The following is a 115,343-nucleotide window of genomic DNA, read 5'->3' as shown; positions in this document are numbered from 1 at the left end:
CTGCGCCCTTTCCCCGCGAATCCCACGGGCGGACGGCACGGATCAGAGGTCCACAACGCTGCCGCCAGGGCGAGGCGGCCGGCGGGAGCGTCGCCCGGTCGACCGCTCGATCCGCGGCCTTTCCCCGCGGAACCCGCAGGCAGACCGCACGGATCGGAGGTCGACAACCACGCCGCCCGACCCGGCCATTCGACCCGCGCCCTCTCCCCGCGGACTCCGCGGGAGAACGGAACAGATCGGAGGTCGACAACGATGCCGCCCGACCCGGCCATGCGACCCGCGCCCTTCCCCCGCGGACTCCGCGGGCGGACGGCACAGATCGGAGGTTGGCAACCACGCCGCCCGGCTCGGCCCGTCGCCGAAGGTGCCTGGAGGGAGCGCCGTTCAGCTGCGGACCGCGGTGTTCCGCGGATCGTGCAGCGCACCGGCCCGCACCTCCGCCGGGTACCAGGTGCCGAACATGGAGATCTCGGCCTGTGCACCGGGCCGGATCGCCGACGGCAGGTAGGCGAAGGCGATGGAGCTGCGCACCGTCCAGCCGTACCCGCCGGAAGTGACCCGGCCGACGACGGTGCCGTCCACCCTTACCGGCTCGCCGCCCAGCACCACGGCCGTCGGGTCCTCGACCACCAGCGTCCGCAGCAGCTGCGCCGGACCCTCCTCGCGCTGCCGGAGCAGCGCCGCCTTGCCGAGGAAGTCCGGCTTGTCCCAGGCGACGCAGAATCCGAGCCCGGCCTCCAGCGGTGTGGTCCGCGAGGTGAGGTCCGAACCCCAGGCCCGGTAGGCCTTCTCGAGACGCAGCGACTCGATGGCCCGGTAGCCGGCGGGCGTCACGCCGGGCAGGGCGGCCAGCTGTGCCCATAGCCCGGCGCCGTACTCGGCCGGCGCGTAGATCTCCCAGCCGAGCTCCCCGACGTAGGTCACCCGCTGCGCCCACACCGGCACGGCGCCGATCGTCAGCTCCTGCCCGGTCAGGTACGGGAATGCGGCGTCGGACAGGTCGGTGGAGGTGAGCGGCTGCAGCACCTCCCGCGCCCGTGGGCCCCACAGCGCGTAGCAGCCCAGCGCCGAGGTGACGTCGTCGATCCGCACCGCGGACCCGGTCCGCCGGGCCTGCCGCCGCAGCCAGGCACCGTCGTGCGCACCGAACGCGGTGCCGGTCACCAGCTGGAACTCCTCGGGTCCGCGGCGCGACACCGTCACGTCCGCCTCGATCCCGCCGTGCTCGTTGAGCAGCTGGGTGTAGACGACCGCACCGACCTCCCGGTCGATCCTGTTGTCGCACACCAGGTCCAGGAACACCGCCGCCTCAGCACCGGTGATCCGCAGCTTCGCGAAGGAGGACTCGTCGAACACCGCCGCGGATCCACGGCAGGCCAGGTGTTCCGCCGTAGCCGCGGGCGAGAAGTTCGCTCCGGCCCAGCCTCTCGGTACCGGCAGGTCGGCGCCGTCCGACACCGGCGTGGAGTAGAAGAGCACCCGCTCCCAGCCGTCCTTCTCGCCGAACACCGCGCCGTGCTCGCGGTGCCAGGGGTAGGCAGGCGAGGTGCGCAGCGGCCGGCCGGCGGTCCGCTCGTGGCCGGGCAGCCGGACGTCGTAGTAGGTCGAGTAGTTCTCGACGATCCGGTCGTAGGTGTAGGACGGCGAGGCGAACTGCCGGCCGAAGCGGGCCACGTCCATGTGCCGGACGTCGGCAGACGGGCGGCCGTCCAGCACCCAGTCGGCCATCAGCCGCCCGACCCCGCCGGCCCCGGCAATGCCGTGCGCACAGAATCCGGCCGAGACGAAGAACCCGTCGACATCCGTTTCACCCAGGCAGAACTCGTTGTCCGGGGTGAAGGCCTCGGGCCCGTTGATGACCCGGCGCACCCCGACCCGGTCCATCACCGGCACCCGGATCCGGGCGTTGTCGGCGATCTCGGCGAACCGCTCCCAGTCCTCGGCCAGCAGTTTGCCGTTGAAATCGGCGGGCACCGCGTCCAGCCGGTCCCGGCCGGCGGAGAACGCCTCGGGGGTCCGTTCGTAGCCGCCCATCAGCAGGCCCTGGCCCTCCGGGCGGAAGTAGACCAGCAGGTCCGGGTCGCGCAGCGACGGCAACGAGCGCAGCTCGATCCCGCCCGGCACCGGGACGACGTCGGTGACCAGGTACTGGTGGGCCATCGGCAGCAGCGGGATCCGCACCCCGGCCAACCGGCCGATCTCGGCGGCGAACATGCCGCCGGCGTCCACCACGATCTCGCACGCCACGTCGCCGCGGTCGGTCCGGACGCCGTGCACCCGACCGTCCCGGACGTCGATCCCGGTGACCCGGGTGCGCTGCTCGACCCGCACCCCGCCCGCGCGGGCGCCGGCGGCCAGGGCGTAGCAGAGCTGGGACGGGTCGACGTGCCCGTCGGTCGGCAGGTAGACCCCGCCCAGCACGCCGTCGGTGTCCATCAGCGGGAACAGCTCCTGCGCCCGCCCGGCGGTGATCAGCTCCATCGGCAGCCCGACCACCTGCGCCCAGTCCAGCTGCCGGCGCAGCTCCTCCAGGCGGAGCGGCGAGGACGCCAGCCGGATGCTGCCGGTCTCGGTCCAGCCCGGCGGGTTCTCCCCCGCCTGCAGCTCCCGGTACAGCTCCACCGAGTACATGTTCATCCGGGTCAGCGTGGGATCGGACCGCAGCTGCCCGACCATGCCCGCCGAGTGGAACGTCGATCCGCTGGTGAGCTCCGACCGCTCCAGCAGCAACACATCGCGCTCTCCGCGCTGCGCCAGGTGGTAGGCGATGCTCGCGCCGCCGACCCCGCCGCCGATCACCACGATCCGGGCGCGGTCGGGCAGGTCGGTGCCGGGTCCCGGGGCGACGGACATCCGCGTGCTCCTTCCGCGGCGGGAGCAGCCGCGTGATGATCGACTCCGGCGACGCTAGCGCCCGCACCGGGGCCCGTCCACACCCACCTGCCGGCCAACCGATTCCGTCGCCACCCCTATTCCCGACAGATGCTGCAGGACATCGCCTCTCGCCGGCAGTCAGAGGCAAACCGGGAGCGGCGGGAGGCCACGGCGACGAGATCCGTTGCGCCGTGGCCGGATCACCGGCGGGCGCGGGGTCTGGACCGGGGGCGTGCCGCTGTCTACCATCCCGCCAACGGGCAGGTCCTTTCCAGCAGCGGAAGTCGGTGGACGGTGGTCGGTGCGGTGGACGAGGCGCTGCTGCAGCGCCTGGACGCCGTCCCGCTGCTGGCCACGCCTGACCGGGTCGTCTCCGAACTGACCGGCGGCCTGACCAACCGCAACCTGCGGGTCGACCTGCCCGGGACGTCCGCGGTGGCCCGGTTGTCGGACCCGACCGGCGCGCTGCTGGCCATCGACCGCACCGCCGAGGACCACAACAGCCGGGCCGCGGCGAGCACCGGGATCGCGCCCGACGTGCTCGACTTCCGGCCCGACGACGGCGTGCTGGTGGTGCGTTTCGTGCCCGGCCGGACCCTCACCGAGGCCGACGTCCGCGACCCGGCAATGCTCCCGCGTATCGCGGCGGCGGTGCGCACCCTGCACTCGGCGCCGCCGTTCCTGGGCACCTTCGACATGGCCGTCCGGCAGCGGGAATACCTGTCGACCTGCGTGCGGCTGGGGCTGCCGCTGCCCGCCGGGTACACCGACCACCTCGACACCTGCGCCGAGGTGGTCCGGGTGCTCGCCCTGGACCCGCCGCCCGCGGTGCCGTGCCACAACGACCTGCTCGCGGCGAACTTCATCGACGACGGCGGCCGCCTGTGGATCATCGACTACGAGTACGCCGGCACCGGTGACCCGAGCTTCGAGATCGGCAACATCGCCGGGGAGTCGCTGCTGGACGACGACGCGGCCGACGCGCTGGCGATCGCGTACTTCGGCACCGCGGACCCGCGGATGCCCGCCCGCTGCCGGCTGCAGACGCTGTTGGCCCGGTACGGCTGGACGCTGTGGGGTGTCATCCGGCAGCACGCGATGACGCCCGCCGTGGATCTGACCGAATGGACCATGGACAAATACGAGCGGGCGGTGCGAACCTTCACCGCGACGGCTCTGCCCTCGCTGCTGCGGGCCGCCGCCGGCGCCGGTCCCTAGCTCCGCGGTCCGCGCCGCTCCACCGGTCCCGTCACCCCGTCCCGTCATTCCCGACATCCCGGATCCGTCTCCGGTCCGCAGTCAGCGCCACCGCCCTGCCCGTCCCTGCTCCCCCAGGCCCCCGAAGGAGTGTCCCGTGGCGACCGCACCCGAACTGTCCGACGACGAAGCACATCTCGCCTCGCTCGGCTACAAGCAGGAGCTGCACCGCAGCTGGTCCGGCTTCTCCAACTTCGCGATCTCGTTCTCCATCATCTCCATCCTGGCCGGGTGTTTCACCTCGTTCGGACTGGGCTGGAACAACGGCGGACCGGCCGCCATCGCCTGGGGCTGGCCGATCATCTCGATCTTCATCCTGCTCATCGGGTTCTCCATGTCGGAGCTGGTCTCCGCGTACCCGACCTCCGGCGGGATCTACTGGTGGGCAGCGAAACTCGGCGGCCCGAAGGCCGGCTACTACACCGGCTGGCTCAACCTGATCGGCCTGATCGCGATCGTGGCATCGGTGGCCTACGGCTGCGCCACCTTCCTGGACCTGACGCTGAGCACGTTCAGCGAGTCCTGGGCCGAGGGGTACAGCCTGTACCGGGTGTTCCTGATCTTCCTGGCGATCCTGGCGATCGCCGCGGTGGTCAACATCTTCTCCAGTCAGCTGCTGGCGATCCTGAACAACGTCTCGGTCTGGTGGCACGTGGCCGGCGCGCTGATCGTGGTGCTGGTGCTGGTGGTCGTCCCCGACCACCACGCGAGCGCGGGTGACGTCTTCGGCACGCTGGTCAACAACACCGGCCTGTTCGGCGGCGAGACCTCCGGCTTCGGCTTCCTGCTCTACGTGCTGCCGATGGCGGCCATCCTCACCCAGTACACGATCACCGGCTACGACGCCTCCGCGCACCTGTCGGAGGAGACCCGCAGCGCCGCGAACGCCGCGGCGAAGGGCATCTGGCGGTCGATCTTCTACTCGGCGATCGGCGGCTGGATCTTGCTGCTGTCCTTCCTCTTCGCAGTGCAGGACATCGACGGCGTCTCCGCCGGCGGTGGCGGCGTGGCCGTCATCTTCGGCCAGGCGCTGACCTCCGGCTGGGCCGGCGTCGTGCTGCTGATCTCCACCGCGGGCCAGTTCTTCTGCACTGTCGCCTGCCTGACCAGCTGTTCCAGGATGCTGTTCGCGTTCTCCAGGGACGGCGCGGTGCCCGGTGCCAAGCAGTGGGCCTCGCTGTCCCGCAGCCGGGTGCCGGCCAAGGGGGTGCTGCTCTGCGCGGTGGTCGCCGCGATCATCACGCTGCCCGCGCTGGTCGAGGTGGACATCAACGGCGCCCCGGTACCGGTGGCCTTCTTCGCCGTCGTGTCCATCGGCGTGGTCGGGCTGTACGTGTGCTTCGCGATCCCGATCTTCCTGCGCTGGCGGATGGGGGACAGGTTCCCGGTCGGGAAGTGGAACCTGGGCCGGAAGTACAAGTGGATCAACGCGATCGCACTGGTCCAGATCGTGCTGACCTCGATCGTGGCGCTCTTCCCGACCTCGGCCGGCGGAATGCCCTGGGACTCCAGTTTCGAGTGGAAGTTCGTGAACTACACCCCGCTGCTGGTCGGCGGCGCGCTGATCCTGCTCTGGATCTTCTGGCACGTGTCGGTGAAGAAGTGGTTCACCGGGCCCAAGACCACCGTCGACCTGCCGGCCGGCGTCTCGTCCTCCGACGAGATCGGCCTGGAGAAGCGCGGCGGGTCGGCCCACGGCGGCTGACCCGGCCAGGATGCCGGATCCCACCCGGCCTTCGTAGACTGCGAGCGCACGACCCCCCGGGCTGCGTCCGGGAGGTCGTGCGCCCGCAGCATCCGTCAGAGCCACAAGTGGCGCGCGCCCCTCGCACGCGCGGAAGGCAGGAGCCGATGTCGGGACGTGCCCGCAACCCCCGGCTGCTCGACGTCGAGCAGCTGCGACTGCAGATCGCGTCCGGGGAGGTGGACACCGTCGTCGTCGCCTTCACCGACATGCAGGGCCGGTTGCAGGGCAAGCGGCTGCACGCGCCGTACTTCGTGGACGAGGTGCTCGCCCACGGCACCGAGGGCTGCAACTATCTGCTCGCCGTTGATGTCGACATGAACACCGTTCCGGGATATGCCATCTCGTCGTGGGAGAAGGGCTACGGCGACATGGTGTTCGCCCTGGACCTGGACACCATCCGGGTGCTGCCGCACCTGCCGGGCTCGGTGATGATCCAGTGCGACCTCACCTGGCTGGACGGCACCCCGGTGCGCGAGTCGCCGCGGTCGGTGCTGCAGGCGCAGGTGGACCGGGCGGCCGCCGCCGGGTACACCGCGTACGCCGGCACCGAGCTGGAGTTCATCGTCTTCGAGGACACCTACGACGAGGCCTGGGATCTGGGGTACCAGCACCTCACCCCGGCGAACCGCTACAACGTCGACTACTCGATCCTGGGCACCACCCGGGTCGAGCCGCTGCTGCGCGACCTGCGCAACACCATGTACGCGGCCGGCATGACCGTGGAGTCCGCCAAGGGCGAGTGCAACTACGGGCAGCACGAGATCGCCTTCCGCTTCGACGAAGTCGTCACCACAGCGGACAACCACTCGGTGTACAAGAACACCGCGAAGGAGGTCGCCGACGCACACGGGCGCTCGCTCACCTTCATGGCGAAGTACGACCAGCGCGAGGGCAATTCCTGCCACATCCACCTGTCGCTGCGGGGCACCGACGGATCGACGGTGTTCTGGGACTCCGCGGCCGAGGGCCGCACCCCACTGTACGAGCACTTCATCGCCGGCATCCTGGCCACGATGCGTGAGTTCACCCTGCTGTACGCGCCGAACATCAACTCCTACAAGCGCTTCGCCGACGGGTCGTTCGCCCCGACCACGGTGGCGTGGGGCAACGACAACCGCACGTGCTCGGTCCGGTTGGTCGGCCACGGCGGCTCGGCACGGCTGGAGAACCGTTTGCCCGGCGGTGATGTCAATCCGTACATGGCGATCGCCGCGATGCTGGCCGGCGGGCTGCACGGGGTGGAGCAGCAGCTGGAACTGGAACCGGAGACCGTCGGCAACGCCTACACCTCCGGGAAACCGGTGGTGCCGAAGACGCTGCGCGAGGCCCGCGACGCCTTCGCCGGGTCGGCGGTGGCGCGGGCCGCGTTCGGCGACGACGTGGTCGACCACTACGTCCACGCCGCGGACACCGAACTGGCCGCCTTCGAGGCCGCGGTGACCGACTGGGAACTCCGTCGTGGATTCGAAAGGCTCTGAAATCCGGTGACCCTCGCAGTCATGCCCTACCGCGGTCCGCTCACCGGCGACGGCGGGGTGACCACCCTGGTGTCCCCGTCCACCGGCCGCCCGCTCACCGAGATCCCGCAGGCCTCGCTGCTGGAGACCGACCGGGCGATCGAGGCGGCGCACGCCGCCTTCCCCGCCTGGCGCGCGGTGCCGCCCGGCGAGCGGGCCGAGATCCTCCGCCGGTTCGCCGATCTCGTCGGTGCGGCGGCCGACGAGCTGGCCGCGCTGGAGGTGGCGAACTCCGGACACACCATCGGCAACGCCCGCTGGGAGGCGGGCAACGTCCGGAACGTGCTGCACTATTACGCCGCCGCCCCGGAGCGGCTGTTCGGCCGGCAGATCCCGGTGGCCGGCGGCGTGGACATCACCTTCCACGAGCCGCTCGGCGTCGTCGGCATCATCGTGCCGTGGAACTTCCCGATGCCGATCGCCGGCTGGGGGTTCGCCCCCGCGCTGGCCGCCGGCAACACCGTGGTGCTCAAACCGGCCGAGGTGACCCCACTGACCGCCGTCCGGCTCGGCGAGATCGCGCTGGACGCAGGCATTCCCGAAGGCGTGTTCACCGTGCTGCCGGGCCGCGGATCGGTGGTCGGCGAGCGGTTCGTCACCCACCCGCTGGTCCGCAAGATCTGCTTCACCGGCTCCACCGACGTCGGCAAGGGCATCATGGCCGGCGCCGCGGCCCAGGTGAAGCGGGTGACGCTGGAGCTGGGCGGGAAGAGCGCGAACATCATCTTCGCCGACTCCGACCTGGCGGCCGCCGCGTCGTCGGCGCCGGGGTCGGTGTTCGACAATGCCGGGCAGGACTGCTGCGCCCGGTCCCGGATCCTGGTGCAGCGCAGCGTGTACGACGAGTTCCTCGGCCTGCTGGAGCCGGCCGTCCGGGAGTTCCGCACCACCGACCCGGAGGACCCGGCGGCCGAGATGGGCCCGCTGATCACCTCGGCGCACCGGGAGAAGGTGGCCGGGTACGTGGAGAACGCGGACGTGCTGTTCACCGGCGGCGCACCGGGCGGCGACGGATTCTGGTTCCCGGCCACGGTCGTCACGCCGCGCTCGGTGCAGGACCCGGTGTGGCGGGAGGAGATCTTCGGCCCGGTCGTCGCGGTGCTGCCGTTCGAGGACGAGGCCGAGGCGATCGCCATGGCCAACGACACCGAGTTCGGGCTGTCCGGATCGATCTTCACCTCCGACGTCGGCCGGGCGCTGCGGGTGGCCCGGGCGGTGGAATCCGGGAACCTGTCGGTGAACTCGCACTCCTCCGTTCGCTACTGGACGCCCTTCGGCGGCTACAAGCAGTCCGGCCTCGGGCGGGAGCTCGGCCCGGACGCGCCGGACGCCTTCACCGAGACCAAGAACGTCTTCATCGCCACCTGACCCCGCGGACGTCCTGCATCCCGTGAGCAACAGCTCACCGGTTGTCGGACGTCCGGGCACTCGAGAAAGAGGAACACCAGCAATGACCGGACGTCTGCAGGGCAAGGTCGCCGTGATCACCGGCGGCTGTTCGGGGATCGGGCTGGCCACCGGCCGCCGGTTCGCGGAGGAGGGCGCGACGGTGGTGATCGGCGACCTCGACGACACCCGCGGCCCGGCCGTGGCCGAGGAGCTCGGCGGCGCGTACCTGCGCACCGACGTCACCGACCCGGACGGAGTCGAGGCGCTCTTCGCCCTGGCCAAGAACACCTACGGCAGCGTGGATGTCGCCTTCAACAACGCCGGCATCTCGCCGCCGGAGGACGACTCGATCCTCACCACCGACCTGGCCGCCTGGCGCAAGGTGCAGGAGGTCAACCTGACCTCTGTCTACCTCTGCTGCAAGGCCGCGCTGCCCTACATGCTGGAACAGGGCAGGGGCTCGATCATCAACACGGCGTCGTTCGTCGCGGTGATGGGGGCGGCCACCTCGCAGATCTCCTACACCGCTTCCAAGGGCGGGGTGCTGTCGATGAGCCGCGAACTCGGTGTGCAGTTCGCCCGGCAGGGCGTGCGGGTCAACGCGCTCTGCCCCGGCCCGGTGAACACCCCGTTGCTGCAGGAGCTGTTCGCCAAGGACCCGGAGCGGGCTGCCCGCCGATTGGTGCACAACCCGGTCGGCCGGTTCGCCGAGCCCACCGAGATCGCCAACGCCGTGCTGTTCCTCGCCTCCGACGAGTCCAGCTTCATCACCGCGTCGCAGTTCCTGGTGGACGGCGGCATCTCCGGCGCCTACGTCACCCCGCTCGACTGACCGAACCCGGCGGATCCTGAACATCCGGTGGCCCTGAGGAGCATCGGATGTTCAGGATCCGCGGCGGTATCAGTGGTGTCAGTGGTGCCGGCCCGGCCGGCGGCGACCCAGCAGCACCAACCCGCCGCCCAGGGCCAGCAGCAGCATGCCCAGGGTCAGCGGGGGCTGCACGTCCGCGCCGGTGTCCGGCAGGGCGTGATGCGTCGTGCTCGTGGTGCTTGTCGGGATCGTGGTCGGGTCGGTGGTCGGGGCAGTGGTGCTGGTGGGCAGCGCGGTCCCCGAGGTGGTGGTCCCGGTGGTAACCGTCGGGGAGGCCGTCGACGACTGCGTGGGTGAGACCGTGGTCGGGGTGGCCGTTGTCGGCGAAGCCGTGGTGGTCGGCGCCACTGCGACGAAGGTGATGCTGCAGGTGATGTCGTCGGCGAGCTGCAGTTGCACGGTCCCTCCGCAGGTCCACGCCCCGGCCTGGTACCCGGCAGGACCGCCGGAGGCTGTCAGGCTGTAGTCGCCGACCACCACCGGCTGGTCGACGATCGCCGCCGACCCCTGGCGTCCGGCGACGGTGACCGGGCCGGTGGCCTGCAGCGTCCAGTCCGCGGCGGACGCCGACCCGCCCTGGACGGTGGCGGCGAGGGTGATGCGCGGGGCGATGTTCTCGACGGCGAGGGTGCAGTCCATCGCGGTGTCCGGGGCGAGGACGATCTGCAGACCGTCCTGGGTCGACTCCCCCTCGATGCGGCAGTCGGTGGCGGCGAGGCGGTAGCCGGCCGGCAGGTCCACCGTCAGTTCATAGGTCTGCTCCGGCCGGACGAACCCGGAGCCGGACCCGTCGGCGACCACCGGTTCGAGCCCGGACGGGACGGTGCCCGTCGGGGTCGCGGTGATGGTGACGTCGGCCGGGGTCGCGGTGCCGCCGGCCGAGTTGTCGACCACCGCGGTCAGCGACAGGTCGGCGGTCACGTTGACCGCCTCGCAGTCCAGGTACTCGCCGAACGCGGCGACGACGGATCCGGCGGAAGGCTCGTCGGAGCCGAAACCGCCTCCGTTGCTGCCGGTGTCGATCGGGTTGCAGTCCCAGAGCGGCGCGCCGGTGCCCGGCTCGAGCGCCTGCACGTAGCGCGGATCGCCCGCGGACTCGGTGAGCGCGTAGTCGACCTCGGAGGTGAGGAACGCGGTCACCCCGGAGGTGCCGGACGGACCGGGCAGGGAGCCGTCCGGTCCGGTGCCGGTGAGTGTCCAGGCATCGGGGTCGCCGTCACCGCCGACCAGCCGGTTGAGCAGGGTCAGCCGTGCCGTGCACTCCACGGCGTTGATCACCGACCAGGTGTTCGCCCCGGTGACCAGCACTGCGGTCGACGGCAGCACGGTGCCCGGGGTGATCGTCGCCCCCAGGTAGGTGCAGCCCGGCGGCAGCTCCGGCACCCCGGACACGGTCTGGTCGATGGTGATCGACTGACCCTGGACGAAGCCGCCGAGCTCCACCCCGTACGGGGCGGGGACGTCGTCGATCAGCAGCTCCGAGCTGAGCTGCACCGGCTGCGCACCGTCGTCGTAGAGGACACCGTTGACCACCCAGGCGGTGTCGACCTCGACGGTGGCGGCGCCGGGATCGGCGATCTGGTAGGCGGTGCAGCTGATCGGCTGGTCGCTGCCCACCGTCACGTCGAAGGCGCCGACGCCGGCTCCGGTCACCGGCACCGGCGATCCGTCGGACAGGTTGGTGCAGACCGCCGGGTCGCCGCCCGGCTGGAACGGGGCGTACCCGGCCTGCTGGGTCACCGCCACCGTCACCTCGGCGGACGTCGTACCGCCGCCGTAGGCGAGGTCGAAGGTGAGACCACCACTGGTGTCGGTGGTCCCGGACGGCGGGGTGATCGCCGCCGACGGCGAGGTCGCGGTGTACTGCCAGCCGGCAGCGGGGACGGCGTCATCGATGTCACCGCCGAACGGGATGACCTCGTTGATCACCGAGATCCGGCCGGCGCAGCCCTGCAGCGCGAGGGTGCGCAGGGTGGCGGCCGCGGCGGCGTAGTCGGTGGACTGGTAGTAGTCGCTGTTCGCCACCGGGCCGGAGATCGCGGCGAGATTCGCGGCGGGGCCGCTGATCCCGGACCCGACGCCGAGCGCGACCACCCGGGTGCCCTCGGCCTTGATCGCGTTGGCGGAGAAGATGCCGTTCTCCACCTCGACGAACCGGCTGAAGGTGCCGGGCCCGCGGGAGGGCTCGTCGTAGAAGGACGGGTTGCCGTCGGTGATGACGATCGTCAGGTCGTAGTCGTTCTGCGCCGCGGCGACCTGGGCCAGGCCGCGGTCCCAGTTGGTCCCGCCGGCGCCGCCGCCCTGCACGGTGACGCCGTTGATCCAGCCGTCCACCACGGCCGCACCGGTTGTGGTCGAGACCGGCGTCAGCGGGCGGTTCTGCGAGTTCCCGCGGTTCGCCGGGGCGTTGGTGGCGAAGGTGAACAGGGCCACCTGACTGGGGGTGCCGACCAGCGAGTCGACCAGCGTGCCGGCCGCCGACTTCAGCGCGGGCAGCGACGACCCGACCGAGGCCGAGAGATCCAGCACCAGGGCAACTCTCAACCCGCAGTCACCGATGTCAGGGTTCTCCCGCGACTGCTGCCAGACGCCGCTGCTGGCGGTCCGGTCCAGCCCGCCGCCGCCGGTCATGAAGTCGACGCCGGAACGGTACTGCCGGTTCGGCCGCAGCTCCGGGGTACGGAACCGGTAGGGGGTCAGCTGGGAGTCCGAGCCGGTTGCGGAGCCGGTGCGCAGCGCCGTGTTCGACGTCCAGCCGGCCGGCGCAGAGATCTCCTTGACCACGAAGGACCGGCGGTGGTTGACCCCGCCGAACTGCACCGACGGCACCACGAAGTAGCACTCGCCGACGGCATCGGACGTGCACACGCCCCAGGTCGGGTCGACCGGCTGCGCATCGTTCGCCGCCCGGAAGAGGCCGAGCCGCACCCCGGCCAGCACCTGCACCCCGGACACCGCGATCCGGTCGCCGCCGGTCTCGACCACCACCACCGCCGAGGTCGGCCCGCCGGTGGGGGCGGCCGGTGCCGGCACCGGAGCGGCAGCCGCGGCTGCAGCCGGAAGGGCAGCAACCGCGGCCGGAACGGCACCGGCCGTGGCGACCGGGCCGATCAGCCCGACCCCGAGCACCGCTGCTGCGAGCACCGCACCCCAGCGACGCACCCGTTGACCGCGCATGACAGATCCCCTCCGGTGGTGTCCCGGTCCGGGACGTGAAGACCCACCGCAGAGTGGAGCCGCGCTGCTGCAGCACCGCTGGTGGACCGCCCACCGACTACACAGAGTGCCGAGACGGGGACGCTTCGGAGTGTAAAGGCTGTGTCATGCTTCGGCCAGCCCCGGCCGCACGCTCAGACGGCGGCCGGAACGGCGGCGCTCACCCGTCGGTCGGAGCGCCGCGCGGCGACCGTCAGCCCGATGGCCCCGAGCACCATCCATCCGAGCAGCACCAGCACCGGACCCCACACCGAGGCGTCGGGGAAGTACGCGGCGTCCCGGAGCAGGGTGCCGGCCGCGCCGGGCGGCAGGTACTGCCCGATCGCGCCCCACGGGGAGGGCAGCAGCGCGGGCGAGGAGGCGATGCCGGACAGCGGGTTGCCCAGGATCATCAGCACCAGGGCCGCCACGCCCATCCCGGCGACGCCGAGCAGCGACACGGTCCCCGCGACGAACGTCCCGGCGGCCACCGCGGCCAGCGCGAAGGCGCCCGCGCTCGCGAGGTACCGGCCGTCGATCACCCCAAGCCAGTGCAGGACGAGCGAGAAGAGCAGCCCGGCCGCCACCGCACCGGTGGCGAGGGCGACCAGCCGGTCCCCGGTCCGGCGGAACCGCAAGCCGGCGACCGCGCCCAGCGCGAGACCGGCGACGATCATCGGGAAGGCAGCGGAACCCAGCCCGGCACCGCGGGCGTCGTCGGCCGGCAGCGGCACCACGTCGGTGACCTGGACCGCAGCCGCGCTGCCCGACAGCTCGGTGGCGGCCGAGGTGAGCAGCTGGGCGATCACCGGCGAACCGGCGGAGGCGATCAGCACCTGCGGGCCCTGCGCGGTGATCACCAGCGCGCCGGCCGCGGTGCGATCCTGCAGGTCGGCGATTGCCTGCTGCTGGTCCGGGACGGCGACCAGCTCGATCGCCTCCTCGCCCAGGCCGGCCGAGATGCCGGCCCGGATCTGCTGGACCGCAGCATCCGGGCCCACCACGTCGACGACCAGCCCGTGCGGCTTCGCGTTCACCGCGAGCGAGACGAACAGCGCCAGCAGCGCGGACAGGCCGATGGCGACCACCAGGCCGGTGCCGACCGCTGCGCGCCACCCGTGCGGCGACCGACCGGCGGCTTCGTGCGCACCCTCGGGGCGCACCTCGGGATCGATGCTCATCACGGACTCCTTCAAAGAATGAACATTCGGTTTGGAACGCGATCAGGATGCACCCGTGGCGCGGTCGTGTCAAAACGAATATTCGATCGGTTTAGAATCGGGTCATGCCGAAGGTCAGCGAGGAGCACCGCGCGAAGCGGAGGCAGCAGATCCTGCGGGCCGCGATGAAGCGGTTCGGCGAGGGCGGGCTGCACAGCACGTCGATGGCCGACGTGATCGCCGAGTCCGGCCTGTCCGCCGGCGCGGTCTACCTGTACTTCAAGTCCAAGGACGAACTCATCGCGGCCGTCGCCCAGGAGGTGCTGGGCGGGGTGATCGCCCGGGTCGAATCGCTGCGCGACGCCCCGGTGCCGGCCAGCCCGGGCGAGCTGGTCTGTGCACTGCTGGACCGGGCCACCAGCAAGCACCAGCCCTCCCCCATCTCCTCGCTGCCGCTGCTGATGTCGGTGTGGAGCGAGGTCACCCGCAGCGACGCGGTGCTGCGGATCGCCGAGGGCTGGATCACCCGGCTCCGCGACACCATCACCGATGTGGTCCGCCGGTGGGGCGAGCACCGGGAGATGCCGGTCGATGCGGACCGGCTGGCACCGCTGATCATGGCGATGGTGCAGGGCTACCTGCTGCAGATGGTGATCGGCACCGCCCCGCCGGTCACCGAGTACCAGGAGTCCGCCTGGGCGATGCTGACCGCCGCCGGGCTCACCTGACCGGCGCCGAACCGACCTGACTGCCGGCGGTCCCGTTCGCGCCCGCCGCAGCGAGCCGTTCCTGTTCGGGGCCCGGGCGCCCCGCGGAGCACCCGGGTCCGGCGGCTCGGCACCGAACACGCCGATGCCCTCCGGACGTCAGCGTCCGGAGGGCATCGGCAGGGCTCGCGTCAGGACTGGACGAACACCGCCACCGTCCGGCCCGGGACCGTCACCGCGTCGGCGCCGACGGTCGCACCCTTGACCACCGGATCCGACCCGCCGGCCTGGATCGGCGAGAGGCTCAATCCGGCAGCACCGTCCACGGCGACCGACTGCGCATCCGGGGAGGCGTTGAAGACGACCACCACCCGCTGCAGGGCCGGATCCACGTCGGCGCCGACCCGGTCGTCGATCTGCATCGCGATCACGCCCGGCGTCTGGTCCGGCCCCGAGGTGAGGAACGAGACCTTCTGCTGGATCAGCGATGCCGAGCCGAGCCGGAACAGCGGCGAGGAGTACCGCAGCTCCAGCACGTCCAGCGCGCCGGCCCCTGCGGCCTGGATGTCGGCGGCCGCCGGCTTGTTCGCCGGGTCGGCGAGCAGCGGCGTCATGTAGGGCCACTTCGCCGAGTTCGCCGCCTCCGGTGGCAGTCCCGAGCCGAAGGTCGACTCGGTGCCGGTCCAGTCGATGCGATTGAACCAGTCACCGGAGTTGTACGAGTCACGGTCCAGCGACTTCGACCGCAACAGGTCCGCGCCGGCGTGCCAGAACATCGGCCCCTGACTGAGCGCCACGGTCGATAGCGACAGCGTGTTCATCCGTACCTTGTCGGCCATCGCGGTGCCGACCGGCAACTTGTAGGTCAGCGCGTCGAACAGGGTCTCGTTGTCGTGGGCGTCGACGTAGTTGATCGTCTCCGACGGCTGCGCGGTGTACCCGGTGGGTGCGCCGTTGTAGTCGATGTCGGCACCGGTGACCGTCGCACCGGTGGCGTCGGTGAAGGTGTAGCCGGCGAGGTTGCCGACCAGGCCGACCTTGATCCGGTCCTGGTCCAGCAGCAACGTGGCCAACTGCTCGTCGGCAGAACCTTTGTCACCACCGGTGTTCGGGTCCGTGTACAGCCCGGACCCGAAGCCCTGCTTGCCCGGGTTCTCGTCGAACGGACCGCCGCCGCGGACCGAGTCCCGCAGCCGGTCGTTGAAGGTCCCGATGCCGGTGCCGGCCATGTTCGCCTGGGTGGCCTGCTCGAACAGGGCGTTGTCGGCGACCTCGCCGAAGTTCCAGCCCTCGCCGTAGACGTAGATCTTCTTCCCGTCCACGCCGTCCTTGGCGACGGTCAGCTTGTCGAGCGCGGCGCGCACGGCGAGCAGGTTCGCCTTCGGGTGATGACCCATCAGGTCGAACCGGAACCCGTCCACCTTGTACTGCTTGGCCCAGGTGACGACCGAGTCGACGACGAGCTTGCCCATCATCGCGTGCTCGGGCGCGGTGTTGGAGCAGCAGGTGGAGTTCTCCACCGCGCCGGTGGCCGAGAGCCGTTGGTAGTAGCCGGGAACGATCCGGTCCAGCACCGACTTCGGGTCCTGCCCGGAGGCCGCGGTGTGGTTGTAGACCACGTCCATCACCACCCGCATCCCGGCGCCGTTGATCCCGGCCACCATCTGCCGGAACTCCTTGGTCCGGGTGGTGCCCGACGGGTTCGTCGAGTACGAGCCCTCCGGCGTCGTGTAGTGGTACGGGTCGTAGCCCCAGTTGAACCCGTCGGTCGCCGCGACCGCGGAGGTGCAGGCCTGCTGCTCCTCGCCGGCCGGATCGGCCGCGGTGAGCGCGGGCAGGTCGCAGGCCGGGGTCTGCTGCTTGCTGCGGTCCTCCTCGATGGTGGCGATGTCGAACACCGGCAGCAGGTGCAGCGTGTTCATCCCGGCGTCGGCGAGCGCCTTCAGGTGCTGCATGCCGGCCGAGCCGGTGTCGGTGAATGCCAGGTAGGTGCCGCGGTGTGCGGCCGGCACCGTGGTGTCGGAGATGGAGAAGTCACGCACGTGCAGCTCGTAGATCGACGAGTCGACCGGTTGCGGCAGTGCGGGTTTCGCCAGCTTGTCCCACCCGGCCGGCTTCAGCGACGCGTCCGACAGGTTGGCGATCACCGACTTCGCCGAGTTCGTGGTCAGCGCGACGCTGTACGGGTCGGTGACCAGGTTGGTCTCCACCTTCCCGGTGGACGGCACGTAGACCGTCACCTTGTACCGGTAGGTGCCGCCTTTCCATCGTGGATCGGCAGCGCCCCACCAGGTGCCCTTGTCGTCCTGCACCATCGGCAGAGTGATCTCCCGGGTGGATCCGGGCGGGCCGACCACCAGCTGCACCTTCTGCGCCGTCGGCGCCCACAGCTTAAAGATCGGGATCGAGCCCTGCCAGACGATGCCCAGCGCCTGCTTCGTGGCGCCGGAGTACAGGTCGTCCAGCACCCACGGCAGCTGGACACCGGTGGCGTCCATCAGCTTCCCGGCGTCGTCGTAGGCGGCGACCACCACCTGGCCCTTGAGGATCGCGGCCAGCAGCTTCTTGTCGCGCACCGCGGAGGAGGGCAGTTGCAGGGCGTCGTACCCGGCGAGGTTCGGGTGCTTGCCTTGCAGCGCCGCGGGCAGGCCGGTGGCCGACCGGGTGAGCGCGATCGACGAGCCGCCGGTCACCGCGGTGGCGTCGAGGCCGAGACCGCCCTTGCTGCTGTAGTGCAGCCGGTAGTGCCACTGGTTCGCCGTGTCCGGGAGGTCCCAGGCGATCCAGTTGCGGTTCAGCCACTGGGCTTTCGACTGCGAGAGATCCGCAGCGGTGGACGCCGCGGCGGTCACCGTCAGCACGTGGGTGTCCAGCACGTAGGAGAACGTGGTGACGGCGCCCGGCGGCACGGTGAACGGGATGTTCGCGCCACCCGCCGCACCTCCCAGCCCGTAGTTCTCGTCCCAGGACAGCCCGTGCGCGACCTTCGCCTCGTACGAACCGGGCGGGATCAGCGCGGTGGAGAAGGTGTAGGTGCCGTCGCCGTCCGGGTCCTGCAGCCAGGGTCGCATGCAGTCCGGTGACCAGTCACCGGCGCAGCCCAGCTCCGACTGGTGCGATCCTGCGACGGTGATGATCGGACCCTGGGCGTCGCTGGTGATCCAGTGCGAGGCCGGGTCGTAGTAGAAGGTCACCGGGTCCTCGCCCACGGTCAGCGGGATGTTGCCGCCGTCGCGGACCGCGCCGGCACCGTAGTTCTCGGTCCAGGAGCCGTTGAGCGCCACCTTGTAGGCGTAGTTGCCCGGCGGCAGGTCGAAGGTGGCCTTCCAGATGCCGTCGTTCGCGTCGAAGGTCATCATCGCGGCCTCGCAGTCCGGCTGCCAGTCGCCGGGGCAGCCGATCTCGGAGTCGAGATCACCGGCCACCGTGACGGTGTCGGGCTGGGTCTCCGGCGGGTCGTTCTGCGCACCGCCCGGGGTCGCGGTCGGGGCCGGGTCGCCGACGACCGCGGAGGTGCGGGCCAGGGACAGGTTGTTGCTGCTGTCCTTGAGGATCGCCCGGTACTCCACCACGGTCCCCTTCGCCAGCCCGGACACGTCGTGGAAGACGCGGTACGGGGCGTTGTCGTCGGTGCCCAGCACCTTCCACGCGGTGGTACCGGCCGGCCGCCAGGCGAAGGTCACCTGGTTGAAGCCGCCCTGCGGGACCGCGACGGAGACCGCGGCGCGGCCGCCGACGGTGGAACCCGGCGCGGCGGTGAACACCGGCGTCGGCGCCTTGCTCTGCTTCGCCAGCGCCGAGGTCGCCTTCCACACCATCGCCGTCAGCGGCGGAACCGTGACGGTGAGCCGCTTGTCGGCCGTGCTGCGGGCCGTCTTCGCGCCGCCCCACAGCCCCTGGTAGGTGCCGGAGGCGTTGAACACGTCGAAGGTCGCCGTCTTCGCCTCGGTGGCGTTGTTGATCGCGACGACGTACTCCACCTTCTTGGTGGCATCGATCCGACTGACCGCGAAGATGCCGGCGCTGTTGGACGAGTAGCGCGGGATCTGCGCGCCATCCGCCAACGTCGGGTGCGCGTCACGCAGTTTCGAGAGCTTCGCCAGCGCCTGGTAGACCGGGTTGGTGGTGCCGTAGTTGTCGACAGCCGTGGTGCTGTCGGTACCGATCAGGTCGTCGTCGTTGTACGAGGCGACCTGGCTGGCGAACATGTCCTGGCGGGCGTCCTTGTCCCCGCCGTCGCCGACGAAGCCCTGCTCGTCGCCGTAGTAGGTGACCGGCTGGCCACGGGTCAGGTACATCAGCTGCTGGGTCAGCAGGTCGCGCTGCAGCAGTTCGTCTCCGGACGATCCGGCGGAGGACAGGAAGTAGCCCACCCGGCCCATGTCGTGGTTGCCGAGGAACGTCGGGAGCTGATAGGCGTTCGAGTCGGCGTCGGTGTACCAGTCGTCCCCGGCGTACAGCTCGGCAAGCTCGGAGGTGGCCCGGCCGGTGCCGAAACCGACTGCGCGAGACTGGAAACCGAAGTCCAGTGTGGCCTGCAGCCCACCGGTGGTCGTGTAGTAGGACATCTTCGCCGGGTCGGCGTCGTAGACCTCACCGAACTCGAAGAACTGCGGCTTGCCGGCCGCCGCCGCGGCCGCCCGGGTCTCTGGCGCGAACTTCTGCCAGAACTCGGTGTTGACGTGCTTCACGGTGTCGATGCGGAAGCCGTCGATGCCGAACTCGGCCCAGAACTTGTAGACGTCGATGAGACCGTCCCGCACAGTGGGATTCTCGGTGAACAGATCGTCCAGACCGACGAAGTCGCCGTAGATGTCGCCCTCGGTGCCGTCGAAGGAGGCGTTGCCGCGGTTGTGGTAGTAGGTCGGGTCGTTGAGCCACGCCGGCACCTTCACGGTCTCGTCGGCGGCCGTCGGGAAGGTCGGCACGTAGGGGAACGAGGTGGCCGGGTCCAGCTCCGGGAAGGTGTCACCGGCGGCGTAGTCCAGGTCGTTGAACTCGTTGCCGGCGGCGTCCTTGTACGGCGTCGTCTCCTTCGAGATGTACTCCGACGGCGTGGAGATCACGTCGGCGGTGTGGTTGGTGATGATGTCGAAGAAGACCTTCATCCCCTTGGCGTGGGCCTTGTCGATGAGCGTCTTGAGCTCATCGTTGGTGCCCAGGTGCGGGTCGATCTGGGTGAAGTCGGTGATCCAGTAGCCGTGGTAGCCGGCGCTGACGTTCACGCCCTCGCCCTGGACGGGCTTGTTCTTGAACGACGGCGTGAGCCACACCGCGGTGGTGCCCATACCCTTGATGTAGTCGAGCTTGTCGGTCAGACCCTTGAGGTCGCCACCGTGGTAGAAGCCCTTGTCGGTGGGGTCGTAGCCGGTGGCCAGCCGCTCCTCGGTGCCGGGATCCGCGGTGTAGCCGCCCTTGTCGTTGGTCGGATCGCCATTGGCGAAGCGGTCGGTCATCACGAAGTAGAAGCGCTCGCGGGTCAGGTCCTCGCGGAGGCTGTCCGACGCCATCTTCCGATCGTTGTAGTTCAGTCCGGGCTGCGCCGCGGTCGGCGTGATGGTGCCGAGGTGGGTCTCCTCGTCGTAGGTGAACGTCAGGGCGGTGTCGCCCTGGATCACCACCGGGATGTTGCCGCCTCCGCCGTTCGCGCCGTACGCCTCGTCCCAGGAGTGGTTGATCGCGTACTTGAACTCGTAGCTGCCGGACGGCAGGGCGAAGCTCGCCGACCAGGTGCCGTCACCGGCCGCCTGCAGGTCGGTGCTCGCACACTGCGGCTGCCAGTCCTCGGGACAGCCGAGTTCGGACTGGAAGCTGCCGGCGAGTGTGACGCTCGGCGGCGAGTCGGCGGCCGTGACGACCGGCACGGCGGTCGCGGTCGCCGGGGTCAACAGTCCGGCGACGACCGCGGCGCCGGACAGGACGGCCAGGGCCCTGATCCGCCGACGGGACGTACGGGCACGCGCAGAGGCGGATCGGTGCATCGTTGCACTCCTGGTGTTTCCGGGACCTGCCTGATCAAGGCGTGTCCGAATTGCCGGAATTGCCGTCCTGCTCCCAGGTGTCGGGGGCAGACCGGTCCTGTGACCGTAGGCAGCCCGGCGTGACCCGGCATCCGCTGTGCGGGGCCACACCCTGATTTCACACATTCGGCCGGACGGCTCCCGCGTTCCGTGCGCATCCGGGGCACGGATGGCGGATGGACCTGCCGCGCCGACCGTGATCCGGTCGGCCGCACCTGCGAGACTGACGGTGATCGGAACCGACCTCGAGGAGGCGTGCGTGGCGCGACCGGTGATCGGCATCAGCACCTACACCGAGCCGGCCTCCTGGGGGAGCTGGGAGGCGGTCCGGGCCGCACTGCTGCCGGAGCGGTACGTGGAGGCGGTACGAGGTGGCGGGGGCGCAGTGGTGCTGCTGCCGCCGCTCGGTCCGGGCGACGACGCCGCGGCGCTGGTGTCCCGGCTCGACGGCCTGGTGATCGCCGGCGGCGCCGACGTGAACCCCTCCCGCTACGGGGAGCTGCCGCACGCCGCGACCGCCGGCTGGCGCGACGACCGGGACGTGTCCGAGCTGGCCCTGCTGGACGCCGCCGACGACCTCGATCTGCCGGTGCTCGGCATCTGCCGCGGCATGCAGGTGATGGCGGTGCGGGCCGGCGGTCGGCTGCACCAGCACGTGCCGGACGTCGCCGGTCACGACCGGCACTCCCCCGGCCCCGGTCTCTACGGCCCGATCGAGGTCGATCCGGTGGCAGGGACCCGGGTGGCGGCGCTGCTCGACGGCGGGCACCTGACCGTGCCCTGCCACCACCACCAGTCCGTCGCCGAGCACCCCGGTTTCGCGCCCGCCGCCTGGTGCGCCGACGGCATCCTCGAGGCGATGGAGGCGCCGGGCGACCGGTTCGTCGTCGGCGTCCAGTGGCACCCGGAGACCGACACCGACCTCCGCCTCTTCGCCGGGCTGGTGGCCGCGGCCGCCGATCGGCAGGTCGCCCGCGCCTGAGCGCCTCAACAATTCCGGCCGGCCGGGAGTCCATGAAAGTAAGAGGCCGGACAGGGGGTGTGGGGTGGACGGGTACCGCGGGCTGTTCGACGCGCACTTCAGGGGCATGACGGCGCTGGCCACCCTGCTCGGCGCCGACGATCCGGAGAACATCGCGCAGGAGGCGTTCGTCCGGCTGCACGGCCGGATGCACCGGCTGCGGGATCCGGAAGCGGCCCGGGCCTACCTGCGTACCACCGTGGTCAACCTCTGCCGGTCGCGGGCGCGTCATCTGACAGTGGTCGACAAGCATCGTGAGCCGGTGTCGCGCGGCACGGTTCCGAGCGCCGAGGACGAGGTACTGGCCGCCGACACCAGCGCGACCGCCGCTGCGCTGCAGGCACTCTCACCGCGACACCGGGAGGCCCTGGTCCTGCGGTACTGGCTGGATCTGTCCGACGCGGACCTGGCCGCCTCGATGGGCGTGTCCGCCGGGACCGCCCGCACCCACCTGTCCCGCGGGCTGGCCGCACTGCGCGCCGCCCTGACCGAAGCGAGGGAAGCACCATGACCGACTTCGAGGACCACCTGCGCGCCGACCTCGCTCGTCGGGCCGATGCGGTGAGCGTCTCCCCCGAGGCCTGGGACATCAACCAGCGCTTGGTCTCCCGCCGAGGTCCGGTCACCCGGTTCTGGCCGGCACTCGTGGCTGCTGCGGTGATCGCAGTTGTCGCCGGCACGGTGCTGGTGGTCCGCAATGACAGAGTCTCCGGGCCGGCGTCACCGCCGTCGACCGACAACCTTCCCGCCAGCACGATGTCGTCGGCGCCGACAATTGTTCCGACCGAGTGTCCTGCCGAACTACAACGGCCGGAGGACTCCACCAAGGGTCCGTGGGTTCCAGCAGCGCCCACCCGCGAGATCGACCGCCTCCTTCCCGACGAGATTCCGGTGTCGGTGGTCACCTGCACCTACACCTTCTCGACCACCGGGAACAGTGGGCCGGCGGCCGGGGTCATCGGAGGCGACCTCGCGGCGATGGTCGACGAGATCCGCTATTGGCCGACGGCGCTGCCGGGACAAGCCCGGCCGTACGTCTGCGCCGCGGTCGGGCAGTCGAAGACTCAGAGCGTTCTGTATGCCTTCACCTACGGCGACGGATCTACCGTCTGGTTGGGAGCGGACACGCAGATCTGCACGAACCTCGGTAACGGCGACCAGTTCTCGTATGTTCTGGGTTCCGGTCAGCTTGTGCAGTCCGCAGCCGCCGGACGCTGGATCCCGAAGGACGAAATCATCGGCGAGTGTCCGTCGACTGATGCCTGCATCGACGTGAGCGGCCGATGGGGCCAGCAGCAGGACATGGTCCCGCCCGGCGCCACGGGTGTCGAGGTCTCCCGTTCCGATTCGCCTGGCCCGCCGACGGCAAGCGGCGAGGCGACGGCTGATGAGCGTCTGGTCGACGCACTGAACGCATTCTCCACTGCACCGTCGCCCAGGTCCTGCACTCCGCGGGACCCGGCGCTGTCCTCCCACCGCTACTACATCGCGCGCTTCAGCTATCCGCAAGGACCCGAGGTCATGGTGTTGATCAATGAGTCCTGTGGACCGTTCTTCTCCAACGGCAGCCTCAGCGGTGGCGATGCGGGCGATCTCGACACGATCCTGCCGATGCTGGACCAGATCGTCGACGGCTGAGGCCCGCCGTACTGGCCGACCTATCCTTCGCCGGGGCTTCCGTCGACGCGGAAGGGCAGGGATCATCCTGGTCACGAGAGCGAGCACATCGGCTCGGAGCCAGGGGGCGGGATGACGCAACAGCAGGACAACGACTCGACGGCGGGCGGCCGCAGTCCGCTGCGGCGGTTCTGGCCGGCGCTGGTCGCGGTCGCGGTGATCGCGGTCGTCGTCGGCACCGTGCTGCTGGTGCGTTCCGATGACGTCGCCTCACCGGCCGCTCCTCGGCCATCGGCCGGCAACAGCACGACGTCGGAAGCACCTCCTCCGGTCGGCACGTCGGAGGCCGCAGCCACCCCGGCGACCTGCCCGGCCGAGTTGGCACCCGACGGGCCACCGATCCACGGACGCTGGGTGCCGACGAAACCCACCCGCGACTTCGACACTCTGGTCCCCGACGAGATCCCGACCCACGCGCTCACCTGCCGCTACCGGTTCGGGACGCCGTCCGGCGAGCCCGGGAAGTCCGGGCCGGTCGCTTCGGTACTGACCGGCGATCTCACCACCATGGTCGGCGAGATCCGTTCCTGGCCGACCGATCTGGACGGAGCCGGCGGCGTCTGCCCCGCGGCCGGGCAGTCCATGACCGACACGGTGCTGTACGGCCTGACCTATGCCGACGGCAGCACGGTGTGGATCTCCGCCGACACCAACCTCTGCTCGAAGCTCGGGAACGGCAGGGACACCGCAGATGTCAACCGCGCCCACCAGCTGATCTCCAGCTCACGCGCCGGCCGCTGGCTGACCATCGAAGAGATCTTCGAGTCGTGCCCGCAGGACTACAACTGCGCGAGCTACAACCAGGGGCGCTGGGGGCAGCAGCTGGAGATGGTGCCGGCCGGTGCCACTGAGGTCGAGGTGGGCCGGGCGACCTGGCGGGACCAACTGAATCCGACCCTGCGCACGGTCCCGGCGGATCCGGCCCTGGTGGCGGGGTTCAACGACCTGCCCGTCGACGGTCCGAGCCAGGGCAGCTGCACGCCGGACGGTGAACCGGCGAACGAGGACCACCTGTACACGGTGCGGTTCAGCTACGCGGACGGCCCGACCGTGCTGATCCGGGTCAGCCCGCACTGCACGCCCGCGGTGGACAACGGCAGCCTCGCGGCCGGCAGCCCAGACGATCTCGGCACGATCGTGCCGATGCTGGACCAGATCATCGACGGCTGAGGAGTCCCGGGTCAGCGACGGGTGGTCAGGAAGTCGCCGACCTCGCCGAGGAACTCGCCCGGTAGCTCGAGATTGATCAGATGACCCGCTCCGGCGAAGGCCCGCAGGCCGGCGCCGGGGATGCCCTCGACGAGGGCCAGGGCGTCGGACCCGGCGACCAGCGCATCGGCGGCGCCGTGCAGGACCAGGGTCGGCGCCGAGATCCCGGCCAGATCGGGGGTTCCGTCGAACTCCCGTTGCGCGGCGTACTGAGCGAGCCAGCCCGAGGGCGACTCGCCGTCGTCGGCGGGTGTCTCGAACCAGGCGGCGTTCGCCGGATCGGCCTGGAATTCCAGCGAGAACAGCCACGGGCAGACCAGCGGGTACACCGCGCGCATCGAGCCGGTGGACACGACCACATCCCGCACCGCGTCCAGGAACATCCGGGACTGCGGGTTCATCACGGCGTAGGTCGACGCGAGCACCAGCCTACGCAACCGACCCGGGTGCCGTACCGCGAATGCCTGGGCCACCAGTCCGCCCATCGAGAAGCCGACCACGTGGGCGGTCTCGACCGCGATGTCGTCGAGGATCGCAGCGACGTCGTCGGCGAGATCGGCGATCCGGTGACCGTCGGGACCGGAAGGGGTCCCGCCGGAGCCGCGCAGGTCGGGTGCGATGACCCGAAAACGTTGTGCAAGAGAGGACATCTCGGCGGCCCAGAAGTTGCGGTCGCCGCCCAGCCCGTGCAGCAGCACCAGCGCGGGTCCGCTGCCCTCGGAGCTCCAGCCCACCGGGTGCGGCGTGGTGGTGACGTGATCGACCATGATCAGGACAGTAGCGACACCGCCGAGACCGCCTTCATCGACCGGACGGCATCATCCACCTGCCGGCCAGCGCATCCAGCCAAGAATCGACGTCGGCCAGGCTCTCCGGCGGCCCGTCGACGATCACCAGCTCGTCGATGCCGAGCGCCGACAGCCGCGGCAGGTCCGCCGGTGCGGGCGAACGTAGCGCGACCGACAACCGGAGCCGGGCGACCTCCCGGCCCGCCCGTTCGCAGCGCTCCCGGAGGAACGACACCCGCTCGGCGACGTGCCCGACGTCCTCGAGATTGAAGCCGTACCAACCGTCCCCGATCCGGGCGACCCGGTCCAGGGCGGTGTCGCTGTTGCCGCCGATGACCACCGGTAGTCGGTCCCCGAAAACGGGTTTCGGGTTGACCCGGATCCCGGAGAAGTCGACGAACTCGCTGTGGAAGCCGGCCACGTCGTCGCGCCAGAGCGTGCGCATCGCGTCGACGTAGGCCTCCAGTCGGGCACCGCGGCGCCGGAACGGGACGCCCAGGGCCTCGAACTCCTCCCGCGACCAGCCGGCGCCGACACCGAGGCTCAGCCGTCCGCCGGACAGCCGGTCCAGCGACGCCGCCTGTTTGGCGACCACCACCGGCGAATGCTCCGGCAGCAGCAGCACACCGGTGGCCAGCCGGATCGTCGAGGTGGCCGCGCCGGCGAAGCTCAGCGCGATCATCGGATCCAGCCAGTCGGCCTCGGCGGGCACGGCGATCCGGCCGTCGTCGGTGTACGGGTAGCGCGACGCCCCGTCGTCGACCATCACAACGTGCTCGCCGGCCCACAGGGTCGAGAAGCCGCGGGCCTCCGCGCCCCGGGCGACCGCGTCGATCACCTCGCGCCGGGCGCCGTTGCCGATCCCGAGGGCGTGCAGTCCGATGTCCACCGGTCCAGCCTGGTGCCGCCGTCCACCGATGGCAAGATCACCCGGCGGATCAGAACTCCTCGTACTCCGCCGGGTGCTGGCCGTTGACCCGCTGCCCGGTGTCCAGCCGGGCCATCGCGGCGAGATCCTGCTCGTCGAGGGCGAAGTCGAGGACGTCGAGGTTCTGCGCGATGCGTGCGGGACTGGACGCCTTCGGGATCACCACCAGGCCCTGGTCCAGGTGCCAACGGATCAGCACCTGGGCCGCGGTCTTGCGGTACCGGTCGGCGATCGACAGCACTGTCGGATCGGTGAACAGCGACCCGTCCTGGCCCAGCGGTGACCAGGACTCGGTGACGATCCCGCGCTCCGAGTCGTCCTCGCGCTGCGCCTGCTGCGGGAACTTCGGGTGCAGTTCGATCTGGTTCACCGCCGGCACCGTGTCGGACTCGGCGGCCAGCCGGTCCAGGTACTCGGGCGTGAAGTTGGAGACGCCGATGTCACGGACCAGGCCCTCGTCGACCAGCTCGGTCATCGCGATCCACGACTCGACGTACCGGTCCAGCCGTGGCAGCGGCCAGTGGATCAGGTACAGGTCGACGTACTCCAGGCCCAGCCGGTCCAGACTCTGCCGCAGAGCGTGCTTGACCGATGCCGAACCCTGATCCGCCCCACGCAGTTTCGTGGTGACGTAGAGGTCCTCGCGGCGCAAACCGGAGTCGGCGAGGCCCTGCCCGACGCCGATCTCGTTGTCGTAGCTGGCGGCCGTGTCGATGGCGGTGTAGCCGAGCGCCAGTGCATCCCGCACCAGTACCCGGACCTCCTCGTCGGGCAGCCGCGCCGTCCCGAAGCCGATCTGCGGGATCAGCCGCCCGGTGTTGAGCTCCAGTGCCGGCAGTTCCATCACTTCTCCTCGTCGAAGGCGGCACCGATCTGCCGGCGCGCCTCGTCCATCGTCGCGAGGGTGTCGATCGAGTCCCGTAAAGGCCGGACAGGTGTCGACACCTCGCCCGCGACGATACGCCGGGCAGTCTCGGCCGCCTCATACGCGAGACCGTGGTAGCCGTAGGGCTCCTCGACGTACTCGAGCGGCGCGCGGCCGTCGTGGAAGTCCACCCGGAACGACCCGGGGCGGTAGAAGACACCCGGGATGGTGAGCACCGCATCGGTGCCGCCGATGATCGCGCCGGTCGGCGTGGTGGAGAACAGCGAGGTGTGCACCACCGACTGCCGGTCGGCGCCGTGTCTGAGGATCATGCCGACCTGGCCGTTCACCCCGCTCGGCGCCGCGGTCCCGCGGGCCACCACGTCGTCCGGGACACCGAGCACCGACAACGCGAGCGACACCGGGTAGGTGCCGAGGTCGAGCATCGGGCCGCCGGCCAGGTCCTGCCGGAGGATCCGGTGGTCGTCGTCGAAGTGCTCGCCGAAATCGGCGATGAAGGAACGCAACTCGCCGAGCACCCCGGCGGCCAGCACCTGCCGGATCACGTCGAACTTGGGCAGGAAGAAACTCCACATCGCCTCCGCGCAGTAGACCCCGGTCTCCGCCGCGATCGCGGCGATCCGGCGGGCCTGCCCGGCGTTGATGGCGATCGGCTTCTCGATGAGCACGTGCTTGCCGGCCCGCATCGCCAGTTCGGCGTGCGGCAGGTGCGCGTTGTGCGGGGTGGCGACGTAGACGATGTCGACATCCGGGTCGGCGACCAGATCCTCGTAGGACGGGTGTGCCCGTGCCTCCGGACAGTGCTCGGCGGCGAAGGCCTTGCCGGACCCTGCCGACCGCGACCCGACGGCCACCACCCGCTGGTCGGTGGCGGCGAGCAGCGCGGCGACGAACCGTTCGGCGATCCAGCCGGTGCCGAGGATCCCCCAGCGCAGTGCCGGCGCCTCTCGAGGGTCGGGAACGGTGGTGGCCGGGAGCGAGAACTGCTGGGGCATCAGGACTCCGTGATCGTCGGGACGGACACCGGGACGAACGCCCCGCCGCTGTGCATGGAGGTGATGACCGCCTCGGCGACGGCGGATGCGACGAGCCCGTCGCGGGCGGTGGCGAGCGCGGTGTTCTGCGCACCGGTGGCGACAGCGCCGATCCAGGCGGTCAGCTCGCGCCGGTAGGCCTCGGCGAACCGGGGTCGCCAGTCGGCGGCGTAGACGATGCCGCGGGACAGCGACCGGTCGGTGACCACCGGGGACGGCTCGGCGACCGACACGGTGCCCGTCTCACACACCGCCTCGCAGCGCACGTCGTAGCCGTACCGGGCGTTCAGATAGGTCTCCACCGTGGTGAGCACACCGTCGGCCGTGCGCAGCAGGATGACCTGCGGGTCCTGCAGGGTGGTGTTCTCCCGGGACTGCCGGCCGGCCAGCCAGGCCGCCTCCACCACCGGCGAGTCCAGTAGCCACGGCACGATGTCGAGGTCGTGGATGCTGGAGCCGGTGACGCTGGACTCCGAGGTCGCGCCCGGACCGGATGTCACGCCGCGGCTGACGCAGTGCAGCACCAGCGGAAGGCCGACCTCGCCGCTGTGCACGGTCCGCTTCAGCTCGACGTAGCCCGGGTCGAACCGCCGCATGAAGCCGAGCGAGATCAGTCCGGCGCCGTCGCCGACGTCCCGGAGCAGCTCGGCGGACTCGGCGAGCGAGGGAGCCAAGGGTTTCTCGCACAGCACCGGCTTGTTGGCCCGGACCGCGGCCCGGCACAGGTCGGCATGGGTGGAGTCGTGCGAGGCGATGAGGATCGCGTCGACCCCGGGGTCGGCGATGAGCGCCTCGGCGTCGTCGGTGGACCGGGCACCGAGCTCGTCCGCGACGGTGGCGGCCCGCACGGCGTCGATGTCGGCGATCATCGCCGGGACCGCACCGGGCACCCACGCCCGCAGTTGCCGGGCGTGGTCCGCGCCCATGATCCCGGCCCCGATGACGCCGACCCTGATGTCCCCGGTGTGTGGTGTTGCCATGGTGCGGTGCTCCTGCGGTCTGCTCGGCGGTGAGTGGTGCGGTGCTGGCGGATGTATCGGACGCCCCGGAACCCGCCGAAGGCCGCGGGCCGCGACATCACCTGCGGGGCAGGGATGTGCGCGACCCGCGGCCGGGTTGGCGGTGTACTCCGGGGGATCAGGACTGGTGGCGCTCGTACTGGGCCCGCAGTTCGGTGACGAAACGCTCGGCGTCCCAACCGGAGTCGAGAGCCCGCAGCATCAGCTCGGCCTGGGTCTCCGGGTTCAGGCTGCCGACCGGTTGGTCGCGGTCCAGGTTGGTCGGGAAGGGGTAGCCCTCGGCGGCGGCGGCGACCACGTTGCGCAGGGTCGCGGCGTCGGCGCCGGCGGCCTTGCGCTCCAGCAGGGTCGGGTAGACGGCGGCGGAGGCCGCCACCCGGTCGACGCTCTCCAGCGCCCGCCCGAAGGCCGAGGACACCTGCAGCAGGTTGGCCATGCGGCGGACGTCGGCCGAGTGGTTGGTGCCCGCGCCGTGGAACAGCGCCGGGTTGAAGAACACCGCGTCGCCCTTGCGCAGCGGCAGCTGCACGTAGTTCTCGGCGAAGTACCCGACGAAGTCGGGCAGACCGGCGGCCAGGTAGCCGGGCAGGTACTTCTGCGAGTGCGGCAGGTACATGGTAGGCCCGGTCTCCACCGGCATGTCGCAGTGCGCGACCGCACCCTGCAGGGTCAGCACCGGCGAGAGCCGGTGCACGTGCGCCGGGTAGCCGGCCGCCGTCTCCAACGGCATGAACCCGAGATGGTAGTCACGGTGGGCGGTCTGGGCCTGTCCGCCGGGGTTGACGATGTTCAGCGACGACGTCACCTGGTAGTTCGGACCCAGCCAGGCGCTCGACGCCAGCGCCAGCATGTCGTTGGCGTAGTAGTCGGCGAAGACGTCCGGGTGGGCGACGGCCAGCTTGTCCAGCGCGCCCCAGATCCGGTCATTGGCACCGGGCTTCGCGAAATGGTCGCCACTGACGACGCCGGCCGCCTTCTGCGCGGCGAGCATCTGGTTGAAGGCGTCAGTGGCCCGGTCGATGACCTCGGGCGCGAACGCCCCCTGGAACACCACGATGCCGGGGCCGTCCATCAGCGCCGCCACCAGTTCGGCCTGGACCTCGCGGCGCACCGCTGGATCGGTCACCTTCTGCGCGAGCTCCGGCCCGTACAGCAGCACGCCGCGCTCGACGGCGGAGGCGTACGGGTAGTCGGCCGGGTCGGTGACGTCGGCCTCGACCGACGTGCGGAACTCCTCGATCGAGCAGTCCTCGCGGCGGAGCCAGACGTCGGCGCCGTGACGGCGGGCGGCAGGTGCACTCATGGTCGGATCTCACTTCCCTGTGGTCGACCGGGCTGCGGTCGGAATCGGTGTCCCCGGCCGGTGCCGGGCGGTGTTCCGCGGATGCCACAACGGTAGGAGGGTGTGGCCGGGGCCACCACCCGCAGAACCCCTCAAAAACCCATCAGGAAGCTGCGCCGTCCTGGCGGCCCGGACCCGCCGGGATCGACTGGCGCAAGGACACCCTGAACAGCGACCGGACCGATCCGGCCACGGAATCCGATCTTGCGAGGACCAGCACGGTCCCCTCAGAATCACCGGCGTGGCCCATACGTTCCGGATCAGGGAGATCGCCCAGCAGGCGGGCCTGTCCGAGGCGACGGTGGACCGGGTGCTGCACCGCCGGGGCGGGGTGCGGGCAGGCACGGTGGCCGAGGTGGAACGGGCCATCGAGGACCTGGGCCGGCAGCGGTCCCAGGTGCGACTGGGCGGGCGGACGTTCCTGCTCGACGTCGTGCTGGACAGTCCGGCGGTGTTCACCTCGGCCGTCCGGGAGGCGTTCGAGGCGGAACTGCCCCGGATGCGGCCGGCGGTGCTGCGCTGCCGCTTCCACTTCTCCGACGGCGCACCGGCCCGCGAGCAGGCGGCCCGGCTGGACGAGGTGCTGCGCAAGGGCTCCCACGGAGTGGTGCTGATCGGCCCGGACTCCCCCGAGATCGTCGCCGCGGTCAGGCGTCTCGAGCACGCACGGATCCCGGTGGTCACCCTGGCCAGTGACCTGCCGACCAGCGTGCGCCAGGGCTATGTCGGTCTGGACAACCGGGCGGCCGGCGCCACCGCCGCCTACCTGGTCCAGCAGTGGCTCGGCGACCGCCCGGACGGGGTGATGATCACCCGCGGCGACGGCACCTTCCGCGGCGAGGACGACCGCGAGATGGGATTCCGCAGCACGCTGCGCACCCTCGCCCCGGGCCGCCGGCTGGTGGAGGCGGTCACCCGCAGCGGGACCGCCGAGCAGCGGCGCACCCAGTTGCTCGACACCCTGCGTGCACACCCGGACGTCACCGCGGTCTACTCGATGTACGGCTCCGACGCGAACCGCACCACGCTGTCGGTGTTCGCAGAGCTGGGCCGCCGCTGCACCGTCTTCGTCGGCCACGACTTGGATCGGGTCAACGTGGAAATGCTGCTGCAGGGCGAACTCTCGGCCGTGCTGCACCACGACCTGCAGGAGGACGTGCGCAACGCCTGCCTGATGGTGATGCAGGCGCAGGGTGCGCTGCCCGGCCGTCCTCGGTCCGCCTACTCCGCGGTCCAGGTCGTCACCCCGTGGAACCTGCCGCCCACCGACCGGTGAGCCGGTGGTTCGGCGCCGGGAGTCAGCGGCGCAGCAGGATGCCGCGGACGAACGCGGCCTGGCCGGCGTGCTGCAGGGTGTCCGAGACGACGCTGACCAGCCGGACCGCGGCCGTCACCGGCGGGTCCCAGTTCTCGTCGACCACCTCGGCCAGGTCCGCGGCCGACAGTGCACCGACGTACTCGACGGTCATGTCGTGCACCTCGTCCTGGTAGCCGACCAGCAGGTCCGTCGGGATGTCGTGCACCTTCGCGACGTCGGCGGAGGACTGGCCGTAGCCGATGCCGTCGAGTGGGAACGGCAGCGCGAACCGGTCGGCCCAGCCGCCGCTGATCCACACCTGTTCCTGCCCGGCCAGGGCCGAGACGTGGTCGTCCTGCACCCGGGTCAGGTGCCAGACCAGCCAGGCGATGGAATTCGCGTCGGCGTCCAGCCGGGCGGTGAGCTGCTGCTCGTCCAGGTCGGCCACGGCGGCCCGGGACACCTCCTGCACCCGGTCGAAGGCGTCCACCAACAGGTCGGTTGCACTGCTCATCGTTCCTCCTCGGAGCGGCTGACGCGGGGTCGGTGCCCGCATCCACCGTCTGCAACGCTCCCGGCCGCCCGTTCTGTGCCAGGCTGACACGCGTGCGCATGCAATTCGGCAGTGGACCCGATCCGACGGATCTGCTGACGCTGCCGTGGTCGACCGCGCTGGCGGACTGGCCGCGGGAGAAGCTCGTCAGCCTGCCCCGCGGCATCTCCCGGCACATCGTCCGGTTCGTCCGGATCGGCGGCAAGGTCTACGCGATCAAGGAGATCGACCGGGGCCTGGCCGAGCACGAGTACGACCAGCTGCGACGACTGGCCAAGCTCGGGGTCCCGGTGGTCGAGGCGGTCGGCGTGGTCGCCGGCCGGACCACCCCGGAGGGCGACCCGCTGGACGCCGCCCTGGTCACCGAGCACCTGCGGTTCTCGCTCCCCTACCGCGCACTGTTCTCCCGCCGGCTGGACCCGGACCTGGAACCGAAGACCCTGGACGCGCTGGCCGAGCTGCTGGTCCGGCTGCACCTGGTGGGTTTCGCGTGGAAGGACTGCTCGCTGTCCAACACGTTGTTCCGGCGGGATGCCGGCGCGCTGGCCGCCTACCTGGTGGACGCGGAGACCGGTGAGCTGCGCCCCGGCGCGCTGTCGAACGGCCAGCGGCTGCAGGACCTGGACATCGCCGAGACCAACCTGGCGGGCGAACTCCTCGACCTGCAGATGTCCGGCCTGCTGCCCGAGCAGGTCGACCCGCTGGAGACCGCCATGTCGGTGATCCAGCGGTACGAGAAGCTCTGGGCCGAGCTCACCGCGCCGCAGACCATGGGCGCCGACGAGTGGTGGCGGATCGAGAAGCGGCTGCGCCGGCTCAACCGCCTCGGCTACGACGTCGCACAGATCCAGGTCAACGAGAAGGAAGGCGAGCCGCACGTTCTCGTCCAGACCCAGGTGGTGGAGGCCGGTCACCACCGGCGCCGGCTGTTCGACCTGACCGGCCTCGCGGTGCAGGAGAACCAGGCCCGCCGCATCCTCAACGACCTGGACACCTACCGTTCGCAGGCCGTGCTGCCGGAGACAGAGGTCGACGAGGACACCGTCGCCCGGCACTGGGTGACCGACGTGTTCGAGCCGGTGATCGAGGCGGTCCCGCCGGCGCTGCGGGAGAAACTGGAACCGGCCGAGATCTTCCACGAGGTGCTGGAGCACCGGTGGTTCCTGTCCGAGGCGGCCGGGCACGAGGTCTCCATCGAGGACGCCGTCCACTCCTACCTGGACACCGTGCTCCGCTACCGGCCCGACGAGAAGGCCATGCTGGACCCCGATCTGATGGGCAACGGCATGATGTGGGCCGACGAGGACGGCGGCGGGCTCGACGAGGAGGCCTGGGAGGCCGCGGCGCTGCGCTACGGCGACTGAGCCCCGGCGACGACTCCTGAACGGCGCGCGATCGCCGTCGTTCGCAGCCGTCTCCGCCCGGCGGGACAACTGCTTGGCCGGGTCGGTGCCGGGTACGTGATCATCGAGGTCGCATACTGCTGGTGATCAGGTGTAGAGGCGTTGGGACCAGGTGACGTTGCGGACGCCCGTCCGGGCGCCCGGCAGGACCAATTCCGATCAGGCTCGGGAGGAACCGATGGACGCTGTGGGAACGGTTCGTGGACTGGCCGCCAGGTTCTGGTGGCTGCTGCTGGTGCGCGGCATCATCGCCGTGCTGTTCGGCATCATCGCGCTGGCGGCGCCGGGTGCGGCGCTCAGCTTCCTGATCGCGCTGCTCGCCGTCTACTTCATCTTCGACGGCGTCACCTCGATCATGCACGGCTTCTCCGAGCGGGGCAGCGGCAAGTCGACCGCCTGGTACTACATCCAGGGCATCCTCGGCATCGTCGCCGGCATCATCACCCTGGCCTGGCCGGGTGCGACCGCGCTGGTGCTGCTGTTCATCATCGGATTCTGGGCGATCGTCGGCGGGATCACCGCCATCGGGTCGGCCTGGACCCTGCGCAAGACGGATCAGACCAACGGCTGGCTGTGGATGCTGATCACCGGCATCCTGGCGCTGATCTTCGGTGTCACGCTGGTGGTCTCGCCGTTCGACGGCATCCTGAGCATCCTCTGGCTGATCGGCATCTGGGCACTGATCTCCGGGATCTTCCTGATCATGGCCGCGTTCACGTTGAAGTCCGCGGGCAAGGGCGCGAGCGCCTGACGCCCCGGTCGCCGGGAGGCCCTTCGCCTGAGGAATGATCTTCTCCCGGCCACCGTTGTGGCCTGGAGGAAGAGTGTCCGACGAACCGGGAGCCCCGATGACCGATCTGCTGTCCCTGCCCGTGACCACCCTGCAGGGCGGCCACCACGCTGGGCGGGCTGGCCGCCGGCCGCGCCGCGCTCGTGGTCAACGTCGCCTCCAAGTGCGGGCTCACCCCGCAGTACGCCGGGCTCGAGGCGCTGCAGAAGGAGCTGTCCGGCCGCGGGTTCACCGTCATCGGTTTCCCGTGCAACCAGTTCATGGGACAGGAGCCGGGCACCTCGGAGGAGATCGCCGAGTTCTGCTCCGCCACCTACGGTGTCACCTTCCCGATGTCGGACAAGGTCGAGGTCAACGGCGACGGCAAGGATGCGATCTACAGTGCGCTGACCGAGGTGACCGACTCCGCCGGTGAGGCCGGCGACGTGCAGTGGAACTTCGAGAAGTTCCTGCTCGCGCCCGACGGGACCGTGGCCGGTCGTTTCCGCCCGCGCACCGAGCCCGACGCGCCGGAGATCCGCGCCGCCATCGAGGCAGTTCTTCCCGCCTGATCCTGCGCAACCCGGTTTGGGCCGGCTCCGCGTTGGGTCCGTGGAAGTGGCGGTCATAGCCGCCACTTCCACGGACCAAGCCCGCTTTCCACAACGCGATGCCGACGACTGTGTCGGCTCCCAACGCGATGCCGACGACTGTGCTCTTTACAACGCGATGCCGACGTACTTCGTCTCCAGGTACTCCTCGATGCCCTCGGCGCCGCCCTCGCGACCGAGGCCGGAGGCCTTGACGCCGCCGAAGGGCGCGGCCGGGTTGGAGACGATGCCCTGGTTGATGCCGACCATCCCCGTCTCCAGCCGCTCGGAGACGGTGAGCGCCCGGGTCAGGTCCTGGGTGAAGGCGTAGGCCACCAGCCCGTACTCGGTGTCATTGGCCATCCGGATGCCCTCGTCGTCGTCGGCGAAGGTGAGCACCGGGGCGACCGGGCCGAAGATCTCCTCGCGGAAGACGTCGGCGGTGACCGGCACCTCGGTCAGCACCGTCGGGCGGAAGAAGTGGCCCGGTCCGTCGATCCGGTCCCCGCCGGTCAGCACCTTCGCACCGGAGTCGACCGCGTTCGCCACCAGCTCCGAGACCTTCTGCACCGCAGCGGCATCCACCAGCGGCCCGACCTGCACGCCGTCCTCGATCCCCGGCCCGACCTTCATCGCACCCATCCGCTCGGCCAGCCGGCGGGAGAACTCCGCCGCCACCGACTCGTGCACCAGGAAGCGGTTGGCCGCCGTGCACGCCTCGCCGATGTTGCGCATCTTGGCCAGCATCGCGCCGTCCACCGCACGGTCCAGGTCGGCGTCGGCGAACACCAGGAACGGGGCGTTCCCGCCGAGTTCCATCGACACCTTCAGCACCTGCTCCGCCGACTGCTCGATAAGCCGCCGACCGACCGGGGTGGACCCGGTGAAGGTCAGCTTGCGCAGCCGCCGGTCCCGGATGATCGGCTCGGACACCGCCCCCGAGTGCGACGTGGTGATCACGTTGACCACCCCGTCCGGCACCCCGGCCTCGGTGAGCACGGCGGCGAGAGCCAATGTGGTGAGCGGGGTCTGGGCGGCCGGCTTGATCACCACGGTGCAGCCGGCGGCCAGCGCCGGGCCGATCTTGCGGGTGCCCATGGCCAGCGGGAAGTTCCACGGGGTGATCGCGAAGACCGGGCCGACCGGCTGCTTCATCGTCAGCAGGCGGGTGCCGCCGGACGGTGCGACCGAGTAGCGGCCGGAGATCCGCACGGCCTCCTCCGAGAACCAGCGCAGGAACTCGGCGCCGTAGGTGACCTCGCCGCGGGCCTCGGCCAGCGGCTTGCCCATCTCCAGCGTCATCAGCAGGGCGAAGTCGTCGGCCCGCGCGGTGAGCAGCTCGAACGCCTTGCGCAGCATCTCGCCGCGGGCCCGCGGGTCGGTGGCCGCCCAGTCCGCCTGCGCGGCGACCGCTGCGTCCAGCGCCGCCATGCCGTCGGCCGGTGTGGCATCGGCGATCTCGGTCAGCACGTCGCCGGTCGCCGGGTTCTCCACCGGCAGCGACCGCGGGCCGTCCGACCACGCACCACCCACGAACAGCCCGGTCGGTACCGACCCGATCAGGTCGTCGATCTGCTGCGTGGTCACCGACATGGCGCTGCCTCCTGCTCGTCGTCGCGATGCCCGCCGCCGGCGGGCGTTCCCGCACGATCCTGCCACCGCCGGAGCGTCCGCATCCGGCGAGGGGCTCAGTAGGACCGGTGCAGCAACCGCAGCAGCAGCGCGACCTCGGCGGCGACCGCGTCGCGGGCCGGGCCGAGGTACTTGCGCGGGTCGGTGACGGTGGCGGAGGCGTCGAGCACCTCGCGCACCTTGGCCGTCATCACCTGGTTCAACCGGGTGGCGATGTTGACCTTGGTGATGCCCGCTGCGACCGCCTCGGCCAGGTGCGGGTCGTCGACCCCGGAGGAGCCGTGCAGCACCAGCGGCACCGGCACCGTCGCGGTGAGCGACCGGATCAGGTCCAGGTCGACCACCGCCGACCGGTCGGACATGGCGTGCGAGGTGCCGACGGCCACGGCCAGCGAGTCGACCCCGGTGGCCGCGACGAACGCGGCTGCCTCGGTCGGATCGGTCCGCACCCCGGGGGCGTGCGCTCCGTCCTTGCCGCCGACCTCGCCCAGCTCGGCCTCCACCGCGACACCGCGCTCCCGGCAGCGCGCGACGACAGCCGCTGTGCGGGCGACGTTCTCGTCGTAGGGCAGCACGGCCGCGTCGAACATCACCGACGGGAAGCCGAGCTCCACCGCCTCGTCGATGAGCTCCTCGCTCTCGGCGTGGTCGAGGTGGACGACCACCGGCACCGTGGCCTGCCGGGCGATGGCCAGCGCCGCGCTGCCCAGACCGGTCAGGCCGCGATGGAACTTCGCGGTGTTCTCCGACAGCTGCAGGATCACCGGCAGCCCCACCTGCTCGGCGCCGGCCACGATCGCCTCGGCGTGCTCGATCTGGATGACGTTGAAGGCGCCGACCGCGGTCCAGCCGGCGTGGGCGGCGGCGAGGATCTCGCCGGGTCCGGTCAGAGGCATGTCTGGTGTGTCCTTCGCTCTCGGTGCTCGGGTCGGGGTGCTCGGGTTGAGGGTGCAGGTTCAGCGTGGTTCGGCGGACTGCAGGCCCGCCATGGTGGCCTCGAAGCGGGCGTAGCGCTCGTCGAGCACCTCGCGCCGGGCGGGATCGGGGTCCTGCCGGCGCAGCACGGTGACACACTCGTCGGCGGCCTGGTCGACCGAGGAGAACACCCCCGCGCCGACACCGGCCAGCATGGCCGCGCCCCGGGCTCCGGCCTCGGTCGCGTCGGTGACCTCCACCGCCAGCCCGGTGGCATCGGCGAACAGCTGGGTCCACGCCTCGTTGCGGCTGCCGCCGCCGGCCAGCCGCACCGGTCGGGTGTCGATCGGCCCGGCCTCCCGCAGCGCCTCCAGGTGATGGCGGTGGGTGAACACCACGCCTTCCAGGGCGGCCCGCAGCATGTCGGTCGGTCCGTGCCAGCCGCGCAGCCCGGTGAACGCGCCACCGATCGGCGGGTCCAGCTGGGTGCCGTAGACGAACGGCAGGAAGAGCGGGTCATCCGCGGACGGTCCGGGAGCCAGTGCGCCGTCGACGATCTCGCCCACCGATCCGGGCTGCTGCGCCAGTACCGAGCGGGCCCAGTCGGCGGCGGTCGCGCCGGCCGGTGAGGTGGACATCAGCAGGTACCGCTGCTCGGTCACCGAACACCGGGCCTGCCAACGGATCCCGGGCTCGGGGTGGTCGAGCACCAGCTGGTTGATGCTGAACGTCCCCATGATCGCGCTGACCGCGCCGGGCACCAGGGCGCCGATGCCGAGCGCGGTGGCGTGCACGTCGTGCGAGCCGGTGACGACCGGCGTGCCCGGTACCAGACCGGTCTTCGCAGCGGCCTCCGGGGACACCTCGCCGGCCACCGCGGTGCTGCCCAGCACCGGCGGCAGGATCCGCGAGATCCCCTCCAGCCCGGTCAGTTCCGCGGCCCTCGGCGACCACTCCCGGCGGCCGACGTCGAACAGTCCGGCCGCGGCCTCGGTCGGGTCGGTGGCGATCTCGCCGGTCAGCTGCAGCCGCAGCCAGTCCTTGCAGAACAGCATCCGGTCGATCCGGGCGAAGACCACCGGCTCGTTGTCGCGCAGCCAGGACAGGGTGGCCGGCGGGGTGTAGGCGGCCGGTACCTGCCCGGTGATCGCCAGCAGCTCCTCCGCCACCGCTCCGCCGGCCCAGTGCGAGATGTACGGCAGCGCACGGGTGTCGGTGGCCAGCAGGGCGGGCCGGACCGGCCGGCCGTCCGCGTCCACCGGGTACAGCCCGTCCCCGTGCGCCGAGATGCCGACGCCGCGGACCAGCACCGGGTCGATGCCGGAGGCCTGCAGCGCGTCGGAGATGGCGCCGGCCGCCGACTCCCAGACCACGTCCATGTCGCGTTCCTGCCACCGCGGGTGGCGGCTGAACGTCGCGGTCGGCCGGGACCCGATGGCCACCTCGCGCCCACGGTCGTCGAACAGCGCCGCCTTGATGACGGTGTGACCGGCGTCCAGTCCCAGCAGGTACTCGGTCACGCCCAGCCCAGTTCTTTCCCGTTGACCGCGGCCGCGACCCTGCCGGTGGCGGCGAACTCCGCCGCCGCGGCGACGACCATGCGCGCCGACTGGATGTTGGTGCCCTCGGTGTCACCACCGAAATGCGTTGTCATGGTGACGTTGTCGAGCGACCGCCAGCGGGAGTCGGCGGGCAGCGGCTCGTCGTCGAACACGTCCAGCGCGGCACCGGAGATCCGGCCGTCGGCCAGCACGTCGTAGAGCGCGTCGTAGTCGACGAGGCGGGAGCGGGCGATGTTCAGGAAGTACGCCGACGGCTTCATCGCGCCGAACTGCTCGGCGCCGATGAACCGTTGGGTCTGCGGCGACAGCCGGGCCTGGACCAGGATGAAGTCCGACCGCGCGAACAGCTCGGTCAGGTCGTCGACCTTCGAGACGTTCGACTCCGCCAGCGATTCCGCGCTCGCGTAGGGGTCGTAGGCGAGCAGCGTCGGGCCGAACCCGGAGATCCGCTGCGCGAAGATCCGGCCGACGTGGCCGAAGCCGACCATGCCGACCGTGGAGTGTGCGATCTCCACCCGGGCACCCGGGAAGTCCTTGCGCCAGCCGCCCGACTTGATCGAGGCGTCGGCCCGGGCGATGTTGCGGGTCTCGGCCAGGATCATGCCGATCTGCAGCTCCGCCACGGCGCCGGCGTTGCGACCCATGGCCGGGACGACACCGATCCCGGCCGCGGTCGCGGCGGCCACGTCGATGTTCTCCAGGCCGGCCCGGGCGACCGAGATCAGTTGCAGGGAGCCGCCTGCGGCCTCGATGACGTCGACGCCGACCGGCGCGAAGTGCAGGCCGAGGACCTGCGCGCCGGGCATCGCGGCCAGCATCGCGGCCGAGGACGGGACCCCGGCCGGACCCTTGACCTCCATGATCGCCTGGGCGGCGTGCTGCTGGGCCTTCTCACCCTCCAGCGGGATGTCGCGCAGGGACAGCAGACCCTGCCGGTCGGCGGGGAGCACACCGAGCGCGTCGTGGTAGTACGAGCCGGGGATGAACCCGTCGCCGACGACGAGCAGGTCCAGGGGGGAGGTCACGTGGTGATCCTTTCGGTGGGCTTCAGGAGGAACGGACCGCGCTGAGGCGGACCAGGTCGGGTTCGGCGAGGGCGGCGACATCACCTGCGGTGCCGGGCATCCGACAGGCTGCGGTGCCCCAGGCGACGGCGGTGGCCAGCGCACCCCCCGGCTCGGCGACGGCGTCGCCGGTCCAGCCGGGACGTCCGGCCGCGGACAGGAATCCGGCGAGCAGCGCATCCCCGGCGCCGACGGTGTTGACCGGGACGATCGGCGGCGCGATGCCGTGCCAGCGTCCGCCCGGGCCGAGGTAGAGCGCGCCGCTGGCGCCGAGGGTGGCCAGCACGGCGCCACCGGTGCGGGCCGAGAGCTGCTGTGCCCACCCGGCGGCCGCTTCGATCAGCGCGAGATCACCCTCTCCGGAGTAGGTGTCGCCGCCGTCGGGATGCAGCGCACTCAGATCGGCGCCGACCATCTCGGCCAGCTCCAGGTGGTTCGGCGCCACCAGGTTGGGGCCGGCGTCCAGCGCCATCGCCAGCGCGCGGCCGGAGCTGTCGACGGCGCTGCGCGCACCCTTGGCACGGGCGAGAGCGACCAGCCGGGCCGGGATGTCGTCCGCGCCGGCCGGCACGGTACCGGAGCACAGCACCCAGTCGCCGTCGCCGACCAATCCGGCGACGGTGTCCAGCAGCTGCTCCCAGACCTGCGCGGCCAGCGCCGGGGCGGGTGCGTTCATCTTCGTGGTGGAGCGCCCGGTCACCGCCAGCGTGGTGTTGGTCCGGGTCGGCACGCCGGCCGGGATCGCCTGGTACGGAACGTCATCGGCGTCGAGCAGCTCGGCGAGCTGGCGCCCCTCCGGCCCGCCCAGCGGCAGTACCGCGACCGACGGCGCGCCGGCGGCGGCCAGCGCCCGGCTGACGTTGACGCCCTTGCCGCTGGCCTCGACCTCCGAGATCCGCGCCCGGTTGACCCGGCCCTCGGTGAAGTCGTCGGCGTAGTAGGTGCGATCGAGGCTGGGCGCCGGGGTGACGGTGACGATCATGCGCGGACCACCTGGACCTTGCTGCCCCGCAGGGCGTCGAGTGCGGACCGGGGCGCGGAGGCCCCGGTGATGATGAGGTCGATCTCCTGCAGCCGGGCGAAGGAGGCGAACGCGTCCGTGCCGAACTTGGAGCCGTCGGCGAGCACCACCCGCCGGCGGGAGGCGGCCACCGCTGCCCGCTTGACGGCGGCGACGGCGATGTCGGGGCAGGTCAGCCCGTGCTCCTGGGTGATGCCGTTGGCGCCGAGAAACGCGACGTCGACGACCATCTCGGCGAGCATGCGGGTCGGCCAGGTGCCGGCCGAGGCCAGCGAGAGCGGCCGCACCTGACCGCCGAGCAGGATCACCGAGACCTGCGGGCGGGAGGCCAGCGCGATCGCGGCCGACAGCGACGGGGTGACGGCGGTGAGCGGCCTGTCCGGGTCCAGCACCTCGGCGAGCAGCGTGACCGTCGAGCCCTCGTCGAAGAAGACGACCTCGGCGTCGGCCACCTCGGCGACCGCCCGCCGGACGATCCGCAGCTTCTCCTCCGGGTGCCGGTCCCGCCGGGTGGTGACGGTGCCCTCGAAGCCGATGCGGTCGGCCGGGAGTGCGCCGCCGTGCACCCGGTTGACCAGTCCCTGCTGCTCGAGGACGAACAGGTCGCGGCGGATGGTCTCCGGCGCGACGTCCAGCGACTCGGACAACTCGGTGACCGCGACCCGGCCGTCCCGGCGCGCACGGTCGACGATCTGCTGCCGCCGCTCCACCGCGTACATCTGGTCCCTCTCCGCCGTCGTCGGCGAGTACTCGGGGATGCCTGATCATGCCTGGTTCTGCCTGCTTGGATCTGGATCACCCGGCGGCTGTGACGGGCACCGCCGCCGGGCAACTGCCGACAAGACTGGCCTGATCTGTGTTCTCTCGCAACTCGGGTATGGATCGGGCGGACCCGATCGGGCATCCGGTGGGATCCGGGCACAACCGGGCATGTGTGGGTTCGCGGTCGGTCGCGACTCAAAGCCCGCCGGCCACCCGCAGCACCGCTCCGGTCACGAACCCGGAACCCGGCCCGAGCAGGAAGGCCACGGCCGGGGCGATCTCGTCGGGCTCTGCCACCCGGCCCAGCGGGACCCGCGCGGCCACCCGGTCCGGCCGCCCCGGATCACCGGCGTCCGCGTGGATCCCGGTGCGCACGGTCCCCGGCGCCACGCAGTTCACCCGGATCGACCGCGGCCCGAGCTCCTTGGCCAGCCCGACGGTCAGCGCCTCGACCCCGGCCTTGGCGGCGGCGTAGTGCACGTACTCCCCCGGCGAGCCGATCGTCGCGGCGGCCGAGGAGATGGTGACGATCGCACCGCCGGGGCCCAGCACCCGGGCGGCGGCCCGGCAGGTCAGCACCACCCCGAGCAGGTTGACGTCGAGCACCTTCCCGATCACCTCGACCGGGGTGTCGGCGAGTGGCCCGACGTGCAGGGTCGCACCGGCGTTCGCCACCACCCCGGTCAGCGGACCGAGGGACGCCGCGGCGGCGAGGAAGTCCTCGACGGATCCGGCATCGGTGACGTCGGCGCGGACCGCGATCGCGCCGTCACCGACCTCCTCCGCGAGCCGCCGCGCGGACGCTTCGTCGTCGCGGTAGCCGATCGCCACCCGGTGCCCGTCCGCGGCGAGCTGCCGGACGATGGCAGCCCCGATCCCGCGTCCACCGCCGGTGACGGCCGTGACCTGCGGGTTCATCGGGTTCCTTGATCGCTGTCATCGGCAGCGGGCCGGGAGGCTTTCGCTGTCAGCGCCGTGTCAGCCGCATGCCAGCGGCCCCGCGCACCATCGATCCCAACAGGGCCGGACCCGGCCCGCGACCACGAAGGAGGAGACATCATGACTCCCATCATCGAGGCCGAGGATCTGCGCAAGCGCTTCGGCACCACCCAAGCCCTGGACGGGGTGAGCCTGTCCGCGGAGGCCGGCACCGTCCTGGGTGTACTCGGCCCCAACGGCGCCGGCAAGACCACGTCCGTCCGCGTCCTGGCCACCCTGCTCAAGCCCGACTCGGGATCCGCCCGGGTCGCCGGTTACGACGTCATCCGCGACGCGCACCAGGTGCGGAGGACCATCGGCCTCACCGGCCAGTACGCCTCGGTCGACGAGGACCTGACCGGCATGCAGAACCTGGTGCTGATCGGCACCCTGCTGAACCTGTCGAGCCGGGATGCGAAGGCCCGGGCCGGCGAGCTGCTCGAGTGGTTCGACCTGACCGCCGCGTCCGGACGCACCGCCAAGACCTACTCCGGCGGCATGCGCCGCCGCCTCGACCTGGCGGCCAGCCTTGTCGGCCGGCCGCAGGTGATCTTCCTCGACGAGCCGACCACCGGACTCGACCCGGCCAAGCGCGAGGACATGTGGGACGTGGTGCGGCGGCTGGTCGACGACGGTTCGACCGTGCTGCTGACCACCCAGTACCTGGAGGAGGCGGATGCGCTGGCCGACCGGATCAGCGTCATCGACGCCGGCCGGGTCATCGCCCACGACACCCCGGACGGCCTGAAGCGGGTCATCGGCGGTCACCGCATCGAGGTGCGGCCGTCCGATCCGGCGCGGCTCGACGACGTCCGTTCCCTGCTGGCCGGTATCGGCTCCGGGCGCCCGGAGGTCTCCGGGCGGGACAAGCTGTCCGTCCCGGTGCCCGACGAGTCCGCCCTGCCCGCCGTCGTCGCCGCACTGGCCGCGGAGAACATCCCGGTCCTCGAGATGTCGCTCCACCTGCCGAGTCTGGACGAGGTCTTCATGACCCTCACCGGACACTCGGCCGAAACCTCCGACACCACTGCTGATTCCGGGAGGGCAGCATGACCACCACCCTGTCGCGTCCCGCGACCCCCGTCGCCACCACCACCTCCACCGAGGGCAGCTCGCTCTCGTTCCTGCGCCACGTCGGTGCCCTCGCGAAACGCAGCCTGATCAAGACCTGGCGGACGCCGGAAGCCCTGATCGACGTCACCATCCAGCCGGTCATCTTCCTGCTGCTGTTCACCTACATCTTCGGAGGCGCGATCGCCGGCGGGTCCCAGGCGACCTACCTGCAGTTCCTGCTGCCCGGCCTGCTCGGCCAGTCCATCGCGATGGCGGGCGTCGCGCTCGGCCAGAACCTCAATGCCGACATCGAGAAGGGCGTCTTCGACCGGTTCCGGTCGCTGCCCATCGCCCGGTCCGCGCCGCTGGTCGGCGCGGTGGTCGCCGACTTCGCCCGCTACCTGATCCTCTGCGTGATCACCCTGGGCGTCGGCTACCTGATGGGCTTCCGCGTCGAGACATCTTTCCTCGCAGCGGTCGCCGCGGTCGGCCTGTCCATCGCCTTCGCCCTCTGCTTCTGCTGGATCTCGGTGTTCGTCGGCATGATCGCCCGGACCGCCGGCGCCGTGCAGGGCATCATGTTCCTGCTGGTGCTGCCGCTCTCCTTCGGCTCCAACACCTTCGTCCAGACCGACACCATGCCCGGCTGGCTGCAGGCATTCGTCAACGTCAACCCCATCTCCCACCTCGTCTCCACCGTCCGCGGCCTGATGGTCGGCGGCCCGGTCGCCGAGAACCTCTGGTGGACCCTCGGCTGGATGGCCGTCCTCCTCGTCGTCTTCGTCCCCCTCGCCCTCCGCGGCTACCGCCGTCGGGCCTGACTCCTTCTCCTTCTGCCGACGGGCCGACCCTCTGCCGGGTTCGGCCCGTTCGGCGTTCGGGCGCGGGTGGGTGGCGGTGGGGTGGGCGGGGTGGGTCGGTGCGGCGTGGCGGGGCGGTTGTGGCGGCCGAGATCGTCGGCCGCGGCGTGGGACTGAGCACAAGACCTACTGCCGGGCCGTGTGCCTACAGCCACTGTCGGCATCCGGCCCACGAGAGCCAGGCGCCGCTCCCAGAACCACCGGCTACCCACCCCTGAACGACAGCCGCACAGGAGATCTCACCACCGGGCCGACTACCCTCAACCACTGTCGGCATCCGGCCCACGACAGCTCGGGACCCCCGGCCAGAACCACCGGCTACCCACCCCTGAACGACAGCCGCACAGGAGATCTCACCACCGGGCCGACTACCTACACCCACTGTCGGCATCCGGCCCACGACAGCTCGGGACCCCCGGCCAGAACCACTGACTACCCACCCCTGAACGACTGCCGGACAGGCGATCTCACCGTCGGGCCGACTACCTACAACCACTGTCGGCATCCGGCCCACGAACAAGTGGTGCCGCACGGCCGACGTCGACGGCTCGGTTGTTCGGGGGCGCATTCTCTTCGGGTCGCACACCCGTGTGGAGCTCGGCGTGCAGAATGCTGGGTCCGCCGCGCCGCTCGACCGTGGTCTTCGAAGTCCACCGTTGCGGAAGTGGAGCTGACCTCGGCAATGTGGACAGCTTCGCGGGGTGAGGCCCGGAGTCGGCAATGCTGCCCTCATGGGGGAACAAGCAGCGCACAACGTGATGCGCACACAGGACGGGCTGATCGGGCGTGCCCAGGCAGTGCGTTGCGGGATGACGGAGCGCCAGATCGACTACCGCGTGCGGGTCGGCACTTGGGTACAGGTTCGTCCGTCCGTCTACCGGTCGGCCGTCGTCGAACCGAGCATGAGGTCAGCGATCCGGGCCACGGCACTCTGGGCCGGCTCGCCCTCGGCGATCTCGGGATGGGCAGCAGCCTGGTGGTGGGGCTGCACGGATCTCGAACCCCCGATGATCACGCTGATCATTCCGCGGAACCGCCATCTCCGGGCACAGGACGGAATCGCGGTGGTCCGACGCGACTACCCGATCAAGGACGTCGTGCGCGTCAAGGGGATCGCCGTCGTGCCCAAGACCATCGCCGCGCTGGACGGTGCCGTCGAGATGGGCGAACAAGGGGTGGAGATGTTCGATCGTGCGCTGCTGCGCGGTCTTCCCCTCGACCTGGTGGCGGCCGCCCACGACGAGTGGGGTCGCCGCCGTGGCAGCCCGGCCGCCACACGTCTGCTCGCGACAGCCGCGGACGGCGCCCATGCGGAGTCGGAGCGGATCTGTCACCGGCTCCTCCGAGCCGCAGGTATCACCGGGTGGCAGATCAACCCGGAGGTGCGATTGGCGAACGCCACCTACCTGCCTGACCTGGCATTCCTCCGCCAACGCGTGGCAATCGAGATCGACGGATGGGCCTTCCATTCGGATCCTGAGCGCTTCGAGAAGGACAGGTGGCGACAGAACGCCTTCATGGTGGCCGGCTGGACGGTCCTTCGGTACACCTGGTACCAACTGACTCGCAGCCCCGAGCAGGTCGTCGCCGAGATCAGTACAGCGGTACTGCGTTCTTCGGTCAGGTGATCCTGAGCGACATCTCTCCGACTGCCGCCGCCCTCCCGGTCCGTTCACCGACAACCACTGTCGGCAAACGGCCCGAACATCGAGACGGCGCCGACCGAACCGCCCAGACCCCAAGGCCAGCCGCTCCCGGTCCGTTCACCGACAACCAGTGTCGGCAGACGGCCCGAACGGAGAGACGGCGCCTCGCAGACCCCCACTCCCTCCCTGCCTGTCCCTCCCGGTCCGTTCACCGACAACCAGTGTCGGCAAACGGCCCCAAGTAGAAGGACGGCGCCTCGCAGACCCCACTCCTCCCGGTTGGTCCCCCGCCGCAGCAGAAGTCAGGCGGAGGGGTCGAGGAGGGCGATGGCGGCGGGGAGGTCGAGGGACTTGCCGTCGGCGTAGAGACGGTCGAAGACGTCGGAGGCAAGGACGGCGAGGAGTCGGGTCCGGACATCGACAACAGCTGGGTCACCGGCATTGTCACTCCCCCGGATCCGGGCGGAAGCCCCGAGCGCCCGCGCGGAACGGGAGGCGTCACCGAGGGCAAGGAAGTAGCCGGCGATGGCGACACCCACGGCGGCGATGACCGGCTGGTCGTGGGTCGGCACGCCCTCCCGATAGGCGAGACGCAGGTCGGCCGACGCGGTGTCGAGGTCGCCGGCCGCGGCGGAGATGGTGGCGGCGGTGGCGCCGAGGATCGCCGCCATATGGCCGTACATCGGGTGGTCACGACCCTGTCCGGCGATGGCGGCGCGCAGCCGGGTCATCAGCGCGACCGCCTCGTCGACCCGGCCCGAAGCGAGCACCAGGGAGGCCTCGGTCGCCTCGAGGAACCACATGCGCTCGACGTAGGCGGGCTGCCCGTCGCGCAGCGCCCGCGCCGCCCGGATCTCCTCCAGCGCACCGTCGAGATCCCCTGCCCGCCAGCGCAGGTCGGCGATCCGCATGCGCAGCATCAGGTCGTCGTCGGTGGCACCGATCATCTGCTGGTACTCCAGCGCCAGGTGCAGGTCGGCGGCGGCTCGCTCGTGGTCGCCCTCCATCAGATGGGCGACCCCGCGGGTCGACAGCGCGCTGGCCATCCCCCATCGGTCGCCGATCTGCACGAACCCCTCGTACCCGGCCTGCGCGTCGGCCAGCATGTCGTCGATGGCGCCGTAGTTCTCGGCGAAACCGGCCCGCATGGTCAGCAACGCGGACCGCACCCAGAGGTCCCCGTCGGCGAGAACCTTGTCCGCCAACACCTTCCCGCGGTCCTCGTCGCCGGCGAAGTAGGCCAGGACCGGGGTCATCAGCTGTGCCATCGGGTGGTCCCAGTCCGACCCGACCTCGACCAGCTTGTCCACCACCTCGACCAGCTTCGGCTGCCAGATCTGCCAGCCCCGGGCCGGTCCGTTCACGTCCGGATCCGGATCCGCACCACCCGCGACCATGGTGACCACCCGGCCGGCCTCGAGCAGCACCCGCCGCGGGTCGTGGGAGCCGGTGGTGGCGTCCAGCACGAAATCGGCCCAGACCGCGGCCTCGGAGTGCGAGCCGATCAGCGTCCAGTACCAGAACAGGCCGAGGACCATGTCCAGCATTTCGGACACCGCACCGGAGTCGCCGAGATGCCGCAGCGCGACCAGGATGTTCTCCCGTTCGGCGGCGAAGGTGGCCAGCGCCGGGAGCTGATCCGCGGTGCGCAGCAACGGGTCCTGCTCGGCGACCAACTCCCGGAAGTACCGCGCGTGCGCGTCGCGCACCTCGGTCACCTCACCGCGCAGCACCAGTTGCTCGACGCCGTACTCGCGGATCGTCTCCAGCATCCGGTAGCGCACGCCGGGGCCGGACGGCTGCAGCAGCGACTTGTCGGCCAGCGCCAGCAGCAGGTCGGGCACGTCGGCCGGGTCCAGCCCGTCCCGGCCGCAGACCTCCGCCGCGGCAGGAGGTGTCGCACCCGCCGGGAACACCGCGAGCCGTTCCGCGAGCAACCGCTCGTCGTCGCCGAGCAGGTCCCAACTCCACTCCACCACCGCCCGCAGGGTCCGGTGCCGCGGCAGGGCAGCGCGGTTCCCACCGCTCAGCAGCCGGAACCGGTCACCCAGCCGGACGGCGATCTCGGAGATCGGCAGCAGCCGGAGCCGGGCCGCGGCGAGCTCGATCGCCAGTGGCATGCCGTCGAGACGCCTGACGACACGGACGATGTCGGCGACAGTCGCGTCGTCGACCGCGAAGTCCGCACTCACCGCCGACGCACGCTCGACGAGCAGCTGCACCGCCGGCGACCCCAACGCGGACGCCACGTCGGCCCCCTCGGCCGGAAGCGCGAGCGGCGGCACGACACACAGTGCTTCGCCGACGATGCCCAGCGGCTCCCGGCTGGTGGCGAGCACCCGCACCCCGGGACAGCGGGCGAGGATCTCGGCGATCAGTTGGGCGGCCGGTTCCAGCAGATGCTCGCAGTTGTCCATGACCAGCAGGCAGTCGGCGTCGTGCAGCTGGGTGAGCAGCCGCTGCCGCGAATCCCGTTGCGGGATGTCACGATTCACCGGTTCCATCAGGCGGGCGGCGCGGGCGCCGAGCGCGTCGAGCACGGCCACCGGAACACCCTCGGCCTCGCCGACCGGCGCCAGCTCGACCATCCACACACCGCTGCGCAGTCGATCGGCCAGGGGAAGCGCCGCCTGGCCGGCGAGCCGGGTCTTGCCGGCACCACCCGGGCCGACGATCGTGGTCAGCCGGTGCTCGGCGATCAGCGACGACACCCGCTCCAGCTCCGCCTCGCGGCCCAGGAAGCTGGTGAACTCCGACCGCAGGTTCGTGGCGGGTCCACGCCGCTGGTCCGGCGTCGGCTCCCCGCGGAGCAACGCCAGGTGCCGGGCCTGCACCTCCGGCCCGGGGTCGACGCCGAGTTCGTCGGCCAGGTGCCGACGCAGCCGCTCGTAGGCGGCCAGGGCCTCGGCGGTCCGGCCGAGGGCGGCCAGCGCCGACATCAGCAGTGCGGTGAACCGCTCCCGCAGCAGTTCGTCGGCGGCGACCGCCTCGAGGCGCCCCACGATCTCCGCGGCCCGGTCGAGCTCGAGCTCGGCCTGGAAGAGGTCGGCGAGCGCGTCCAGCCGGACGTCCACCAACCTGGCCACCGCACGCTCGGCGAAGTCGGACCCGGCAGCGTCGAGGTACGGCTCGCCCCGCCACAGCCGGTCGGCCTCCCGCAACGCCTCGGCCGCGCCGGACGGGTCGCCGGAGACCAGCGCGGCATGACCGGCGACGGCCAGCCGGCCGAACCGGACCGCGTCGACGTCCTCCGGATCGAGGTCGAGCCGATAGCCCCCGGAAAGCTGCAGCACCGCGCCGGTGTCGCCGAACGCCCGGCGGAGCCGCGACACCAGTGTCTGGAGTGCGTTGCCGGCATCGGCCGGACGGTCCTCGGGCCAGACCGCGTCGGTGAGCTCGCCCGCGCCGACCACCGCGCCCGGGTCGACGGCCAACCGGAGCAGCAGCCGCCGCAGCCGGGTGCCGGCCACCGTCGTGGGGCTGCCGGCGAGGGTCACCTCGACCGGACCCAGAACGGCGATCCGGAGGGCTGCGGGCACCGGCCCACTGTCCCAGATCCCTCGCCCGATCCGGTTGCCGCACCGCAGCCAGCCCGGCACTGCCGGTGACCGTCACGCCCCGCAGCACCCGCCCGACCCCGGCGCCACTCCCCGGAGTGACAGGACAGTGGACGGACCCGACCGCGGATCACCGCCGGTGACGGCGCGTTCCCGACCGGGCGAAAACGATCTTCGAACCCTCCGACTCCCGTGATCACGGGAGTTTTCGCACGTCCAGACATCGAACGGACAGAGGTGGGGCCAGCACCACCCCCGGAGTGTGGTTTCCGGGCCCTTTCGGGCTGTCCGTCCGAAAAGTGTGCTGGAGATGGATCAGGAAGGCCGCATGCTGCGTCCTACCTGGGCCACCGAACGGAGCCGCAGGCCGCGGCGCCCCGACCACAGGAGAAGCACGATGTCACGCCCGCTGAGCACGACCGGTGTCCTGGAGACGCCGGATCCTGCTGCACCCGTGACCGCGCCGCCGGCCGGACCCTCACGGTTCGCCGTCGCACGCACCCGGATCGCGCTGGTCGCGGGGATCACCGGACGCGGCGCTCGCCGCATCCCGGTCACCCTTGCGGCCCTGGCCCTGCTGCTGGTCGCCGGCGGCCTCACCACCACCCTGTGGCGACCGCTGCCCGCCGAGACCGGCACCCTGCTCGCCCATTCCTACGGCACCCCGGCCCTGCAGGACGGCCACTGGTGGACCTTCCTCACCGGGGCGTTCCTGGAGCCGCGGCCCGAGCACTACCTGCTGCTGGCGGTGGTCCTGGTCGTCGGCCTGGGCGCCTTCGAGCGCCGCGCCGGTCACCTGCGCGCCGCCGTCGCACTGATCGGCACCCAGCTGATCGGCACCGTCGGCGCCGCCGCGCTGCTGCTCCCGGTCGCCGATTCGTCCTGGCCGTGGGCCGTCGCCGCTGCCCAGCAGGTCGACCTCGGCCTGACCGCCGGTGCGCTCGGCGTCGCCGGTGCGGCCACCGCCTTCCTGACCCCGGAGTGGCGCCGCCGGGTCCGCGTCGCCGCGGCCGCCTTCCTGATCGTGCTGCTGCTGAAGTCCGGACTGCTGTGGGACCTCTCGCACCTGCTCGCCTTCACCGCCGGTGTGCTGGCCGGCCCGGCCTTGATCGGCCGTCGTCTGGAGCGCCCGACCGCCGGGCGTCCGGTGGCGCTGCAGGTCCGCGCCTTCGTCGCCCTGGTGCTGACCGCGGTCGCCCTGGCCAACCTGATCGAGACGATGTACCCGGGGATCGGCGGCCTGTTCGGCGCCGGCGTCCCGACGCACGCCCCGCTGCACGGCATGGCGCTGATGATCGGCGAGCTGGTGGTGGCCCTGCTGGTCGCCGACGGACTGCGCCGTGGCCGCGCCGCCGCCTGGTGGCTGGCCACCGCGGGCACCGCGATCATCCTGGTCAACTCGCTGGTCAACCTGCGTGGACCGGTCCGGATCCCGGACGTGCTGTCCGCCGGCGCCGTCCTGCTGCTGCTGCTCGTCTACCGGAACGCCTGGAAGTGGCGCACCCCCAACGGTTTCGCCAAGCGCTGGATCGTCCGGGGTGCCGCCGCGGTGGTCACCTTCGGGGTGGTCTGGATGACCATGCTGTTCCTGCTGCGCGCGCACCTGTCGCCGGCCCCCGACATGCTGGACTCGCTGCGGGAGACCATGTCCCGCTTCACCTTCGGCTCCGGACCGCTGCGGCCGACCAACGGCGCCACCCGCGCACTGCTCGGTGCGGCCGAGATCGCCTGGGCGCTGACGCTGATCGGCCTTCTGGTGCCGTGGCTGTACGCGGACCGCGGTCCGGATGCCCGGCCCCGCGAGGTCATCGGCGCGCTGATCCGCCAGTACGGCGGCGGGTCGCTGGGCTGGATGCGGACCTGGCCGGCGTTCACCACCTGGACCAGCCGCGACGGGCAGACCGCCATCTCCTACTGCGTGGTCGGTACGGTGGCCATCGCCATCGGCGACCCGGTCGGCCGCGAGGCCGACTTCCCCGCCGCAGTGCGCGATTTCCGCCAGTTCTGCGCCTACGCCGGCTGGACGCCGTGCTGGTTCGCCGCGACGCCCGCGTTGGTCCGGGCCGCCGAGGGTCTGCGGTCGACGCAGATCGGCGAGGACACCGTGATGGACCTGCGGGGCCTGGAGTTCAAGGGCAAGTCCTGGCAGGACATCCGGACCGCGCGCAACCACGCGAAGCGTGACGGCGTGCGGATGGAGATGGGCCGGCTCACCGAGTTCCCGGACGAGCTGCGGTCACAGATCGAGCGGATCTCCGGCGAGTGGGTGTCCCAGAAGGCGCTGCCGGAAATGGGTTTCACCCTGGGTACTGTCAGTCATGCGCTGGACCCGGAGATCCGGACGCACGTGGCGCTGGACGCCGACGGTGTGGTGCACGGCATCACCACCTGGCTGCCGGTGCACCGTGACGGCGAGGTCGTCGGCTGGACCCTCGATCTCATGCGCCGCTCCCCCGGCGGGTTCCGCCCGGTGATGGACTTCCTGATCGCCGAGAGCGCCATGGCGTTCCAGGCGGAGGGCTACGAAAGCGTCAGCCTGTCCGTCGCGCCGCTCGCCCGCCGCACCCAGATCACCGGCCGGCGCACCGTTCTCGACCGCACCCTGGACACCATGTCCACCCTGCTGGAGCCGACCTACGGCTTCCGTTCGCTGATGTCCTTCAAGGCGAAGTTCCACCCGGAGTTCCGCCCGGTCTACCTGGTCTACGCCGGCCCGATGGACCTGGCCATGATCTCCCTGGCCATCGGCCGCGCCTACCTGCCCAACCTCGACACCCGCCAGGCGGCCATGCTCCTCCGCGGCCTGCGTCACAAGCAGCCCCAGCACGCCTGATCCGAACTGCCCGACGAGCGACCGTTCCCTCCCCGGGGCCGGTCGCTCGTCGCGTTAGCGGCACCCCCGCGGTTCGTCCGGGACCCTGGTGACCACCGGCCGTTCGTCCGGGATCGAGGTGACCCCTGGCCGTTCGTCCGGGATCGAGGGAGCGAGCATCGCAGCGAGGAACGAGCGAGAAGCACAGCTCCCGCGATCCCTCACAGGACGAACGGCCCGTGAGCCCCGGCTCACCAACTAAATCGCGTAGCCGTAGATGACCAAACCGTAGGCGCTGTACCAGGTTCCGAGGAGCAGGTAGGGGCCGAGGATCAGTGCGATGACGAGGGGGCGCTGGCGGGCGAGCCAGACGGCGACGGGGATCATCAGGGTGAAGGCCGGGATCATCAACCGGACCTTGGAGTTCATGATGCCGTCGGAGCCGATGTTGCTGGCGATGACGAGCCCGGCGTACCCGCCGAGCAGCAGGTTGCGCTGCTGCACGAGCAGCAGGACGAGCAGCACCAGCGACGCGGCGACGGTCGCCACCACCACCAGGTCCAGCACGGCCGGCGCGGTGATGAGCGCGCTCTTGATGAAGCGCCAGGTCGCGGCACCCCAGTCGAAGTTGGTGTTCCAGCCGTTGGTCTGCGCGACGAACCAGGCGTTCCAGCTGCCGATCCGCCAGCCGACGTAGGCGATGTACCCGACGAGTCCGAGCGGGGCCAGCAACGCCCCGACCACCATCCGCCAGCTGCGCGGGCCGCGGACGAACGCGATGACCGCCATCAGGATCACCATGCCGGCCAGCGCCGCACCGGTCGGCCGGACGAGTCCCGCGGCCAGGGCGAAGATCCCGGCGGTGATCCAGCGCCGTTCGAGCACGCTGATCAGGCCCCACACGGCGAGGGCGCAGAACAACGCCTCGGTGTAGATCATCAGCAGCGCGATGGAGATCGGGCTGATGGCGACCAGTGCGACCAACACCAGTCCGGTCGTCGGCCCGCCACCGACCAGGTAGCGGGAGAGCCACATCAGCCCGTAGACGAAGGCGATCGCGGCGAGCCCGCTGACCACGTACCCGCTGGTCTCGTAGGACCAGTCGGTGATCGCGTTGACCAGCCGGATCAGCCCGGGCATCCCGGGGAAGAAGGCCGGTGAGTTGATGACCTCCTTGCCCGTTCCCCAGGTGTAGCCCTGCTCGGCCAGTTCGACGAAGTGCTGGGCGTCCCAGCTGAGCAGGGTCTCCCGGACCGGCCGACCACGCTGGTCGGCGACCCAACCGACCATCGCCAGGGTGAGCAGTTGGCCCGCCGCGTAGACCATCAGCGGGACGAGGCGCAGCAGCACCCGTTCCAGCGGGTGCGACCGGATCGGCGGGAACGAGGTGAGGTCGGAGCGACCCGACCCCGGGGTCCGCGGTGGCGCGGTCCAACGGTCCAGGATCGTCAGGGCACGCTCCCCCACGGCCCGCGCCCCGCCCGGCCGACCGCCCGGCCGCCCGGCCGGCAGAGGTCGGGAGGTCGCGGGCACCAGGACACTCTAGGAGAGCAGCCGGTTCGATCCGGGTGATCCGCGAGACCCTCGACGGCGCCCGGACACGGCCTGCCGTCACAATGCACCGGCGGCGCGGCGGCACCCGGTCGGCGCGCGTACGAGCAGAACGGATCCGACGGCATGCTGCTGCACGGACAGGACCTGGACCGGCGCGAGCTGCGCCGCCGGGCAGGATCGACGGCCGCGGCCGGCGGGGTGCGTGCCGTGGTGCTGGACGACGGCTCGGAGCGTGGTGTCCGCGTCCTCGAGTTCCGGACGGCGGCGGGTCTGCGGTTCGAGGTGCTCATCGACCGCGCCTTCGACATCGGGGCGGCCGAGTTCGACGGATGCAGCATCGGATGGCAGTCCCCGACCGGCGTCGTCGATCCCCGATTCGCCGACACCGATGACGACGCGCTGATGCCGTTGCGCGGGATGAACGGGCTGCTGGTGACCGGCGGCCTCGACCACATCATGTCCGCGCAGACGGTGGACGCATCCCAGTACCGCTACCCGGCACGGCCCACCGTGCGACACCCGATCCACGGCCGCATCGCCCGGATCCCGGCCCGGCTGATCGGTTACGGGCAGGACTGGACGGACACCGGCTGCGTGCTCTGGGCGGAGGCGGAGATCGTGCAGGCCGCCGTGTTCGGCGAGCACCTGGTGCTGCACCGCCGTTACGAGGTGGACCTGGACGGCTCGGACATCCGGATGACCGACCGGGTGGTGAACCGCGGTTTCGATCCGACGCCCCACATGTTCCTCTACCACGTCAACGTCGGCTGGCCGCTGGTGGACGAGGGCAGCCGCCTGGACGCGGCGGTGGCACGCACCCTGTGGGAGACCGACAGTGTCCGTGAGCAGGGACTCGACCACCGTGTTCTGTCCGCACCGGTGCCCGGCGCGCTCGAGCAGGTCTACGAACACGAGTTGCGGCCGGACGCCGACGGGCGGGTGCGGGCCGGGATCGTGAACGACCGGTTGGGCCTGTCCTTCCACGTGGATGTCGATCCCGCACAGCTGCCCTGCTTCTTCCAATGGCTGCACCTGCGCGAGGGCGCGTACGCGGTGGGTCTGGAACCGGCGACCCACCATGCCGCCGGCGACCAGGCGGCCCGCGACGACGGTGCGATGATCTGGCTCGGGGACGGCGAGGAGCGACGGTACTCGACGGTGCTGCGCTTCGGTCACGGCTGATCCGGCGTTCGGGAACGTTCGGCCCGCCCGATCGGAGTATGCAGCTGCATCGATCGGGCGCGCGGGAGCGGGGACCGGGTGACGGCGAAGTGTCGCTTTCGCGATCCGCTGCGAGGTTCGACCGTTCACCCCGGGTTCGCTCCGAGGACCTCCCACCAACCATCGGGGGATTCCGCAACGCGCAGGATTCAAGACACCGTGACGGCGGTAGTCACACGGTGTGAACGAAGAGCCGCGCCGCCAGGGGTTCCGCCCGGACGACGAGACCTGGGCCCGTCGGTTGCAGAGTGTCGTCGAGTTCGTCGCCGAGCACGGACATCTGCCCCGCCAGACCCAGACCCTCGCGCCGGAGGAACGTCGTCTCGGCTACTGGCTCTCCAACCAGCGCTCGGACCTGAAGAACCAGTTGCTCCCGCAGGAACGCGCCGAGCGGCTGGACCGCGACCTGCCGCAGTGGCGGGGACGCCGCTGATCCTGCGGCTGTCGGTGCCGGTCGCTACCGTCCCGTCATGGACACCACACCGAAGGTCACGCTGGCGGCGATGAACATGGAGGCGGCCGATCCGGTCCGCCTGGCGGAATTCTGGGCGGGCGCCGTGGGCGGCGTGCTGAGCCCCGGCCCGGAGGGCTGCATGATCCTGAACAGCGACGCCCCTGGCGGGCTGCCGATGTTCTTCCAGCCGTTGGGCGAGGGCAGACCGGAGCGACAGATCCACCATCTCGACCTGACCGTGCCCTGGGGCACGCGGGAATCCGAGGTGCAGCGGATCGTCGGGCTCGGGGCGGAACGCAAGTGGGACGTGCTCGACGAGGTGCCGTGGATCCAGTGGACCACGCTCACCGATCCGGAGGGCAACCTGTTCTGCCTGGGCGAGCATCCGCCCGCGGGCTGAACGGCCAGGTCAGCGCCGCTGACCGGCAGCCGGCCCCAGGGGGTCGGCGCCGGAAGACCGCTGCTGGTGTCAGCGACCGGCTGCGGCCGGCGCGGCTGCCACGCTGCGCGCGGTCGAGGAGACGATCTCCGGGACCTCGCGGCGCAGCGGTGCACTCATCGCGCGGCACACCATGAGCTCGACGGCCTCCTGCGGGTCCACCTCGATGGCCCGCGCCGGGGCAGTGCCGTCGGGCGCGGTGCGGCCGCCGTGCGCGAGCACTCCGAGCTCGGCCGCCGCACGGGCGGCGATCTCCTCGTCATCGACGAGGACGGTGAGTTCGACGGTGACCCGGTAGGAGCGCAGTGCCATGGCACAACCCTAACCTCCCTCGATGCGCCGGCATGAACATCCAGCGACACCTCGGTGACAACTCCTGCGCAGAACTGGTCTTCGTGTGACGGACCGGACAGATTGGTGGTCTCGGACGGGAGCAGACCTCCGGGAGGACGAGCTGGGCGAGGTGCATGACGGTGACATGGGTGGACTCCGGGCGGAGCTGTCCGAGCTGCGGTGGGCAGCTGCTGCAGGACACACACATGGTGCGGAGGTCCGGCGACGAGTTCGCCCGCCGGGTCGAGGGCCGGCGTTTGCGCTGCCTCCTCGGTTGCCGGTTCCACCGGACCTTCAGCGGGGCGCTGCTGCCGGTCGACTGACCGTCGGCGCTTCCGGCGGACCGGGCTCGGTCGCGCCGGCGTCGGTATTCGGGCCGAACTCCTCGTGCGTGCCGGCGGCGTGTGTCAGCCGGGCGTCGGAGGGTGCTTCGGGGCCGATCGTAGGTACCGCAGCGGTCGGCGGCTCGGTGTTGATCGGAGGGACGGCACCAGCCGGTCGAGCTGTCCCGCATTTCCGTGGCGTCTCGGTCGTCACGCGACCGTAGTCGAGCACGACCGTCCGATCGGCGATCCCGTGGACCGCGGGATCGTGTGAAGAGATCACCACCAGGCACCCGGCATCGGCAGCCGCGCGCAACAGCCGATGGATCAGATCGGTGGAGGCGGAGTCCGCCGCCGCCGTCGGTTCGTCGAGCAGGATCACTCCGGACTGCTGGGCGAGTGCCCGGGCGACCAGCACCCGTTGACGCTGCCCGCCGGAGAGTTCGCCGAGTCGGCGATCGGCCAGCTGATCGAGTCCGCAGCGTTCCAGCGCGCCCTGGACGATCGCGCGGTCGGAGGCGCGGATCCGGCCGAGCCGACCCCGCTCGGCCCATCGGCCCATCGTCACCGTCTGTCGGACCGTGATCGGCAACCGCCGATACCCCTCGGACTCCTGCGACACCAGCGCCGGTCTGCCGGGCGGCCGATGGACGACCCCGGATCGCGGCCGGACCAGGCCACCCAGCACGCCGAGCAGGGTGGACTTGCCGGACCCGTTGGCACCGACGATCGCCGCCACCTCCCCGCCCGACAACTCCAGATCGACGGTGTCGAGCGCCACCACCGACCCCAGCACCACTGTCACTCCGGACAGCCGGATGCCCTGCCCGACCGAACTTCTCACCCTGGATCCCACTCCTCTTCCACCAACGGAACGTTTGTCCTCCCGCTACGACGACATCGACACCGGTGCCACGGCCGGACCACAGCCCGGTTTGCTAACGATAGCCGTTCTCATTTAGGTTCCTGCCGTGCCCTTCCTCCTCGAGCCGCTCGGCGCGGACTTCTTCCTCCGCGCCCTCCTCGGCGGCGTCCTCGCCGCGACGATCTGCGCGGTCGCCGGAACCTGGGTGGTGCTGCGCGGCAACGCCTTTCTCGGCGAGGCGATCGGCCACGGCATGCTGCCGGGGGTGGCGGCCGCGGCACTGGTCGGCGCCTCACCGGTACTGGGCGCCGCCGCGAGCGCGACGGCGATGAGTGCCGGGATCAGTTGGCTCGGCCGGCGCGGGCGGCTGTCCGACGACACCGCGATCGGCGTGGTGTTCGTCGGGATGCTGGCGCTCGGCGTGGTGCTCGTCTCCGGCTCGCGTTCGTTCGCCACCGATCTCACCGCCATCCTTTTCGGCGACATCCTCGCCATCGGCACCGCTGACATCGCCCTGCTGGCAGTGGGTCTCATGGTGGTCGCTGCGCTCGCCGCAGTGTTGCGCCGTCCTTTCGTGGCAGCGACCTTCGACGATCGCCTCGCCTCCACCCTCGGCCTCGGCACCCGTACCGCACGGTTCGGTATGACCGCCCTCATCACCATCGCCGTAGTGGCCTCCTACCGGGCCGTCGGCACGTTGCTGGTGGTGGCACTGCTGGTGGCCCCGCCGGCTGCGGCACTGTTGTGGGCCCGGAGCGTCGCCCGGATCATGCTCGGTGCAGCGGTTCTCGGAAGCCTGTCGGTGTGCTGCGGACTGCTGCTGTCCTGGCACGCGGGCACCGCGGCCGGTGCCTCCGTGGCGATCGTCGCGACGCTGCTGTTCCTCGGAGCACTGGCACTGCGCGGTGTGCGCGATCGCCTGCGCGTCCCTACCGCTCCTGTCGGGGTGTCGGCATGAAGCGACTCGCCGCCGCTGTCCTGCTGGGTGTTGCTGTCGCCGGGTGCGGAGCGACGGTCGACGACGCATCGCCGGTCGGGACCGGTGACGACCACGGCTTTGTCGCCGGCGCCTCCGAGGTGCAGGACCAGCAACGCTCGCTGCTGGGCATCTCAGGTGCCGGCGCAGTCACTCTCGTCGACCTCGCCACCGAGGATGTCACGACGCTCGGTGCGATCGGTCCGGTCGACGGGATCGCCGACGACGGCCGGTTCGTGCTGGCAGCCCGTACCGGCGGTCCGACCGCCGTCATCGACTCCGGGCTCTGGACCACCGATCACGGGGACCACGTGCACTACTACCGGTCGACGCCGCGGATCACCGGGGAGCTGGACCTGACCGGTACGCCGACGATCCACTCGACGGAGAACCGGACCGCCGTCGCGGCCGGTGGCGACGCTGTACTGCTGGATCGTGACCGGCTGGGCCAGGGCGAGATCACAGTGCTGGCAACGGCTGCCGCCGACCCCGACGGCATGGTCGCTCCGCTCGACGCGGATCGCTGGGTGGTCACCGCCGACGACGAACTCCACGTGCTGCGGGCGGACGGAACGATCGAGACCTCCTCGCCCTGCGGCGATCCGCACGGCGGCATCGTCACCAGGGTCGGCGTCGTCGCGGGGTGTGCCGAGGGAGCCCTGCTGGTTCCGGTGACCGAGGGCACCGCGGTGATCGAGTCGATCCCCTACCCGACCGGCACCGCACGCTCCGTCCGCGCAACGGACTTCGCGGGCCGGTCCGGTCGCCCCACAGTGGCCGCGGTGGCACCCGACGCCGGGATCTGGCTGCTCGACACCCGGGAGCGGAGCTGGCAGCTCGTTCCCACCAAGGAGACCCCGCTCCTGGTCAGCGCGATCGACGACAGCGCCGGCCACGTCGTCGGCGTCATGAAGGACGGCACCGTGGCGGTGTGGGACAGCACCGGCACCGAGCTGGGGCGGACATCCGTCACCGCCGGGCCGGTCGATGCCACACTGCGCCTCACGGTCGATGCCGACCGCGCCTACATCCGCTCCACCACCGGCGTCCTGGAGATCGACTACCGCGACGCCGCACGGATCGCAAGAACTCTCGACGTCGCCGGCGCGGTGCACGTGGCCGAGGTCGGACTGTGAAGCGGCCTGTCGTCGCGGCCCTCGCGGGCCTGCTGGCTCTTGTCGGATGTGGATCCGCGAGCTCCACAGGATCGGGACGCCCGGTCGTGGTGGTGACCACCACGGTCCTGGGCGACGTCACCCGCCACCTGGTCGGTGACCAGGCCGAGGTCATCACCCTGATGACGCCGGGAGCGGACCCGCACTCCACCGGGGTGTCCGCACAGCAGGCCCAGCAGATGCGCACCGCGGAGCTGTTGGTGTCCAACGGGCTCGGCCTGGAGGAAGGCCTCCAGCAGCACCTGGACCGTGCGGTGGACGACGGGGTGGCACGGTTCGTCGCGGGCGAGCACATCGACGTGCTGCAGTACACGTCCGAGGACGCCTCCGGCCCGGACCCGCACTTCTGGACCGACCCGACCCGGATGGTGGCCGTGGTGGACGCGCTGTCCGCCGAGCTGGCCGGCCTCGACGGGATCGACACCGCGCAGTTGGCATCGGTGACCGCCGACTACCGCGAGGAACTGGTCGGTCTCGATCAGCAGGTCGCTCTGCGGTTCGCCGACATCCCCGCTGCACGGCGCGCCCTGGTGACCAACCACCACGTCTTCGGATACCTCGCGGAGCGCTACGACTTCCGGCTGGTGGGCGCGATCATCCCCGGCGGCGCCACCCTGGCTGCACCGAGCGCGGCCGACCTCCAGGATCTCGCCCAGGCGATCAGGTCCGCAGGCGTCCCGGCCGTCTTCGCCGACTCCTCGCAACCGGACCGGCTGGCCCGGGTCGTCGCCGAACAGACCGGCCTGCAGATCGATGTCGTCCCGCTCTTCACCGAGTCGCTGAGTGCACCGGACGGCGAGGCGCCGACCTACCTCGAGATGGTCCGGGTCAACGCCGACCGGATCACCACCGCCCTGTCCTGAGACCTGCTGCACCCGAACTGTTCCCGGCACCATCCCTCCCCCGAAAGGACACCATGCACCACCCTTCCACGAACCGCCGCGCGCTGATGGCCACAACTTCGGCCGTCGCCGGCGTCCTCGCCCTGCTCAGCGGATGCGGCACCACCGCGCAGGCAGGCTCATCCTCCACCGCCGTCCCGACCGCTGATACGACACCGTCGTCCTCTGCGGCATCGCCGTCCCCGTCGTCCGCAGCCACCACGGCGCAGAGCGCAGGCGACCGGCTCACCCTCACCTACGACGGTGGGATCCTGGTGCTGGACGCCGACACTCTCGGCACCGTCGCTGATCTCCCGCTGGACGGGTTCAACCGGCTGAACTCCGCCGACGACGGCGAGCACGTCTACGTGACCACCGAGGGCGGCTTCCGGGTGCTCGCCACCGGCGCGCGTGGTGGTGAAGCGGCGCTGACCGACCTGACCTTTCCTGCAACCACACCCGGCCACGTGGTGCGGCACGCGGGCACCACGGCGCTGTTCGACGACGGCACCGGTCGGATCCAGCTCTTCCCGACCGACGCGCTGGTGGACGGCGGAGGGACCGTCGCTGCACTCCCGGAGACCCGGGACGTCGAGTCGGCCGAGGCCCACCACGGGGTCGCGGTCGAACTGGCCGACGGCACCCTGCTCGCGACCCTAGGGAACAGCGAGACCCGCACCGGAGTGCGGGCTCTCGATGCCGCAGGCAAAGAAGTGAGCCGGTTCGAGCAGTGCCCGTCGGTCCACGGCGAAGGTGTGGTGGAAGGCGAGGCCGTGGTGTTCGGCTGCCAGGACGGACTGCTGGTCTACTCCGGCGGCAGTTTCACAAAGCTGGACAGCCCTGACGAGTTCGGCCGGATCGGCAACGCCTACGTCACGGACGACTCGCCGGTCGCCGTCGTCGATTACAAGGACGACCCCGATGCCGAGGGCGTCGAGCTCACGCACCTCGCACTGGCCGACACCTCCAACACCGCTGCTGGTCTCGATGTCCTGGACCTGCCGAACGGGGTGGCCTACACCTGGCGCGGCGTCGGTCGGGACAGCAACGACGACGCGTGGATCCTCGGCACCGACGGAGCCCTGCACCGGCTGGACGTCGCCGCCGGAAAGCTCGCCGAGTCCTACCCGGTGATCGAGGCGTGGCGCGGGCCGGCCGAGTGGCAGACCGCGCATCCGGCGCTCGTCGTGGACGACGACATCGCCTACGTCACCGAGCCGGCGACCAACAGCGTGCACCGGGTCGATCTGGGGACCGGCCAGGTGCTCGGGACCGTCGAACTGGACGTGACCCCGAAGGAGGTCGCCCTCGTCAGCTGACCTCGTGGCGGTACGGCCCGCCGGTGCCCGATAGGGCACCGGCGGGCCGGTTCGTGTTCCGGGCGCCTGTCAGGCCGGGACCTCGAGCACGAAGAAGAGGAAGGTCATCCTGGTCGAGAAGTCGTGGAAGTCCTCCGGGAACAGCTCTTCCGCCGCCGGATCCGGCTGGGGTTCTGCGATGGTCACGAGCCGGAATCCCGCAGCGGTGAAGGCATCGGTCATGGCGTGCAACGGACGGCGCCAGAACGTCATCGGGTAGCTCTGCCCGCCGAAGGTCCACTCCTCGGTCCAGCTGGTGGTGGCGTGGTAGTCGGGCCGCGGGTCCTGAGTGGCGTAGTCGACGAACGGATGCTGGACGGCGACTACCAGCCGCCCGCCCGGGCGCAGCACCCGGTGCAACTCTCCCAGCGCCGGACCCCAGTCCTGCAGGTAGTGCAGCACCAGCGCCGACACCACCACGTCGAACGATGCATCCGAGTACGGCAGCCGCTCACCCAGCGCTGCGACCTGCAGGTCGACGTCGTCGCCGAGACGCCTGCGCGCGAGCGCGATCATCCCGGCGCTGGCGTCGAATCCCGAGACCTCGGCGCCCTTCTCGCGCAGCAGAGCCATCAGCGGCCCCACCCCGCACCCCGCATCCAGCACCCGCAGGCCGGCGACCTCGCCGGCCAGCGCGACCATCGCCGGCATCGTGTAGTACGCGTTGGTGATGTTCCGCTCCCCCTCGGCCGCATAGGCCTCGGCGAACGCGTCGTAGTCGTTGCTTCCGCTCACCTGGTCATCGTCGCAGGTGCGGGGCGTGCACAGCGTTGGCGGACGGGTGGAGCCACCAGTCGGACTTGAACCGACAACCGCCCGATTACAAGTCGGGTGCGCTACCAATTGCGCCATGGTGGCCTGCCCCGGAGGGTCGGGTCAGTCTAGCCAGCGGCGCGCGCAGGTTCCGCGCTCCAGCCCGGTCAGGCGCCGAAGGGGACTTCCTGGGCCGGGATCGGGGCGCCCGGGGCGCCGTCGAGCGGGCGGCCGGCGACGGACCGGAGGATCACCCGGCACTCGGCGGGGGTGACGCCCATCAGCGACGACAGGGCGTTCAGCGCGCCCTGGTCGAGCACCATCACCCCGGCGGACGCACCAGCGGTGTTGGTGTCCTGCTTCAGCTCGACCCAGCGGCGCACGGGCGCCAGCCGGTCGTCGGTGCTGGCGCGCACGATGGCCAGGTCGATGGTGACGGGGGCGGTGCCGGCGCGATCGGGACGGTGCACGATGCCGCGCTCGGCGGTGGCGATCAGGCTGCCCATGGACTCACCCAGTGCGCGGGCGATCACCCAGAGCACGTCGACCCGCAGCGACCGGTGTCCGGTCTCGTAGTTCGCGAGTGCGGCCTTGGAGATCAGCCCACCGGTGCGGGCCGCGACCTGCGCCTGTGTCAGCTTCTGCCGACGGCGGGATTCACGGAGCAGTTGGCACACCGCATCCGCGAACATCTCCTTGGACTTTTCGTCCACCGCCTGCGTCATCGACTCTCCGCTCGTCCGCCCTGTCCTTCGGACGTGACGGCCGTCCGTGTGTGAACCACCCGACCGGACGCAACGTCGTTACGGACCTGTCGATCAACACAGCGGGTGATGCCGTCGAGCCGATGATGTCACCACCACGTGGAACCAGGGAGTCGATCCACGTTCGGGCGCTGGTCACCGGCGCCGATCCCGACTCTACGTAATCAAGTCCGGTTTCGTGAAACACGGACGGGCGATTCTCAGCTGTTCTCTGTGAAGAGACGCTTCCCGAACCAGTCACCGGCGGCCGTCACACCGGGTGGGCACGCCCAGACACCGCCGCCGATGTGCGCGATGTACTCGTTCAGCAGGTCGGTGGAACCGAGCCGCGCCTGGACGACCTTGAACTGCGCGTGCGGGTCGCGCTGGTAGCAGATGAAGAAGAGGCCGGCGGCGAGCTTGCCCGTGTCCGGGTCCTGGCCGTCCGTGTAGTTGTAGCCGCGACGCAGCAGCCGGACGCCGCCGTTGGCCTCGGGGGACGACAGCCGGACATGCGAGTTGATGTCGATGACCGGCTCACCGTCGTCACCGGTGCGGTTGAAGTCGATGGCGGTGAACTCCTCACCGCCGGTCAGCGGCGCACCGGACGACTTCTCCCGGCCGAAGATCTTCTCCTGGTCCTCGAGGTCGTCGGTGTCCCACGACTCGATCTCCATCCGGATCTTCCGCGCGACCAGGTACGACCCGCCGTTCATCCACTGCTGGTCGGTCTCGTCACCGACCCAGACGAACTCCTGCACCGCTGCGGTGTCGTCGGCGTGGATGTTGTTGGTGCCGTCCTTGAAGCCCATCAGGTTGCGCGGGGTGGTCTGGCCGGCGCCGGTCGCCGAGGCGCGCCCGAACCCGAGCTGGGACCAGCGCAGGGTCGCGGTGCCGCGGGCGGCCCGGACCATGTTCCGTACGGCGTGGAAGACGACCTGCGGGTCGTCGGCGCAGGCCTGGATGCACAGGTCGCCGCCGGTGAAGTTCTCCCGCATCGTGGTGTCGCCGGGGACGGTACCCAGCGGCTTCAACGCGGCCGGCAGCTTCCCGGCCAGACCGAAGCGGTCGTCGAAGAGGGAGGCGCCGAAGCCGACCGTGACGGTCAGCGAATAGGCGCCGAGGTCCTCGGCCTCGCCGGTGTCGAACGGCGGGGCCAGGGGCTTGCCGGGCGAGTCACTCACCGGCTTGCCCTGGGTGAAGCGGGCGGCCATCGCCGCCCAGCGGCCGAGCAGCCGCTGCAGTTCGTCGGCATCGGTGGTGGTGACGTCCAGCGAGGCGAACATCAGCCGCTCCTGCTGCGGCGTGGTGATGCCGGCCTGGCGCTCGCCGTAGAAGTCGACCTGCGCCGCGGCCTTGTCGACGGAGACCGCACCGGCCACCGACGACGGCTCACCGCTGTCGGTGTCGGCCGCCGGCCGGTCCTGGGTGGCCCTGATGCCGTAGCCGGCCGCGGCCCCTCCGACGAGCCCGGCCGCCCCGAGCGCGGCGCCGCCGAGGAAGCGGCGCCGGCTCGGGCCGGACGCGGGTGGTGCCGGCTGGGTGCCGGGCTCGTCAGGAGTGGTCACTTGCTCATTCTCCTAGAACTCCCGAGGCAAAGGTCCCCGAGGCGACAGCGAGTGAGGATCGCAGCCGCGGAGAGAGGCACGAACGCAGCGGCAAGGACAGGAGCGAGCGCGCAGCCGAGGCAATGTCACTGCGTGATCTTCGCGGCGATCTGGCTCAGCGGCTCCTGGACGGCGAGCAGCGCGTCGGTCAGCTTCTTCTTGTCCGCCGCGGTCAGATCGGTGTACGGGGTCCAGCCGCCGAGTGCGGAGTCGTCCCGGTAGTCGTCGAGGACGGCGATCAGGTCGTCGAACTTGGTGGAGATGGTCGGCACCAGGGTCGGGTCGATCTGGTCGAGCGCCGGCTCGAGGGTGGCGAAGGCCTGCAGTGAACCCTCGACGTTGGCCTCGAAGTCGAGCAGGTCGATCTTGGAGTAGGCCTCCTCCTCACCGGTGATCTTCGACTGCAGCACCTCGTCGAGCAGACCCGAAGCGCCGTTGGCGATCTCGAACGGCTGGTAGCCCTTGCCGTTGTCCGCGATGGTGGCCGCGGACAGCTCGCCGGTCAGCTTCTGCAGCTCCTCGATGTCGGCGACCAGCTTGTCGGCGAGATCGTTGAGGCCGTCGGTGGTCTTCTTCTCGAACAGCGCCTGCTCGATCGGGTGGAACCCGGTCCACTCGGTGCCCTCCTCGACGTCACCGATCCGCAGGTCGATGGCCGGGTCGAGGTCCGGGAAGGACTCGGCGACCGGCTCGATCCGCTCGTAGAACGGGCGGGCCTTGGCGTACGCCTGCTGCGCGGCCTCGAGATCGCCGTCGGCGATGGCCTTCTGCAGTTCCTTGACCGGGGTGATGAGGAACTCGACCTGGTCGTCGACGTAGCCGGCGTACTCGACGGCTGCCTGCTGCAGCAGGTCGGCGAGATCACCGGTCACCTCGGCCGCCTGGCCGGTGACGGTGAACGGGGTGCGCTCGGTGGCCGCACCCGGGCAGAAGATCTCGTACGAACCGCCGTCGATCCGCACCGAGAAGGTGGAGTCGAAGCCGGGGGTCAGGTTCTCCCGCTCGCCCAGGATCCGTTGCTCCGCAACGAGTTCCATCTCGGTGACGCCGAGGGCGTCGACGTTGTTGATGTTGAAGGTGACCGGGCCGGCGGCCACCGTGTCCGGGTCGGCGACGCAGCCGTCGGCGTCGGTGATGGTCACCGTGACCACCTGGGCAGCCCCGTCACCGCCGGACGACGAGGTCGCCGACGATCCGGTGGCCGAGCCTTCGGTCGACGCAGCGGAGGTCGCGGAGCTCACGGCGGCGGACGTGGTCGCCGCCGCGGTGGCCGAGGTGCTGCTCTCCGAGGATCCGGAGGAGCCGCAGGCGGTCAGCACCAGCGCCGCAGCGCAGGTCAGGACGGCCGCGGCGGTCCGGGTGCGAGGGAGGGTGGTCACAGGATCTCCTGATGGGGTGTCCGGCCGACAGGGCCGATGCGGGACTGCTGGGATGGTTCGGTACTACGCGGAGCACGGCGAGAAAGATGACGCCGCAAGCGGTTTCGGGAGGGCTCAGCGACCCTGGTCGCCGGAGAGGACGGGCGACGGGGGTTCGACCGGCGCGCCGGTAGGCGCCGTCGGCCCGGCCCGGCGCCGGGCCACCCCGGCGGCGATCGCGAAACCCGCGACCACGACGGCGAAGACGGCCAGCAGCGAGGGGATGACCGAGCCCCAGACCTGCGCCCGGTCGGCGGCGGCGGACCGCTCGTCGGACCGTTCGGCCAGTCCGGCGATGGTCTCGGCCGGGGTGGTCAGGTCGGCGGTGAGCACGTCGCCGCCGATCAGGGTGCGGCCGGTCGACGCGGTGAGCTCGAGGCTGCGGACGACGGTGAGATCGACGGCCAGGACCTGCCCGGTGGACGGGTCGATGTCGACGACCGGGGTCACGGTGTCGGTCCAGGCCGCCCCGAAAGTGCTGTTCCGGCCGGCATTCCCGGCACCGACCGGCAGCCGGCCGCCACCGATGGCGATCACCTGGTCCCGGGTCAGCTCCGCGGGGAGACCGGCGGCCGGGCCGGACACCGGGGTGCCCTGGTAGCGGGCCGCGGACACGCCGTTGTCCGTGCGGTGACCGCTCAACGTCAGAGTGGTGGTGCCGGACAGCGTGACGTCCCCGGAGAAGGTGATCGCCGCACCGGTCCGGTCGGTGGTGAGGATCAGGTCCGAGGTGACCGCGACGGTCGTGCCGGCCAGATCGGTGCCGTCGGTCGGGTCGGTCCCCGCGCTCGCCTGCCCCTGCGCGGTCACCGTGGCGGTCGCGGATTCGAGGGCCGGTGGCCGGACCGTCACGACCAGGACCACCGCGACCAGCGCGGCGACCCCGGCGATGCCGGCCAGCATCACCGCACGGGTGCCCGCCGCGGGCACCCGACGGGCCGGCCAGAGCACCACGGCGAGCATGGAGACCAGGTAGAGCAGCCAGGCGACGACCTCGATCACCGGCAGGGTGGACCGGATGCCGAGGACGCCGGTGAGCAGCCCCTCGACGACGCTGCCCGGGCGGACCACCGAGGTCAGCGACACCGCGGTCTGCTGGCCGACGGTCAGCCAGCCGGCCTCGTAGGCGGCGCGCAGGGTGCTCATCACCAGGCCGGCGGCGACGAAGACCAGGACGACGCCGGTGATCCGGAAGAACTTCGCCAGGTTCAGCCGCACCCCGCCGCGGTAGACGAGGTAGCCGAGCACCAGCGCGACGGCGATGCCGAGCACGGCCCCCAGCTCGGCCAGCGCCGGCGAGACCGCCGACTGGAACGCGGCGAGCAGGAAGACGGACGTCTCGAAGCCCTCGCGGAAGACCGCGAGGAAGGCCATCACCACCAGCGCGGTGGCGCTGCCGGCGGCGAGCGCCTCGCCGGTGGCGACCTGCAGGTCCTTGCGCAGGTCACGGGAGTGCTTACGCATCCACAGGATCATGTAGCTGACCATCACCACGGCGATGCCGGCCACGACGCATTCGAGCATCTCCTGCTGCCGCTGCGGCAGGTTCTCGTTGACGACCTCGAGGCCGACGCCGACCAGGATGCAGATGACGACCGCGGCGCCGACGCCGAGCCACATCCGGCGCAGCGCGTCCGACCGACCGTTCTGCCGGAGGAACGCGGCGATGATGCCGACGATCAGAGCGGCCTCGAGGCCTTCCCGGAGTCCGATGACGAACGTCGCGAGCACCGGACCCCCTTCCGCTGCCGGGTGATCAGGTGAGCCTGACCTAACGATGTCCGGGCGGCACGTTACTCCCTCCCAGCACGGACGAGAACACCGTCGGGCAGGTTCGTTCGCGGCAAGGCCGCAGGTGGGGGACCACAAGGAGGACCTTGTGATGCAGTGCACAGGCATGCGCGGGCGGCAGCGGCACTCCCGGCCGACCGTAGGATCGCGCGGTGACCATCCTCCCCATCGTCATCTGCGGAGAGCCGGTGCTGCACCGGCCGACGACGCCCGTCACGGAGTTCGACGACGCCCTGGCCGCCTTCGTCGAGGACCTGTTCGAGACGAACACCGCCGCCAACGGCGCCGGGCTGGCCGCCAACCAGGTCGGCGACACCCGCAAGGTGTTCGTCTACGACTGCCCTGACGACACCGGCACCCGGCACCGCGGCTACGTGGTCAATCCGGTGCTGGAGACCTCCGAGATCCCGGAGACCATGCCGGACCCGGACGACGACTACGAGGGTTGCCTGTCCGTGCCCGGGGAGAACTACCCGACCGGTCGCGCGCACTGGGCCAAGGTCACCGGCGTCGATGTGAAGGGCGAGCCGGTCGAGGTCGAGGGCACCGGCTTCTTCGCCCGCTGTCTGCAGCACGAGACCGATCACCTCAACGGGTTCCTCTACATCGACCGGCTGATCGGGCGGCACGCGCGGGCTGCGAAGAAGATGGTGAAACGCAACGGCTGGGACGTCCCCGGCCACAGCTGGATGCCCGGCCAGGACCCCGATCCGTTCGGCCACTGACCCCGATCCGTTCGGCCACTGACCCCGATCCGTCCTGCGCCTGGCGCCGGTCCGGCGGCCATGCATCCTCCGGCCGGGTGAAGGCCCGTCCCCCGTCCACCGTAGGCTGGGGCCGTGGCATCAACTGGAGAGACGACGGACCGGCCGACCGGATCGGAGCCCCCCACCGGCCACGACGAGGACGGCGGCACCACGTACCAGCAGGTCGACATGGTCGTCGTCGCGAACCGGCTCCCCTTCGACCTCGAGGTGCAGCCGGACGGCAGCACCAAGGCCCGGCAGGCCCCGGGCGGACTGGTCACCGCGCTCGAGCCCATCCTGTCCCGCCGGCACGGCGCATGGATCGGTTGGCCCGGGACCCCCGACGTCACCCTGGACCCGACGACGGCGGACGGCCTCACGCTGCATCCGCTGACCCTGTCGTCGGACGAGATCGACCAGTACTACGAGGGTTTCTCCAACGCCACCCTGTGGCCGCTCTACCACGACGCGGTCGCCGACTCCGAGTACCACCGGGTCTGGTGGGACTCCTACCGGAAGGTCAACGAGCGGTTCGCCCGCCGGGCCGCCGAGGTGGCTGCGCCGGGCGCCACCGTGTGGGTGCACGACTACCAGCTGCAGTTGGTACCGGAGATGCTGCGCAAGCTGCGCCCGGACGTCCGCATCGGCTTCTTCCTGCACATCCCGTTCCCGCCGTCGGAACTCTTCAGCCGGCTGCCCTGGCGCAAGCAGATCATGCGCGGACTGCTCGGCTCCGACCTCATCGGTTTCCAACTGCCCGGCGGCTCCCGCAACTTCGTCAGGCTGGCGAGAACCCTGCTGGGGCTTGCCACCTCGGGCGGTTCGGTGGAGTACGAGGGTCGGACCGTGCGGGTCGGCGCGTTCCCGATCTCGATCGATTCCGGCGGCCAGTCCTCGCTCGCCGCCACTCCGGAGGTGCACGAGGCGGCCAAGCAGCTGCGCAGTGACCTGGGCAACCCGTCGAAGATCATTCTCGGCGTCGACCGGCTGGACTACACCAAGGGCATCGACATCCGACTGCGCGCCTTCGGCGAGCTGCTCGCCGAGGGCGACCCGGCGGCGCGGGACGCGGTGATGATCCAGGTGGCCACCCCGAGCCGGGAGCGGCTGCAGTCCTACATCACCATGCGCGAGGGCATCGAGCGTCAGGTCGGCGCCATGAACGGCGATTTCGGCCGGATCGGTCATCCCGCCGTGCACTACCTGCACCAGTCGTTCCCGCGTGAGCAGCTGGCGGCGTTCTACGTGGCCGCGGACGTGATGGCGGTGACCCCGCTGCGGGACGGGATGAACCTGGTCGCCAAGGAGTACGTGGCCTGCCGGGTGGACGGCGGCGGCGTGCTGCTGCTGAGTGAGTTCACCGGCGCCGCACAGGAACTCAGGTCGTCGCTGCTGGTCAATCCGTACGACACCGACGGTGTCAAGGAGGGCCTGCGCACCGCCCTGACCATGCCCGCGGTGGAGGCCAGGCGCCGGATGCGGATCCTGCGCCGGCAGGTCCTGACGCACGACGTCGACCGCTGGGCGGCGGACTTCCTGTCCAATCTCGAGGGCGTCCGGGACCGTGTGGCCGAAGCGCGGGCCCGACTGTCGCCGGACGTCATCACCGCGGTCAACACCATCGCGGAGACCGAGAGACTGCTCGTCGGAACGGATTTCGACGGGGTGCTGGCGCCGATCGTCGACGACCCGGCCGCCGCGACACCGTTGCCCGGCCAGCTGGACGCACTGGCCGACCTGGCCGCGGTGCACGGCACCGTCGTCGCCGTGGTGTCCGGCCGGGCACTCGCGGACCTGCCGACCCTGCTCGGCGTCGACACCTCGCCGTTCCTGCTGGTCGGCAGCCACGGCGCCGAGACCACCGGCGGCACTACGGAACCCGGCGAGATCCCGGCCGACGCGGCAGCCCGACTGGCCCGGCTCCGCCGGGTGCTGCAGTCGATCACCAGTGAGTACCAGGACATCTCGCTCGAGCCGAAGCCGACCGGCATCGCGGTCCACCTGCGGCTGGCGTCGGAGAAGGATGCCGCGGCCGTCACCGCGGCGATCGAGGACGACCCGGCGACCTGGGCCGGCGTGCACCTGCTGCGCGGCAAGAAGGTGCTCGAGCTGACGGTGATCGCCACCGACAAGGGCAAGGCGATCCAGCAGCTGCGGCAGCAGAACCACTGCACCGCAGTGCTCTACATCGGCGACGACGTCACGGACGAGACCGCGTTCGTCACCCTGCACGACGGTGATCTCGGGGTGAAGGTCGGTCCCGGCAACACCGCGGCCGACCTGCGGGTGGCCGATCCCGAGAGGGTGCGCGACCTGCTCACCGTGCTGGCGGCGGCCCGGCAGCGGTTCATCCGCCGCCAGGTGCGCGACACCTCCGGCACCTGAGGAGTTCTCGCTCCTTCACGAGCGCCGCGGGCTGAGAACGGCTCACCGCACCCGCGGCGGTGCGGTGGTCTGTCCGGCCAGGAACGTGGTGGGCAGCACCACCTTCCGGCCGCGGGTGGACCGCGCCGGGTCCAGCAGCAGCCGTCCGGCATAGCGGCCCTTGTCCTCGACCGGCTGCACCACGGTGGTCAGCTGCATCTCCCGGGCCGCCCGGATCCCGTCGAACCCGGACACCGAGACGTCCTCCGGCACCCGCTGCCGGCGGCGGTGCAGCTCGTCGATCGCACCCATCGCCAGCACGTCGGAGGTGGCGATCAGCGCGGTGATGCCCGGGTCCATCGCGAGCACCGCTGCCGCGCCGCGGGCGCCGCTCTCCACCGAGTGGTCGAACTGCTCGACGACCGGTACCCGGTCCCAGGCCACCCCGGCGGCGGTGAATCCCTCGCGCAGCCCGGCCAGCCGGTTGCGCTGCACGTGGTAGTGCGCGGCCTGCTGCCGGACCAGGTCGACGGCGCCGTCCCGGCGGGCCCGCCCGAGCCGCATGCAGACCACGCCGATCCGTCGGTGCCCGAGCTCGACCAGGTGGTCGGCCAGACCGCGGGCCGCGGCGTGGTCGTCGATCCCGACCAGATCGGTGCCGGGCACGGCCGGCTGGTCGCAGATGACCGCGGGCACCGGGCGGGCCAGCACCGCGCGCAGGTGCGGGTCGTCGTCCGGCATCGAGTAGGCGACGAAGCCGTCGACCGACGCCCCGGCCACCGCGGTCACGTCGTCGGAGTCCGGCCGGGCCGGCACCAGCAACAGCCCGACCTTGGCGCTGTCGCACTCCAGGGTCAGGCCTTCCAGGAAGGCGACCGCGGCCGGGTCGCGGAAGGCGTAGGAGAGCTGCTCGGTGAGCAGCAGCCCGATGGCGCCGGCCTTGCGGGTGCGCAGCGAGCGCGCGACCGGGTCCGGCCCGGGGTAGCCGAGCCGGGCGGCCGCCTCCATCACCCGGGCCCGCAACGCCGGCGAGAGCTGGTCCGGCCGGTTGTAGGCGTTCGACACCGTCGTCCGCGACACGCCGACCTCGGCAGCCAGCGAGGCCAGGGTGGCCGGCGGTCGCGAACGGGACGAACGTTCCATGCAGGAAAGGTAGTCGGCGGCAACGGCGTTCGGCACGCACCCCGGCCCGACCGGCTGCGATGCCGCACGGGCGGGTGATCAACAACGGCAACCGGAGTACCCCGGGAAGCGATCGGGAAAACGCTTACCAACTTTCCCTTGGCAACACCGCCCGGAGCGGCTACGGTCGATCACGCGGGCGCACTCGCCCGCTCCGACCCGACGGTGGGCCAGTCCGGACCCGTGGCGTCGACCGCCGGGAGACCGGTGGCCGCCGCCCCGCCCGCAGCCCGTCGCGCGGCGGGACACGGCCCAGGAACTGCCCGACCGCACCCCGGCCGGGACGAGGTGGAAGGACACCCCATGGCTGAAGTGATCTACAAGGACGCCTCGCGCGTCTACCCCGGCAATCCCCCGGTCCGCGCCGTCGACAAGGTCAACATCACCATCGCCGACGGCGAGTTCCTGGTGCTGGTTGGCCCGTCCGGTTCCGGCAAGTCGACCGCGCTGCGCATGCTGGCCGGCCTGGAGGACGTCAACGAGGGTCAGATCATCATCGGCGGCCGCGACGTCACCCACGTCCCGCCGAAGAACCGCGACATCGCCATGGTGTTCCAGTCGTATGCGCTGTACCCGCACATGACGGTCGCCGAGAACATGGGCTTCGCACTGAAGCTGCGCGGCGTCAACAAGGAGGAGATCGGTCGCAAGGTCAAGGAGGCCGCCGGCCTGCTCGACCTCGAGCGCTACCTCGACCGCAAGCCGAAGGCCCTCTCCGGTGGCCAGCGGCAGCGTGTTGCGATGGGCCGCGCCATCGTCCGTGAGCCCTCCGTCTTCCTGATGGACGAGCCGCTGTCGAACTTGGACGCCAAGCTCCGGGTGGAGACCCGCGCGAACATCGCCGAGCTGCAGGCCCGCCTCGGCACCACCACCGTCTACGTCACCCACGACCAGGTCGAGGCCATGACCATGGGCCACCGGGTCGCGGTGCTCAAGGACGGCATCCTGCAGCAGGTCGACACCCCGCGGACGCTGTACGACCGCCCGGCCAACGTGTTCGTCGCCGGCTTCATGGGCTCCCCTGCCATGAACCTGCTGACCGCCCCGCTCACCCCGGAGGGCGCGAAGCTCGGCGAGACCGTCGTGCCGCTCCCCCGTGAGCTGCTGTCGGAGGCCTCGTCGAAGGGGCTGTCCGAGGTCACCTTCGGTGTCCGGCCGGAGAACCTGATCCTGGCCAGCGAGGGCATCCCGGTGACCGTCGACCTGGTCGAGGAGCTCGGCGCCGACTCCTTCATCCACGGCCACGGCCCGGACGGCAAGCGCCTGGTGATCCGCGCCGACGCCCGGATCTCGCTGACCGCCGGCTCCACGATCCGTGCCACCGTGCCGGACTCCGAGCACATCCACCTGTTCGACCCGACCACGGGTCTGCGGCTGGCCAGCTCGGGCGCCGTGCCGGCCGACTCCTCGGGTGCGGCCACGCTCACCAAGTAACGCTGCTCCGATGAGGGCGGTCCCGGTGCGCCGGGGCCGCCCTCACGGCTGTCCGGGGTGTCCGCGGGTGGGTTCCGGGCCGCGGGTGTCCGATTTCCGGTCCGGTCCGGCGTCGTCGCCGGTAGTTTCAGGCGAGGGCCTGCGGATCGTGGGTCGTCGAGCCGGAGGTGGACAGCACGTGGGCAGCACGACAGGTCGGGCACGCAGGCGCGGTCTGCCCGCGCTGATGATCGCGCTGGCCGTGCTGGTCACCGGGTGCACGTCGGCCGTCTCCGGCACGGCGATGAAGATCGGTGCGGCGACCGTCGATCCCGGTCCGTCCGCGGAGGGCCCGAACGGCGCGAAGGCCGGGGTGGCACCGGCGGACCTGAAGGTCACCGGCGACGCCAACACCGAGTGGGACGTCCAGGCGAAGAACACCCTCGCCGACCTGGAGGCGTTCTACACCCAGGTGCTGCCGGAGAACTTCCCCGGCACCACGTTCAAGGGCCCGGATGAGCTGTTCTCCTACGACTCCGAGGACTCGTCGGCCAGCGCCTGCGGCCGCGACCTCTACGGTGAGGCGAACGCCGCCTACGACCCGTCCTGCAACTCGATCATGTGGGACCGCGGGGTGCTGCTGCCCCGGATGGCCGAGGAGGTCGGCGATCTCGCCGCGCCGACGATCCTGGCGCACGAGATGGGCCACCTGGTGCAGTACCTGCTGGGCACCACCTTCGACGGCGAGACCGTGATCATGCTGGAGCAGCAGGCCGACTGCTACGCCGGCGCGTACTGGCGCTGGGTCGCCGACGGCAACTCCACCTACTACGACCTCAACCAGGGCGTGGGTATGCGTGAGGTGCTCACCGCGATGATGTGGACCGGCGACCCGGTCGGCATGACGGCGTCCGCGGAACAGGCGCACGGCAGCGGGTTCGACCGCTCGCTGGCCTTCTCGCTGGGGTACGCGAACGGCGTGAAGCGCTGCGACGAGATCGACCAGGCCGAGGTGGACCAGCGCATCACCGAGGCCGGGTTCACCGTGATCCCCAAGGACTTCGGCAACGTCGACATCACCGAGGACTTCATCGACGCCGTCGCCGAGACGCTGAACCTGTACTTCGAGGAGATCCTCGGTGCCACCTACCAGGCACCGACGCTGACCACCTTCGAGGGCACCACCGGCCCGGACTGCAACGGCACCCCCGGCACCTTCCCGGTGTCGTACTGCGGGTCCACGAACACGGTGTCCTACAACCTGGCCGAGTTGCAGCGGATCGGTACACCCAACGCCGGTTTCGCCTCCACCAACGGCGACTTCTCCGCCGTCGTGCTGCTGGCCAGCCGGTACGCGCTGGCCGCCCAGAACCCCGGCGGGCAGAACCCGCTCGGCAACCAGGCGGGCCTGCGCGCGCTCTGCTACTCCGGGGCCTGGGCCTCCTGGATGAAGGAACCGCGCGGCCCGCAGAACCTGGCGCTCAATCCGACCGACCTCAACAAGGCCGTCTACCAGGTGATGGAGTCCCCGCTCGCCGCCTCGGACACCGCCGGCAAGACCTCCACCTTCGTCATCGACCAGGTGCAGGCCCTCTACATCGGCGTCGTCCAGGGCGCTACGGAGTGCTACGACTTCTACGCCGCCTGAGGCCTTCTCGCGGTTCCGTCCGCTCACAGGACAATCCGATCGTCAGTGGACGATCGGGGTGAGTGCCTCGCTCATCCAACGCGCACCGGCCACCATCCGGGCGTCGGTGCCCGGCTGACCGAGCAGTTGCACGCCGAACGGCAGTCCGTCGATGCCGATCAGCGGGACGTTGACCGCCGGCGCACCGAGGAGCGAACTGGGGAAGTTGAAGGCGGGATCACCGGTCGGCCATTTCGCCGGCTGCTGTCCGGGGACATCGCCGTGCCACTCCGGGGCGGGACCGGTGGAGGTCGGCGCGATGATGGCATCCGCCCGGGTGCTCAGCTGGGCGTGCAGTGTCCTGATCGTTGCGCGCTCCCGCAGCGCCGCCTCGTAGCCGGCCGCCGTGAGCTGCTCGGCCGCCTCGATGAAGAACCTCCTCCCGCGGGCGCTCACCCGGTCCGGACGGTCGCCGAGCACATCGCGGAAGGCCCAGTAGTGCTCCCAGGCAAGGATGTTGCTACCGAGTTCGCTGGTCCCGGCCAGCGAGGCCTCGAACCGGTCGAGCACCGGATCGTCGCCCCTGCGCAGGATCCGCACGCTCTGTGCGTCCAACTGCGCCAGCAACTCCTCGAAGGCCGCCCGGGCGACCGGAGCGAGCCGTGCCCAGCCGTCGGTCTCCATGACGGCCAGGGTGGCGGGCCGGTGCGGAGTCGGCGGGACCGGTGGCCCGTACAGCGCGGGCCATCCGGGATCCCCGCCGCAGCGCGACGCGATCTCGATGGCGATCTGCCACATGTCCTCCGGGCATGCGGCGAGGACGCCGTGCGTGGTCATGCTCGCGGTCTGCCGCTCGCCGCGGTTGATCGCGCCCTGCGAGGGCTTGAGTCCCCAATTCCCGTTGAAGCTCGCCGGTCTCATCAGGGAACCACCGGTCTGGGTGGCGATGGTGGCGGGAACCATGGCGGCCGCGACCGCCGCGCCGGAGCCGGACGACGAACCGCCCGGGGTGTGCTCCCGATGGAACGGGTTGGTGGTGATGCTCGGTTCGGGACCGCCGAGTTCGGTGGTGACCGTCTTGCCGACGATGACGGCCCCGGCCTGACGAAGGGCCCACACGGCTGCATTGTCACGGCGCGGGAAGTTGCCCTCGAAGGCGGCGCACCCCATCTGGGTGGGCATGTCCCGGGTTTCCAGCAGATCCTTGATACCGATCGGCAGGCCGTCGACCGGGGACAATGGACTGCCGTCCCGCCACCGCCTGCCACTCGCATCGGCCTGCTTCCTGGCGCCTGTCTCATCGACCAGGACCCAGGCACGTACCTCCGGCTCCCGGTCGGCGATGACGGCGAGGCATCGCTCCAGGTACTCACGCGGTGAGTCGCTGCCGTCCCTGAAGGCGCCGATCGCGGTGTGGAACCGGAGCCCCTGGAAGGTCCGCGGGTCATAGGAACCCCGGCGGCCGTCGTTCGCCGGAGCGCTCCCGTCCGCGGGGTCACCGGTGTGGGTGCGTGTCACGCCCGGCCACCTGCCAGCCGGCCCACCGCGTCGACGAGCAACTGCGCGGTCTCCTGCGCATGGTCGACGAGGAAGAAGTGCCCGCCGAGATCGACGCTGTGGAAGGTGACCCGGTCCTCCAGCACCCGGTTGGCCTCCACGTCGTACAGGTCCCGGGCGGCGAACACCACCAAGGGACGGTCGGTGGCGGACAGCGCTGCGCCCAGGTCCCATTCGAGCAGCCCGCGGAGTGCCCGCAGTCCGGCTGGCTGCCGCATGCCCGACATCTGCCGGAACATGTCCTCGGACACCTCCGGATCCGAGCCCGGGACGGTCCCCCAGGTGATGAGGCCGCGGGTACCGCCGATCCAGTCCGCCGCCATCGGGTCGACCACTGCCGCCACGGCTTCCGCGGTCTGCGCCGGGTACAGTCCGGCATAGTGCACCGAGTCGAGACCGACCACCGCATCGATCTTCTCAGGTGCGATCACCGCCAGTTCGATGCCGACGGCTCCACCCATCGAGTGTCCGACGACGATGCAACGGTCGACCTGCTCCGCCTCCACCACCGCGAGCACGTCACGGGCGAACGACGTGATGCTGAAGTCGGAACGGTCCGATCTGGAGGCGCCGTGTTCTGCGAGATCAACTGCCACCACACGGTAGTCGGTCGGTAGGTACTCGATCAGGGCGTCGAAGTGCTCCTTGCGACAGCACATCCCATGGACCGCCACCAGCGTGGGTCCACCGGGACCGCCCCCGACGGAATAGCTGATCGTGGTGCCGTCGGGGCAGTGCACCTCGCGCACGGACCGGGAGATCTCGAGAGCGGCCATCAGGGATCCTTCTCCAACCGGGCGTTCCGAGAGGCGGAACGACTTGTCCTGTATAAATGAACACTAGGGTTCGCAGTCGCGACTTGTCAACGGATCCGCGGTCCGACCGATGCTCATCGGGAAGCGATATCAACCTCGGGGAAACAGGTTTCGCCAGGCTCGCCGGTGCGACTCGGGGATCAGTGCGCGCCGAGCGCGCCGGAGATCGCCTTCGCAGTGCGCACCGCACGCGACCCGAGGTCATCGATCCGGTCGCGATCGAAGCGGCTCGACGGGATGGAAATGGCCAGCGCCGCAACCGGGCGCCCGGCCGAGTTGGTGATAGCGGCTCCGATGGCACTGACTTCCGGTCGCCACCAGGACTCGTCGTTGACCGAGTACCCCCGACCCCGGGTGAGGTCGACCTGGTCCCGGACCTGTTGCACGGTGGTCGGTGTCGTGTCGGTGTAGTGCGCCAGGCCTCGGTCGAGCAGACCCGTCACCTCGTCGTCGTCGAGTGCAGCGAGCACCGCAAGACCGCATGACGTGGCGTGCAGCGGGGCCCGGGTCCCGATCTCGACGAAGGTGCGCACCGCCTGGTTGGAATCCTCGCGCAGGATGATGGTGAGGGAGTCACCGTCCCGGATCACCAGGTGAACTGTCTCGTTGGTCTCGTCGCGCAGGGCTTCGACATGACCTCGCGCAACCTCGCGCAGGCTCTGCTCGCTCGAACCGGCCAGCCCGATGTCCAGAGGCTTGCTCGTCACCCCCCAGAGCACCCGTGCCGGGTCGACGATGCGCAACCAACCGGCTTCACGCAAGGTGGTCAGGCAGCGATGGATGCTGCTCTTCGGCATCCCGGTGGCCCGGGCGAGCTCCGAGACGCCGATCGGCTGACGCTGCGCGACCACCTCGAGCACCCGGAGCGTGCTGAGCACACTGCTGATGCCCTTGCTGCCCTCGACCTGCGCCATCGTCCAGCCCTCCCTCGCTGCAGGATCAATCCTGGACAGATCGTTCCGCCCTGCGGGACAGGGTAGCAGCCCGTACGGAACAGTCGTCAGCCGATCGACAGCACCACCTTCCCGAACCGTTCGGGGGCATCGAGGCGCGCCTGCGCCTCGACTGCGGACTCCAACGGGTAGACGGAATCGATCACGGGCGTGATCGAACCGTCGGCGAGCAGGGGCAGGAACTCCGCGATCTCGGCCCGGTTGGACGTGTGGCAACCCAGCACGGTGATCTCGCGCCGGTAGATGCTCCAGAGATCCAGCTCGACCGAGCGGCCGGTGTGCGATCCCATCCCGACCAGCCGGCCACCGTGGGCCGCTGCATCGATCGACTTCTGCAGCGTTGCCGCGCCGACCGAGTCGTGCACGAGATCCGCACCACGCCCGCCGGTGAGCTCCTTCACCGCCACGTCGAAGTCCGGCCTGGTGCGGTAGTTGACCACCTCGTCGGCACCCAGTGCTCGTGCCTGCTCCTCCTTGCGTGCGCTGCTGGTGGTGGCGATCACGGTGGCGCCCAGGGCTTTCGCCACCTGGATCGCCGCACCGGCGACACCACTGCCGGCCCCCACGACCAGCACCGTCTCACCGGCGGCGACCTGCCCCCTGGTCTTCAGCATGTGCCAGGCCGTCATGTACGGCACCACCCCGACGGCCAGTTGCTCGAAACCCAGCCGCTCCGGCGCCGGGATCAGCAGCCGCGCAGGCAGCGAGATGAATTCGGCATAGGTGCCGTCGAAGTGCTCCCCGACCACCTGCAGCGACAGACATTCGCTGTCCTGTCCGCGCAGGCATCGTTCGCAGTGCCCGCAGAACTTCATGGGGTTGATGACCACACGGTCACCAGGCAGGAAACCATCGACACCGTCGCCGATCTCGACTACCTCACCGGCTCCCTCCACGCCGAGGGTCATCGGCGGCGGCGGCGCTTCCGGGAATCGGCCCTCCCGGATCACGATGTCGGCCCGGTTGAGTCCCGCTGCCCGGAGCCGCACGAGGACCTCTCCGGGTGCCACCTCCGGGGTGGGGACATCGGTCACCGAGAACACCTCGGGACCGCCGAATGCCGTGATCTGCGCGGCTCTCATCTCTGGGTTCCTCCTGCAGGGCTGGACCAGCGGAACGGCCCGGGTCGGGTGAGGCGATGCCGCAGTTCTCTGTCGAGTGCGGCATCGGCGATGGTCAGGGCCAGCGCGAGACCTCCGTCACGCACGGCCCTGTCGCCCTCGGGACCGGCGGCGAGCCGGGCGAACGCGGCGGTGTGGTTGCCGTCCTCCGGAGCTCCGGCCAACGAGAGCACGGGGTGGATGGCCGGCATGTGCACGGAGACCTCGGACATGTCGGTGGATCCGAGGGACCGGTCCGGGTAGTCGGGGAAGGTGCGACCCAGGGCCTCTGCGTTCTGACGGAACAGGTGTGCCAGGTCGGAGTCGTGGCGGAAACCGTTGAGCCACATCAGCGGCTCGCTGATCTCCATCGTGACACCGGCTGCCAACGCGCCCGCCTCGAAGCATGCACGGACCCTGCTCCAGAGTTCCTCGACCTGGCTGAGATCGTCCGAGCGCACCATGACCTCGACGATCGCCTCTCCCGGAATCACGTTGACCGAATCACCGGCGTGCTTGATCACCGTGTGCACCCGATCGGAGTCCCGCATCTGTTGCCGGAGCAGTCCGATCGCGACCTGGGCGACGGTCACGGCATCCGCGGCGTTGAGCGCGTCGAACGGTCTGGACGCGTGCCCGGTCCGGCCGTGGAAGGATACCGCCCAGTGGCCGAGCGCCCGGATGTGCGGCGTGGCCATGTCCTTCAGCGTCGGATGCACCATCAGGGCGGCGTGCAGCCCGTCGAAGACGCCGTGGCGCAACAGGATCGCCTTGCCCGCTCCGCGTTCCTCTGCCGGGGTGCCGAGCAGCCGGACGGTCAGGTCCAACTGGTCGGCCACGGGGGCCAGCGCAAGTGCCGCGCCGACCGCGCTCGCCGCGATCACGTTGTGTCCGCAGCCGTGACCGATGCCGGGCAGCGCGTCCAGCTCGGCACAGAGCCCGACCACGAGCCCGCCGGACCCGACCGTCGCCGTGAAGGCGGTGGCCAGGCCGCCGACCGACTCCTCGACGGTGAACCCACCGTGTTCCCGGAGCACCGCGAGGATGGCGGCAGCGGTGCCGTGCTCCTCGAAGGCGAGTTCGGGATTGGCCGACATGTGATGTGAGAGAGCAAGTATCGTCGGCAGTTCGCGGTCGAACTCCTCGCGGATGCGATCTTCGGGTCGGGTCGCCACGCCGTCCTCCTCCACATCCGAGCGGCCGGCGATGGTCGCGGGGCTCACGAGCTCGACACCGTACCGGTCACGGTCCGCGCATTCTTCTCGGTCGCCGCACGATCGTCCACCGATCGGTGGCGGGTCTCGGGCAGCGCGATGATCACCACGACCAGTGCGAGTGCCGCCAGCACCGTGATGTAGGCGCCGGGCGCGAGTCGGCCGAACTGAGCCGTGAGCAAGGCACCGACCAATGGAGCGGTACCACCGAACACCGCATAGGCGATGTTGTAGGTCAGAGCCGTGCTCGTGGCACGGATCCGCGGTGGCACCAGCTCCACTGCGACGATGGTGGCCGTCATGCCGACCAGTGCCGCCGGGATCACCAGCAGGATCTGCGCGACGACGGTGGTGGCCAGGGATCCGCCGGCGGCGATCATGTAGGCCGGGATCGAGCCCACGACGGCCACGATCACGCCGCCCACCAACAGCGGTTTGCGGCCGATACGGTCGGACAACGCCCCTGTCGCGATGGACAGGGCGGCGCACAGGACCAGTGCGATCCCGGAGGCGACCAGAGTCGTGACGGAGGACAGACCGGCCGTCTTGGTGAGGTACGTCGGCAGGTAGCCGAGGAAATTCTGGGCGACGACGGCGAGCAGCGAGAAGATCGCCAGCAGGAGCAGGAAGACCCGCCAGTTGCGGAAGGAGTCCCGAACCGGGGTTCGTGATGTCTCGCCGGAGTCCTCGAGCGCACGGAAGGTCTTTGTCTCCTCGAGCCGGAGTCGCATGTAGAGGCCGATCAGTGCCATGGCGCCGCCCAGCAGGAAAGGCAGCCGCCAGGTCCAGTCGCTGTAGGCCGTCGCCGAGGACAACTGCAGGCCGAGGAGCAGGAAAACGGCGAGGGCCGCGCCGATGAAGGTCGCGCTGCCGACCGCACTGGTCCAGAGGCCACGGCGGGCCGGCGGCGCCTGTTCCATCACGTACGACGCCGCGCTGGTGTACTCCGCACCCATCGACAGACCCTGCGCGAGACGGCAGATCAGCAGCAGCAACGGTGCCAGGAACCCGACAGAGGTGTAGGTGGGCAGCACCCCGATCGCCGCCGTGGAGACCGCCATGATGAGCACGACCGTCGACAGAGCCGTCCGGCGGCCGAGCCGGTCACCCATGCTGCCGAACACGGCGCCACCGAGAGGCCGGACGATGAAGGCGATCCCGTACACCGCGAGCGTCGAGAGGATGGCCAGGGTCTCGTTGCCGGACGGGAAGAAGTGCCGGGCGATGATGGTGGCCGAGTAGCCGTAGATCACGAAGTCGAACGACTCGACGACGTGACCGACCATGGCCGCACCGAGGATCCTTCTGGGGGGCATGAACACTCCTTTTCGGGCAGGGCGGATGGACCCGGGGCGACATCGCCGCGGGGCGGTGGTTCCGAGCGACGTGCGGCCTACCAGATGCTCTCGAGCACCCGGAGGGCATTCCCTCCGATCACGGCGGTGATCTCGGTGTCGGAGTAGTCGTGCGCGACGAGCCAGCGGGTGATGTTCCTGAAGCACTCCCCCGGGTTCTCCAACCCCTCGACGTGGTCGACCGGCTCGAACTGCGGGCCGGAGGTGATGGCATCGGCGACGCCGAGCTTCTCGCTCATGGCGTGGTGCAGGCCCATGTGGTCACCGAAGAAGGTGTCGGGGCCGAAGCCCACGTGGTCGATCCCGACGAGGTCGACGCAGTAGCGGAAGTGGTCCATCACCGAGTCGATGGTGTGCCGACGGTGCTCCGGACTGATCGTGGTGTGCGGCGCGGCTTCGATCCCGATCATCCCCCCGGAGTCGGCACAGGCGCGGATGACCTCGTCGGGCTTCATCCGCGGGGTGTCCCACAGCCCGCGCGCTCCGGCATGCGTGATCAGCACCGGCTTCTCGCTCGCCGAGATCACATCCAGCGCGGTGCGATCGCCCGAGTGGGAGACATCGATGGCGATGCCGAGCTGGTTCATCCGCCGGACGGCGCGGCGGCCGAACTGGGTGAGCCCGCCGTCGCCCTTCTCCCTCAGACCGCTGCCGAGCGCGTTGGCGTCGCTGTAGGCGACCCCCATCTGCCGGATGCCGAGGCCGTACAGCACATCCAGCCGGTCGACCTCGTTCTCGATCAGCGCCGCACCCTCGAGGCCGGCGAACACCGCCAGCCGACCTTCGGCGTGGGCACGACGGATGTCCGCCACCGAACCGGCTCTGATCGCATAGTCCTGGTGGGCGAAATCGCAGAAGCGCATGCCCATGTCGGTGATGACGTCATCCCACTTCCACCCGTTGCGCGACTCGCAGGCACCCCAACCGAGGTTGTCGAAGACCGCATCCAGTCCGGAGGTGCTCAGACCTTCGTAGCCATAGGCCAGCCGCCCCTCGCGGTTCCATGCGTACAGCTCCTGCTCTGTGCGCTCGGGAAGCCGGACCGGGTGGTCGTGCAGGGAGATCGCGATGTTGTCCGCCAGCAGCCGGTCCGCCCGGTTCTCCTGGTCGGTGGTCAGCTCGACGACGTACCCCGGCACCCGGTCCCGCTCCGCGGACAGGGTGAAGTCGACGAAGTCACGGCCGGGCTCGAGGTAGGAGAAGGACCGGTACCCGGAGTAGCGCGTCTGTGTCATCGGTGGTTCTGCCTCTGCGACGTCGGGAATGGTGAGGTGCACGTGCGGTGGTGCGGGCCTTTCAGCGGGCGAACGTGTAGTCGCCGGTGTGCAAGGGGTGGGTCGCGAGCGCGCGGACCTGGATCCGTGCGTACGGGAAGATGGGCAATGACTGCAGGGCCTCGTGGAGCTCGTCCGCGTCGGTCGCCGACCAGATGCCGACGTTCCCCTTCTCACCGGGCAGCCGCCAGAGCTTCTGCAGCGTGCCCTTCTCCAGGAGCGCCAGGCCGGCGGCCTGCTCGCGCTCGACCACCGCGACGAACTCGTCCCGGGGTAGCGCCCAGAGGTCGGTGTTGTCGATGAACACCAGGAACTCGGCCATGTTCGGTCACTTTCTCTGCGGTACGGGGGATTTCAGCGGTTCAGCGGCCCTTGCGGTTCAGCGGCCCTGCGGTTCCAGGCGTTCCGCACGGTCGGGTGCTGACGGCAGTCGGGCGGCCGAGGAGCCCGGAAAGGTGGCCGCGAGCAGCGTCGCTGCCGCGGACCAACTCATCCCGGGGATGTCGGGCGCCCGGCGTGGCCCGACGCAGCCGGCCACCTTCGCGGCGAAGTCGTCCGCGGGCATCGGGTGCTCCGGGTGGCCGGGCGGGACCTGCAGGGTGCGGCTGACGTCCGGACCGTCGATGAAGGCGAGCCGTACCGTGGTGTCACCGGCGAGCACGCCGTCGCCGCCGGGCGTCACCGTGATGTCGATGCGGTCCAGCAGCCGGGTGATCTCCGGCCGGATCACAGCGGCATCGGAGAACGACGCCGTCGTCGGGAAACCGTCGACCAGTGTTGCCGCGATGGCGTAGGGCAGTGAGAACCGGGCCTCCGCACCGGTTCCCGGGCGGTCCCGGATCAGCGGCTGCAGCGTGGATTCCGCGACGCGCACCTCCACCCGGTCGATCCGGTCGACGTCGACCGGCCCGAGGAGCCGGACGGCTCCGATCGGTCGTTGCAGGGCGTAGCAGCAAGGGAAAGGTTTGACGGCGAGTCCTCCCGGCACCGCAGGTCCGGACAGATCGGGCTCCGCGGCCCCGCCGAGCAACTCGAACCAGCGATCCAGTGCGGACGGGTCGACGGTCGCCCCGGCAGCAGCCAGTTGCGCCGCACGGACGCCCGCGTCGGTGGCGAATCCGACCTGGAGCGGTTTCGCCTCGGTGCCGAACGCCCGTTGCAGGCCACCTGCCGCCGGCACTGCCAGAGCCATGGCCCGCACCACCCCTTCGGCGCCGAGCCCGAAGGAGAGCGCCGCCGTCGCCGCAGCAGCGGGAGCTCCGGCCGTGCAGGTCGTATGCCAGCCTCTCCGGTAGTGACCCCAGCCCAAGGCGGTGCCCAGTCGCGCCATCACGCCGGCGCCCGCCAGGTACTCCTGTTCGCTCCCCCCGGCAGCCAGGGCCGCGGCCACGCAGACCACGCTGATGTGCGAGGTGGACGGCAGGTGCACGTCGTCCAGGTCCAGGACGTGCCCGATGGCGGCCCACCGCAGGGCGGCCGGCAGACCCGCGGTCCGTGCGACGACCGGCTCGTGCTCCGCGGCGAGTGTCACGGCGAGGGTGTCCGTCAGTGCCGTCCGGGCGAGGTCGCGATCGGAGTCCGTCGCGACCAGGTCCGCCGCCCAGGAAGCCAGGTCGTGGAACGTCGTGCCCATGTGCTGCTCCTTCCTGAATGGGACCGGACCGATGGTGCCGGAGAGGTGTCGGACCGGTCCGGGCCGGGGGTGACGACCGGCAGATCAGAACGATCGGGGCATGCCGAGAACGTGTTCGCCCACGTAGGACAGGATGAGGTTCGACGAGATCGGGGCGATGCGGTACAGCCTCGTCTCGCGGAACTTGCGCTCGATGTCGTACTCGGCCGCCATGCCGTACCCGCCGTGGGTCTGCAGCGCGACGTCGCCGGCCTCCCACGAGGCGTTGGATGCGAGCAGTTTCGCCATGTTGGCCTCCGCCCCGCACGGCAGCCCGGAGTCGAACAGATCGGCCGCCCGCCAGCGCATGAGATCAGCAGCCTCGATGTGCACGTGAGCCTGCGCGATCGGGAACTGGACGCCCTGGTTCTGCCCGATGGGACGGCCGAACACCTGCCGTTCGGATGCGTAGCGGGAGGCTCGTCCCACGAACCACCGCCCGTCGCCGATGCATTCCGAGGCGATGAGGATCCGCTCGGCGTTCATCCCGTCCAGGACGTAGCGAAATCCCTTTCCCTCTTCTCCGATCAGGCTGTCGGCCGGGATCCGGGCGTTGTCGAAGTACACCTCGTTGGTCTCGTGGTTGACCATGGTCCTGATGGGACGCACATCCACGCCGGAGGTCTCGCGGAGATCGATGAGGAACAGCGACATGCCGTCCGACGGACGGCGACCGTCCTCCCGACGCGCCGTGCGGGCGAGCAACAGCATCAGGTCGGAGTGTTGGACCCGGGAGATGAACACCTTCTGGCCGTTGACGACGTACCCGTCGTCGGTCCGGGTGGCGGTCGAGCGGATCGAGGTGGTGTCGGTGCCCGCCGTCGGCTCGGTGACCCCGAACGCCTGCAGTCGGATCTCGCCCGTCGCGATGCCGGGGAGGTACCGGCGCTTCTGCTCCTCGCTCCCGTGGCGGAGGACCGACGCCATCGTGTAGAGCTGGGCATGCACCGGCCCGGCGTTGCCACCGTTGGCGTTGATCGCCTCCAGCACGACCGAGGCGTCTCCCAGCCCCAGACCCAGACCGCCGTACTCCTCCGGCACCAGCGCGCCGAGCAGTCCGGTCCGGGTGAGTGCGTCCACGAATTCCTGCGGGTAGCGGCGGGCCTCGTCCACCTCCCGCCAGTACGGGTCGGGATGATCGGCGCACACCGCGTCGGTGAGCTGCCGTAGGTCGCGGCGCAGTTCGGACCGGTCGACAGACCCGGCCGTGGTGGATGGTGCCGCAGCGGTGGTGGTCACGCCGCCTCCTCCGATCGCGGGCCGTGCCCGCGCTTGTAGACCAACAGGGTCCGGCTGAACTCGATCACGATGTCCCCCGACTGCTTCAGGCCGGTCGTACGGACGGTCACCACACCGAGGGTCGGCCTCGACCGGGACTCGCGGACCGCAACCACGGTCGACCGCGAGTGGATCGTGTCGCCCTCGAACACCGGAGCCGGCAGGCTGATGTCCCCCCAACCGAGATTGGCGAAGACATTCTGGGAGACGTCGGTGACGCTCTGACCCGCGACCAGGGCCAGGGTCAGGGTGGAGTTGACCAACGGCCGGCCGAACTCGGTCCGACGCGCGTACTCGTGGTCGAAATGCAAGGGTGCCGTGTTCTGGGTGAGCAGTGTGAACCAGATGTTGTCGGTCGTGGTCAACGTTCGACCCAGCGGGTGCAGAAAGGTGTCACCCGGCACGAAGTCCTCGAAGAATCTTCCCTGCCAACCGTCGTGGACGGTCATGCCGTCTCCCTTCCTCTCGGGATCGTGGTCTCCGCGGCGCCTGCCGGTGCGGCCAGGCCCTCGAGCACGGTCGCGGTGTGCTCACCCAACGCCGGCACCGCTCCGTCCCGCGCCACCCGCCCACCGGGGGTGGCGATCGGGGTCAACGTGCGGACGACACCCTCCGGGGTCGGCGTCGCCAGCCACCGGGCCGCCACTCCCAGCTCGGGATGTACCTCCAGGTCCTCGATCTCGTTCAGACGTGCCCAGGCGAGCCGGGCGTTCTCCAGTCTGTCCACCAGGTCGTTCTCCGGAACGGTGCGAAATGCCCGGTCCAGCAGGAGGTCCAGCTCAGCGCGGTGGGCGACCCGCAGCTCGTTGGTGTGCAGCCGGGGGTCTTGGAGCAGGTCCGGGGCATCGAGCACCTCCAGACACAGTCGCCGCCACTCGCGGTCGTTCTGCACCGCGATCATCAGCCGGCGGCCGTCAGCAGTGTGCACCGCCCCGTACGGGGCGATCGTCGGGTGGGCGGTGCCCATCGGCGTGGGCGCAGCGCCGCCGTACATCGTGTAGTAGAGCGGGTAACTCATCCACTCGGTGAGCGCCCCGAACAACGGGACCTGGACCGGCAGCACCTCCCCGGTCCGGTCGCGGTGACGAAGAGCGGCGAGAACGCCGCTGTAGGCGAAGGATCCGGCAGCGATGTCGGCCACCGAGATCCCGGTCTTGGCCGGCGCGTCCGGTGCCCCGGTGATGGCCATCAGTCCCGCCTCGGCCTGCACGAGGGCGTCGTAGGCCTTGCGCTCGGGTTGGGGTCCATCGGGCGCGTACCCGGACACGGCGCAGACGATCAGTCCAGGATGTCGCGCCACGACGGCGGCCACATCGAGCTCCAGGGCGGCAAGCGCACGCGGCGAGAGGTTGGTGACGAAGACGTCGGCGGTTGCGAGCACGCCTTCGAGTGCCGCGCGGCCGACGGGGTTCTTCAGATCCAACTGCACCGACTGCTTGCCGCGGTTCAGCCAGACGAACACCGACGACTGACCGCCCACCACCGCGTCGTATCCACGGGCGAAATCGCCACCGTCGGGGTGCTCGATCTTGATGACCCTGGCCCCGAGGTCGGCGAGCAGGCGGGTCGCGTACGGCGCTGCGACCGCCTGCTCCAGCCCTACGACGGTGATGTCATCGAGCGGCAACGTGGTCACGGGCCACCTCCCCTACGTCAGCGAGCAGCGAACGCGCTTGGGCGACGACCGGCGCGTCCACGAATGTGCCGTCCGGGAGGCGTAGGCTGCCGACGCCCGGCACGGCGTCCACCGCAGCGAGAACTGCTGTTGCGCGGTTGATCTCCGCGTCGGTCGGGCGATAGGCGCGGTCGACGGTGTCGATCGCGGACGGATGCAGCACCACCCGCCCGCCGTAACCCAACGCACGGGATGCCGCACTGCTGGCGGAGATGCCGGCGGCATCGTCCAGGTCCGGGTGCGGCCCGTCGATCGGTGCCCCGAGCCCGGCGGCCCTCGATGCCACGGCGATCTGCACGCGCAGGTGATCGATCCCACCGGCGCCGGCGACCGGTGACATCCCCAGCTCCGCGGCCAGATCGAGCACACCCAGCATCAGCGCGACAACCCTTGGACCGGTCGCGATCTCGGACGCAGCGAGAGCTCCCGCGGCCGACTCCACCACCGGCACCACCCGAACGGAGCCCACCGGGACGCCGGCCGACCGTTCCAGCCCCCGCAGGTGTTCGTCCAGCCGGACCAGCTGATCGAGCGATTCGACCTTCGGCAGCACGACCCCGTCCAGTCGGCCCAGAACGGCACCGATCGCGGCGAGATCTGATGCATGGTCGGCGGTTCCGACACCGTTGATGCGCACGAAGAGTCCCGCACGGGACGTCCCGCGCAATGCTTCGACCACCGTCGACCTCGCCGCACCACGCGCACCCGGTCCGACACCGTCCTCGAGATCGAGAACGACGGCGTCGGCACGGGAACCGAACGCACTCGCGATCCGCCGGGGATGGTCTCCCGGGGTGAACAACACGGTCCTGCCGATACTCATCGGGTAAGCTCCCAAGCGTTCTACAGAGTGGAACACGTCGTACTGTTTGATGGGACGATCATTGCCCGGCCACGCCAGAGCTGTCAACCACCGGAATTCATCGGCACGTCAGGCCCCGTACAGGAGGACACACACATGCGACTCGTGATCGTCGGAGACACCGTGGTGGCCCGCACTCCGGCGCAGCCGGCGACATTCTCTGCGGCCACTGCGCTCTCGGCGCTGCCCTTGCTGCACGACGGCGACGTGACCATCGCGAACCTGGAGGTGCCGCTGGCCGATACCGACAGCCCCACGGAGAAGGAGATGACGGTCAGGGCCCCGACCGCTACTGCACCCGTCCTGGCTGCCCTTGGTGTCGACGTCGTCTCGCTCGCCACGAACCATGCACTCGATCACGGTGTCGACGGGCTGCTGAGCACGATCGACGCCCTGGACGCGGCCGGCGTCAGGCACGCCGGGGCGGGCCGCACCCTTGCCGAGGCCGACACGGGCACCGTCGTGCGCACCGAGGACGGACGCACGCTGGCGGTGCTGAGCGTGTGCTCGACGCTGCCGGCCGGCGCGAACGCCACCGCGGCCAGACCCGGGATCGCGCCGATCCGGATCGACCAGAGCCTGGCGATCGACGGTGGCACCATGCTCGAGCAGCCCGGCACCCCGCCCTACCTGCGCACCCGGGCCCAGGAGGCCGACGTGGTCCGCGTCGAGGACCGGATCCGGAGGGTGAAGCAGCAGGTGGACCGGGTGGTCGTCTGCATCCACTGGGGCGTGCCGTGGGCCTACCTCCCGGAGAACCAGGGCCCGCTGGCCGAGTACCAACAACCGCTGGGCCGGCGACTGGTCGAGGCCGGCGCGGACGTGGTGGTCGGGACGCACCCCCACTGCATGCACCCGGTGGAGCGCTGGCAGGGCGGGCTGATCATCTACTCGGCAGGCAACTTCCTGTTCAACACCGCCGACATCACCACTCCGGAGACGTACTTCGCGCTTCCGTACCGGACCGCTCGGCTCTTCACCGGTCCGTGGTTCGACAGCGCCGTGTTCCGGGTCGAGCTGCCCGCGACCGGTCCCGCTGAGCTGCAACTGGTCCCGATCATCCTGGACGGGGAGGGCGAGCCACACCTTGCGGCCGACAACGCTGCGGAACGCATCCTGTCTGCGGTGGAACGCATGTCGCAGGAGATCGATCCCGCAGTTCGCATCGACGCCGACGGGTTCGTCCGTTTCCGCGCGGGCTGAGCCCGCCCGGTCCCTGTCAGTCCACCAGGTCCAGCGCTGCTGCGACGACGGAGCCCGAGTCCAAGCCGTGATGGGCGTACACCGAGGCCAGGTCACCGCTCTGGCCGAAATCGGTCACCCCGAGATGCACCGCGGCGACACGGTGGATCCCGGCCAGGAAAGCGAGGGTGTGCGGGTGTCCGTCGACGACCGTCACCATCGGCCGTGCCCGATTCGCGGGGAACACGCTGTCCAGGATCCAGCTCTCCGCGGAAGTTCGACCTCGACGGGCCTGGACGGCCCGGAAGAGCTCACCGGGCGCAGTGACGCAAAGGACATCGCAAGGAAACCCCATGACGTCGAGAGTTGCTGCTGCAGAGAGCACTTCGGGCACCACGGCGCCCATGCCCACGAGCGTCACCACGGGGGCCGCCGACCGCTGCAGGGCATAGGCGCCGGCGACCACGTGCCTGCGCCGGCGTTCCCGAGCGGCCGGTTCGGCCGGGATGCGGGCGAGCGCCTGTTCGATCGGTCGGGTGGACAGTCGGAGGTAGGCCGAGCGGCCGTCCGATCGCCCGAGCCCGCCCAGCGCTGCCAGCAGGCACCACTCGGCGTCCTGCACGAACGCCGGCTCCCAGGTGGTGCACCCCGGCAGCTCGAGGCCGATCGACGGAGTGAGGACCGACTGGTGTGCCCCACCCTCGGCCGCGAGGGTGACACCCGAAGGGGTTCCGACCAGGATCGACTGTCCGCCCGCGTAGATGCCGTACGACCATGGCTCGAGGGCACGGGTCACGAAGGGGTCGTAGAGCACCCCGATCGGCAGGATCGGTGCGCCCCAACGGCTCCACGTCGCACCCAACTCGCCGATCGCCCCGACGAGGTTCGCCTCCGCGATGCCCAGCTCGATGTGCTGACCGTGCTGCTGCTCCCGCCAGTGCAGGATCGTCTCCGGGTCGTCCGTGAACCAGTTGCGCTGAGGATCGGGCGACCAGATGCCGACCTTGTTGAGCCAACCGGCGAGATTGGTGCTGGAGCTGACGTCCGGGCTCACGGTCACCACCCGTGCACCGACCTCGGGGGCGGCACGCCGCAGGTCGAGCAGGGTGCGACCCAGTGCCGCCTGGGTGGTGCCCGTACCGCCCGGGGTGCGCCCGAGGTCGGTCGGAACCGCGGGCGGCCGCACCGGGCTGCCCGGTGTACGCGCCAGGCGGGTCGCGGCTCTGTCGCACAGCCGACCGGCGGGACTCCTGGGATCGAACCGCTGCCACGGATCTGCGCGGGTGACGCCACCGACCCGGGCGGCCAGTGCATCCAGCTGGGCCGGGGTGAGCAGCGCGGAGTGGTTCTGCGGATGCCCCTCGGTCGCCAGGCCGTGTCCTTTGACGGTCCAGGCAAGGACCACGGTCGGTCTGGTGTCGTCGATGAGGTCGAACGCCGCCGACAGCGCGGCCACGTCGTGCCCGCCCAGGTCGCGGAGGGCCGCAAGCAGTTCGGAGTCGGCCAGAGCTGCTGTCGCAGCCACGATGTCGGCCGCGTCGGTCCCGTCGACGCCCGGCAGCAACGAGCGAACGTCCTCGGCCTTGTGCCGGAGGAACCGCTGGTACTCGGCGTTGCTCATCCCGTCGAGACGTCGGCGCAAGGCCTGTCCACCGGGACCGTCGAACAGCGAGGTCAACAGCCCGCCGTACTTCACCGGGAGCACCTGCCAGCCCGCCGCCGCGAACATCCCCGCCAGCCGATCCGCCCCGGACCCCGGCAGGACCCGGTCCAAGGACTGCCGGTTGAGGTCGACGACCCAGACGATCTCGCCCAGCCCGGCGACCATCGGGTCGAGGACCGCCTCCCAGACCGCGCCCTCGTCCAGCTCGGCGTCACCGACCAGTGCCCACTGCCTCCCGGATCCACCTGCGTCGAACCGGCCGTTGACATAGCGTCTGGCGATCGCGCCCCAGATCGTTGCTGTGGCTCCGATCCCGACCGATCCGGTGGAATAGTCCGCGGGTACCGGGTCCTTCGTCCTGCTGGGATAACTCTGCAGGCCGCCGAATTGACGCAGGGTGGTCATGTGGCGCGCTTCCAGCGCGCCCAGCAGGAACTCGAGCGCATGCAGCATCGGAGACGCGTGCGGCTTCACCGACACCCTGTCCTCCGGGCGAAGGTGGTGCATCCACAGCGTCGTCATGATGGTGGCGATCGACGCCGAGCTCGCCTGATGTCCGCCCACCTTCAGACCGGAGGGGTCGGCGCGGTCGCGGTTCGCGTGGTCGACCATCACCGTCGAGAGCCAGATCGCCCGGTCCACGATCTCCCGCACGACAGCTGGATCGACGACATCCGGGTCGTCACCTCCAGGGTGGTTTCCGCACCGGGACTCCATCGGTGACAGTTGTGTTGACATCCGTTCCCTCCAGCGCAGGACTCGGAGGAGACCACCACCGCCGCGCTCTTCCGGACAAGTCCCGGATCCGGGATCGTGCAGAATGCGCAGGATCATGATTCCGACGGAGGGCGACATGAGCAGCCTGCACGGTTCCGCTCCCGGCGGACCTGTCACCCGGCGACCGGCTGATCAGTTGGATGCACGGATCCTGCGCGAGCTCGATCGCGATCCCCAATCCACACTCGTGGCACTCGCCCAGCGCCTGGGCATTTCGCGGAACACCGTGCAGGCGAGGATCACCCGCCTCGAAGCGGGAGGCAACCTGCTGCCGCATTCCACCCGGGTCGACCCGCGGGCGCTCGGCTATCCCATCGCTGCAGTGGTCGTGGTGACCGTTCGCCAGCAGCAACTCTCCACAGTGACGGATGCCCTTTCGGTTCTCCCCGAGGTGCTCGAGGTGCTGGTGCTGGCGGGCAGCATGGACCTGCTGGTGCACGTCGCAGCGACGGACGCGGATGACCTCTACCGCATCACCGGCTGCGTACAAGGCATGACCGGAGTGGTGCGCACGGACACCTCCATGGTCATGCGACGGCTGGTGGACAGACGAGTGGCACCACTACTGGATCGGCTGGCGGCCGGACCGGCGGGCAGCTGACGTCCCGCTGCTCGGAGCGCCACGTGAGCCGGCGGAGTGCACGTGGAGGCGGGTCATTACCCTCGCGAAGGGTGCCCTGCCAGTGCCTGGCAGGGTGATCCGCCGGTGCCTAGCGTGGGGCACGCACGAGAAGGAGCACAGCATGAACATCGAACCCCGCCGCCCCGCGGTCAAGAACCCACCGGAGCAGTTCGCCGGCGACGTGTGGGTGGAGGCGATCGTCGCCCCGCACACCGACGACCAGCGGACGACCGCCGCCCTGGTGCGTTTCGCCCCCGGCGCCCGCACCGCCTGGCACTCGCACGCCCGGGGCCAGTACCTGCACGTCACCGCCGGGATCGCCCGGTTCGGCGGACGGGACGGCACGGTGATCGAGGTGCACGCCGGCCAGACGCTCTACACCCCGCCCGGAGAGGATCATTGGCACGCCGCCACTCCCGACGGGTTCATGGAGCACATCGCGCTGCTCGAGCAGGCCGACGACCCGGCCACGACGACGTCGTGGAAGGAACACATCACCGAGGCCGAGTACAACGGCGGTGCAAGAGCATGACCGAGCCTGCACCGTCGGGCGCGCAGCGCATGTTCGGCGACTTCGCCCCCGGCCTCGTCCACCTCACCGACGACGTGCTCTTCGGGGAGGTGTGGGAGCGCCCGGAGCTGGCCAAGCGCGACCGCAGCCTGCTCACCGTCGCCGCCCTGCTGACGTCCGGGAACACCGAGCAGCTGACCTTCCACCTGCAGTTCGCGAAGGACAACGGCGTCACCGAGGCCGAGTTGATCGAGGGCATCACGCATCTCGCGTTCTACGCCGGCTGGCCGAAGGCGATGTCCGCAATGGCGGTGGCGAAGCAGGTCTTCGCCGATCCGGCCTGATCCGGCCTGTTCCGGAATGACAACGGACACCACCGCCGCCACCATCACCCCGACCCGGCCCTCGCGGCTGTCGCTGCGCACCGGTCGCGCGCTGGCCGCGGCCGGATTCCTGGGCGTGTTCGCCGCGTCCGGCGCTCCGGTCGCGCTCTTCCAGCGCTACCGGGAGCGTGGACTGGTCACCACCGGGGAGCTCTCGCTGGCCACGGTCGCCTACTTCCTGGGCGCGATGACCGCGCTCGTCGCCCTCGGCCGGCTCTCCGACCACCTCGGCCGCAAGGTCGTCATCATCGCGGCCATGCTGCTCGCGATGGCCGGCACGGTCGTCCTGCTCGACGTGCAGGGCTTCGGCAGCCTGCTCGTCGGCCGGATCCTGGCCGGGCTGGCCTGCGGTCTCGCCCCCGGGGCGATGGGCTCCTACCTGGTCGATGCCGCGCCACCCGGTGACCGGCTCGGGCCGGCGGTGGCCGGGAGCGGTGCGATGGTCGGGCTGACGGTGGGCTCGCTGCTCACCGGAGCCCTCGCCCAGTACGGGCCGTCGGAGCACGCCGGGGCGATCGCGGTCGGCGTGGTGCTGCTCGTCGCTGCCGTCCTGATGGCCCTGTGTCCGGACACCGTGCCCCGCAGGCCCGGGGCCTGGCGCTCGCTGCGGCCCCGGGTGTTCGTCCCGGTGCAGGTCCGGCCGTTGGTGCCGGTGGTGGCGGCGGTGGCCGTCGCGACCTGGGCGCTCGGCGGCTTCTACCAGGCGTTCGGCCCGGTGCTGGCCGCGGACGGGCTCGGATCGCACAACACACTCGTTGCGGCGGCGGTGTTCTCGGCCTTCAACGGCCCGGCGGTGATCGGCGGACCGCTCGCCACCCGGATGCCGGCCCGCACCGCGCAGGCGGTCGGCATCGGGGTGTACCTGCTCGCTGTGGTCGGCATCCTGGTGTCGCTGCATGCCGGATCGGTGGCCTGGTTCCTCGCCGTCAGCGTGGTGGCCGGCGTCGCGCAGTCGATGGCGTTCACCGCCGGACTGCGCCGGTTGCTCGGACCGACCGCGATCGGCGACCGGGCCGGCGTCATCTCCACCGTCTACCTGATCGCCTACTCCGGCGCCGCCGTCCCGGGTCTCATCGCCGGGCGGCTGGCCGGGGTGTTCGAGATCTCCCAGATCCTCTACGGCTTCCTGGGTCTCGCCGTGATCGCGGTGGCCATCACCGGCGTGTTCCTGCGGCGGACCGACCCGGCCGCCGCGCCGGTGACGCAGCCCGTCGCGGCCGAGCAGACGTCCACCCGCTGATCCGACCTCCGCCGGATCCGGCGGCGTCATTTCGGGTCGCGGCCTCCTGCCGTCCACGGCCGTGGTGCGGGAGTGGTCAGAGGTGTGCGGGGTGCGGGAGGGTCAGCCCCTGGTCGCACTGCCGTCGACGGTGTCCTGCAGTACGGCGTTCTCGGCCTGCTGGGTGGCGCCCCAGGACGCCAGCAGCCGCAGTCGCTCGGCCGAGGCCGATCCCGGCTCCGCCGAGTAGATCATCATCACCGCGCCGGGCTCCGCGGTCACGGTGAAACCCTCGTAGGAGAGCACCAGCTCGCCGACCACCGGATGCCGGAACCTCTTCGTGCCGGTCCCGTGCGCGCGCACGTCGTGCACCGCCCAGAGGCGACGGAAGACCTCGCTGCGGGTCGACAACTCGCCCACCAGGTCCTGCAGCCCCTTGTCGTGCGGATCCCGGCCGGCCTCGGCGCGCATGACCGCGACGCACATCTCGGCGAACAGGTCCCAGTCCGGGTAGAACTCCCGCGAGGCCGGGTCCAGGAACTGGAACCGTGCGAGATTCGGTGTGCGGCCGCCGGTCCCGATCATCGGCGAGTAGAAGGCCCGGGCCAGCGCGTTCATCGCGAGCATGTCGTGATGCGGATCCCGGATGAACGCGACACCATCGGTGACCGCGTCCAGCGCCCACTGCAGGCTCGGCCGCGCCGCCGACTGACGGGTCGCCCGCCGCCGCTGCCGGCCGGAGGTCGGGATCCCGTCCGCGGCCCTGGCCAGGTCCAGGAGGTGGGCCTGCTCGGTGTCGTTCAGCTGCAACGCGCGCGCGACGGCATCCAGCACCGATGCGGAGGCGCCGCCGATCGCACCGCGCTCCAGGCGCGCGTAGTACTCCACGCTGACCCCGGCAAGGGACGCCACCTCGCTGCGACGCAGTCCTGCCACCCTCCGGTTGCCGGCGACCGGCAGACCGGCGGACTGCGGGGTCACCTTCGCGCGCCGGGAGACGAGGAACTCACGGACCTCGGCACGGTTGTCCATGGCGTCAAGGGTAGGCGCGATCCCGTGCACGAGGGGTGCCCTGTCGGTGCACCCCAGTACGGTCGCCACGGCGGCCGGAACCGGGCATTCACGACATGGACTGCCGCCGTGTCCTTGTCGGTGCGAAGGGGTGGTGCAGCGGTCTGCGGGGGACATCTCTCAGGGGTGTCGACCAACTCGTCGGATCTATCTTTGCTTCACTATTGCAAGTTCACTTCAAATAGTGCATCGTCAGTGGTGTCAGCAGCAGCCACCGCGAGAAGGAGACAGCACGATGACCACCGCACAGATCACCAGCACCGTCACCTCCACCGACGGCACCGCCATCGCCCTCGAGACCCACGGTCCGGCCGGGGCGCCGACCGTGATCGGCGTGCACGGCGCCACTGCGTACCGCGGGATCCTGAACACCGCAGGCGATCTCGCCGACGCCACCGGCCTGCGCACCATCAGCTACGACCGCCGTGGTCGCGGGGAGAGCGGCGACACCCTGCCGTACGCCGTGGAGCGCGAGATCGAGGACATCGCAGCGATCGTCGACCTCGCACCCGAGGGCGCCTGGCTGCTCGGCGAGTCCTCCGGCGCCGTGCTCGCGCTGGAGGCGGCCCTGGCCGGCGTCCCGGTCCGCGGGGTGATCGCGTACGAGCCGCCGTTCGTCGTCGACGCGGGCCGCCCGTCGGTGCCCGCCGACTACGTGCAGCGGATCGACGCCCACATCGCCGCCGGTCGCCGCCTGGACGCCTTCAAGCAGTTCAGCCTCGAGGGTGTCGGCATGCCGGCCGAGATGGTCGAGGGCATCGCCGAGGGACCCTGGTGGCCGCTCGTCGAGCCGGTGGCGCACACCCTGGCCTACGACGGCCGGATCATGCGCGACACGATGCGCGGCTCCGCGTCGCCGCTGGCGCGCTACGCCGCGGTGCCGGTTCCGGTGCTGGTGCTGGCCGGCGCGGAGTCCTGGCCGTTCGTGCACAGCGCTGCGCAGGCTCTTGCCGCGGTCCTGCCGGCCGGCGAGCTGGAGCTGCTGCCCGGCGCCGATCACCAGCTGCAGCCGGCGACCGTCGCCGGCCCGATCGCCGCCTTCGTCGCCCGGACCGCTCGATGACCCGCTACCTCACCGCCCAGCTGTTCATCAGCCTGGACGGCGTCGTCGAGTCGCCCGAGGAGTGGCATTTCCCGTTCGTCGACGACGAGCTGCTCGAGCTCGTGAACGACGAGCAGGAGGACGCCTCGACGCTGCTCCTGGGGCGCCGGACCTACGAGAACTTCGCAGCCTCCTGGCCGCTGCGCGACGACTCCGTGCCGCTGGCGAAGCACCTGAACAGCATGGAGAAGGTCGTTGTGTCGGACACTCTCGAGAAGGCGGACTGGGAGAACAGCCGGATCCTGCGCCCACGTGGGGATCTCGCCGGGGTCGTGCGGGAACTGACGGCCGGTGCGGGTGAGCCGATCACCGTCGCCGGCAGCATCGATCTCGTGGTGGGGCTGCTGCAGGCCCGTCTGCTGAACGACCTGCAGCTGCTGGTGCATCCGGTGGTGGTCGGCAGAGGCCGGCGACTGTTCGACAACTGGACGGGCGAACCGCTCCGGCTCGACTCGGGCATGACTGTGGCGGAGACATCGAGCGGGGTCCGCAGGCTCAGCTACTTCCGGTCGCGCCGGCGATGACGACGCGGACCTACGGCCAGTTCTGCGGCCTGACCCGTGGCGCCGACCTGCTCGGCGGCCGCTGGTCGTTGCCGCTGGTCCGCGATCTGCTGCTCGGCCCGGCCCGGTTCACCGAACTGCTGGCCGGATTCCCGGGCATGCCCACCAACCAGCTCACCAGCCGCCTCCGCGAGTTGGAGGACGCCGGAGTGGTGCGGCGGGTCATCGGCGGGGAACGCGGAATCCGGTACGAGCTGACCGAGTGGGGTCGCGAACTCGAACCGGTGATCACCGCACTGGGGCGCTGGGGAGCGACGCGGATGGACGAGCCGGTGGAGGGCGAGATCGTCACCGTCGCCGGCCTGGCGACCATGCTCCGCACCAGCTTCTCCGGTCGTCTGCACGCCGGGCCGGAGGCGCCGACGGTGTTCGAGGTCTTCGAGGGTGACCTGGTCGCGCATGCCACCGTGTGTCGCGACGTCATCGAAGTGGCGACCGGGCCTGCGGATCACCCGGACCTGCGGGTGTCCGCGGGCGAGCACTTCCGGGCCTTCATCGCCGGCGAGTACTCAGCAGCGGAGTACGCCGCGCTGCCGGACGTCCGGATGGAGGGGGATCCCGCCCTGCTCGAGGAGTTCGCGGCCTTGTTCCGGATCCCGCTGGAACTGCCCCGGGTGGTGCGCTGATCCGGCACCCGGATCTACGTATGTTGGCGGATGTTGCGTAGGTGCAACCGTTGGAAAGTAGGTGTCAACAGCCCGAGGGACCGCCCCCGGACGGACACCCACCAGGAGCACACCATGTCCCCCATCGAACTCATCGCCCTGCTCGCCCTCACCGGCTGGGCCATCTACAAGCAGACCGTCATCACCGAGGTCACCGCCTCCGGCCGCTTCAAGATGGCCATCATCTACGCCGCCGTCGGCCTCGCAGTCGGAGGCTTCGCGATGCCCCACACCACCGGCGCCGCCGCCCTGCTCATCGGTGGCTTCGCCCTCTCCGCCCTCGTCGGCCTGGCCCGCGGCCACTACACCAAGATCTGGATCACCGAAGACGGCAAGACCATGCGCAAGGGCACCGCCCTGACCATCGCCCTGTTCCTCGCCCTCGTCGCCGCCAAGTTCGCCCTCGGCACCCTGGCCTACTTCCTGCACATCGACGACGGCGCCGGCTTCGGCGAGATCCTCTTCATGATCGCCATCATGATCGCCGTCCAGGCCCAGATCGTCTTCAACCGTGCCCAGGCCCTGCACACCGGAGCCCGCCAGCTCGCCCACAGCCTCTGAACACCCACCGGAGCACCCCGTAGCGTCCGTGGAAGTTGGCCGTCATAGCGGCCACTTCCACGGACGCACAACGTGTTTCGCGCCCTGGAGGTCCTGCAACGAGTGAGCAATAGCTCACGGGGTGCAGGAGGCTGCGGGGTCGGGCGAGGACGTCGAGGGCCCACCTGCGAGCGCCGAACGAAACGGCGTCCTTATGCTGCAGGGGTGGATCCGGTACTGCTGTCCAAAGGTCAGAACGTCCCGCTGCCCGCAGAACTGCTCCGGTTGAAGGTCCGACTCGAATGGTCCTTCGCCGATTTCCCCGATCGACCTCGATGTCGTCGGACTGCTGCTCGGCACGGATCATCGTGTGCGTTCCGATGCCGATCTTGTGTTCTACAACCAAGGTTCGTCAGCCGACGGTGCAGTGGTCCACGCCGCCAAATCCCTCGGTGACACCAACGGCACCGACGACCTGGTCATCGACCTGGACGTCCTGCAGGAGGACGTGGACTGTGTTGCCGTAGCAGCGAGTATCGACAGCGGATCCTTCGGCGACCTGTCGTCGTCCCGACTGTCGATCGTCGACACCGACGGTGCGGTGCTCTACAGCTACGAGATGACGGGTCTGACCACCGAGCGCGCATTGCTGCTCGCGGAGATCTACCGCCGCTCCGGTGCCTGGAAGATCCGTGCCGTCGGCCAGGGATGGGAATCGGGCCTCGCCGGCCTGGCCACCGACTTCGGGATCAACATCGATGAGGCGCCGGATTCCGACGGATCGGACGGGGAGCCCGTCGACGCAGACATCGAAGTAACGGAGGAACCGGGCGAGCCTGAAGGTGTCCCGGCCGCACAAGAGTCCGTGCCACCCCCACAGGTCGTTCCCGCCCCACCTCGCAGAGTTCAGGTGAAGGCGAAACCGGCGAAGAAGATCCTGCCCCCGCACTCCGTTCTCGGCCTCGACCCTTCCTGGCAGTCGTCGAGGTTGTTCTCGATCGCCGGCATCGGCGGGGCGGACGAGCAGGAGAAACGTGCGACATCGGCGCTGATGTGGACCCTCGGCGCGATCAAGCCGCTGGCACGCAGTCTGACCGCACGAGCGGGCGCTCCGGTCGGTGCGACGGAGACATTCCTCGAAGTCCCCTTCACCATCGGGGATCGGAAGGTCATCCCGGACGCAGCCATCCGGATCGCCCGCGGTCAGAAGTCATGGACCGCACTGGTCGAGGTCAAGACCGGCGCCGGCGTCCTGCGTCGCGAACAGCTGGAGGCCTACCTCCAGGTCGCGAACAGGAAAGGCTTCGACGCCGTCATCACCATCTCCAACGACGTCGCCACCGACGCCGGAACCCACCCCGTCGACATTCCGGCGAAGGTGACGAAGAAAGTCCAGCTCATCCACATCTCGTGGTCGGAGATCATGCATGAGCTCCGGATGCTGCTGTCGCATCACAGCTTCCCGGACCAGATGCAGGTGTGGGTCGCCGCCGAACTCCTCCGCTACCTGGAACATCCCCGGTCGGGTGCTCTCGCCTTCCACGACATGGGACCCGGCTGGGTGGAGGTCCGCGACGAGGTGGTCGCGGGCACGCTCACACCGGCCGACAAGAAGGCCGGGCAGGTCATGGACAGCTGGTTCAAGCTCACCAGGCAACTGGGCCTCGGACTCACGGCCCGTCTGGGGGTTCCCGTCAAGCAGGTGCTGCCGCGCAGCCATGTCAGCGACATACTCCTCCGCCGCGGCGAGAACCTCGAACAATTGGCCACCGACGGCGTGCTGAGCGCGACCTACAAGGTTCCCGGCGCCGCCGGTCCCATCCACCTCGTCGCCGATCTCCGGACCAACACCGTCAGAACCTCCGTCGACGTCGCAGCTCCGCAGGAAGGAACACCGGCGAGACGTGTCGGCTGGCTGACGAAGCAGTTGAAAGAGGCTCCCGACAAAGCGGTCGTGGAATCGCATTTCACGCCACGGCCCGATGTGTGCCGGGAGAAGCTGTCGACCGTGCGGGAGAACAGCTCGGTCCTGCTGCCCGAGAAGGACCTCGAACCGCACCACTTCAAGGTCGTCGTGTCGGCTCCGCTGGGCAGCAAGCGATCCGGGGCGAAGGGGAGCTTCACCGAGTCGGTGTCCTCCGCGCTCGACGACTTCTACATCGCCGTCGTCGAGACGGTGCGCCCCTGGGTCCCGCCCGCACCTCAGCTCGATCCGGAGGACGACCTCCCGCTCGCGGAGTGACGGTCACCCCGCCGGGCACACCGACAAATCCGGAGCACAAAGGTGTTTCACGCCGAGAGGTCCTGCAACCAGTGAGCAATAGCTCACGGGTTGCAGGACGCAGTGAGGTCAGACGGTGACGGGGCGGCGGTTCCAGCCCTGCTTGGTGCGGCGCCGCCCGACGAGTCGGCAGACCACGTAGATCAGGAACGAGATGGTGGTGACGTAGGGGCTGATCGGGACGCTCGCCCCGACGGCGAGGAGGATGCCGCCGACGATCGAGGTGAGGGCGAAGAGCATCGACAGCACCGGCACCCAGAGCGCGGAGGCGGTGACCCGCATCGCGGCGGCGGCCGGTGTCACCAGCAGCGCCAGCACCAGCAGCGCCCCGACGATCTGTACGGACATCGCGACGGTCAGGCCGAGGATCACCGTGAACACCGCTGACAGCCCGCGCACCGGAACACCGCGGGCGGCAGCGATCTCGGGATCGACGGTGGCGAACATCAGCGGCCGCCAGATGATGGCCAGCACGATCAGCACGACCGCGCTGATCACCGACAGCCAGACCACCTGCGGGTCGTCGACGGCCACGATCTGCCCGGTGAGCAACCCGAACTTGTTGGACGCCCGGCCCTTGTAGAGCGACAGGAACAACACGCCCAGGCCCAGACCGAACGGCATCAGCACGCCGATCACCGAGGACCGTTCGCGCGCACGGACTCCCAGGATGCCGAAGATCAGCGCGGCGATCAGCGATCCGGCCACGGAGCCGGCCACCACGTTGATCCCGAGCAGCAACGCCAGCGAGGCGCCGGCGAAGGACAGCTCGCTGATGCCGTGGACGGCGAAGGTGAGGTCGCGCATCATCACGAAAACGCCGATGAGGCCACCCACCAGGCCGAGCACCGCCCCGGCGATCAGCGAATTGTGCACCAGCGCCAGCAGTTCGCCGTAGTTGCTGAAGTCGAACAGCCGGTCCAGCAGGTCGCTCATCGCAGTCTCCAGCCCTCATGATCGGCCGGGTGGTGCGCGCCGTGGTCGTGCACGTCGGGGTCGTGCGGGAAGTGGTCGTCCACCGACTGGTGCATGCCGGCGGTCATGTCGTTCGCCGCCACCACGACCAGCCGACCGTGGGCGTCGATGACGTCCACCGGCGCCCCGTACAGCTCGGACAAACTCTGCGAGGTCATCACCTCGGCCACCGGGCCGATCCGGAAACGCCCGCCGGCCAGGTAGAGGATCTGGTCGACATGGTCGATGACAGCGTTGATCTCGTGCGTCACGAAGATCACCGACGTGCCGTGGTCCCGCCGCCTGCGGTCCATCAGCTCGGCGACCTCGTGCTGCCGAGCCAGGTCCAGCGCGGCCAGCGGTTCGTCGAGGATCAACAGGTCCGGGTCCCCGGCCAGTGCCTCCGCGATCCGCACGCGCTGCAGCTCGCCGCCGGAGAGCATCCCGACCGGGGCATCGGCGAAAGCGGAGGCACCGACGGACTCGAGGAGATCGTCGACCGCGGAACGGGTCTCGCGGCGAGCCCGGCCGATCTGGAACGACGGTCCCCAGCGATGACCGTCCCGACCCAGCCGCACCACGTCCCGCGCCTTCACCATGGCCGCGCCGTCGATACCGACCCGTTGCGGCACATACCCGATGCGGTCGTTGCCACGGCGGACCGGCCGCCCCGCGATCCGGGCGGTCCCGCCGGACAGCGGCAGCTCGCCGAGCAGCACCTTGAGCAGGGAGGTCTTGCCGGCGCCGTTGGCACCGAGCACGGCGACGAACTGGCCGGCGGGGATACTCAGGTCCAGGTCCGACCAGAGCACCCGGTCGCCGAAGCTCAGCGCGGCGTGCGACAGCTCCACGACGGGCGCGGTCGCCGGACCGGGCCCGCCGGGTGGGGCGGCCGGTGCGGTGGAGCGCGGCACGATACTGCCTTCCGTCTTGTCGATAACTGTTCTCATCCTACTGCCGTCGCGGGCCAGGTCGTACCGCCGTGGCCGGGCGCCCAGGGTGCACCTGATCCCAGCCCTCGCCCGTACCCGCCGCGGGTGCGGTTCCGTGCCCGTGATCCACTGGCCGGGCGGCCGTACCCCGATTCCAGGTCCGGCCGCCCGCGCGGGGGATCAACCGGGAAGGACGTCGGGGTCGAGATGGCACTGCTGAACTTCCGGGACGTCGCCTCCGTCCCGGGCACCACACCGTTGACCGCGGGGCGGCTCTTCCGCTCCGCACAGCCCTTCCACCTGCGCCCGGCGGAGGTGGACCTGGTGGTGGACTCCGGGATCCGGACGATCATCGACCTGCGGACCCCGGGCGAGGTGGTCCCGCCGGACTGGGAGCCACTGGACGGTCGCGGGGTCCGGGTGATCAACGTGCCGCTCGCACAGCAGGTGATGGCGGCCGGTGCCGATCTGCCCGGCTGGGGCCACCTGTTCCGCGGCGAGGTGAGCGTCGAGGACTACCTCGGCGGCTTCTACGTGGCGATCGCCGAGCATGCGATCGCCGGGCTGGCGGAGATCACCGATGCGGTGGCCGCCGGGGAACCGGTGCTGCTGCACTGCGCTGCCGGCAAGGACCGGACCGGCACCGCGGTGGCGCTGCTGCTCGACCTCATCGGTGTGCCGCGCGAGGCGATCGTCAGCGACTACCTGCGCACCAACGACGCGGCCGACGACATCCTGGCGCAGCTGTCGAGCACGTCCCACGGGGCGGAGACCGTCGACCCGACCGTGCTGCCGCCGGGTCTGCACACCGCGCCGGAACCGGCGATCCGCCGCCTGCTCGCCCATCTCGACCAGGTCGGCGGTGGGCGGGCCGTGCTGGCCCAGGGCAGTGACGCCGCCACCCTCGGCCGGGTGGCACAGGTCCTGACCTCGTAGAGCTGCGGGGGCAGGGATCAGGCGGATGCGGACCGGCGGCGGCGGGCGACCTCCGCCAGCACCACACCGGTGGCTACGGAGGCGTTGAGGGACTCGACGGTGCGGGCCATCGGGATCGAGACGGTGACGTCGCAGACGGTGCGGGTGAGCCGGCTCAGCCCGCGCCCCTCGGACCCGACCACGATCACCAGCGGGCTGGTCGCCAGCTCGAAGGTGTCGGTGTCGACGGTGCCGTCGGCGTCCAGACCGGCGATCATCAGGCCCTCGGCCGCGTACTCCTTGAGCGTGCGGACCAGGTTGGTGCAGCGGGCCACCCGGATCCGGGCGGCGGTGCCGGCGGAGGTGCGCCAAGCGGAGGCGGTCATGCTCGCCGACCGCCGCTCCGGGATCACCACGCCGTGCGCGCCGAAGGCTGCGGCACTGCGCACGATCGCACCGAGGTTCCGCGGGTCGGTCACCCCGTCCACGGCAACCAGCAGCGGCGCGCGACCGGAATCGGCGGCGCGGGCGAGCAGGTCGGACGGGTGGGCGTAGTCGTAGGGCGGCACCTGCAGCGCCAGTCCCTGGTGGATCGCGCCGCCGGTGATCCGGTCCAGCTCCTGCCGGGAGACCTCCATCAGGGCGATCTTCTTCTCGGCGACGGCGGCGACGGCCTCCGCGACGCGCTCGTCCGGTGCCTGGCCGGTGGCCACGTAGAGCGCGGTCGCCGGCACGCCGGCCCGCAGCGCCTCCACCACGGGATTGCGGCCGACCACGGTCTCCGGCAGGTCCTTGTGCTTCTGCACGCCGCGCGCGGTCGACCCCGGACCGGTGCGCGGGGCGTCGGCACGCTTGGCCGCGGACGCCGCACGCCGGGCCGCGGGGTGGCCCTTGCGCTCCTCCGCCGACGGGGTCGGGCCCTTGCCGCGCAGTGCGCGCCGCGCCTGGCCGCCGGAACCGACGGCCATGCCCTTCTTGCTGCCCGTCTTGCGCACGGCACCGCGCCGCTGCGAGTTGCCGGCCATGTCCGGTGCCTCCTGTGATCCTCCCCGGCGGCTCAGGCCGGGCTCAACGGTGCCCGTGCGGGCACCCTCCGGCCGACCATTCTCCCAGAATGTGGGAGCAGTTCCCGCACGTCACGGTCCGGGATCGGACGGCGGCCGGAAGCCGTTGCGGCGCAGTCGATCAGGTCAGCCGACGGACCAGACCGGTCCGTCCGGGGTGTCCTCGACGACGATGCCGGCCGCAGACAGCTGATCGCGGATAGCATCGGCGGTCGCGAAGTCGCGGGCGGCGCGGGCCTGCGCCCGGGAGTCGAGCAGGTGCTTGACCAGCACGTCCGTGGCCGCCCGCAGCCGATCGTCCCCGCCGCCGGTGTTCCAGTTGGGCGCGAACGGGTCGATCCCCAGGACGGCAAGCATGCCGCGCACCGCACCGGCCTCCGCGGTGGCGGTGGTGTGATCACCGGCGTCCAGTGCGACATTCCCGGCCCGGACCGCGTCGTGCACCACGGCCAGCGCCCGCGGCACCGACAGGTCGTCGTCCATCGCGGTGGCGAATGCCTCCGGCACGGCTCCGGCGACCGGCTCGGCACCGGACCGTTCGGCGACCCGCCGCAGGAATCCCTCGACCCGGGCGAAGGCCTTCGCCGCGTCGTCGAGCGCCTCCGGCGAGTACTCGATGCTGGAGCGGTAGTGCACGCTGAGCAGGTAGTACCGCAGGGCGATCGCCGGCACCCGCTCGGTGATCGCGGTGACCGACAACGTGTTGCCCAGCGACTTCGACATCTTCTCGCCGGCCATCGTCACCCAGTGCGAGTGCAACCAGAAGCGGGCGAACGGATCCCCCGCGCCGTGCGACTGGGCGGCTTCGTTCTCGTGGTGCGGGAAGATGAGATCCAGTCCCCCGCCGTGGATGTCGAACTCCGGACCGAGATAGGTGCGGGCCATCGCCGAGCACTCGATGTGCCAGCCCGGACGTCCCGGTCCCCACGGCGAGTCCCAGTACGGCTCACCGGGTTTCGCGGCCTTCCAGATGGTGAAGTCGGCCGGGTCCTTCTTCCCGGAGCCGGACGTCTCGCCCTGCACCATCTCGTCGATCCGCTGGCCGGACAGCGATCCGTAGTCGGCCTGCTCGCGGACGGCGAAGTACACGTCACCGGCAGCGGCATAGGCCTTGCCGTTCTCGATCAGCTCGGCGGTCATCGCCAGGATCTGCGGGATGTGGCCGGTGGCACGGGGTTCCACCGACGGACGCAGGCACCCGAGCAGGTCGTAGGCCTCGGAGAAGGCCCGCTCGTAGGTGGTCGCCCACTCCCACCAGGGCCGGCCGGCCTCGGCCGCCTTGACCAGGATCTTGTCGTCGATGTCGGTGACGTTCCGGACGTGGATGACCTCGAACCCCGAGTACTGCAGCCAGCGCCGCAGCACGTCGTAGACGATGCCGGCGCCGCGCAGGTGTCCGATGTGTGGCAGCCACTGCACCGTGGCGCCGCAGTTGTACAGGCCGACCTTGCCCTCGATCAGCGGCGTGAACGGCCGCACGCTGCGGGTTCCCGTGTCGTAGAGGTGCAGGCTCACGGGAGCATGTTACGGGCACATCTCCGGGCCGCGGGGCAACGGCCTGGTCAGGGCCGGTCGGGATCGCGGTCGGGGGCCGGGTCCGCGGCGAGGGCGGTCGGTGCCGACGAGAGGTGGTGGCGGGCGAAGGCCAGCGACTCCGCCAGGTCGATCACCCGTTGGTCGGCGGACCCGGTGCGGGTGGAGATCTCCACCACCACCGACCCGTCGAACCCGGAGTCGACCAGGGTGCGCAGCACCTCCGCGCACGGCTGGTTGCCGCGACCGGGCACCAGGTGCTCGTCCTTGGACGAGCCGGACCCGTCGGTCAGGTGCAGGTGCGCGAGCCCGGTCCCCATCCGGCGCAGCATGTCGAGGGCGTCGGACTGCGAGGTCGCGGTGTGCGAGAGGTCCAGCGTGAAGTACCGGTGGCCGGCCGGGATCGGGTCCCAGTGCGGGCGGTAGCTGTTGACCAGGCTGCCGGCGATCTTCACCGGGAACATGTTCTCCACTGCGATCCGCACCTCCGTGCGGGCCTGCAGCTCCGCCACCGCCTCGGTGAACCGCAGGGTCGCCGCCCGCTGCCAGACGAACGGCGGGTGCACGACGACCGCGGTGGCCCCGACCGCCTCCGCCAGGTCGATCGACCGGGTCAGTTTCACCAGCGGATCCGTCGACCACACCGCGGACGTGATCAGCAGGCACGGCGAGTGCACGGACAGCACCGGGACACCGTGTCGTTGCACGAGATCCTGCAGCGCGTCGGCACTCTGGCTCGCGATCTCGGTCTGCACCAGCACCTCGACGCCGTCGTACCCGGCCTCGGCGGCGAGCCGGAACGCGGTGGGCAGCGTCTCCGGGTAGACAGCGGCGGTCGACAGCCCCACCGGGATCGTCATGCCGCTCCTTCCACCTGTGACCAGGTTACCGGGAGGGTGATCGGCGACCGGGGTGGTGCGGGCGGGGTGCGATGTTCCCGCTGGAACGTCAGAAGCCGACCGCGCCTATGGCGGGTGACCTCCTTTCGGCAGATCGGACCTTTCACTGCGTCAGCGGCACGGGCCGAAATCCGCCGCCACGTCCGAATTCGGGACCGAAACCCTCGGCCCGCAGCGGAAAAGGTCCCCGATCCGCCACCGGTACCCGGCAGCAGCGCCCGACCACCGCCCCGGTCACCGCCGTCCAGGCAGCCGTGGAACTGCGCCACCTCGCGATCGCCGGCCGACCTGCCGACGTTCCCGCTGGAACGACCGCCGGCCGACCAGGCCGGCACAGGAGGCAAGGAAACGCCGAGGAATCAGGCTTCGAGCTTGTACCCCAACCCGCGCACGGTGAGCAGGTGGCGGGGGGCGGCGGGATCGGGCTCGATCTTGGCGCGGAGCCGCTTGACGTGGACGTCCAGGGTCTTGGTGTCGCCGACGTAGTCGCTACCCCAGACCCGGTCGATGAGCTGGCCGCGGGTGAGCACCCGGCCGGCGTTGCGCATCAGGTACTCGAGGAGGTCGAACTCCTTGAGCGGCATGGCGACCTGGTCACCGTGCACGGTCACGACGTGCCGCTCGACGTCCATCCGGACCGGCCCGGCGGCCAGCACCGACTCGATGGGCTCCTCCGGCTCGGCACCGCGCCGCAGCACCGCCCGGATCCGGGCGACGAGCTCGCGGGTGGAGTACGGCTTGGTCAGGTAGTCGTCGGCGCCGAGCTCCAGCCCGACCACCTTGTCGATCTCGGAGTCCCGCGCGGTCAGCATGATCACCGGCACCGAGCTGCGCACCCGCAGCTGCCGGCACACCTCGGTCCCGCTCATCCCGGGCAGCATCAGGTCGAGCAGCACGATGTCGGCGCCGTTGCGGTCGAACTCGGCCAACGCCTCGGTCCCGGTGGGCGCGATGGAGGTGGTGAAACCCTCCTTGCGGAGCAGGAAGGCGAGCGGATCCGCCATCGACTCCTCGTCCTCGACGATCAAGACCCTGGTCACTGGACTCCTCTGCTGGACGCATGCCGGCGCGGCGCGCCGGTCGGACGTTCGGTGCCGGGGCGACCGGCAGGTGGGGTGGACGACTCGACCGGCGGGGCCGGGCGGTACTGCGGCAGCCGGAGGGTGAAGGTCGAGCCCAGACCGGGCTTGGACCAGACCCGGGCCTCGCCGCCGTGGTTGGCCGCCACGTGTTTGACGATCGCCAGCCCGAGACCGGTGCCGCCGGTCGCCCTGGACCGGGCCTGGTCGACCCGGAAGAAGCGCTCGAACACCCGCTGCTGGTGCTCCGGGGCGATGCCGATCCCGCGGTCGGTCACCGATATCTCGACGACCGTCTCGCGCAGCACGCAACTGATCGACACCGAGGTGCCGGCCGGCGAGTAGTGCACGGCGTTGCTCATCAGGTTGGTCAGCGCGGTCAGCAGCATCGGGCGATCACCCATCACCAGCAGCCCGGTCTTCTCGCCGGTGACCAGGTCGATGCCGGCCGACTCGGCCAGGGTCGCGGTCCGGGCCACCGCCTCGGCGATCACCGCGTCCGCCTCGACCACGCTCAGGTCCGGCAGCGGGTCGGCACCCTGCAGCCGCGACAGCACGATCAGCTCGTTGACCAGCACCGACAGCCGGTTCGACTCGTGCACCAACCGCTGGGAGAACCGCTCGACCGACTCCGGGTCGTCGGCGGCATCGGTGACCGCCTCGGCGAGCAGCGAGATCGCCGCCACCGGGGTCTTCAGCTCGTGGGACACGTTGGCCACGAAGTCGCGGCGGACCGCCTCCAGCCGCAGCGTCTCGGTCTCGTCGGAGGCCGAGACCAGCACCAGCCCGTCACCCATCGACCGGAGAACGGCCTGCACGGACATCGGGTTCCGGCGCGGCCCGATCAGGTCCGGCGGCAGTTCCTGCGGCCCCAGCTCGACGTCCACCGGATCGGTGTGCACCACCGCCCGGGACACCGCCTCGCCGATCCGCCGGTCGATCAGCCCGGCGCGCACCAGCCCGAGCTCGTCGGCCCGCTCGTTGGCGTACAGGACGTGCCCGGCCTCGTCGAGCACCGCGTAACCGACCGTCGCGACATCGAGGGCGCGGCGCTCGACCAGCGGCGGCGGGGTGATCCGGGCGGCGCTGTCGGCGACCGGGATCCACCACCGGCGCCACATCGCGGAGAGCAGCAGACCGATCACGACGCCGCCCAGCAGGGCAACGGTCACGCCGATCCAGGACACGTCACGCATGGTAGGACGATGCGGACGGGGTCATCGGACCATCGGCGGCCCTGCGGCCCGCGGATTGGTCAGATCGACGCCCCGGGACCGCCCGGCGTTCACCCGCCGTTCACCACGGACGGCCTACCGGGGTCAGCGTCCCTGGTTGGCCACCGCGGCAGCTGCGGCGGCGGCCGCCTCAGGGTCCAGGTAGGTGCCGCCGGCGATCACCGGCTTGAGGTTCTCGTCGAGGTCGTAGCGCAGCGGCTGGCCGGTGGGGATGTTGACGGCGGCGATGCCCTCGTCGCTGATCCCGTCGAGCAGCTTGACCACGGCGCGCAGCGAGTTGCCGTGCGCGGCGACCAGCACGGTGCGGCCGGCGGCCAGGTCGTCGGCGATCGGCCCGCGCAGGTACGGCTCCAGCCGCACGACGACATCGGCCAGGCACTCGGTGACCGGGGCATCGGTGCCCAGATCCGCGTACCGCGGGTCACCGGCCTGCGAGTACTCGTTGGCCTCCGAGATCGGCGGCGGCGGGGTGTCGTAGGACCGGCGCCACAGTTGGAACTGCGCCTCGCCGTACTCCGCCAGGGTCTGCTTCTTGTCCTTGCCCTGCAGATCGCCGTAGTGCCGCTCGTTGAGCCGCCAGGTGCGCCGGACCGGGATCCAGTGCCGGTCGGCCGCGTCCAGCGCCAGGTTGGCGGTGGTGATCGCCCGGCGCAGCAGGGAGGTGTGCACGACGTCCGGCAGCAGGCCGTTCTCCTTCAGCAGCTCGCCGCCGTGGACCGCCTCGCCCTGGCCCTTCTCCGACAGCGGCACGTCCACCCAGCCGGTGAACAGGTTCAGCGAGTTCCAGGTGCTCTCGCCGTGGCGGAGCAGGATCAGCGTCGAGGTCATGGGGGACATGATGCCGCACCGGCCCGACGTCCCCGCCGGGCCGGTGCGGACACCTCAGTCCTTGGGATCGACGGGGGCGCTGACCACTGCCGGCGGACCGGCGATCGGCCGCTTCATCCGGCGGCGCACCAGCAGGGCGATGACCGCAAGGACCAGCACCACCGGGATGAACGGCAGCACCGCGCCGAGGATCGCCAGGCAGACCTTGGCGAACGACTTGAACGCCGTCCACCCGTCGGACAGGCCACTGGTGAACCCGGTCGATTCGGCCGGGGGCGGCGGCGGGGCGGCGGCCGCCGGGACGCCGACGATCCGGCCCTGCAGCACCACCGTGATGGTGGACAGGCCGACCTGCCCGGACAGCGAGGCCAGTTGCCGCTGCAGGGATTCCAGTTCGCCCTCGCGCTTGGAGAGCTCGGCCTCCAGGGCCACCACGTCCTTGAGCGCGGTGGCCTCGGTGAGCAGCGCGCGCACCCGGACGACGCTGGCCTCCATCGTCTCGAGACGGCTGTCGATGTCGATCATCTGCGAGGTGACGTCCTCGGCCTTCTCCTGCCGGGCGGTGATCGCACCGATGTCGGCCAGCGAGGTCATCACCGACTCGTAGCCGTCGGCCGGGATCCGCAGCGTGTAGGTGCTGACCTTCCCCTTGCTGTCCGACGCCGAGACGTACCCGGTGGACCCGGCCAGCGCCCGCACCTTCAGGCCGGCTTCGTCGAGCGCGGTGGTCAGCGCCTCGTTGTCGGCCGTCGCACCGTTGCCGGTGGTCTTCACGTCGATCCCCACCGTGACCGACGCGGTCCGGATCACCTGCCGGTCGTCGACCGGCACCACCGGCTCCGGCGCCCCGGCCCCGCCCCCACCGCCTGACGCGGAGCTGCCGGAATCGCTCTCCGCAGAGGCCGCGGCGGAGCTCGCCGCGGACGTCGCGCCACCGGCCGCCGTGGCGGCGTCCCGGGCCTGCGGTGCCGCGGAGGTCGCAGCGCCCGCCGAGCTGTCGGACCCGGTCGTGCAGCCCACCCCCAGCACCGCCACCAGCAACAACCCCGACGCGGCCACGGCCCGCCTGACGAAGATCCCCATCCTGATGTCTCCTGCCCTGTCCCGACACACCCGGCAGCGGGCCGGCGTTCACCCGCATCGAGGGCAGGACGGAAACACCGTGATCGCGGGATGCACGGGCGGGATCACGGTCCGGTCACGATCCGCGGTGCCGAGCAGCCGGTGGCGTCGGGCGGCAAGGTGTCGGCGGTCGGGGTTCGGTTCGGGTTCCCATCGGTGCCGTTCAGCCGCGGACACCGCGGCCCGACGGCGCCAATCGAAGCGCGACGGTGATCCGGAACCCCCCACGCGGTGGTTGGTCCGGCGGGAGCGACCCGATCCGTGCCGTTCCGCCGCGGAAAGCGCGGTGCGACGGCGCGGATCGAAGCGCCTCAGTGGTCCCCACAGCTCCGGGCGGGTGGGCCGACAAGCTCAGACCAGGTGGCGGAAGGCCTCGAGGTTCTTGACCGACTGGCCACGGGAGGTGCGCCAGGCCCACTCACGGCGGATGGCTTCGGCGAACCCGCGCTCCAGGATCTGGTTGAAGTCCTCGTCGGCGGTGCTCAGCAGCACCCCGAGCACGGTGTCCAGTTCGGCCTCCAGCGTCTGCGGGGTCATCGCGGACAGGCCCAGCCGGCCGACCAGGTGGATGTCGCCGTCGGCGTCCAACGCATAGGCGACGGTGCGCAGCCGGGTGTTGCGGCGCAGCAGGAAACTGTGCACCCCGTCAGCGTTCTCGTCCGGCCGGCGGCAGACGAACGACTCGATCAGCAGCTCATGGGTGCCGACGATGACCCAGACCAGCGTCCGGTACCGCCGCTCGCCCGGCAGCGTCACCAGGAACGCGTCGTCGCCCTCGGCCCGGAAATCCACCTCCAGCGCGGTCAGCGCCGCCTCGACCGCCGCGCCGTCCACCTTCCCCGACGACACCGACCCGGACGCCCCCGACACCGCAGAACTCCCCGCGTGCCCGTTGGAAGCCGCACCGTTGTCCGTCATCGCCCCACCACCGCGGGCGTGCCGGCCAGTGCCGACCGATACGACTCGAGCAGACCGTCCACGGTGACCTCCCAGGAGAAACGTGCGGCGTGTGCCGGCGCCGCTGCCGACAAGCGTTCCCGCAGCACGGGATCCAATGCCACGGATTCGAGAGCATCGGCCCAGTCGTCGATGTCGTGCCCGCGGACCAACAGGCCGGTCATCCGGTCCCGCACCGCCACCGGCAGCCCGCCGACCGCGGCGGCGACCACCGGGGCGCCGCAGGCCTGCGCCTCCAGCGCCACCAGCCCGAAGGACTCGTTGTAGCTCGGCACCGCGACCACGTCGGCCGCGCGGAACACCTGGGCCAGCCGTTCCGGCGCCGCCGGTGCCCGCAGGTCCATCAGCCCGGTGATGCCGAGGTCCGCGGCGAGCTCCGAGAGTCCGTGCGGCGCCTGCCGTCCCGTGCCGGACACACCACCCACGATCACCACCCGCCACCGCCGGTCCGGGTGCCGGTGGGCCAGCACCGCAGCAGCCCGGACCAGCACGTCCGGGGCCTTGAGCGGCTGGATCCGGCCGGCGAAGGCCAGCACCAGTTCGTCGGCGCCGATGCCGAGCTCGGCCCTGGCGGCCAGCCGGTCACCCGGCGAGAACACGTCGGTGTCCACCCCGGGCGCCACCACGTCGACCTTCTCCGGCGCCGCCCCGTACAGCTCCATCAGCTGCGTGGCCTCGACGTCGGTGTTGGCGATCAGCCGGTCGGCCTCGACGACCACCTGCTCCTCGCCGATCAGCCGGCCCTTCGGCTCCGGCGCGTCGCCGGCCGCGAGCGCAATGTTCTTGACCTTGGCCAGGGTGTGCGCGGAGTGCACGAGCGGCACCCCCCACCGGTCCCGCAGCAGGTAGCCGACCTGGCCGGACAGCCAGTAGTGGGAGTGCACGAGGTCGTAGAAGCCGGGCTCCTGCCGGGCCTCGGCACGCAGTGCGCCCGCGGTGAAGGAGCACAGTTGACCGGGCAGGTCCTCCTTGTCCAGGCCCTCGAACGGCCCGGCGATGACGTGCCGCACGGTGACCCCGGGCCAGGCCGGCTCCACCGGCAGCTGCCCGGAGGAGGTGGCCCGGGTGAAGATCTCCACCTCGATACCGCGCTGCGCCAGCCGGCGGGCGGTCTGCGCGACATAGACGTTCATCCCGCCGGCGTCGCCGGTAC

94 protein-coding genes and 1 tRNA gene (1 of these 95 running past the window's edge) are annotated in these 115,343 nt (G+C 70.7%); 40 read left to right on the top strand and 55 right to left on the bottom strand.

The genetic code is table 11. From position 1 onward, the window contains the following. Positions 1–384: 384 nt before the first annotated feature. The gene (locus tag GIS00_RS20075; RefSeq protein ID WP_230313811.1) at positions 385–2,853 is read right to left on the bottom strand and encodes a GcvT family protein; all 2,469 of its coding nucleotides are present in this window, start codon (positions 2,851–2,853) and stop codon (positions 385–387) included. 327 nt (positions 2,854–3,180) lie between these two features. On the opposite strand from GIS00_RS20075, the gene GIS00_RS20070 reads away from it, so the two are divergent. The 5 genes from GIS00_RS20070 (at position 3,181) to GIS00_RS20050 (ending at position 9,616) form a co-directional block, all read left to right on the top strand. Further along, positions 3,181–4,092, top strand: coding sequence for a phosphotransferase (locus tag GIS00_RS20070; protein WP_196073373.1), 912 nt, complete (start codon positions 3,181–3,183; stop codon positions 4,090–4,092). A 136-nt stretch (positions 4,093–4,228) separates the two neighbouring features. Further along, positions 4,229–5,836: an amino acid permease gene (locus GIS00_RS20065; protein WP_322098196.1), complete on the top strand. Its 1,608-nt coding sequence runs from the start codon at positions 4,229–4,231 to the stop codon at positions 5,834–5,836. 146 nt (positions 5,837–5,982) lie between these two features. Beyond that, entirely contained in the window at positions 5,983–7,356 is a 1,374-nt protein-coding gene (locus GIS00_RS20060; RefSeq protein WP_154770179.1) for a glutamine synthetase family protein, read from the top strand. Between the two features lie 21 nt (positions 7,357–7,377). Continuing rightward, positions 7,378–8,763 (top strand): aldehyde dehydrogenase family protein, encoded by a 1,386-nt coding sequence (locus GIS00_RS20055; RefSeq protein ID WP_154770178.1) that lies wholly within the window; start codon positions 7,378–7,380, stop codon positions 8,761–8,763. A gap of 82 nt (positions 8,764–8,845) precedes the next feature. After that, positions 8,846–9,616 carry a 3-oxoacyl-ACP reductase gene (locus GIS00_RS20050; protein ID WP_154770177.1) on the top strand — a complete coding sequence of 257 codons (771 nt, stop codon included), beginning with the start codon at positions 8,846–8,848 and terminating at the stop codon, positions 9,614–9,616. A 78-nt stretch (positions 9,617–9,694) separates the two neighbouring features. On the opposite strand, the gene GIS00_RS20045 is transcribed toward GIS00_RS20050, so the two are convergent. After that, positions 9,695–12,832 (bottom strand): LPXTG cell wall anchor domain-containing protein, encoded by a 3,138-nt coding sequence (locus GIS00_RS20045; RefSeq protein ID WP_154770176.1) that lies wholly within the window; start codon positions 12,830–12,832, stop codon positions 9,695–9,697. Between the two features lie 173 nt (positions 12,833–13,005). After that, entirely contained in the window at positions 13,006–14,031 is a 1,026-nt protein-coding gene (locus GIS00_RS20040; RefSeq protein ID WP_154770175.1) for an ABC-2 transporter permease, read from the bottom strand. Positions 14,032–14,135: 104 nt separating this feature from the next. Here GIS00_RS20040 and GIS00_RS20035 point away from each other — a divergent pair, with 104 nt between their 5' ends. Further along, complete coding sequence (locus GIS00_RS20035) at positions 14,136–14,738, top strand: TetR/AcrR family transcriptional regulator (protein ID WP_154770174.1); 603 nt, start codon at positions 14,136–14,138, stop codon at positions 14,736–14,738. Positions 14,739–14,908: 170 nt separating this feature from the next. Here the strand turns inward: GIS00_RS20035 and pulA are convergent, their stop codons facing one another. Continuing rightward, complete coding sequence (gene pulA / locus GIS00_RS20030) at positions 14,909–20,698, bottom strand: pullulanase-type alpha-1,6-glucosidase (protein ID WP_154770173.1); 5,790 nt, start codon at positions 20,696–20,698, stop codon at positions 14,909–14,911. Positions 20,699–20,996: 298 nt separating this feature from the next. Between pulA and GIS00_RS20025 the strand changes: the two genes are divergently transcribed. The 4 genes from GIS00_RS20025 to GIS00_RS20010 all read left to right on the top strand — a co-directional run bounded on the left by GIS00_RS20025 (position 20,997) and on the right by GIS00_RS20010 (position 24,605). Beyond that, positions 20,997–21,719 (top strand): gamma-glutamyl-gamma-aminobutyrate hydrolase family protein, encoded by a 723-nt coding sequence (locus GIS00_RS20025; protein WP_322098195.1) that lies wholly within the window; start codon positions 20,997–20,999, stop codon positions 21,717–21,719. Between the two features lie 64 nt (positions 21,720–21,783). Beyond that, on the top strand, positions 21,784–22,269 hold the full coding sequence (locus GIS00_RS20020) for an RNA polymerase sigma factor (RefSeq protein WP_322098194.1): 486 nt from the start codon (positions 21,784–21,786) through the stop codon (positions 22,267–22,269). Then, positions 22,266–23,396, top strand: a complete 1,131-nt coding sequence (locus tag GIS00_RS20015) for a hypothetical protein (RefSeq protein ID WP_154770171.1) — start codon at positions 22,266–22,268, stop codon at positions 23,394–23,396. Before GIS00_RS20020 ends, GIS00_RS20015 begins: the two co-directional genes overlap by 4 nt. Before the next feature lie 111 nt (positions 23,397–23,507). Then, positions 23,508–24,605, top strand: coding sequence for a hypothetical protein (locus GIS00_RS20010; protein ID WP_154770170.1), 1,098 nt, complete (start codon positions 23,508–23,510; stop codon positions 24,603–24,605). Positions 24,606–24,616: 11 nt separating this feature from the next. On the opposite strand, the gene GIS00_RS20005 is transcribed toward GIS00_RS20010, so the two are convergent. From GIS00_RS20005 to GIS00_RS19980, 6 genes are all read right to left on the bottom strand, one after another. After that, complete coding sequence (locus GIS00_RS20005) at positions 24,617–25,411, bottom strand: alpha/beta fold hydrolase (RefSeq protein ID WP_154770169.1); 795 nt, start codon at positions 25,409–25,411, stop codon at positions 24,617–24,619. A 34-nt stretch (positions 25,412–25,445) separates the two neighbouring features. Beyond that, entirely contained in the window at positions 25,446–26,321 is an 876-nt protein-coding gene (locus GIS00_RS20000; protein WP_322098193.1) for an LLM class F420-dependent oxidoreductase, read from the bottom strand. 49 nt (positions 26,322–26,370) lie between these two features. Beyond that, complete coding sequence (locus tag GIS00_RS19995) at positions 26,371–27,207, bottom strand: aldo/keto reductase (protein ID WP_407666888.1); 837 nt, start codon at positions 27,205–27,207, stop codon at positions 26,371–26,373. Further along, positions 27,204–28,241, bottom strand: a complete 1,038-nt coding sequence (locus tag GIS00_RS19990) for a Gfo/Idh/MocA family protein (protein ID WP_154770167.1) — start codon at positions 28,239–28,241, stop codon at positions 27,204–27,206. Before GIS00_RS19990 ends, GIS00_RS19995 begins: the two co-directional genes overlap by 4 nt. Continuing rightward, positions 28,241–29,260 (bottom strand): Gfo/Idh/MocA family oxidoreductase, encoded by a 1,020-nt coding sequence (locus tag GIS00_RS19985; RefSeq protein ID WP_154770166.1) that lies wholly within the window; start codon positions 29,258–29,260, stop codon positions 28,241–28,243. The genes GIS00_RS19990 and GIS00_RS19985 overlap by 1 nt, the downstream gene beginning before the upstream one ends. Before the next feature lie 157 nt (positions 29,261–29,417). Continuing rightward, positions 29,418–30,602 carry a phytanoyl-CoA dioxygenase family protein gene (locus GIS00_RS19980; protein WP_154770165.1) on the bottom strand — a complete coding sequence of 395 codons (1,185 nt, stop codon included), beginning with the start codon at positions 30,600–30,602 and terminating at the stop codon, positions 29,418–29,420. Positions 30,603–30,882: 280 nt separating this feature from the next. Here GIS00_RS19980 and GIS00_RS19975 point away from each other — a divergent pair, with 280 nt between their 5' ends. Further along, entirely contained in the window at positions 30,883–31,917 is a 1,035-nt protein-coding gene (locus tag GIS00_RS19975; RefSeq protein ID WP_322098192.1) for a LacI family DNA-binding transcriptional regulator, read from the top strand. Between the two features lie 22 nt (positions 31,918–31,939). On the opposite strand, the gene GIS00_RS19970 is transcribed toward GIS00_RS19975, so the two are convergent. Beyond that, on the bottom strand, positions 31,940–32,452 hold the full coding sequence (locus tag GIS00_RS19970) for a mycothiol transferase (protein ID WP_154770163.1): 513 nt from the start codon (positions 32,450–32,452) through the stop codon (positions 31,940–31,942). A 98-nt stretch (positions 32,453–32,550) separates the two neighbouring features. Between GIS00_RS19970 and GIS00_RS19965 the strand changes: the two genes are divergently transcribed. The 3 genes from GIS00_RS19965 (at position 32,551) to GIS00_RS19955 (ending at position 35,235) form a co-directional block, all read left to right on the top strand. Then, a complete protein-coding gene (locus GIS00_RS19965; RefSeq protein ID WP_154770263.1) occupies positions 32,551–33,855 on the top strand; it encodes a DUF4032 domain-containing protein in 1,305 nt (434 codons plus the stop codon). 217 nt (positions 33,856–34,072) lie between these two features. Beyond that, positions 34,073–34,645, top strand: coding sequence for an HdeD family acid-resistance protein (locus tag GIS00_RS19960; RefSeq protein ID WP_154770162.1), 573 nt, complete (start codon positions 34,073–34,075; stop codon positions 34,643–34,645). A 182-nt stretch (positions 34,646–34,827) separates the two neighbouring features. Next, a complete protein-coding gene (locus tag GIS00_RS19955) occupies positions 34,828–35,235 on the top strand; it encodes a glutathione peroxidase (protein ID WP_407666887.1) in 408 nt (135 codons plus the stop codon). A 147-nt stretch (positions 35,236–35,382) separates the two neighbouring features. Here the strand turns inward: GIS00_RS19955 and GIS00_RS19950 are convergent, their stop codons facing one another. The 7 genes from GIS00_RS19950 to GIS00_RS19920 form a co-directional block, all read right to left on the bottom strand. Beyond that, the gene (locus GIS00_RS19950) at positions 35,383–36,846 is read right to left on the bottom strand and encodes an NAD-dependent succinate-semialdehyde dehydrogenase (protein WP_154770161.1); all 1,464 of its coding nucleotides are present in this window, start codon (positions 36,844–36,846) and stop codon (positions 35,383–35,385) included. A 95-nt stretch (positions 36,847–36,941) separates the two neighbouring features. Then, positions 36,942–37,781, bottom strand: coding sequence for a class II fructose-bisphosphate aldolase (locus GIS00_RS19945; protein WP_154770160.1), 840 nt, complete (start codon positions 37,779–37,781; stop codon positions 36,942–36,944). Positions 37,782–37,841: 60 nt separating this feature from the next. Then, positions 37,842–39,320: an FGGY-family carbohydrate kinase gene (locus GIS00_RS19940; RefSeq protein ID WP_154770159.1), complete on the bottom strand. Its 1,479-nt coding sequence runs from the start codon at positions 39,318–39,320 to the stop codon at positions 37,842–37,844. Continuing rightward, positions 39,317–40,387 carry an NAD(P)-dependent oxidoreductase gene (locus GIS00_RS19935; protein WP_322098191.1) on the bottom strand — a complete coding sequence of 357 codons (1,071 nt, stop codon included), beginning with the start codon at positions 40,385–40,387 and terminating at the stop codon, positions 39,317–39,319. Before GIS00_RS19935 ends, GIS00_RS19940 begins: the two co-directional genes overlap by 4 nt. A 22-nt stretch (positions 40,388–40,409) precedes the next feature. Next, a complete protein-coding gene (locus GIS00_RS19930) occupies positions 40,410–41,408 on the bottom strand; it encodes a 1-phosphofructokinase family hexose kinase (protein ID WP_154770158.1) in 999 nt (332 codons plus the stop codon). After that, positions 41,405–42,166, bottom strand: coding sequence for a DeoR/GlpR family DNA-binding transcription regulator (locus tag GIS00_RS19925; RefSeq protein ID WP_154770157.1), 762 nt, complete (start codon positions 42,164–42,166; stop codon positions 41,405–41,407). Before GIS00_RS19925 ends, GIS00_RS19930 begins: the two co-directional genes overlap by 4 nt. Positions 42,167–42,404: 238 nt before the next feature. Further along, entirely contained in the window at positions 42,405–43,127 is a 723-nt protein-coding gene (locus GIS00_RS19920) for an SDR family NAD(P)-dependent oxidoreductase (protein WP_154770156.1), read from the bottom strand. A 141-nt stretch (positions 43,128–43,268) separates the two neighbouring features. Between GIS00_RS19920 and GIS00_RS19915 the strand changes: the two genes are divergently transcribed. From GIS00_RS19915 to GIS00_RS19905, 3 genes are all read left to right on the top strand, one after another. Further along, positions 43,269–44,240 (top strand): ATP-binding cassette domain-containing protein, encoded by a 972-nt coding sequence (locus GIS00_RS19915; protein WP_154770155.1) that lies wholly within the window; start codon positions 43,269–43,271, stop codon positions 44,238–44,240. Next, positions 44,237–45,061 (top strand): ABC transporter permease, encoded by an 825-nt coding sequence (locus GIS00_RS19910; protein WP_154770154.1) that lies wholly within the window; start codon positions 44,237–44,239, stop codon positions 45,059–45,061. Before GIS00_RS19915 ends, GIS00_RS19910 begins: the two co-directional genes overlap by 4 nt. Before the next feature lie 797 nt (positions 45,062–45,858). Continuing rightward, positions 45,859–46,728 carry an endonuclease domain-containing protein gene (locus tag GIS00_RS19905; protein ID WP_196073372.1) on the top strand — a complete coding sequence of 290 codons (870 nt, stop codon included), beginning with the start codon at positions 45,859–45,861 and terminating at the stop codon, positions 46,726–46,728. A 320-nt stretch (positions 46,729–47,048) separates the two neighbouring features. On the opposite strand, the gene GIS00_RS19900 is transcribed toward GIS00_RS19905, so the two are convergent. Then, positions 47,049–50,285: a BTAD domain-containing putative transcriptional regulator gene (locus GIS00_RS19900; protein ID WP_196073371.1), complete on the bottom strand. Its 3,237-nt coding sequence runs from the start codon at positions 50,283–50,285 to the stop codon at positions 47,049–47,051. Positions 50,286–50,700: 415 nt separating this feature from the next. Between GIS00_RS19900 and GIS00_RS28695 the strand changes: the two genes are divergently transcribed. Further along, positions 50,701–53,136 carry a bifunctional lysylphosphatidylglycerol flippase/synthetase MprF gene (locus tag GIS00_RS28695; RefSeq protein ID WP_154770151.1) on the top strand — a complete coding sequence of 812 codons (2,436 nt, stop codon included), beginning with the start codon at positions 50,701–50,703 and terminating at the stop codon, positions 53,134–53,136. Between the two features lie 237 nt (positions 53,137–53,373). On the opposite strand, the gene GIS00_RS19890 is transcribed toward GIS00_RS28695, so the two are convergent. Then, positions 53,374–54,648, bottom strand: a complete 1,275-nt coding sequence (locus GIS00_RS19890) for a mannosyltransferase family protein (protein WP_154770150.1) — start codon at positions 54,646–54,648, stop codon at positions 53,374–53,376. A 144-nt stretch (positions 54,649–54,792) separates the two neighbouring features. Between GIS00_RS19890 and GIS00_RS19885 the strand changes: the two genes are divergently transcribed. The 3 genes from GIS00_RS19885 (at position 54,793) to GIS00_RS19875 (ending at position 56,744) form a co-directional block, all read left to right on the top strand. Further along, the gene (locus GIS00_RS19885) at positions 54,793–55,851 is read left to right on the top strand and encodes an aldose 1-epimerase family protein (protein ID WP_154770149.1); all 1,059 of its coding nucleotides are present in this window, start codon (positions 54,793–54,795) and stop codon (positions 55,849–55,851) included. Positions 55,852–56,071: 220 nt separating this feature from the next. Beyond that, complete coding sequence (locus GIS00_RS19880) at positions 56,072–56,323, top strand: helicase associated domain-containing protein (protein WP_154770148.1); 252 nt, start codon at positions 56,072–56,074, stop codon at positions 56,321–56,323. Positions 56,324–56,360: 37 nt separating this feature from the next. Then, entirely contained in the window at positions 56,361–56,744 is a 384-nt protein-coding gene (locus tag GIS00_RS19875; protein ID WP_154770147.1) for a VOC family protein, read from the top strand. Between the two features lie 69 nt (positions 56,745–56,813). Here the strand turns inward: GIS00_RS19875 and GIS00_RS19870 are convergent, their stop codons facing one another. Both GIS00_RS19870 and GIS00_RS19865 read right to left on the bottom strand, forming a co-directional pair. Continuing rightward, on the bottom strand, positions 56,814–57,095 hold the full coding sequence (locus GIS00_RS19870; protein ID WP_154770146.1) for a hypothetical protein: 282 nt from the start codon (positions 57,093–57,095) through the stop codon (positions 56,814–56,816). Between the two features lie 315 nt (positions 57,096–57,410). Further along, the gene (locus GIS00_RS19865) at positions 57,411–58,283 is read right to left on the bottom strand and encodes a metal ABC transporter ATP-binding protein (protein WP_322098190.1); all 873 of its coding nucleotides are present in this window, start codon (positions 58,281–58,283) and stop codon (positions 57,411–57,413) included. Positions 58,284–58,410: 127 nt separating this feature from the next. Here GIS00_RS19865 and aztB point away from each other — a divergent pair, with 127 nt between their 5' ends. Genes aztB through GIS00_RS19845 form a run of 4 tightly spaced genes read left to right on the top strand, consistent with a single transcriptional unit; the run spans position 58,411 to position 62,655 of the window. Next, positions 58,411–59,262, top strand: a complete 852-nt coding sequence (gene aztB, locus GIS00_RS19860) for a zinc ABC transporter permease AztB (RefSeq protein ID WP_322098189.1) — start codon at positions 58,411–58,413, stop codon at positions 59,260–59,262. Next, positions 59,259–60,416: an ABC transporter gene (locus GIS00_RS19855; RefSeq protein ID WP_154770145.1), complete on the top strand. Its 1,158-nt coding sequence runs from the start codon at positions 59,259–59,261 to the stop codon at positions 60,414–60,416. Before aztB ends, GIS00_RS19855 begins: the two co-directional genes overlap by 4 nt. Beyond that, positions 60,413–61,318 (top strand): metal ABC transporter solute-binding protein, Zn/Mn family, encoded by a 906-nt coding sequence (locus GIS00_RS19850; protein WP_407666886.1) that lies wholly within the window; start codon positions 60,413–60,415, stop codon positions 61,316–61,318. The genes GIS00_RS19855 and GIS00_RS19850 overlap by 4 nt, the downstream gene beginning before the upstream one ends. A gap of 53 nt (positions 61,319–61,371) precedes the next feature. Then, a complete protein-coding gene (locus GIS00_RS19845) occupies positions 61,372–62,655 on the top strand; it encodes an NHL repeat-containing protein (RefSeq protein ID WP_154770144.1) in 1,284 nt (427 codons plus the stop codon). Positions 62,656–62,724: 69 nt separating this feature from the next. On the opposite strand, the gene GIS00_RS19840 is transcribed toward GIS00_RS19845, so the two are convergent. From GIS00_RS19840 to efeU, 6 genes are all read right to left on the bottom strand, one after another. Beyond that, the gene (locus GIS00_RS19840; RefSeq protein ID WP_154770143.1) at positions 62,725–63,429 is read right to left on the bottom strand and encodes a class I SAM-dependent methyltransferase; all 705 of its coding nucleotides are present in this window, start codon (positions 63,427–63,429) and stop codon (positions 62,725–62,727) included. 47 nt (positions 63,430–63,476) lie between these two features. After that, positions 63,477–63,552: transfer RNA gene (locus tag GIS00_RS19835), tRNA-Thr, on the bottom strand. A gap of 62 nt (positions 63,553–63,614) precedes the next feature. Then, positions 63,615–64,172, bottom strand: a complete 558-nt coding sequence (locus tag GIS00_RS19830) for a helix-turn-helix domain-containing protein (protein WP_154770142.1) — start codon at positions 64,170–64,172, stop codon at positions 63,615–63,617. Positions 64,173–64,411: 239 nt separating this feature from the next. Then, complete coding sequence (gene efeB, locus GIS00_RS19825; protein ID WP_322098187.1) at positions 64,412–65,758, bottom strand: iron uptake transporter deferrochelatase/peroxidase subunit; 1,347 nt, start codon at positions 65,756–65,758, stop codon at positions 64,412–64,414. A gap of 125 nt (positions 65,759–65,883) precedes the next feature. Continuing rightward, positions 65,884–67,176 (bottom strand): iron uptake system protein EfeO, encoded by a 1,293-nt coding sequence (gene efeO, locus GIS00_RS19820; RefSeq protein ID WP_322098186.1) that lies wholly within the window; start codon positions 67,174–67,176, stop codon positions 65,884–65,886. A gap of 114 nt (positions 67,177–67,290) precedes the next feature. Continuing rightward, positions 67,291–68,946: an iron uptake transporter permease EfeU gene (gene efeU, locus GIS00_RS27930; protein WP_322098185.1), complete on the bottom strand. Its 1,656-nt coding sequence runs from the start codon at positions 68,944–68,946 to the stop codon at positions 67,291–67,293. Between the two features lie 212 nt (positions 68,947–69,158). Between efeU and GIS00_RS19810 the strand changes: the two genes are divergently transcribed. Beyond that, entirely contained in the window at positions 69,159–69,731 is a 573-nt protein-coding gene (locus GIS00_RS19810) for a peptide deformylase (RefSeq protein WP_322098183.1), read from the top strand. 114 nt (positions 69,732–69,845) lie between these two features. Then, a complete protein-coding gene (locus GIS00_RS19805) occupies positions 69,846–72,137 on the top strand; it encodes a bifunctional alpha,alpha-trehalose-phosphate synthase (UDP-forming)/trehalose-phosphatase (RefSeq protein ID WP_322098182.1) in 2,292 nt (763 codons plus the stop codon). Positions 72,138–72,179: 42 nt separating this feature from the next. Here GIS00_RS19805 and GIS00_RS19800 read toward each other — a convergent pair whose 3' ends face one another. Beyond that, positions 72,180–73,259: a LacI family DNA-binding transcriptional regulator gene (locus GIS00_RS19800; protein WP_154770141.1), complete on the bottom strand. Its 1,080-nt coding sequence runs from the start codon at positions 73,257–73,259 to the stop codon at positions 72,180–72,182. A gap of 342 nt (positions 73,260–73,601) precedes the next feature. Between GIS00_RS19800 and GIS00_RS19795 the strand changes: the two genes are divergently transcribed. After that, complete coding sequence (locus GIS00_RS19795) at positions 73,602–74,732, top strand: ABC transporter ATP-binding protein (protein WP_154770140.1); 1,131 nt, start codon at positions 73,602–73,604, stop codon at positions 74,730–74,732. 178 nt (positions 74,733–74,910) lie between these two features. After that, positions 74,911–76,359, top strand: coding sequence for a neutral zinc metallopeptidase (locus GIS00_RS19790; RefSeq protein ID WP_196073370.1), 1,449 nt, complete (start codon positions 74,911–74,913; stop codon positions 76,357–76,359). Between the two features lie 42 nt (positions 76,360–76,401). Here GIS00_RS19790 and GIS00_RS19785 read toward each other — a convergent pair whose 3' ends face one another. From GIS00_RS19785 to GIS00_RS19725, 13 genes are all read right to left on the bottom strand, one after another. Next, complete coding sequence (locus GIS00_RS19785; protein ID WP_322098181.1) at positions 76,402–77,856, bottom strand: amidase; 1,455 nt, start codon at positions 77,854–77,856, stop codon at positions 76,402–76,404. Continuing rightward, positions 77,853–78,671: an alpha/beta fold hydrolase gene (locus tag GIS00_RS19780; protein ID WP_154770138.1), complete on the bottom strand. Its 819-nt coding sequence runs from the start codon at positions 78,669–78,671 to the stop codon at positions 77,853–77,855. Before GIS00_RS19780 ends, GIS00_RS19785 begins: the two co-directional genes overlap by 4 nt. 179 nt (positions 78,672–78,850) lie before the next feature. Further along, a complete protein-coding gene (locus tag GIS00_RS19775) occupies positions 78,851–79,624 on the bottom strand; it encodes an IclR family transcriptional regulator (protein ID WP_154770137.1) in 774 nt (257 codons plus the stop codon). 86 nt (positions 79,625–79,710) lie between these two features. Next, positions 79,711–80,745, bottom strand: coding sequence for a zinc-binding dehydrogenase (locus tag GIS00_RS19770; RefSeq protein ID WP_154770136.1), 1,035 nt, complete (start codon positions 80,743–80,745; stop codon positions 79,711–79,713). After that, entirely contained in the window at positions 80,742–81,986 is a 1,245-nt protein-coding gene (locus GIS00_RS19765; protein ID WP_322098180.1) for a M20 family metallopeptidase, read from the bottom strand. The genes GIS00_RS19770 and GIS00_RS19765 overlap by 4 nt, the downstream gene beginning before the upstream one ends. Continuing rightward, positions 81,983–83,293 (bottom strand): MFS transporter, encoded by a 1,311-nt coding sequence (locus GIS00_RS19760; RefSeq protein WP_154770135.1) that lies wholly within the window; start codon positions 83,291–83,293, stop codon positions 81,983–81,985. Before GIS00_RS19760 ends, GIS00_RS19765 begins: the two co-directional genes overlap by 4 nt. Before the next feature lie 77 nt (positions 83,294–83,370). Further along, positions 83,371–84,567, bottom strand: coding sequence for a dipeptidase (locus tag GIS00_RS19755; RefSeq protein WP_154770134.1), 1,197 nt, complete (start codon positions 84,565–84,567; stop codon positions 83,371–83,373). Between the two features lie 61 nt (positions 84,568–84,628). Continuing rightward, a complete protein-coding gene (locus tag GIS00_RS19750) occupies positions 84,629–84,928 on the bottom strand; it encodes a muconolactone Delta-isomerase (protein WP_154770133.1) in 300 nt (99 codons plus the stop codon). Between the two features lie 57 nt (positions 84,929–84,985). Then, a complete protein-coding gene (locus tag GIS00_RS19745) occupies positions 84,986–86,239 on the bottom strand; it encodes an MmgE/PrpD family protein (protein ID WP_154770132.1) in 1,254 nt (417 codons plus the stop codon). Between the two features lie 84 nt (positions 86,240–86,323). After that, entirely contained in the window at positions 86,324–87,517 is a 1,194-nt protein-coding gene (locus GIS00_RS19740) for an acyl-CoA dehydrogenase family protein (protein ID WP_322098179.1), read from the bottom strand. Then, positions 87,514–88,005, bottom strand: a complete 492-nt coding sequence (locus GIS00_RS19735) for a MaoC family dehydratase (protein WP_154770131.1) — start codon at positions 88,003–88,005, stop codon at positions 87,514–87,516. The genes GIS00_RS19740 and GIS00_RS19735 overlap by 4 nt, the downstream gene beginning before the upstream one ends. Further along, positions 88,002–89,192, bottom strand: coding sequence for a CaiB/BaiF CoA transferase family protein (locus GIS00_RS19730; protein WP_322098178.1), 1,191 nt, complete (start codon positions 89,190–89,192; stop codon positions 88,002–88,004). The genes GIS00_RS19735 and GIS00_RS19730 overlap by 4 nt, the downstream gene beginning before the upstream one ends. Then, on the bottom strand, positions 89,170–90,054 hold the full coding sequence (locus tag GIS00_RS19725; RefSeq protein ID WP_154770130.1) for an HpcH/HpaI aldolase/citrate lyase family protein: 885 nt from the start codon (positions 90,052–90,054) through the stop codon (positions 89,170–89,172). The genes GIS00_RS19730 and GIS00_RS19725 overlap by 23 nt, the downstream gene beginning before the upstream one ends. 135 nt (positions 90,055–90,189) lie before the next feature. Here GIS00_RS19725 and GIS00_RS19720 point away from each other — a divergent pair, with 135 nt between their 5' ends. After that, positions 90,190–91,296 (top strand): CapA family protein, encoded by a 1,107-nt coding sequence (locus GIS00_RS19720; RefSeq protein WP_196073369.1) that lies wholly within the window; start codon positions 90,190–90,192, stop codon positions 91,294–91,296. 16 nt (positions 91,297–91,312) lie between these two features. On the opposite strand, the gene GIS00_RS19715 is transcribed toward GIS00_RS19720, so the two are convergent. Next, entirely contained in the window at positions 91,313–93,550 is a 2,238-nt protein-coding gene (locus GIS00_RS19715) for a transketolase-like TK C-terminal-containing protein (protein ID WP_255455147.1), read from the bottom strand. Positions 93,551–93,791: 241 nt separating this feature from the next. On the opposite strand from GIS00_RS19715, the gene GIS00_RS19710 reads away from it, so the two are divergent. The 4 genes from GIS00_RS19710 to GIS00_RS19695 all read left to right on the top strand — a co-directional run bounded on the left by GIS00_RS19710 (position 93,792) and on the right by GIS00_RS19695 (position 96,471). Further along, entirely contained in the window at positions 93,792–94,316 is a 525-nt protein-coding gene (locus GIS00_RS19710) for an Lrp/AsnC family transcriptional regulator (protein ID WP_154770128.1), read from the top strand. A 142-nt stretch (positions 94,317–94,458) separates the two neighbouring features. Further along, positions 94,459–94,869, top strand: a complete 411-nt coding sequence (locus tag GIS00_RS19705; protein WP_154770127.1) for a (R)-mandelonitrile lyase — start codon at positions 94,459–94,461, stop codon at positions 94,867–94,869. Next, positions 94,866–95,192, top strand: coding sequence for a carboxymuconolactone decarboxylase family protein (locus GIS00_RS19700; RefSeq protein ID WP_154770126.1), 327 nt, complete (start codon positions 94,866–94,868; stop codon positions 95,190–95,192). Before GIS00_RS19705 ends, GIS00_RS19700 begins: the two co-directional genes overlap by 4 nt. 16 nt (positions 95,193–95,208) lie before the next feature. Then, on the top strand, positions 95,209–96,471 hold the full coding sequence (locus GIS00_RS19695; protein ID WP_154770125.1) for an MFS transporter: 1,263 nt from the start codon (positions 95,209–95,211) through the stop codon (positions 96,469–96,471). A gap of 102 nt (positions 96,472–96,573) precedes the next feature. Here GIS00_RS19695 and GIS00_RS19690 read toward each other — a convergent pair whose 3' ends face one another. Beyond that, on the bottom strand, positions 96,574–97,482 hold the full coding sequence (locus GIS00_RS19690; RefSeq protein WP_154770124.1) for a helix-turn-helix transcriptional regulator: 909 nt from the start codon (positions 97,480–97,482) through the stop codon (positions 96,574–96,576). Between the two features lie 274 nt (positions 97,483–97,756). Here GIS00_RS19690 and GIS00_RS19685 point away from each other — a divergent pair, with 274 nt between their 5' ends. The 5 genes from GIS00_RS19685 to GIS00_RS19665 all read left to right on the top strand — a co-directional run bounded on the left by GIS00_RS19685 (position 97,757) and on the right by GIS00_RS19665 (position 102,633). Then, positions 97,757–98,584 (top strand): alpha/beta fold hydrolase, encoded by an 828-nt coding sequence (locus GIS00_RS19685; RefSeq protein WP_196073368.1) that lies wholly within the window; start codon positions 97,757–97,759, stop codon positions 98,582–98,584. Next, positions 98,581–99,147 (top strand): dihydrofolate reductase family protein, encoded by a 567-nt coding sequence (locus tag GIS00_RS19680; protein WP_154770122.1) that lies wholly within the window; start codon positions 98,581–98,583, stop codon positions 99,145–99,147. The genes GIS00_RS19685 and GIS00_RS19680 overlap by 4 nt, the downstream gene beginning before the upstream one ends. Then, complete coding sequence (locus GIS00_RS19675; RefSeq protein ID WP_154770121.1) at positions 99,144–99,812, top strand: winged helix-turn-helix transcriptional regulator; 669 nt, start codon at positions 99,144–99,146, stop codon at positions 99,810–99,812. Before GIS00_RS19680 ends, GIS00_RS19675 begins: the two co-directional genes overlap by 4 nt. A 114-nt stretch (positions 99,813–99,926) precedes the next feature. Then, entirely contained in the window at positions 99,927–100,412 is a 486-nt protein-coding gene (locus GIS00_RS19670; protein ID WP_154770120.1) for a DUF1453 domain-containing protein, read from the top strand. Between the two features lie 295 nt (positions 100,413–100,707). Then, the gene (locus GIS00_RS19665; protein ID WP_322098197.1) at positions 100,708–102,633 is read left to right on the top strand and encodes a TerD family protein; all 1,926 of its coding nucleotides are present in this window, start codon (positions 100,708–100,710) and stop codon (positions 102,631–102,633) included. 108 nt (positions 102,634–102,741) lie between these two features. Here the strand turns inward: GIS00_RS19665 and GIS00_RS19660 are convergent, their stop codons facing one another. Both GIS00_RS19660 and GIS00_RS19655 read right to left on the bottom strand, forming a co-directional pair. After that, positions 102,742–103,608, bottom strand: a complete 867-nt coding sequence (locus GIS00_RS19660) for a metal ABC transporter permease (RefSeq protein ID WP_154770118.1) — start codon at positions 103,606–103,608, stop codon at positions 102,742–102,744. Then, entirely contained in the window at positions 103,605–104,576 is a 972-nt protein-coding gene (locus GIS00_RS19655) for a metal ABC transporter ATP-binding protein (protein WP_154770117.1), read from the bottom strand. Before GIS00_RS19655 ends, GIS00_RS19660 begins: the two co-directional genes overlap by 4 nt. Before the next feature lie 189 nt (positions 104,577–104,765). Here GIS00_RS19655 and GIS00_RS19650 point away from each other — a divergent pair, with 189 nt between their 5' ends. Continuing rightward, on the top strand, positions 104,766–105,494 hold the full coding sequence (locus tag GIS00_RS19650; RefSeq protein WP_154770116.1) for a tyrosine-protein phosphatase: 729 nt from the start codon (positions 104,766–104,768) through the stop codon (positions 105,492–105,494). A 17-nt stretch (positions 105,495–105,511) separates the two neighbouring features. Here the strand turns inward: GIS00_RS19650 and rlmB are convergent, their stop codons facing one another. The 9 genes from rlmB to mshA form a co-directional block, all read right to left on the bottom strand. Further along, positions 105,512–106,498, bottom strand: coding sequence for a 23S rRNA (guanosine(2251)-2'-O)-methyltransferase RlmB (gene rlmB, locus GIS00_RS19645; RefSeq protein ID WP_154770115.1), 987 nt, complete (start codon positions 106,496–106,498; stop codon positions 105,512–105,514). A gap of 165 nt (positions 106,499–106,663) precedes the next feature. Then, entirely contained in the window at positions 106,664–108,052 is a 1,389-nt protein-coding gene (cysS, locus tag GIS00_RS19640; RefSeq protein ID WP_322098176.1) for a cysteine--tRNA ligase, read from the bottom strand. 47 nt (positions 108,053–108,099) lie between these two features. After that, positions 108,100–108,930, bottom strand: coding sequence for a sugar phosphate isomerase/epimerase family protein (locus GIS00_RS19635; RefSeq protein ID WP_154770114.1), 831 nt, complete (start codon positions 108,928–108,930; stop codon positions 108,100–108,102). Between the two features lie 398 nt (positions 108,931–109,328). After that, positions 109,329–110,009, bottom strand: coding sequence for a response regulator transcription factor (locus GIS00_RS19630; protein WP_322098175.1), 681 nt, complete (start codon positions 110,007–110,009; stop codon positions 109,329–109,331). After that, positions 110,006–111,244 (bottom strand): sensor histidine kinase, encoded by a 1,239-nt coding sequence (locus GIS00_RS19625; RefSeq protein WP_230313809.1) that lies wholly within the window; start codon positions 111,242–111,244, stop codon positions 110,006–110,008. The genes GIS00_RS19630 and GIS00_RS19625 overlap by 4 nt, the downstream gene beginning before the upstream one ends. Before the next feature lie 123 nt (positions 111,245–111,367). Next, positions 111,368–112,111 carry a phosphoglyceromutase gene (locus GIS00_RS19620; RefSeq protein ID WP_230313808.1) on the bottom strand — a complete coding sequence of 248 codons (744 nt, stop codon included), beginning with the start codon at positions 112,109–112,111 and terminating at the stop codon, positions 111,368–111,370. A gap of 54 nt (positions 112,112–112,165) precedes the next feature. After that, on the bottom strand, positions 112,166–113,194 hold the full coding sequence (locus GIS00_RS19615; RefSeq protein ID WP_154770112.1) for a DUF4349 domain-containing protein: 1,029 nt from the start codon (positions 113,192–113,194) through the stop codon (positions 112,166–112,168). A gap of 390 nt (positions 113,195–113,584) precedes the next feature. Continuing rightward, the gene (locus tag GIS00_RS19610) at positions 113,585–114,151 is read right to left on the bottom strand and encodes a type III secretion system chaperone family protein (RefSeq protein WP_154770111.1); all 567 of its coding nucleotides are present in this window, start codon (positions 114,149–114,151) and stop codon (positions 113,585–113,587) included. Next, on the bottom strand, positions 114,148–115,343 hold the 3' portion of the coding sequence (gene mshA, locus GIS00_RS19605; RefSeq protein ID WP_154770110.1) for a D-inositol-3-phosphate glycosyltransferase. Its footprint extends 67 nt past the window's final position; only the last 1,196 of its 1,263 coding nucleotides appear in the window; the start codon falls outside the window, past its right edge; it ends in the stop codon at positions 114,148–114,150. Before mshA ends, GIS00_RS19610 begins: the two co-directional genes overlap by 4 nt.

Source organism: Nakamurella alba, assembly GCF_009707545.1.
In the GTDB taxonomy this organism is placed as follows: Bacteria; Actinomycetota; Actinomycetes; order Mycobacteriales; family Nakamurellaceae; genus Nakamurella; species Nakamurella alba.
The sequence above is the reverse complement of the archived record's forward strand: the minus strand, read 5'-3'. Positions and strand labels throughout refer to the sequence as shown.

Bases quoted from the DNA above. Each gene is read 5' to 3' on its own strand.
- GIS00_RS19845 (WP_154770144.1), top strand. From the start codon at position 61,372: ATGCACCACCCTTCCACGAACCGCCGCGCGCTGATGGCCACAACTTCG.
- GIS00_RS19965 (WP_154770263.1), top strand. From the start codon at position 32,551: ATGCAATTCGGCAGTGGACCCGATCCGACGGATCTGCTGACGCTGCCG.
- GIS00_RS19760 (WP_154770135.1), bottom strand. From the start codon at position 83,293: ATGCCCCCCAGAAGGATCCTCGGTGCGGCCATGGTCGGTCACGTCGTC.
- GIS00_RS19960 (WP_154770162.1), top strand. From the start codon at position 34,073: ATGGACGCTGTGGGAACGGTTCGTGGACTGGCCGCCAGGTTCTGGTGG.
- GIS00_RS19885 (WP_154770149.1), top strand. From the start codon at position 54,793: ATGCTGCTGCACGGACAGGACCTGGACCGGCGCGAGCTGCGCCGCCGG.
- GIS00_RS20055 (WP_154770178.1), top strand. From the start codon at position 7,378: ATGCCCTACCGCGGTCCGCTCACCGGCGACGGCGGGGTGACCACCCTG.
- GIS00_RS20015 (WP_154770171.1), top strand. From the start codon at position 22,266: ATGACCGACTTCGAGGACCACCTGCGCGCCGACCTCGCTCGTCGGGCC.
- GIS00_RS19635 (WP_154770114.1), bottom strand. From the start codon at position 108,930: ATGACGATCCCGGTGGGGCTGTCGACCGCCGCTGTCTACCCGGAGACG.
- GIS00_RS19800 (WP_154770141.1), bottom strand. From the start codon at position 73,259: ATGGAACGTTCGTCCCGTTCGCGACCGCCGGCCACCCTGGCCTCGCTG.
- GIS00_RS20010 (WP_154770170.1), top strand. From the start codon at position 23,508: ATGACGCAACAGCAGGACAACGACTCGACGGCGGGCGGCCGCAGTCCG.
- GIS00_RS19715 (WP_255455147.1), bottom strand. From the start codon at position 93,550: ATGGTCGACCACGCGAACCGCGACCGCGCCGACCCCTCCGGTCTGAAG.
- GIS00_RS20005 (WP_154770169.1), bottom strand. From the start codon at position 25,411: ATGGTCGATCACGTCACCACCACGCCGCACCCGGTGGGCTGGAGCTCC.
- GIS00_RS19930 (WP_154770158.1), bottom strand. From the start codon at position 41,408: ATGATCGTCACCGTCACCCCGGCGCCCAGCCTCGATCGCACCTACTAC.
- GIS00_RS19855 (WP_154770145.1), top strand. From the start codon at position 59,259: ATGAAGCGACTCGCCGCCGCTGTCCTGCTGGGTGTTGCTGTCGCCGGG.
- GIS00_RS19680 (WP_154770122.1), top strand. From the start codon at position 98,581: ATGACCCGCTACCTCACCGCCCAGCTGTTCATCAGCCTGGACGGCGTC.
- GIS00_RS20040 (WP_154770175.1), bottom strand. From the start codon at position 14,031: ATGAGCATCGATCCCGAGGTGCGCCCCGAGGGTGCGCACGAAGCCGCC.
- GIS00_RS19985 (WP_154770166.1), bottom strand. From the start codon at position 29,260: ATGGCAACACCACACACCGGGGACATCAGGGTCGGCGTCATCGGGGCC.
- GIS00_RS19745 (WP_154770132.1), bottom strand. From the start codon at position 86,239: ATGGGCACGACGTTCCACGACCTGGCTTCCTGGGCGGCGGACCTGGTC.
- GIS00_RS19755 (WP_154770134.1), bottom strand. From the start codon at position 84,567: ATGACACAGACGCGCTACTCCGGGTACCGGTCCTTCTCCTACCTCGAG.
- GIS00_RS19950 (WP_154770161.1), bottom strand. From the start codon at position 36,846: ATGTCGGTGACCACGCAGCAGATCGACGACCTGATCGGGTCGGTACCG.
- GIS00_RS19830 (WP_154770142.1), bottom strand. From the start codon at position 64,172: ATGACGCAGGCGGTGGACGAAAAGTCCAAGGAGATGTTCGCGGATGCG.
- GIS00_RS19875 (WP_154770147.1), top strand. From the start codon at position 56,361: ATGGACACCACACCGAAGGTCACGCTGGCGGCGATGAACATGGAGGCG.
- GIS00_RS19990 (WP_154770167.1), bottom strand. From the start codon at position 28,241: ATGCCCCAGCAGTTCTCGCTCCCGGCCACCACCGTTCCCGACCCTCGA.
- GIS00_RS19780 (WP_154770138.1), bottom strand. From the start codon at position 78,671: ATGGCCGCTCTCGAGATCTCCCGGTCCGTGCGCGAGGTGCACTGCCCC.
- GIS00_RS28695 (WP_154770151.1), top strand. From the start codon at position 50,701: ATGTCACGCCCGCTGAGCACGACCGGTGTCCTGGAGACGCCGGATCCT.
- GIS00_RS19775 (WP_154770137.1), bottom strand. From the start codon at position 79,624: ATGGCGCAGGTCGAGGGCAGCAAGGGCATCAGCAGTGTGCTCAGCACG.
- GIS00_RS19725 (WP_154770130.1), bottom strand. From the start codon at position 90,054: ATGAGTATCGGCAGGACCGTGTTGTTCACCCCGGGAGACCATCCCCGG.
- GIS00_RS19795 (WP_154770140.1), top strand. From the start codon at position 73,602: ATGGCTGAAGTGATCTACAAGGACGCCTCGCGCGTCTACCCCGGCAAT.
- GIS00_RS19925 (WP_154770157.1), bottom strand. From the start codon at position 42,166: ATGTACGCGGTGGAGCGGCGGCAGCAGATCGTCGACCGTGCGCGCCGG.
- GIS00_RS19655 (WP_154770117.1), bottom strand. From the start codon at position 104,576: ATGAGAACAGTTATCGACAAGACGGAAGGCAGTATCGTGCCGCGCTCC.
- rlmB (WP_154770115.1), bottom strand. From the start codon at position 106,498: ATGGCCGGCAACTCGCAGCGGCGCGGTGCCGTGCGCAAGACGGGCAGC.
- GIS00_RS19705 (WP_154770127.1), top strand. From the start codon at position 94,459: ATGAACATCGAACCCCGCCGCCCCGCGGTCAAGAACCCACCGGAGCAG.
- GIS00_RS19675 (WP_154770121.1), top strand. From the start codon at position 99,144: ATGACGACGCGGACCTACGGCCAGTTCTGCGGCCTGACCCGTGGCGCC.
- GIS00_RS19695 (WP_154770125.1), top strand. From the start codon at position 95,209: ATGACAACGGACACCACCGCCGCCACCATCACCCCGACCCGGCCCTCG.
- GIS00_RS19720 (WP_196073369.1), top strand. From the start codon at position 90,190: ATGCGACTCGTGATCGTCGGAGACACCGTGGTGGCCCGCACTCCGGCG.
- pulA (WP_154770173.1), bottom strand. From the start codon at position 20,698: ATGCACCGATCCGCCTCTGCGCGTGCCCGTACGTCCCGTCGGCGGATC.
- GIS00_RS19905 (WP_196073372.1), top strand. From the start codon at position 45,859: ATGCGCACACAGGACGGGCTGATCGGGCGTGCCCAGGCAGTGCGTTGC.
- GIS00_RS19770 (WP_154770136.1), bottom strand. From the start codon at position 80,745: ATGAGAGCCGCGCAGATCACGGCATTCGGCGGTCCCGAGGTGTTCTCG.
- GIS00_RS19980 (WP_154770165.1), bottom strand. From the start codon at position 30,602: ATGAGTGCACCTGCCGCCCGCCGTCACGGCGCCGACGTCTGGCTCCGC.
- GIS00_RS19945 (WP_154770160.1), bottom strand. From the start codon at position 37,781: ATGCCTCTGACCGGACCCGGCGAGATCCTCGCCGCCGCCCACGCCGGC.
- GIS00_RS19910 (WP_154770154.1), top strand. From the start codon at position 44,237: ATGACCACCACCCTGTCGCGTCCCGCGACCCCCGTCGCCACCACCACC.
- GIS00_RS19685 (WP_196073368.1), top strand. From the start codon at position 97,757: ATGACCACCGCACAGATCACCAGCACCGTCACCTCCACCGACGGCACC.
- GIS00_RS20060 (WP_154770179.1), top strand. From the start codon at position 5,983: ATGTCGGGACGTGCCCGCAACCCCCGGCTGCTCGACGTCGAGCAGCTG.
- GIS00_RS19660 (WP_154770118.1), bottom strand. From the start codon at position 103,608: ATGAGCGACCTGCTGGACCGGCTGTTCGACTTCAGCAACTACGGCGAA.
- GIS00_RS19625 (WP_230313809.1), bottom strand. From the start codon at position 111,244: ATGCGTGACGTGTCCTGGATCGGCGTGACCGTTGCCCTGCTGGGCGGC.
- GIS00_RS19615 (WP_154770112.1), bottom strand. From the start codon at position 113,194: ATGGGGATCTTCGTCAGGCGGGCCGTGGCCGCGTCGGGGTTGTTGCTG.
- GIS00_RS19610 (WP_154770111.1), bottom strand. From the start codon at position 114,151: ATGACGGACAACGGTGCGGCTTCCAACGGGCACGCGGGGAGTTCTGCG.
- GIS00_RS20035 (WP_154770174.1), top strand. From the start codon at position 14,136: ATGCCGAAGGTCAGCGAGGAGCACCGCGCGAAGCGGAGGCAGCAGATC.
- GIS00_RS20045 (WP_154770176.1), bottom strand. From the start codon at position 12,832: ATGCGCGGTCAACGGGTGCGTCGCTGGGGTGCGGTGCTCGCAGCAGCG.
- GIS00_RS19750 (WP_154770133.1), bottom strand. From the start codon at position 84,928: ATGGCCGAGTTCCTGGTGTTCATCGACAACACCGACCTCTGGGCGCTA.
- GIS00_RS20050 (WP_154770177.1), top strand. From the start codon at position 8,846: ATGACCGGACGTCTGCAGGGCAAGGTCGCCGTGATCACCGGCGGCTGT.
- GIS00_RS19915 (WP_154770155.1), top strand. From the start codon at position 43,269: ATGACTCCCATCATCGAGGCCGAGGATCTGCGCAAGCGCTTCGGCACC.
- GIS00_RS19735 (WP_154770131.1), bottom strand. From the start codon at position 88,005: ATGACCGTCCACGACGGTTGGCAGGGAAGATTCTTCGAGGACTTCGTG.
- GIS00_RS19920 (WP_154770156.1), bottom strand. From the start codon at position 43,127: ATGAACCCGCAGGTCACGGCCGTCACCGGCGGTGGACGCGGGATCGGG.
- GIS00_RS19690 (WP_154770124.1), bottom strand. From the start codon at position 97,482: ATGGACAACCGTGCCGAGGTCCGTGAGTTCCTCGTCTCCCGGCGCGCG.
- GIS00_RS20075 (WP_230313811.1), bottom strand. From the start codon at position 2,853: ATGTCCGTCGCCCCGGGACCCGGCACCGACCTGCCCGACCGCGCCCGG.
- GIS00_RS19650 (WP_154770116.1), top strand. From the start codon at position 104,766: ATGGCACTGCTGAACTTCCGGGACGTCGCCTCCGTCCCGGGCACCACA.
- GIS00_RS19670 (WP_154770120.1), top strand. From the start codon at position 99,927: ATGTCCCCCATCGAACTCATCGCCCTGCTCGCCCTCACCGGCTGGGCC.
- GIS00_RS19870 (WP_154770146.1), bottom strand. From the start codon at position 57,095: ATGGCACTGCGCTCCTACCGGGTCACCGTCGAACTCACCGTCCTCGTC.
- GIS00_RS19700 (WP_154770126.1), top strand. From the start codon at position 94,866: ATGACCGAGCCTGCACCGTCGGGCGCGCAGCGCATGTTCGGCGACTTC.
- GIS00_RS19970 (WP_154770163.1), bottom strand. From the start codon at position 32,452: ATGAGCAGTGCAACCGACCTGTTGGTGGACGCCTTCGACCGGGTGCAG.
- GIS00_RS19620 (WP_230313808.1), bottom strand. From the start codon at position 112,111: ATGACCTCGACGCTGATCCTGCTCCGCCACGGCGAGAGCACCTGGAAC.
- GIS00_RS19710 (WP_154770128.1), top strand. From the start codon at position 93,792: ATGAGCAGCCTGCACGGTTCCGCTCCCGGCGGACCTGTCACCCGGCGA.